Raw genomic sequence first — 115,343 nt, forward strand, 5'->3', positions numbered from 1 at the left:
GCGTACAGGCACTGACGCTGCAGGTGGGCGGCCGCACGCTGCTTGATGCGCTGTCGCAGCGCTTTGAGCCCGGCGAGCTGTGGTGCCTCGCCGGACCGAACGGCGCTGGCAAGTCGACCTTATTGATGACCCTTGCCGGATTGCGTGCACCCACGCGCGGCAGCGTCGTATTCGATGGCGTGCCACTCACCCGGTGGCCGGTCCATCGGCTCGCGCGGCATCGGGCATGGATGACCCAGCAGCTTCACGATGCGTTCAGCGCAACGGCCCTCGATACCGTCCTGCTGGCACGCTATCCCCACCTGTCGGGTTGGGGCTGGGAGCGCGACGTGGATCGCGCCGCGGCATATGAGGCGCTGGCGGCGGTCGGCCTAGCCGGGTTTGCCGCGCGCGACGTGCTGTCGCTGTCCGGCGGCGAGCGGCAACGTGTGGCCCTTGCCGCTGCCCTCTGCCAGGACGTGCCGCTGCTGTTGCTGGACGAGCCGTTGGCGCACCTGGATTTGCACCACCAGATCGATGCGGTGACATTGCTGGCGAAATGGGTCGGTGCAGCGCCCCGCACAGTGGTGTTCTCGTGCCACGATCTTACGCTGGCAAGGCGGTTTGCAACGCACGCGTTGTTAATCGACGGGCGTGGGCGCGCGTGGGCTGGGCCCGTGCGTGACGTGCTGACACCAGTCCTTGCCAGTCACGCGTTTGGCTATCCGCTGGTGCTGTTGCGCGACGGCGCGAACGAGGCGCTGATACCCGCGCTGGCGCCGGCGCGGGGCGATGCACCTGTTTTAAGTGGGCGAGATGGCGATGATCTCTGGTGATGCGCCCGCGGCAATCGAGCCGCTCGCCGGTGATCCGCGTGACGGAGCGCGGCGTTGCACCGTCGGGTGCCCGTCTCGCTTCGCGTTGGACGTTGGGCTGCTGGCACCGTTAGGGACGAAGTAAGCCGTCAGGGTTTCGTGCCGGGGCGCGCTGGCGGGCTTGTTCTAACGCCTGGCACAATAACGCTGTGGCGTCGGCCAACCGCGGGCCGGGACGGCTGATCAAGTCCGCGTCGACGGTGAACAGGTTGTCGCGCGCGACCGCGCGCATGCCCGGCCAGCGCTGCCATCGGCGCAGCGCCGAGTCGTCGCCGCTTGGATCCGTGGACTGCGCGACCCGGTGCACCCGTGCAGGTTCCGGCCGCGTGGCAATGATCGCGTCAGGATCGACTGCGATGACCGCTTCGGTTGACACCGTCGGCACCCGTTCGCTTAGCGAGCCGAACAGATTACGTCCGCCGCAGACGGAGAGCACGTCGCTGATGATATGCGTACCGTTCAGTGTCATTAGCGGGTCATCCCATACCTGGAAAAAAACTGAAACGGGTGGCCGGCTCGCGTAGCATTGTTGCAGCGCGGCAATACGCGCATCGAATGCCCGGGCGGCCTCGCGCGCCTGCGGTTCGGTGCCAAGCAGCGTACCCAAGCGGATCAGCGTCGAGCTGATGTCGGCTAGCCGATGCGGTTCACTGTAGAACAGCGGTACGTGTAGTGACTTCAACCGTTCGACCTGGCGCTGTGGATTGCCGTGCCACCAGACGACAATCAAATCCGGGTGCGTGGCCGCAATCCGTTCGAGGTCCAGTGTCGTGTTGCTGCCGATGACCGGCACGTCGCGAGCGGCGCTCGGGTAATCGCTGAAGCTGACCGTGCCGACCAGCCGGCTGCCGCCGCCGGCTGCGTAAATCAGTTCCGTGATGCTGGGCGCTAGGCTCACGACGCGCCGTGCCGGCGCATTCAATGTCACGCGCGCACCGCTGTCGTCCAGCACTTGCACTGGTGCGGCCGCGCAAGATACGGGTGTGCCGGCGCCCGACAGCGCGAGCAGCAGACTGACCAACACGCCGCTTGCGCGCCGTGTGCGGCGCTGGGGCCGCACGACAGGAGACTGGTGGGCGGTCATGCCTTCACCGTGATTGGAATTCCGGCAGGTGCGCAACGCACGCATAGCCGCATGCGGTGTCCGCCAGCCCGACGACCGTGGCAGCATGCCAATACCCGTTTGGCGCGAGCAGTTCCGCGCGCACTGTCAACTCGGCGACCAAGCGGCCCTGCTGCAACTCGCGCACACGCACGCCGAGCAACTCGGGGAGCCGGCCTTGCTGGCGCGCCGCCAGCGATTCGATAGAAACGTCCGGGCGCAATGAACTCATTAAAGATCCGGAAAGAAGTGCCGAATGGGTCAAGTTCTTTGATAATACCTGGATTCGGCTGAGTAATTGGATAAGCCTAAGGCTATGTCAAGCCATTGATCCTGGGGGAATTCATGACGGTCATCGTTGTCGCTAATCCCAAAGGCGGTGTGGGTAAGAGCACGCTGTCGACGAATCTAGCGGGCTATTTTGCATGGCGCGGCGAGTGGGTGGCGCTCGCCGACCTGGACAAGCAGCAGTCATCGCGATCATGGCTGGACCTGCGGCCCGACACGCTGCCTAGGATCGAGCCGTGGGACATGAGCGGGGAGCGCAGTGCCCGGCCGCCAAAGGGATTCGAGCATGCGATCGTCGATACGCCGGCCGGCTTGCACGGCCCACGCCTGAACCTGGCACTGTCCGTCGCCGACAAGGTGCTGGTGCCGCTGCAACCGTCGATGTTCGACATTCTCGCCACGCAGCACTTCCTGCAGCGGCTAGCGCAGGAGAAGGGCGGGCGCAAGGGCGGCATCCAGATCGGTGTGGTCGGCATGCGCGTGGACGCTCGCACCCGTTCGGCGGAGCAGTTGCATCGATTCGTCGACGGGCTCGGCCTGCCAGTGCTTGGCTACCTGCGCGATACGCAAAACTATGTGCAACTGGCCGCGCATGGCCTGACGCTATGGGATGTGGCGTCAAGTCGGGTCGACAAGGACCTGGAGCAGTGGCAGTCGGTCGTCGCGTGGGCCGAGCAATGAGCTGCAGGGAGGGCGCGGGACGCCCGGCCGCATCGCTCAGCGCGCGTCCCAGTTCTGCGTCGGTACGTGGTCCCGGGCGCCCTTGATCGTATTGCGTTCGTCGCAGAACACCAGGTTCGGCTTGAAGCCATGACGCACGTCGGCGTCGTCGACCAGCGCGAACGCGGCGATGATAATGAGGTCGCCCACCTGCGCGCGGCGCGCGGCGGACCCGTTCAGCGAGATCATGCCGCTGCCCCGTTCGCCGCGGATCGCGTAGGTGGTCAAGCGCTCGCCGTTATTGATGTTCCAGATGTCGATCTGCTCGTTTTCCGCGATGTTGGCGGCCTCGAGCAGATTTTCGTCGATGGCGCAGGAACCTTCATAGTGCAATTCACAGTGCGTGACGGTGGCGCGGTGAATCTTCGATTTGAGCATCGTACGTTGCATGGGGGGCTCCAGTAATGGGGTCTCCGGTACTGCGGTGTGCACCGCGTCGTGCGTTGCGGTTAGGGCACGGCGCGCGAGCAAAGGGGCCAGCGAGTCGGCGTGGGCGGTCAAATCTCCAGGTTATCAATGAGCCGGGTCGCGCCAAGCTGCGCGGCGGCGAGTACGACCAGTGGTTCATGCCCTTCGTGCGGTTGCGGCGAGCGCAGATTGGCGCGCTTGCGAATCGCAATATAGTCGGGTTTCCAGCCGCGCTCGATTAACGTCTCGAACGCGGCTAGCTCAATCTTGGCGAAATCGCGGTGACCCGCGAGCACGCTCTCGCGCACCTGCTGCAGTGTACGATACAGGGTTGGCGCCTCGGCACGCTCCGATGGCGTCAGATACACATTGCGTGACGACAGCGCGAGCCCGTCCGTGTCGCGCACCGTCTCGGCGGCGACCACTTCAATGGGCAGCGCGAATTGCTCACACATCTGTCGCACGATCATCAACTGCTGGTAGTCTTTCTTGCCGAACACCGCGACACGCGGCTGCACGCACGACATCAGTTTCATCACGACCGTGCAGACGCCGTGAAAGAACCCTGGCCGGAACTCGCCCTCGAGAATGTCGCCCAGATCGTGCGGCGGGTGCACGCGATATTCCTGCGCACGCGGGTACATGTCCTGCTCGGTCGGCGCGAACAGCACGTAGACGTTTTCCCGCTGCAGTTTGTTGATGTCGGTCTCGAGCGTGCGCGGATACTTGTCGAAATCCTCGCTCGGCCCGAATTGCAGCCGGTTCACGAAGATGCTGGCGACCACTGGGTCGCCGTGCTGGCGCGCTAGGCGCATCAGCGATAGGTGTCCTTCGTGCAAGTTGCCCATCGTGGGCACGAACGCGACGCGGTTCTGCCCGCGCAGCTGGTCGCGCAATTCGTTGATCGAGCTAATGACTTTCATGTAAGCGGAAAAGGATCGCTGAGCGGATCCTTAGATCGGTGAGTACGCCAGCCGGACGTAGATCGGTGCGAACGGCTCGGCCTGCGTGATCTCGAGCAACGATTCGCGGGAGAGCTCCAGCATCGCAATGAAGTTGACGACCACCACGGGCACGCCACGCGATACATCGAACAATTCGGTGAATTCCATGAAACGCGCGTGCTGTAGCTTGCGCAGGATCTGGCTCATGTGCTCGCGCACCGACAGTTCCTCGCGGGTGATCTTGTGATGCTGCACGAGCTTGGCGCGCTTGAGCACGTCGGCCCATGCGCCGCGCAGGTCGTCCGCGTTGACGTCCGGCCAGCGTGGCGCCAGGTTTTGCTCGATATATACCTGCGCGCGCAGGAAGTCACGCCCGTGCTGCGGCAGGCGGTCCAACTGTTGCGCGGCAAGCTTCATTTGCTCGTACTCGAGCAGTCGGCGTACTAATTCGGCACGCGGGTCCTCGACATCCTCGCCGGTGTCGGCCTGTTTCACCGGCAGCAACATGCGTGACTTGATTTCGATCAGCATGGCCGCCATTAGCAAGTATTCGGCCGCCAACTCCAGGTTCGTCGCGCGGATCTGGTCGACGTAGCCCAAGTATTGCGCGGTGACGTCCGCCATCGGAATGTCGAGCACGTTGAAATTCTGTTTGCGGATCAAGTAGAGCAGCAGATCGAGCGGACCCTCAAATGCTTCCAGAAAGACTTCGAGCGCGTCCGGCGGGATGTACAGGTCTTGCGGCACCTTGAACAGCGGCTCACCGTATAGGCGAGCGAACGCGACGCCGTCGAGCGTGCCCGGCGTCGAGTCGGTGGCCGGCGTGTACAGCGCGACCTCGGATGCCTGCTGGCCCGGGTCGTCCGGTGCCGGAACGGCGCTCACGTCAGAAATTCTGGTAGTACACGTAGGGTGTCTGCGGCACGCGTGCCTGTTGATGGCGCGTGCGCTCGTCCAGATCGATCGGCGCTTTGTCCCACAGCAGTGCGCGGCCGTTGCGTTGCTGTTCCTCGAGTTCCGGATGTTGCTGCTTGAGCTGGGCCAGGAATTGGCTGATGTCTGATTGATACATGACAATACTCCGCAAACCAAAAAATCCGATTCCAGATTTTACCGCAAGCTTCCGGACTCGGAACAAAGGGGGCGGGCCGCCTCTCCAATGGCGCAACCCGGCCCGCCCGCGCCAGCGCATTGCGTCATTCATGCCTGAGTGCCTGGCGCGTGTGATATGTTCCAATATAGGTTTGCCACTTCGCGCCACCGACGCTGCGACGTTGACCGCCATGTTCATCGACGGAGTTCGATTTGTCACGTAGTTCTCCTGGGCTGCCTTGCGGCGTTGCCTGGCGCGCGCGAGCAATATACACGCGAGTGCACGCGGTGCGCTGGGCGCTGCAATGCGCCATAATGGTCATGCCACTGATGACGCCTGGCGCCGCCCTGGCCAAGTACGACGTGGATATTGACGCGCCGTCCTATGCACTGCGTAAGCTGCTGCGGGCTCACCTGGATGTGTCGCGTTTCGCTAAGCGAAATGACATCTTGGACGAGCAATTTGAGTTTCTCGTGACGGCGGTACCGCAGCAAGTGCGCGACCTACTGTCCACTGAAGGGTATTTCGAGCCGGTGGTGCGCACCGACGTGCGCGCCGATAAGCGTCGCGCGGTGACCGTGCATGTGGAGCCGGGCCCGCGCACGCACGTGTCGGCGGTCGAGTTGTCGTTCACTGGGCCGATGCTGACCGAGGCGCCCGAAAAGGAAAAGGCGGTACGCAGCGCATTCGGGCTGACAAGCGGTGAGCCGTTTACGCAGACGGCGTGGGACGAGGCCAAGAAGGCCTCGCTTAAGATGCTGCAATCGCACCGCTACCTGGGCGCGACAATTGCGCATTCGCAAGCGCGGATCAATCCTCGTACCCATGAGGCACGCTTGAGCATCACATATGAGAGCGGGCCGACGTTCACCATTGGGCCGCTGGATGTGTCCGGCACGCGGCGCTATCCGCAATCGATTATCACGAACGTCAACCCGCTGGGTCCGGGCGAAATCTACAGCGCCGAGCGCATCGCCGAACTGCAGCGGCAGGTGCAGAACACGCCGTACTATGCCAGCGTTGGCATTTCAGTCGATGACGACGTCCGCCAACCGCAGAACACGCCCGTGCACGTTAAGGTCAGTGAATACCAGTACAACGCGGTGCGTACTGGCATTGGCTATTCGTCCGATACCGGCGGACACATCCAGGGGGCATACTCGTACCTGGACATGTTCGGCGCTGCCTGGCCCTTCAGCTTCTCGGGCCGGTTGGACCAGACGCAGCAGTACGGCCAGGTGCAGCTGTCGATGCCGCCGGGACCGCGCGCGTGGACCAACACGCTGCTCGGCTCGTACACGCGCACCGACGTGTCGGGCACCGATATCCATAGCGCGCGGGTCGGCGCGCAGCGCACGCGCACGTCGCAAAATATCGACTACAACTACCAGGTGCTGTTCTACCTGGATCGTCTGGACCAGAATAGCGCCGGGCCCACCGTGAGCCGCGCGCTCGTGCCGGCGTGGTTGTGGACCCGGCGTAACGTCGACGATCCGGTGTTTCCGCGAGCGGGCAACCTGCTGCGCCTAGAGGCCGGTTTGGCGATCAAGGGCGTGAGGACGGATCAGACGTTCGGGCGGGCCTACGCGAACGCACGGCAGTACGTGCCGATTGGTCGACGCGACATCGTGCTGCTGCGGCTGCAAGCCGGTGGCGTATTCACGACCGGCGGCTCGCGCGGCATACCGGCATCGTTGCTGTTTCGCGCCGGCGGCACGGAGACGATACGCGGCTATGGCTACGACAGCATTGGCAACAATGTGGGCGGCTCGGTGCTGCCGACCAAATATCTGCTCAGCGGCGGCGCCGAATACCAGCACTGGTTCAACCACGACTGGGGCGCGGCGGCCTTCTGGGATATCGGCACGGCGACCGACAACTGGACCGAAAAGTTTTTTTACCAGGGTGTGGGCGTCGGCGCACGCTGGCGCAGCCCCGTCGGGCCAATCAATGTTGACCTCGCATATGGCCTGCGCAACCATAGCTGGCGCCCCTATTTGACGCTGGGCATCGCGTTCTGATTCACCTTGCGGCACTACCCGATTCTTGACGCATGAGCGACGACGACCACCAGCCTGCCGACCGTGAACCCTCCCGCCCCGGCGGCGAGCCGCGCACCAGTGGCGCTGCCGGGCAGCACGGCGATCGCGCACCAGGGCGGCGTGGCCGCGGCCGGCGCGTGCTGTGCTGGGCCAGCGGCCTGGGGTTCAGTCTCGTGCTGGCGGTGGTCGCGTTGCTGGTGGCTGTGCATACCGAACCGGGCACGCGCGCGCTGTGGCAGATCGCGAGTCGGGCCACGGCGGGTGCGTTCTCCGGGACACTCGACGGGGGTACGCTTGCGCACGGGCTGCGAGCACGTGACGTCAGGTGGCAGCGCGGGGGCACGGATATCCGGCTCGATCGTATCGACGGACAGTGGAGGGTGACGCACCTACCGTGGCGATTGTCCATCCAATCGCTAAGAATTGGCACGGTCGAGGCTCAGCTCGCCCCGGCTGGTCAACCCGCCACGCGTGCGACGCTGCCGCAGCGGTTGACCGTGCCGCTGCAGGTGCAGATCCATTCACTGGACGTGGCCGCGATCCGCCTCCACGAGCCGGGATCGACGATCGAGCTATCGGCATTGCACGCGCACGGCAGCAGCGACGGGCGGCGTCATCATCTTGTGCTCGACAGGCTGCAAACTCCGTATGGCCCGCTCCATGCGGACGTGGCGCTAGACGGCGTACGGCCGTTCGCCGTGCGTGGCGAGACAGGGCTGTCAGGCCAGTTCGGCGGGCATGAGATGCGGCTTGGTGTGCAGGTGTCCGGTTCGCTGCAGGCGCTCGTCGCCGACATGCAGGCGAGCGGTATGCAGTCGAACGGCTTGCAGTTGAATGGGGTCGCGCACGTGGAGGCTACCCCATTTGCCGACGTGCCGTTGAAGGTCGTCACGCTCGACGTCGACCGTCTCGATCCCCGAGCCTTCAATCCGGGCGCACCGCATGCGGACCTATCGATACGCGCCCGCTTGCGGCCGGTCGAGCCCGCGCCGCGCGCTCAGGCGCGCGGCGCCGCTGCCCCCGACATGTCGCTGGTCGTCGCTGGTGAAGTATCCGTCGTCAATGCGGTGCCCGGGCTACCCGCACAGCAACGCCTGCCGCTGATCGACGCGCGTACCAACGTGCGCGTGGACGCGAGCCGGCAAATCCTCTCCGCGCTGAAGGTCCGTCTGCTCGGCGGCGCGACGGTGAGCGGAGCGGGCGCGCTGGAGCATGGTCGTGGCCGTGTTGAGCTGTGCACGTCCGACCTGGATCTGAGCGTGTTGAGCGCCACGTTGCGCACGACCCGGCTTGCCGGACCCATCGGCGTCGAGCTCGATGCCGCTCGCCAGCAGGTGCAGGTTGATCTGGCGGACGCCGACGCCAAGCTGCGTGTGCAAGGGGCCGTCTCGATCAATCCCAGGCAGCTCGCGCTAGAGCGCGTGAGACTCACGGCGGGTGACGGGCACGCGGAGCTTGCCGGTGTGCTGCGTCGAGATGAGCACTCCAACTACGAATTGAAGGCCACGTTGGCGGCGCTCGATCCGTTCGCGTTGTTGGCGCGTGACAGCCTGCAGACAGGCCACACGGGTGGACCGGTTCCGTACAACGGCAGCCGCATGGCGCCCAAGGCTGCCGGCAGCGGTACGGGCAAGGCCGCCGCCAAGGGTGCCGGCAAGCGCGCCGCCCAGCGGTTCGATGCGAGCGTGACCGGCACGCTCAACGCAAAAGGCGCATTGACGCCGACGCTTACCGTCCAGGCCGACTTTGCGGTGCGCGATAGCGTCTACAACGGCTTGCCGCTGAATGGCGGCGGGACGCTGGCGCTGGCCGGCACGCGGATCATGTCCAGTGACGTGCACGTGAGCGTGGCCGGCAACGACATCCAATTACGCGGCAGCTTCGGCGCAGCCGGCGACCGGTTGCTGTTCCATGTCGATGCCCCGGCGCTAGAGCGGCTTGGTTTTGGCATGGCGGGCGCGGCGCACGCCAAGGGCGATGTGACCGGCTCGCTCGCGCATCCGAATGTGGTCGCCAGCTATCAGGCAGACGGCGTGGTCATGGGCGGCAACCGGATCGGCCATGCCGCGGGCCGTATCGAGTTGCGCGACGGGGCGCAGGGCGCGATGATCGCGACCCTTGACGCGCGAGCGGTAACCACGCCGCAGGTGCGGTTCAATGCGCTGTCGCTACGGCTGGATGGGGTGCGCGCGCACCACACGTTGATCGCCAGCGGGAACGGCAGCGTCGGTGGACAGCCGGTCGATTTCAACGTGGCGGCAAGCGGCAAGCTAACCGACGCGCGGGGCGGTATCGGCTGGGATGGCACGATCAGACAACTGGAAAACCGCGGCCTGCCCGAGGTCAAGCTGGCCGCGCCGGCGACCGTGAGCGCCAGCGCCGGGCATTGGGTGATCGGCGCCACGCGCTTGAGCGTGGAGCGCGCGTTGCTGGACTTGAAGTCGTTTCAATATGCGGGCGGGCGTTTGCAATCGAGCGGCTCGCTGGCGCATGTCGACGTGGCGCGCCTGCTGCAGCTTCGCGAGCAACTCACGCACCAGCAGGCGTCGTTCAGGACCGATTTGGTGTTCGATGCGCAGTGGGACGTGTCGTTCGGGCCGCGCGCCGCGGGCTATGTGCAGATCAAGCGGCGCTCAGGGGACGTCACGATTGATGCGGGACGCGGCATTGCGTCGCTGGGCATCAGCGACGCAATGGCACGCATTGACTTTGCAGCGGGCCGCCGCCTGAATGCGACGGTCCAAGCGGTGGCCGAGCGCCTTGGCACGCTGGACGCGACGCTGCGCATGCCGGTTGCCATGCAGGACGGTGTGCCGGTGGTGGCCGGCGACGCACCGCTGGACGGCACGGTTGTGCTTGACCTGCCGTCGCTGCGTACTACCGGCGGGCTGCTCGGACCAAGCTACCGGCTCGATGGGCAGATGTTACTGAAGCTGGCGATCGCGGGTCAGGTATCGCATCCGAAGGTCTCCGGCACGCTGACCGGCGATGGCTTGTCGGCGACCATTGTTGACCAAGGCATCACGCTCAAAGACGGTATCGTGCGCGTGGTGCTGACCGAGAACCAGGTCGAATTCCGACAGGTTCAGTTTCATGGCGCTCAAGGCACGCTGCGCGCCACCGGCAACGTGATGCTCGACCAACAGAACCCTGATTTGAGCGCGCATATCGTGGCCGATCAGCTCGAGCTGTTCGCGTCGCCGTATCGCCAGCTGTCGTTGTCCGGTGATGCGACGGTGGCCAATGCCGGCGCGCAGGGCGGGATGGCGATCAATGGCCGGTTTTTTGTCAACAAGGCACTGTTCGATTTGCCGGAGCAATCGGCGCCAAGTTTGTCCGACGACGTCGTGATCGTGCGACCGGACGGCACGGTCGAGGACGAGCACGCTGCGGCGCGTGCCGACGCCGGCAAGCCGGCGGGCCCGTTCGCGCCACGCGCCAACATTGACGTCGACTTGGGTCAGAATTTTCGCTTTCGCGGCGCTGGCGCCGATTTGGGGCTGCGTGGTGTGATCAACCTCGTCAGCGCACCGAACCAGCTGTTGCGTGCCGTGGGCAACGTGCGGGTCGTGGAAGGGTCCACCTATACCGCGTTTGGCCGCAAGCTGGGTATCGAGAACGGCTATTTCACGTTTAATGGGCCGGTCAACGACCCGGGCATCAACATCCTCGCGATGCGGCGCAACCAGGAGATCGAAGCCGGTGTACAGGTGACCGGCACCGTGCAGTCGTCCAAGGTCAAGCTGGTGTCGGAGCCCAACGTGAACGACAACGAGAAGCTGTCATGGCTGCTACTTGGGCATGGCACCGATACCGGCGCGAACCTTGGGCAGCAGAGCACGATGAATGCGGCGATCGCGCTGCTGGGCAGCGCGACCGGCAAGCGGATCGCGCAAACCTTTGGACTGGACGAAGTCTCGGTCGGCCAAAGTGAGGTCGGCCTAACAGATCCGCAAGTGGTGACGCTCTCGAAGGCCATCACCGAGCGGCTCGTGCTCGGCTACGAGCAAGGCATTGAGACGACGAACAACGCGTTCAAGGTGACGGTGAACCTGTCGCGGTTCTGGGCCATCATGTCCTACGCCGGCACCTATAACGGCGTGGACCTGCAGTTCACCCGTCGCTTCGACGGCTTTTGGAAAAAGTAGCGGCGCGCAGTGCGCGCTAGTGCGCTATTTGACCCGCATGCCAGGTTTTGCACCGCTGTGCGGCTCGAGCACGTAGATGCCGGGTTCCTTTTTCTCATCCGCCGCCGACGCGGCCAATACCATGCCTTCGGACACGCCGAACTTCATCTTGCGTGGCGCGAGGTTTGCGACCATCACGGTCAGCTTGCCGATCAGTTCCTCGGGGCGGTAGGCTGCCTTGATTCCAGAGAACACCTTGCGCGTGCTCGCTTCGCCCACGTCCAGGGTCAGTTGCAGCAGTTTGTCGGACCCTTCCACCGCCTTGCAATCGACGATGCGCGCAATGCGCAGGTCGATCTTGGCAAAATCGTCGATCGTGATGAGGCGCTCGCCGTTTGCCGACGTGTTGTTGGCGCCCAACGACTTGGCCGTGCCCGCCGCGGTGGCGGCCGTGGTCACGTTCGGCTGCAATGACTGGCGGTTGGCGGCAAGCAGCGCGTCGATCTGCTTGGGGTCCACGCGCTGCATGAGGTGCTGGTACGGCCGGATCGGCCGCGCTGACGACAGCGGCACTGTGACGTCGGCCCATGTGAGCGGCTCGATCGACAGGAATGTTTCGACCGATTCGGCGAGCTTCGGCAATACCGGCTTGAGCGCCAGCGTGAGCAACCGAAACGCCTCAAGGCTGACGCTGCACGTCTCGTGCAACGCCACCGCATTGGCGGGATCCTTGGCCTGTTCCCAAGGCTTGGCGGCATCCACGTACGCGTTGACGGCATCCGCCAACTCCATGGTCTGGCGCAGTGCGCGGCTGTATTCGCGGCCTTCGTAGTGCGCCGCGATCGTCGGGATCGCGGCGCGCAGCCGGACCAGCAGCGGATGGTTCATCGCGCTGTCCTGCACGCGTGCATCGAACCGCTTGACCAGGAAACCGGCGGCGCGGCTCGCGATGTTCACGTATTTGCCGATCAGGTCGCTGTTGACGCGCGCCTGGAAGTCATCGAGGTTCAGATCGATGTCCTCCATCGTGCTGTTAAGTTTCGCGGCGAGGTAGTACCGCAGCCATTGCGGATCCAAACCGGTCGTGATGTAGCTGTTCGCGTTGATGAAGGTGCCGCGCGACTTAGACATTTTCGTGCCGTCCACGGTCAGGAAGCCATGCGCGAACACGTTGGTCGGCGTGCGGTAGCCGGAAAATTGCAGCATCGCAGGCCAGAACAGCGTGTGGAAATACAGGATGTCCTTGCCAATGAAGTGGTATTGCTCGGTGGTCGAATCCGGACGGACCCATTCGTCGAAATCCAAGCCGCGACGCTCGCATAGGTTCTTGAAGCTTGCATAGTAGCCGACCGGTGCATCGAGCCACACGTAGAAGTACTTGCCGGGCGCGCCCGGGATTTCGAAGCCAAAGTACGGCGCATCGCGCGAGATGTCCCAGTCGGCGAGCTTCGCGTCGTCGTCCTCGCCGAGCCACTCGCGCATCTTGTTGGTGGCTTCCTGCTGCGCGAGCTGGCTGACCCAGCCGCGCAGGAAGGTCTCGCAGCGCGGATCGGACAGCTTGAAAAAATAGTGCGTCGATGTTTTTTTCACCGGCGTCGCGCCGGACAACACTGAATACGGTTTGACCAGTTCAGTTGGCTGGTACGTCGATCCACACACCTCGCAACTGTCGCCATACTGGTCCTTCGCGCCGCATTTCGGGCATTCACCTTTGATGAAGCGGTCTGGCAGGAACAGCTCCTTGACCGGGTCATACGCTTGTTCGATATCGCGCGCCGCGATCAATCCGGCATCGTGGAGTGCGGTGAAAATGCGCTCGGACAACGCCCGGTTCTCGTCCGAGTCCGTCGAGTAATAATTGTCGAACGAGATGCCGAAATGGTCGAAATCGCGCTTATGCTCTTGCCAGACGCGCTCGATCAACTGCCGCGGCGTGATGCCCTCGGACTGCGCGCGCAGCATGATCGGCGTGCCATGGGTATCGTCCGCGCCGACATAGTACACCTCGTGACCGTGCATTCGCATCGCGCGCACCCAGATGTCGGTCTGGATATACTCAACGAGATGGCCAATGTGGATCGGGCCGTTTGCGTACGGCAGCGCGGAGGTGACGAGCATGCGGCGCGGCGCGCCGGCGGAGACGGGAGCTGACATGGCGGATAGAGCGTTTGATTCGACGAAAACGGGATGGAGCGCCGATTTTAGCAGGCGCGACTGCGATGACACGGTCGCGACAGTGGACGCGCGAAGCACGCGCGGGCCCACATTGTCCGCGCTTTGCCGCAGACTGGCGGGCGCAGGCGGTCATCGTGCAATGCTAAAAAAACCGGGGCTTCGAGCCCCGGAGCAACAACGACAAGAGGAGAATGGTGACGCAACGGTATCGCCGTCACGTACCATATAAACAGACATCGAATCAGCTACGAAGTTCGAAAAAATTTCGAGATTTAACAACGATCCGTCTGCCGCCGCGTGTCGCGGCGGCAATCATCACGGTGGCAGAAAATTAGGGCGCATCATCCGCGCGGTTGTGAGGTGGCCCGCAGGTAGATCTCCACGCGCCGGTTCTGTGCGCGGCCAGCCTCCGTGCTATTGTCCGCAATCGGTTGCGTCTGTCCGCGGCCTTCGGCGGCCAGCCGTTGCGCGGCGACGCCATGCTGCGCCAGGTATTGCGCGACGCTTTGCGCACGTTCTTGCGACAGCGTTTGATTGTACCGCGGCTGGCCGGTGCTGTCGGTGTGTCCGACCACGTGTGCCACCAACTCGGGATGCTGGGTCAGCGTCTGCGCCACCTGGTCGAGCACCAGTGTGAACGAAGGTTTGATTGCGTAGCTATTCGTGTCGAACGAGACCGAGCTCGGGATATTGAGCTTCAGCGAGCCATCCGGTTGCTCGGACACTTGGGTGCCGGTGCCCGCGGTGACACCCGACAGTTTGTGCTTGATCGCCTGCCAGTTGTACCCGGTGATGCCTCCGACCGCGGCGCCGGCCGCAGCGCCGATCGCCGCCCCGTGGCTGCCGCCGAAGATTGCCCCGAGTCCGGCGCCGGTGGCCGCGCCGACGCCGGTGCCAACCGCCGCGTTGCTGCCTTGCGGCGTCTGGCAGCCGGCCAGCAGCGCGCCTGCGACTGCGAGGACCGACACTTGCAGCGGAAGGCGGAAGGTGAGTTTCGCGTTCATATGACACCTCATGGGTTAGGTTGATTGGGCCGATAGTAGAACGATGTGCATGGCACACCGTCGGGAGCGATGCTTGCGTGCGGCATTTAAGCGTGATCTTCCGACGAGCGCGCCCGCAGCATCGCAGGCTTCATGCCACTACAATGTCGAAACAGCTGCCGATCGCAGAGCGTGCCGCGGGAAGCGCCGTTTGGCAACGCCACGCAACAATTTTTTGCAACTTCTGGTATGAGGTTCGACGCGACCCCGCACGCAAGGTTCGATGCACGCGGCAGGCGTTGGGTGATCGGATGGAACACTTCAAGTAACGGAGCAACGATGACAATCGACAGGGCCCAGATCGACGCCGTGCTGCACGGCGTGATCGACCCGAACACCGCAGAGCCGATAACGGCGGGCAAAGGGGTGCGCAACGTCGCGATTGACGGCGACACGGTATCACTCGAGGTCGTGCTGGGCTATCCGGCCAAGAGTCAGTATGCACTGATCCAAGCGCGTGTCGAACAAGCGCTGCGCGCCGTGCAGGGCGTGGCGCATCTGCACGTGACGGTATCTCACCAGATCGTGGCGCACGCGGTACAACGCGGCGTGCAATTGTTGCCGAACGTACGCAATATTGTCGCGGTCGCCTCTGGTAAGGGCGGGGTTGGCAAGAGCACCACGGCCGCAAATCTCGCGCTTGCGCTGGCTGCCGAAGGCGCGTCGGTTGGCGTGCTGGACGCGGACATCTACGGCCCATCGCAGCCGACGATGCTTGGCATCAACGGCCGTCCGGCGTCCGAGGATGGCAAGACGATGATTCCGCTCGAAGGCCATGGTGTACAGGCTAACTCGATCGGCTTCCTGGTCGAGCAGGACAATCCGATGGTGTGGCGTGGGCCGATGGTCACGTCCGCGCTCGAGCAGTTGCTGCGGCAGACGAATTGGCGCGACCTGGACTATCTGATTGTCGACATGCCACCCGGCACCGGCGATATCCAACTCACGCTCGCGCAGCGGGTGCCAGTGACCGGTGCGGTGATCGTCACGACGCCGCAGGACATTGCGCTGTTGGACGCGCGAAAGGGTCTGAAAATGTTCGAGAAGGTCGGCGTGCCGATCCTAGGCGTCGTCGAGAACATGAGCATCCATATCTGCTCCCACTGTGGCCACGCCGAGCCGATCTTCGGCGCTGGCGGTGGCGAGCGCCTTTGCGCACAGTATAGCGTGCCGTTCCTGGGCAGTCTGCCGCTGGATATCGGCATCCGCGAGCAGGCCGATGCGGGACGTCCGACGGTGGTCGCCGACCCGCATGGACGCATCGCCGGCCTGTATCGCGACATGGCCCGCCAGGTCGCGCTCCGGATTGCGAAGCTGTCGCGCGACATGAGTTCGAAGTTCCCGACCATCGTCGTGCAGAACACCTGACATGGCTCTGTGACATCCTCTATGGCGGCCGCCCCGCTAGATGGGCCAGACGCGGTATCATTGCGGCTTGTTCAGTACCCTGAGGCTTAATGGAACCGCGATTGGGATGGCGTCTTGTCGGCACGATGATTACGCTGCTTGCGACTAGCGTGATGCTGGTCGGTTGTGCGTCGATCTTCGGCAGGCACGACAAGCGTGCCGACGTTCAGATCGTGCCGGCGGCTGGCCATGCCGCACGCGGCACGGTCACGTTGATCGAGCATGCCGATGGTGTGCAGGTGACCTATAACCTCAGTGGGCTGCCGCCGGACAGTGATCATGCGCTGCAGATCCATGAGCGCGGCGACTGCCATTCGCCGGGTGCTGCAGGCGGGGTGTTCAGCCCTGGGGCCGAGCGCCTGAAGCAAGGGATTAGGCTCGAAGGCGACCTGGTGAACCTGCACGCGGACGCGAACGGTGTGGCGGCCGGGTTCATCGTGTCGCCGTACGTATCGCTCGACGGCGTGCGCTCGGTGGTCGGCCGCGCGCTGATCGTGCATCGCGACGCGCAGGACTATTATGCGTTTCCGCCGCGCGACGCTGGTCCCGCGCTGGGCTGCGGCATCATTCGCAGGTAATGGCCACGCTGCGATGAAATGGCCCCACTACGATGAGGCGGCGGCGCCCCGCTCCGTTCGCTCGTTTTCAACCCGCGGCCCTGCCGCCTTTCGATTGCACGTATGACGATCAAATCCGATAAATGGATCCGGCGCATGGTCGAGCAGTACAGCATGATCGAGCCATTCGCGCCGGATCAGGTGCGCGTTGCGCCGGATGGTCATAAGATTGTCAGCTACGGCACGTCGAGCTACGGCTATGACATCCGCTGTGCGGACGAATTCAAGATCTTCACTAACATCAACTCGACGATCGTCGATCCGAAGAACTTCGACGAGAAGTCCTTTGTCGACTTCAAGGGCGACGTGTGCATCATCCCGCCGAACTCGTTTGCGCTGGCACGCACCGTCGAGTACTTTCGCATTCCGCGCAACGTGCTGACCGTGTGCCTGGGCAAGTCCACGTATGCGCGCTGCGGGATCATCGTCAACGTCACGCCGTTCGAGCCCGAATGGGAAGGGCACGTGACACTGGAGTTCTCGAACACGACGCCACTGCCGGCGAAGATCTACGCGAACGAGGGCGTGGCGCAGGTACTGTTCTTCGAGAGCGACGAAGTCTGCGAGACATCCTATGCGGACCGTGGCGGCAAGTACCAGGGCCAGCATGGCGTCACGCTGCCCAAGACCTGAGTTGTCGCGCGCCGCCGCGCCACGCAGCGCGGCTCAATCCGGCATATCACGGCCGCTGCATACCCGAACGGTAGAGTGCAGCGGTTTGTTTTTGGAGAATCACCGATGAAGTTTCGCTACCCTGTCGTCATCATCGACGAGGATTTTCGCTCGGAGAACATCTCCGGCTCGGGTATCCGCGCGCTTGCCGAGGCGATCGAGCGCGAGGGGGTCGAGGTGCTCGGCCTGACGAGCTACGGTGATCTGACCTCGTTCGCGCAGCAGTCCAGCCGCGCGTCTTGCTTCATCCTGTCGATCGACGACGACGAGATCGCGCTGGTCGATGAGGTTGCCGCGACGCACGACCAGGTGCCCGATCTCGCCCACGCGATCCTAGCGCTGCGCTCGTTCGTCGCCGAGGTGCGGCGTCGTAACGCCGATATCCCGATCTTCCTGTACGGCGAGACGCGCACGTCGCGTCATATTCCGAACGACATCCTGCGCGAATTGCACGGCTTCATTCATATGTTCGAGGATACGCCTGAGTTCGTTGCGCGGCATATCATCCGCGAGGCGAAGGTGTACCTGGATTCGCTGGCGCCCCCGTTCTTCAAGGAACTGGTCAAATACGCGGACGAAGGTTCGTATTCGTGGCATTGCCCGGGTCACTCCGGAGGTGTCGCGTTTTTGAAGAGTCCGCTTGGCCAGATGTTTCACCAGTTCTTCGGCGAGAACATGCTGCGCGCGGACGTGTGCAACGCGGTGGACGAACTTGGGCAACTGCTGGACCATACCGGGCCGGTGGCCGCGTCCGAGCGCAATGCGGCGCGCATCTTCAGCGCCGATCACCTGTTCTTTGTGACTAACGGCACGTCCACGTCGAACAAGATCGTCTGGCACGCCACCGTCGCGCCGGGCGACATCGTCGTGGTGGACCGCAACTGCCACAAGTCGATCTTGCACGCAATCACGATGACCGGCGCAATCCCGGTCTTCCTGACGCCCACCCGCAACCATTTCGGCATCATTGGGCCGATCCCGCGCGATGAGTTCCAACCGGAGAACATTCGCCGCAAGATCGACGCGAATCCGTTCGCGCGCGAGGCGCTCGCGAAAAACCCGAAGCTCAAGCCGCGGATTCTGACGATCACGCAAAGTACCTACGATGGTGTCGTCTACAACGTCGAGATGATCAAAGACCTGCTTGGCGACACGATCGACACGCTGCATTTTGACGAGGCCTGGCTGCCGCACGCCGAGTTCCACCCGTTCTACCAGGACATGCATGCGATCGGGCAGAACGCCCGCCGGACCGACGCGCTGGTGTTCGCGACCCATTCGACGCACAAGCTGCTGGCCGGCATCTCGCAGGCATCGCAGATCCTGGTACAGGATTCGCAGCTACCGCGCTTTGACCGGCATCGCTTCAACGAGGCGTACCTGATGCATACGTCGACCAGCCCGCAATACGCGATCATTGCGTCGTGCGATGTGGCTGCGGCGATGATGGAGCCGCCCGGCGGCACCGCGCTCGTCGAGGAGTCGATTGCCGAGGCGCTTGATTTCCGTCGTGCGATGCGCAAGGTCGATGCCGAATATGGCAACGATTGGTTCTTCAAGGTGTGGGGACCCGATCAGCTGGTGACCGAGGGTATTGGTTCGCGCGAGGACTGGATGCTGCGGCCGAACGACCGCTGGCATGGTTTCGGCAACCTGGCCGAAGGCTTCAACATGCTGGACCCGATCAAGGCGACGATCATCACGCCCGGGCTGGACGTGGACGGCGAGTTTGGCGAGGCGGGCATTCCGGCGGCGATTGTCACCCGTTACCTGGCCGAGCACGGCATTATTGTCGAGAAGACCGGACTGTACTCGTTCTTCATCATGTTCACGATCGGCATCACCAAGGGCCGCTGGAACTCGATGGTCACCGAGTTGCAGCAGTTCAAGGACGACTACGATCGAAACCAGCCGCTATGGCGCGTGCTGCCGGAATTCGTCGCGCAGTATCCCATGTACGAGCGCGTCGGGCTGCGCGACCTGTGCGAGCAGATTCACAGCGTGTACCGTGACAATGATATCGCGCGGCTGACGACTGAGATGTACCTGTCCAACATGGAACCGGCAATGCGTCCGACCGACGCGTTTTCAAAGATTGCGCACCGCGAGATCGACCGCGTGCCGATCGACGACCTCGAGGGCCGCGTCACCAGCATTCTGCTCACGCCGTATCCCCCGGGTATTCCGCTGCTGATCCCGGGCGAGCGGTTCAACGAGACCATCGTGCGCTATCTGAGGTTCGCGCGTGACTTCAATGCACGGTTCCCCGGCTTTCATACCGATATTCACGGGCTGGTCACCGACGTGGTCGGCGGCAACGTCGAATACTTTGTGGATTGCGTGCGGCCGTGAGCGGCGCGCCGGCCATCGGCCGGCGGGCGGCACCGATGGCACGGTAGGTGCCCGGTGGCACCGATGGCATGGCAGAGCAGATGTCCGGCGGCGCGATAGGCGGGCAAGGTAGGTGATTGACGGTGCGACAGGCGGGCAGTGTTCGATGGTGCGATAGTCGGCCAATAGCCGCGCGCCGCTGCTACCGAGACAGCGCGGCGCGTGCTGTCGCGATCGCGGCACGCACTTGCTGCGGCGCCGTGCCGCCCACGTGATCGCGGCTGGCGACCGAGCCTTCCAGTGTCAGACAGTCGAATACGTCGTCGCCCAGCAGCGACGAGACTTTCGGCAGCTCGGCGCGCAATTGGTCAAGCGTCAGGTCCGCCAGGTCACAGCGCCGGTCCACGCAGACTCGTACCGCATGCGCCACTGCTTCGTGCGCGTCGCGAAACGGCAAGTCACGCTTGACGAGGTAATCGGCTAGGTCGGTCGCAGTCGAAAAGCCCTGCAGCGCCGCGGCGCGCATCGTATCCGGCTTGACTGTGATGCCGGCGACCATTTCGGTGAAGATGCGCAGCGTGTCGGCCACCGTGTCAACGGTATCGAACAGCGGCTCCTTGTCTTCCTGATTGTCCTTGTTGTACGCGAGCGGCTGGCCCTTCATGAGCGTGAGTAGCGCGATCAGGTGCCCGTTCACGCGGCCGGTCTTGCCGCGCGCAAGCTCAGGCACGTCGGGGTTTTTTTTCTGCGGCATGATCGACGAGCCGGTGCAAAAACGGTCGGCCAGGTCGATGAAGCCGACCCGCGGGCTCATCCACAGCACCAGCTCCTCGGATAGCCGCGACACGTGCGTCATGACCAGCGCCGCGGCCGCCGTGAATTCGATCGCGAAGTCCCGGTCCGACACCGCATCGAGTGAATTCGTGCAGACGCCGTCGAAACCGAGCGTCCTGGCGACTTGCTCACGGTCAATCGGATAGCTGGTCCCCGCGAGCGCCGCAGCGCCCAACGGCAGCCGGTTGACCCGCTTGCGGCAGTCGAGCATCCGCTCGGTGTCGCGTGCAAACATCTCCACGTACGCGAGCAGATGGTGGCCGAAGGTCACCGGTTGCGCGACTTGCAGGTGCGTGAAGCCCGGCAGGATCGTGTCGGCATACCTTTCCGCGAGGTCGAGCAGCGCGCTTCGCAAATCCTTAAGCAGCGCGCTGATCCGGTCGATTTCGCCGCGCAGCCAGAGCCGGATGTCGGTGGCGACCTGGTCGTTGCGCGAGCGCCCGGTGTGCAGCCGCTTGCCCGCGTCGCCGATCAGCGCGGTCAGCCGGGCCTCGATATTCAGGTGGACGTCTTCGAGGTCCAGCTGCCATTCGAATTCGCCGCGCTCGATCTCGCCGCGGATCTGCTCCATGCCTTTGCGGATTGCCGCGACGTCGTCGTCGCTGATAATCCGTTGCGCACCGAGCATTGCCGCGTGCGCGAGCGAGCCTTCGATGTCGACGAGCGCGAGCCGCTTATCGAAGAACACGGACGACGTATAGCGTTTGACAAGCTCGGACATCGGCTCGGAAAAACGCGCCGACCAAGCTTCGCCCTTTTTGTGCAATTGGGAAGTCATGACAGGATGCCGCAATAGTGGAGGGTGCCGCTTGCCGCACGGCCGTGCGGCAAAGACAAACATTCTAGCATCGCGGCAGTGTGGCGCCGGCGTCGTGCGCGGCGGCCGCGGCGGTGGCTTCGCAGCGCGGCTTGTGTTGTGCGATTAGCACCACGAGTTTCATGTCGTCGCGCTGGGCCGGCACGAAGGTGATCTGATCGTAGGCGATGCGCCCGCGCGCCGGATGGTTGAACTCGCGCCGGCCGCCCTCGCGCTCAAACACGTCCTGCGATGCCCAGAAGCGCGCGAACGGATCGCATTGCGCAATCAGCGCGTCGAGTAGCGCGCGCGTGGGTGCGTCGTTCAGGTGTCGGATCGAGTCGGCGCGGAATTCGGCGACGAGCCGGCGTGCGCGCCTCTCCCAGTCGACGATCAGCGTGCGCGCAGCCGGCGATGTGAAGGTATAACGCAGCAGGTTGGGGCCGTTGCCTTGCGCGTCCTGGGGAACCAGTACGCCGGCGGTCGCGGCCGGCTTGGCTGCGTCGAGCCAGCCGATGAACAATTCCGCCGCTGCCGCGTTCCAGGCGAGCGCATTCCACTGCGGATCCAGCACGTAGGTGGGGGCGGCGATCAGCCCGACGCTCGCCAGCAGCGCCGCGGGCACGTCGGCCGTGCTCGCGTCCGGCTCGGCGGGATCGCGCTGCGCGGCAAGCTCGAACAGATAGGCCCGTTCCGCGCGCGACAGCCGCAACGCGACGGCAATCCGCGCCAGCGCGTCGGCGGATGCCGACACGGGACGGCCCTGCTCGATCCACGTGTACCACGTGGCGCTAACGTCGCACAATTGCGCCACTTCCTCGCGTCGCAAACCCGGCGTGCGGCGCCGCGTCCCGCGCGGCAGCCCGACGTCGGCCGGCGTGAGCCGTTCACGATGTGAGCGGATAAAATCGCCGAGCGCGCGCGCGGCTGACGCGTCGGCGCGCGGAGCGGATTCGCGAGTGCCGCGACGCGCGGCATCTAATGCAGCAGGCAAAGCGGTCGTCATGATCCGGGAGGTCATCGGTACTAGGATGGCGAGCGATCTTGTACTGGTATAACGCAGATGCGTATTGTACAGACTCACGCCGTAGCGCCGGCCTGCCGGCGTCAGCCCGTGTTGCGCAACCCTGCGGCGATTCCGTTGATCGTCAAGTGAATGCCGCGGCGCAACCGTGCGTTCGTGGTGCCCGCGCGGTGCCGGCGTAGCAGTTCGACCTGCAAGTGGTTCAGCGGATCGAGGTACGGGAAGCGGTTCTTGATCGAGCGGGCGAGCAGCGGATTGTCCGCTAGCCGCGATGAATGGCCGGTGATCTGTGCGAGTGCGTCCGCGGTGCGATGCCATTCGGCAACGATCTGACCGAATACCTGTTTGCGAAGCTTCTTGTCCGACACCAGGTGTGCATAGCGTGACGCGACCGCCAGATCCGACTTGGCGAGCACCATGTCCATGTTGGAGAGCAGGTTTGAGAAGAACGGCCACGTCTTGACCATTTTGCGCAGCAGCGCCACGCGCTTTTCCCGGTCCACTGCATCCGGCGCGGCATCCAGGTACGTGCTGATTGCGCTGCCAAAGCCGTACCAGCCGGTGAGCAGCAGACGGCATTGACCCCACGAGAAGCCCCATGGAATCGCGCGCAGGTCCTCGATGCGGCGATGCTTGGGATCGTGCAGCTTGCGCGACGCGGGGCGGCTGCCGATATTGAGTTCCGCAATCTCGGCAATTGGCGTGGATTCGAAGAAATAGTCGGTGAAGCCCGGGGTTTCGTAGACGAGCGCGCGGTAGGCCGACATCGCCGCGTCCGATAGCGTCTGCATCAGCGCCTCGAACTGCGGCAGCGCACGGGGCGACTGGGCATGTGGCTGCAATGTCGCCTCCAGCGTCGCGGCAATCACGGTTTCGAGATTGCGGCGGCCAATTTCCGGATTGCCGAACTTGCTGGCGATCACCTCGCCCTGCTCGGTCAACCGGATCTGCCCATCCACCGTGCCCGGTGGCTGCGATAGGATCGCCTGATAGGTCGGGCCGCCACCGCGCCCGACCGTGCCGCCTCGGCCGTGAAACAGTCGTAGCCTTACGCCGTGCTCACGGAACAGCGCGACCAGCGCCAGTTCGGCCCGATACAGTTCCCAGTTTGACGTGAGGAAGCCACCGTCCTTGTTGCTGTCCGAGTAGCCGAGCATCACTTCCTGTTCGCCGCCCTGGTGGCGTACGATCGACTCTATGCCTGGCAGCGCCAGCAGCGCTTCCATGATGCGCGGCGCGTGACGCAGGTCGGCGATGGTCTCGAACAGGGGAATCACCATCAAACTGACGCGCGGCGCATTCTGCCCAGCATGGGTTGCGTGCTGGCCGTTGCCCCCCTGTGGGGCCGCGGCGGGCAGGCTGCCGTGCATCAGGCCGGTTTCCTTTTGCAGCAGCATCACTTCAACCAGGTCCGATATGGTCTCGGTATGGGAGATGATGTAGTTGCGCACGGCCCGCTCGCCAAAGCGCTGCCGTATCGCACGCGTGGCCTCCAGCACGGCAAGCTCGCTGTGCACCAGTGGCGAGTACGCTGCGTACGGCAGGCGCAAAGCGCGCGGCTGCGCCAGTTCAGCCAGCAGCAGCGCCAGCTTGTCGTCTTCGGACAACGCGGCATAGTCGTCGACCACGCCGGCACGGGCAAACAGCTTGGTCAGCACGGCTTCGTGGATATCCGAACTTTGCCGCAGGTCGATGCTCGCAAGATGAAAGCCGAAGACTTCGACCGCGCGCGCGAGCGGTGCTAGCCGGGGGGCGGCGAGCGACGCGCCATGGCGCGCCTGCAGTGAGTCGATCAACACCTGCAGATCGGCGCGAAATGCATCGGGCGACGCGTAGGGCACCGCGTCGCGGTGTTCGCCGCGGATCGAGACGGCTGCGTCGCCGAGTAGCGCGCGTGCGGTGGCGGCCAGCCGCGCATAGATGCCGATCAGCGCGCGCCGATACGGCTCGTCCACGCGGTGCGGCGAAATATCGGGTGAGGTATCCGCCAGTTGCTTCAGCGCGTCGCTGGAGCCCGCCAGCAACTCGGAGACGGACAGCTCCGCGCCGAGCCGGTGCACCTGCTCCAAATAGTGTTGGAAGATCACCGCCGCCTGGCGCGTGATCGCCCGCTCGAGCGTGGCCGCCGTTACGTTCGGATTGCCGTCGCGGTCGCCGCCGATCCAACTGCCCATCTGAAAGAACGGAGGCAGTCGGATGGGCAGGCCGTGCTCGGCCAGTGCCTGTTCGATGTCTGCATACAATGCCGGGATCTCGTCCAGGAAGGTCGCTCGATAATATGACAGCGCGTTTTCGATCTCGTCGGCGACCGTAAGCCGCGAGCCACGCAGCATGCGGGTCTGCCACAGCGACGTGACACGGGCGCGCAGCAGCGCTTCGTTGGCCGCGCGCTCACGCGCGGTGAGCGGCTGGTCACGCTCGGCCAGCAAGCGTGCGATGTCGTGCTGCGCGTCTAGAATGCTTTTGCGCTGCACCTCGGTGGGATGCGCGGTGAGCACCAGCATGATCAGCCCGGTGTCGAAGAATGTCTTCAGCGCGGACAGCGATTCACCGCCGCTTGTGGCCAGCCGCGCAAGGGCGTATGCGACGGTGCCTGCCTGTGGGGCGGAGCCGGCCAGCGCATGGATGCGCCGGCGGCGGTTATGGTGGCGATCTTCGGCGATGTTTGCTAGATGGGAGAAGTAGCTGAATGCGCGCACCACGCTGACCGTTTGCTCCGGTGTGAGACCCTTGAGCATCTTGTCTAGCTTCTTGGCTGCGTCGATGTCGTCCTCGCGGCGGAATTTCACCGCTAATTGTCGGATCGTCTCGACTACGTTGAATACGGCGTCTCCCTCTTGCTCGCGGACCACGTCGCCAAGCAACCGGCCAAGGAAGCGGATGTCCTCGAACAGTGGCCCGTCCTTGTCCTCGCGGGTGCGACTGCGCGTGGGCGATGCCGCGGCGTGCGCCGGCGGCGTCGCCGCAGTCGGGGTCGGCCGTGCGGGGGTGGCGTGGGGGGTGGCAGAGGCGGTCTGGGCGTTGCGGCGCGCGGCAGTGGCCGATCCAGAAGTAGTCACAAGCAATTCCCCAAACTGGCGATTGAAGGGTTCCGGCATCCGCGCGTAGTATCGGGATGCCGAAGGGTGCGTGCTACCATTTGATTCGTTATCACATCCCGATTGGGTACGAGGTCGACTTGAGTCTCGAGATGCAATGCGCGATACCGCCCGCGACGCTGGTGATCGCCTCGCGTGAGAGCCGGCTTGCGCTGTGGCAAGCCGAGCATGTGGGCCGTGCGCTGCACAAATTATATCCGTCTTGCGACGTGAAGATCCTCGGTATGACCACCCGTGGCGATCAAATTTTGGATCGCGCGCTGTCTAAGGTGGGCGGCAAGGGATTGTTCGTCAAGGAATTGGAGAATGCACTGGCGGATGGCCGCGCGGACCTGGCGGTTCACTCGCTCAAGGACGTACCGATGACGCTGCCCGATGGCTTTGCGCTGCCGGTTGTCCTCACACGGGAAGACCCGCGTGATGCGTTCGTGTCGTCGCAATTTACCTCGTTGGCGCAATTGCCGGCAGGCGCTGTGGTAGGGACATCGAGCCTGCGCCGCGAGGCGATGTTGCGCAGCCGCTATCCGCATCTGGTGATCAAGCCGCTGCGCGGCAATCTGGACACCCGGCTGGCCAAGCTCGACCGCGGCGACTACGCGGCGATCATCCTCGCGGCCGCCGGGCTCAAGCGGCTTGGCCTCGCAGCGCGGATCCGCACGCTGCTGGACCCCGCTGATAGCCTGCCGGCGCCCGGGCAGGGGGCGCTCGGCATCGAAATCCGTGCCTCACGCGCCGATCTGCACCAGTGGCTCGCGCCATTGCGCGACATGCGCACGGCGCTGGCCGTGGAGGCCGAGCGGGCTGTATCGCGCGCGCTCGGCGGCAGCTGCGAGGTGCCGCTCGCCGCGTATGCGCAGTGGCAGGGCGACGTGCTGCAACTGCGGGCGTCGGTCGCCACGCCCGACGGCAGCCGTGTGCTGGCCGCGCATGGCAGCGCGGCGCCGACGGATACGGCCGGTGCGCTGGCACTCGGCCTGCACGTGGTACAGCAGTTGCAAGCGCAGGGCGCGATGCAGATCGTGCAGCAACTGCTTGACGCGTCGCGCGGCGGAACCGCGTGATGGGAGGAGGCCAATCGTGACGCAGACGTCGCTTCCTTCTACGTCGCAGTCGGCGGCCGCGGGCGAGGCCGGCGCTCCTGTCGAGGCACGTCCGACCGTGGTGATCACGCGCCCAGCGGGACAGAGCGCTGAGCTGCTGACCGCGCTTGCCGCGGCTGGATTCGAAGGCTTCGAGTTTCCGCTGATCGATATTGCCGACGCGACGGACAATGCGCCGCTGGTCGACGGGTTGCTCGACCTCGAGCGTTATGCGCTGGCGGTATTTGTGTCGCCGAATGCGGTGGATCGCGCATTCGCGGCGCTCGCTGCGGCTCGGCCGAAGGCATCGCCAGAAAGCGCATCCCCGGTGGACGTACCGCCCGCGGATGCATTGTCGGCTGATACGTCGTCAACGGATGTGTCGTCAATGGATACGTCGTCGGCGCATCCGTCGGCCGCCGCCGTGCCGCCGCTCGCTTTCTTGTGGCCGACCACGGTGCCGGTCGCTGGCGTGGGTCCGGGCACGGTGCGGGCGTTGGCGCGCCATGGCGTGCAGCCACACACGCATCGGATCATCGCGCCCGGCGATGCGGTGCGCGTCGCGCTGCAGGCGCCGGTGCACGATGGCGGCAAGGACGGCGGCGCGGGCGCTTCCCATACTGGCGAGCCGCCGCGGCTCGACGATACCCCGGCGGCGCAGGTCTCGTCCGATTCGTATGCGAGCGGGGATGCGCCGCGCTACGATTCCGAGGCGTTGATCGGCGCGCTCGCCACGGCCTTTGCGCCGCACGGGCTCACTGCGCTACAAGGGCGGCATGTGTTGCTGGTGCGCGGCGACGGCGGCCGCGAGTTGCTTGCTGATACGCTGCGTGCGCATGGCGCGATCGTCCAGACGCTCGGTGCGTACCAGCGACGGCTGCCCGAGCCGAGCTTTGATGCGTGGCAGCGCGTGCACGCGCTGCTCGCTGACCAGCCGCACGCCTGGGTATTGACCAGTTCGGAAGGCGTGCGCAACTTGGAAGAGTTAGCGCGCGAGCATCTGAATCGCGACGAGATTGTCGCGCTCAAGCGCGCACCGATTGTCACACCGCATCCGCGCATCGGCGAAACGGCGCGCAAAGCGGGTTTTGATACGATTACCGTGTCCGGCGCAGGCGATCAGGCGATCGTCAGCGCATTGCGAGCGGTGTTTTCACCGATCACTCAAGCAGCGTCCTTCTCGAAGACTCAATCGCAATCGGCTCAATCACGCATGACAGATTCTAAAGATTCCCAGCCAGCACCGGGTGTGGCCCCACACGCGGCGCAACCGGCGCGTCCTGCCGCGGCCAACGTCCCACCGGCTGCATCTTCCCCTCCGTACGAATCGAAGCGTCGCCGCCGCTCAGCCAGCACGGTGCTCGCCTGGATCGTCGCGGTGGGGGTGCTGGCAGGCGCGGGCGCGGGCGGCTACGTGCTCGAACGCAAGATCGAGCGGCTGCAGCAGCAACTTGCCGTGCGCCAGCAGGCGAGCGACATGCAAAGTCGCGACACCCTGCTCAAGGCCAACGAGGCCGCGAGCGCGGTACGCCAACTCGATTCGCAGCTGGCCCAACTCGCCGGCCAGGTCGGTGACGTGCAGACGCAGCATCAGACCCTGCAGGCGTCGTTGCAGGATTTGGCAAAGGACCGCGACGATTGGACCCTGGCCGAAGTCGAGCAGACAATCTCGTCTGCCAGCCAGCAACTGCAATTAACTGGCAATGTCGGCTTGGCGTTGTTCGCGTTGCAAAGCGCGGACACGCGGCTCGCGGCATTGACAGGCGCGCAAGTCATCGCGGTGCGCAAGGCGATCGCGCAGGACATCGATAAGCTGAAGGCTGCGCCCAGCGCCGACCTGGCGGGACTCGCCATCAAGCTTGACGACGTGATCGCGCAGGTTGATACCCTGCCGTTGGCCGGCGAGGCGCCGGCTGCGCCGCTCAAGCCGCGTGCTGGCACGCCGGCGGACGTGGCGAAGGAGGCCGCCGCCCATGGCGAGCCGCGCTGGAAGGCATGGTGGCATACATTCTCGGCCGGGGTGATGGCACAACTGACCGGTCTCGTGCAGGTGCGCCGCATCGACAACGCGGACGCGATGCTGGTCGCACCAGACCAGGGCTATCTGTTGCGTGAGAATGTAAAGCTGCGGCTGCTGTCTGCGCGCATCGCGCTGCTCTCGCGCGACGAGAAGCTGACAAATGCGGACTTGCAGGCCGCGCAGCAGGCGCTCGCGCGGTACTTTGATCCGTCGGCCCAGGCCACGCGCAACGCGCGTGAGTCGCTCGATCAGGTACGAAAAGGTGCGGCGCACATCGCGCTGCCGAACCTGGATGCGAGCCTGAATGCAATCCATCAGAACAAGAGCCGAGGCTGAACGATGGCAATTCGAGCAATCTTGTGGCTGATGGTGCTGTTTGCGACCGCCGTGCTGCTGGCGATCGTCGGCACGCACGGCGCGGGGCAGGTGCTGATCGTCTGGGCGCCCTATCGGATCGATATCTCACTGAACCTGTTCGTGGCGGCGCTGGTCGTGTCGTTCGTCGTGTTCTATATCGTCGTGCGCTCGATCCGCGCGGTGCTGAGAATGCCCGAACGGGTCGCGGCGTACCGGGCACGCGTGCGGCTTGCCAATGCGCACCAGGCGCTGCGTGAGGCGATCGGCAGCTTGTACGCGGGTCGTTTTTCTCGTGCGGAGAAAGCCGCACGCGAGGCCAGTGCATTTGACGCAAACAAGGCGCCGGCTGGCCTGATCGGTGCAGCCGCTGCACATCGCATGCGCGAATTTGCACGTCGCGATGAATGGCTGGCGCAGGTGAGTGGCAACGATTGGCAAGAGGCGAGGTTGATGGCCAGCGCCGAATTGCGCGCGGATGCGCGTGATGCCGACGGGGCGTTGGCGGCATTGACCGAGATGCGTGCACAGGGTGGACGGCGCATCCATGCGTTGCAAATCGCGTTGCGTGCGCAGCAGCAGCTGAAGAACTGGGCGGAAGTGCTCAAACTGGTGAAAACCCTGGAAAAGCGCGAGGCGATCCACCCGGCGGTGTCGGTGCACCTGAAGCAACTCGCCGCTGAGCATCTGCTGCGCGATCAGCGTCACAACCCCGATGCGCTGCTGCAACTATGGCAATCGCTGAGTGCCGCCGAGCGCCAGTCGCCCCGCATCGCGGATTTGGCCGCAGAATTGCTGATCGAGCTGAACCGCCCGGCCGATGCGCGCAGGATCGTCGAGGAGGCGCTCGCGCATCACTGGGATCCTAGGCTGCTGCGCCGCTACGCCGACTGCGCGGACGACGATCCGTTGCCGTTGATCCAGCGTGCAGAAGCCTGGCAGAAGGAGCGCCAAGAGGATCCCGACCTGTCCTTTACGCTGGGACGTTTGTGCCTGCAGCAAAAGCTGTGGGGCAAGGCACAAGCATTCCTCGAGCAGGCGCTCAAGCTCGCCGCGGACAACGAACCGCTGAAAATCCGAGCGCACCGGACGCTCGCACGCCTGCATGAGCAGTTGGGCAACGCGCAGCAGGCCGCTGAGCACTACCGCGCCAGCGCCATGGCGATGAATGTCGTCTAGCTGGCGCCGCGACGACGGTCGGATTCGGCCGTTGGCGGATCGTATGCACGGGTTGCCAGGGACGTCCGTATTCGCCTGTTGACGGCAGCCGCATTCAGTTGCTGGCACGCCCGCCATGTTGACTCGCTAGCGATGGCAGTATGCGTGGCGCCGGCGACGGCTGTCCTGTGCCGCCGCGCCCGCTAGCGTGAGCTCCTTACGCGATCGCAGCAGGTCGGTTGATATAATCGGGTTTTCGCTTCCACCGTTTGTTCTATCGTTACCAGGAAATTCGACATGAGCTTCGATCACGTCCCGCCAGGCAAGGACCTGCCGCACGATTTCAACGTCATCATTGAAATTCCGGCGCAAAGCGACCCGGTCAAGTACGAGGCGGACAAGGAGCTGGGCCTGCTCGTCGTAGATCGTTTCATCGGCACCGGCATGCGCTATCCGGCCAACTACGGGTTCATCCCGCAAACGCTTGCCGGCGATGGCGATCCGGTCGATGTGTTGGTGATCACGCCATTCCCACTGCTGGCGGGTTCAGTCGTGCGCTGCCGCGCGTTGGGCATGCTGAACATGACGGACGAATCCGGCCAGGATGCGAAGCTGATTGCGGTGCCGGCTGACAAGATCTGCCCGATGACTGCGCACCTGAAATCGGCCGACGACGTGCCGGCTTATCTGAAGGACCAGATCAAGCATTTCTTTGAGCAGTACAAGGCGCTCGAGAAGGGCAAGTGGGTCAAGGTCGAAGGCTGGAAAGGTATCGAGGCCGCGCACAAGGAGATTACCGACGGCGTCGCGAACTTCAATAAGCCATAAACGACGCGCCGTACCGGCGTGCGCTGGCCGGCTCGCCTGGCGACGACAACCCGCCGCGGTCGGACCGACTCGGCGGGTTTTGGGCGGGCGTAGCGCGTTCGCGTAGGGCTGCTGCGACCGCGCCGTCCGGCGGGACCGATCTGATCTGTCTAGGCAGCCTCGGCTTCGACCGTTTCCGGCATCGCGCTAGCCAGGATCATTGCGTCGACGTTGCGGGGGCTCGGCTCGCGTTGCGCCGGTCGGTACACGAGATCACCGCGCCGCACCGGCTGGCCGCTCAGCGCGCATTGGCCGTCCTTTTCCGCTCCCGCCAGCCGCCAACCCTGATAACCATAATGACAGGTTGCCGCATCGGACCAGTACACAATCGCGGTCACGCTGCTAGGCCGGTCAAGAATGCGAATGGTCGGTTTGCCCGCGGCCATGTCGGCATGTTGCCGGTCTAGTGATACCACAGTGGTCTCTTTACTGCGCTGAGTCAAACGAGCACGGCGAGCCGTCTTTGACGGAAAAGGGGCAGCAACATGGCAATCTGCGGCAGTTTTGCGCACCCGTGTGCCGAGACAGCGGACGGTTTGCCGCCAAGGATCCGCGCGTTTTGCAAAGGCAGTCATGGCAATTGTTCCGTGCATTCTCCAGCACAGACGTTACGCTACAGACCGATGCGGATAAAGATCAATATTGTGAATTCACTGTCTTATTTGCGCAAACAATCGCCGTCGGATGTAGCGCAGGGCGCTTAATTTGTCCGGCCAACGCACCGGGCCCCATTCAACTCGAAACGGCGAACCCGGCGCGGATGTCTGCGTTAAAAATAGGTTGATCAGTGAGGAGGATCGACGGCACGCTTAGCGTTGCTGATACGCTCCTGGCATCTGCAAAGACGGATTGTCCTTATCCGCTGGCTCGAGGAGGGCTGCGCCTTGGGCCACCAGTTTCGCTGCATCCAGGCTCGCCTTGGAGAGATGCTCGGTGATCTTATTGTCGATTTTGCGCTGTATGGTGCGTCCTCTTTCTTTGAGGGCAGGCGCGTGAGTCAGATGACGTGTCAGGCAGCGCGCGCAGCCCTTGCGCAAGCGCGCGTTTCTCGTGTGCAGGTAATCGCTTCACCCGATATTCGGTCCGACACGCCGTTGAGCGGTCGGCCATTATGAACGTGGCTAGTAGTCGCACTGGTTTGTGCGCACGCGTGTAACGTGCGCCAGTGCCGTCGACATGCTTGGCGTAGCGGGCCTGTACATTAACGGCAATGCCGGTGTAAATGCTGCCGTTCGCGCATTCAATCAAGTATAGGTGCCAGGCCATGTCAGCATGCCGCTTGAGCACTGCACCGAAAAGGATCGTGTTCGCGCAACTCGTCCATATAACGGTGGATGCCGCCGGCCTCGCTGTCGAGAAAGCGTGCGACCGCATCCGCGAAAGCCGGGTGGGCGAGCCAATGCGTCGAGTGGGTTAGAGTGGGCAGGAAGCCGCGAGCCATTTTGTGCTCCCCTTGCGCGCCGCCCTCGAATGCGGCGACGCCCGCCTCGATGCAAAACTCTAGCGGCTGATAGTACGCGGTCTCGAAGTGCAGACACGGGACATGTTCAAGCGCCCCCCAGTAACGTCCATACAACACACCTTTGCCTTGTCCCCGCAATGGTAATGCGTTGCGTTCGTAGACAAGCAGCGAACTGGCAATCGGCGCACCGGCGCGCTCGGCGATCACGAGCAACAGGTTTTCCGGCATGGTTGCGCCGATCATTCGGAAAAAATCCAGGTTCAGGTAGGGGCTCGAATGATGTTCGCGATAAGTCTGACGGTAGCAGCGCGAGAAAAACGCCCATTCCTTTGCGGTGATGGCTTCGCCTGGCACTCGGCGTAGCGTGACACCGGCGTTACGCACTTTGCGTCGTTCGGCGCGGATGTTCTTGCGTTTCTTGTGTTCGAGCGTGGATAAAAAGTCCTCGAAATGACGATACCCGCGGTTCAGCCAATGGAACTGCATGCCTTCGCGCAGCAGCATCCCCGCTTCTACGAGTAGTTCGGCGTCTCCGGGCTCCGGATAAAGTACGTGCAACGATGACACGTTGGCGTGTTTAGCCACAGAGACAAGCGTGGCGGCCAAGCGGCGGCGTGATTCGTCACCCTCCGCCATTAGCCGCGTGCCCTGCACCGGCGTAAAGGGTACTGCGCATAGCAGCTTCGGGTAGTAGCGTAATCCATGACGCTGGTATGCATCGGCCCACGCCCAGTCGAACACGTACTCGCCGTAGCTGTGTTGCTTCATATAGAGCGGTGCCGCCGCCGCGAGCACTTCGCGCGCGCGTCCGTTTGCGTCGTGGGCATCCCGCCACAGTGTGATGAACTGCGCGGACCAGCCGGTTTCCACAATCGCGCACCGCGTGGCCTGCAACGCGTTGAGGAATTCGTGCCGCAAGAACGGCGTGGGCCGCGCTTGCTGCGCGAGTAGCGTGTTCCATTGCGAAGCGTCGACCTCGGCCGGGGAGTTCAAAATCCGCGTGCGATAATCATTCATGCGCTGTGAAGCCAACTCGTTCATCGTTCTTCCATGAAAATCGCTCTTGCCCAGATCAATGTGACCGTCGGCGACTTTGCCGGCAATATTGCGAAAATCGTCGCCGCCGCACAAACCGCCCACGATGCCGGCGCGTCGCTGATGATCACACCAGAACTGGCGTTGTCCGGCTATCCACCCGAAGACCTGCTGCTGCGGCCGGCGTTTTACACGGCAAGCCATGCGGCGCTCAGCGAGTTGGCCGCTCAGCTCGCGCGCTTTGCCGGACTACGCGTGTTGGTCGGCCATCCGTTTCGCAGCGCGCTGACAGGCGATGTTAATCCAAACAGGCCGATCGAGCGCGGCGTATCGCCGGTGGACACGTTCAACGCGGCGTCGCTGTTGGTCGATGGCCAGATTGCGGGGACATACCTCAAGCAAGAACTACCCAATACCGAGGTGTTCGACGAAAAGCGGTATTTCGCATCGAATCCGCAACCGTTCGTGTTCGAGCTGGGGGGCGTGAAATTCGGCGTCGTCATCTGCGAGGACGTGTGGCATCCATCGGCCGCGTTGTTGGCGAAGGCGGCGGGCGCCCAGGTGCTGCTCGTACCGAATGGCTCGCCGTATCACATGAACAAAGAGGATGTGCGCGTCGATATCCTGCGCGAGCGCATTCGCGAGACCGGCATGTCGGCCGTCTACTTGAACCTGGTCGGTGCACAGGACGAGCTTGTGTTCGACGGGGGCTCGTTCGTGCTCGACGCGCAGGGCGAGCTAGTGGCACGCCTGCCGCAATTTGTCGAGCAGACGGCAATTGTCGAGTTCGACGGCGCACAGGCGCAGCGTGGCGAGATCGCGCCGCGCGAATGCGTCGAGGCGCAGGTCTATGCCGCGCTGATGCTCGGCGTGCGCGATTACGTGAACAAGAATGGATTTCCGGGCGCGATCATTGGGTTGTCCGGCGGCGTGGATTCCGCGCTGGTACTGGCTGTTGCGTGCGACGCATTGGGTGCCGAGCGCGTGCGTGCGGTCATGATGCCGTCCCGCTATACCGCGCAGATGTCCACGTCCGATGCAGCGGAGATGGCGCGGCGTGTCGGCGTGCGCTACGATGAAATTGCGATTGGTCCGATGTTCGACGCGTTCCGCGCATCGCTGGCCGCGGAGTTTGCCGGCTTGTCCGAAGATGCCACCGAAGAAAACATTCAGGCCCGCATTCGCGGTACGCTGCTCATGGCGCTGTCGAACAAATTCGGCTCGATCGTCCTGACCACCGGCAACAAGAGTGAGATGGCCGTGGGCTATTGCACGTTGTACGGGGACATGGCGGGGGGCTTTGCGGTCATCAAGGATATCGCGAAGATATGGGTGTATCGGCTGTGCCGCTATCGGAACGCGGCGCCCACGTTTGCCATGCGCGACATCATCCCGGAACGGATCCTAACCCGGGCGCCGTCGGCCGAGCTGCGCGAGAACCAGACCGACCGGGACAGCTTGCCGCCGTACGAAGTGCTGGATGCGATCATGCGGATGTACATGGAGGAAGACCGGTCGTTGGCTGAGATCGTCGCGGCCGGCTATGCTCGCGACGATGTCCAGCGAGTTGCGCGGCTGATTAAGATCAACGAATACAAGCGGCGTCAGGCGCCGATCGGGATCCGTGTTACGCACCGCGCATTCGGCCGGGATTGGCGCTATCCGATCACATCACATTTTAGCGAGGCCTCTTGAGCATGCGCGGCAACGGCGCTGCACCGCAACGGTGTGCGGCGCGGTGCCCTGGCCGGTGGGGTCGCGCACGCGCTCGCGCTCCGCGCGCTGGTTAGAATAGCTTCATTCCATTTCAATCGAACAGGCGAGGCACACCATGAAGCGTATCACTGCAATCATCAAGCCCTTCAAGCTCGACGAGGTGCGCGAGGCGCTCGCGGAGGTGGGCCTGACCGGATTGACCGTGACCGAGGTCAAGGGCTTTGGCCGGCAAAAGGGGCATACCGAACTCTATCGCGGTGCAGAGTACGTGGTCGACTTCCTGCCGAAGATCAAGATCGACGTCGTGGTCGCTAACGATCAGGTCGACCAGACGCTCGACGCGATCATCGGCGCCGCGCGTACCGGCAAGATCGGCGATGGAAAAATCTTCGTTGCTGACATCGAACGGGTGATTCGGATACGCACCGGAGAAGAGAACGAGGCAGCCGTCTGATTCACATCGCTCGCGCTGCATGCGACGCTGGCAATCGCGATGAGCCGCATCGGCAGCAAGGCCAACACCGGCGAAGGCGGCGATGTGCATGCGACGCAGCCTGCCTCAGTCACGCGGCTCCGGCTGCAGCAGCACAAGTACGGCACCGGCTCCGCCGTCGTGCGCCCGGGTCTGGCAGAAGGCAATCACTTCGGCCTTTTGTGCTAGCCAACTGCGTACTTTGCCCTTGAGCACCGGTTCCTTGCCGATCGAGCCCAAGCCCTTGCCGTGGATCACGCGCACGCAGCGCAGCCCCCGCTTGAGCGACGCGCGTAGGAAATCCGCCAGGGCTTCGCGTGCCTCATCGCGGCGCAGTCCGTGCAGGTCGATTTGCGCCTGCACGACCCACGCGCCGCTGCGCAGCTTGCGCACGACGTCGGCTGCCACACCCGGCCGGCAATAAGACAGCGATTCATCGACGTCGAGCAGCGTTTCCGGATCGAATTCGTCGGACAGTGCCTCATCGAGCACGGCCTGCTCGTCGCGCTGCGTTTGCAGCGGCACGGGGGGTGGCTGCACGCGGGGCAGCGGCGCGCGGCCGGAGGGCTTGAGCGGCGTGATGTCGCCAATCTCGCGGCGAAATTCGGTGGCGGCCGCTTGCGCGGCGCGCTGCTCGCGCTCGGCGTGGCGATGCGCCTGCTCGCGGGCTGTGGCGTCGCTTTTGAGCCTGTCGCGCAGCGCGCCGAGCGACGCCAGACTGGATAGGCGCATGCCGGCGACAGGGCTGGCAGGGATCGGCGCGGATATCGCCGCGTCAGGCGCGGCTCCTACGATGGTGGACGGGGCAGCAGGTGTTGGCCGCGCCCGCACGCGGTCATTCGGATGGGCTTTGTCCTTCGGCATGGTCGCCCTCGACTCGATGCTATCGCTGCGATGGTATCGCGCGACGCTCAGCGGTCCACTTCGTGGCTCATCACGTGTGGCGCGGCCGTCTCATGGATGCTTTCCAGATAACGCTGTGCGTCCAGCGCGGCCATGCATCCGGTGCCCGCGCTGGTGATCGCCTGCCGATAGATGTGGTCCTGCACGTCGCCCGCGGCGAACACGCCGGCGATCGACGTGGCGGTCGCATTGCCGTTCAGGCCGGCGTTCGTGACGATGTAGCCGTTGCGCATTTCCAATTGGCCTTCAAAGATGTCGGTATTCGGCTTGTGGCCGATCGCCACGAACAGGCCGTGCACCGACAGGTCGGTGGTCTCGCCAGTCTTCGTATGCTTAATGCGCAGGCCGGTCACGCCCGAATCGTCGCCGAGGACTTCATCGAGCACGTGGTTCCACTTGATCTGGACAATGCCTTCCTGCTCCTTCGCGAGCAGTCGATCGATTAGGATCGGCTCGGCGCGGAACTTGTCGCGACGGTGGATTACCGTGACTTTCTTCGCGATGCCTGACAGGTACAGCGCTTCCTCGACGGCGGTGTTGCCGCCGCCGATCACCGCGACGTCCTGATTTCGGTAGAAGAAACCATCGCAGGTCGCGCATGCGGACACGCCCTTGCCCATGAACTGTTGCTCCGACGGCAGGCCCAGGTATTGGGCCGACGCGCCAGTTGCGATGATTAGTGCATCGCACGTGTACTCGCCGGAGTCGCCGATCAGCCGCAGCGGCCGCTCGTTGAGCTTCGCGGTATGGATGTGATCGAACACGATTTCGGTGTTGAAGCGCTGCGCGTGGTCGAGCAGCCGCTGCATCAATTCTGGACCCTGTACGCCGTTCGGGTCGCCGGGCCAGTTCTCGACGTCGGTGGTCGTCATCAGCTGCCCGCCTTGTGCGAGGCCGGTGATCAGCATCGGCGACAGATTGGCGCGCGCCGCGTAGACGGCGGCGCTGTAGCCGGCCGGGCCGGAGCCGAGAATCAGGACTTTCGCGTGCTTGCGTTCGGACATGGCGGTCGATCCTTGTAGGACGGCGGTGCGCACAGCCGCACCGCGCGGCAATGCGTAGGTGATGTCAAGTTCACCATTATAAAGGGGCTGGCCGGCATTGGCCTGATTGCGCTTTTGCATCGGTGTGGTAGGCCGACGCCCATCGGCGTGATGCCCCGCGACCCATCGACGTGATAGCGCCGCCGCCCATTCGGCTCGATGCCCCGCGACCATCGACGTGATAGCGCCGCCGCCCATTCGGCTCGATGCCCCGCCATCCATCGGCGTGATGCTTCACCACCCAACGGCGTGCTACGCTGCCGCCGAACATCGGTGCGATGCCCCGACGTTCGGCGGCGTTTGGGCACCTCACTCGGCACGCTGGTGCGCGCTTGCAACACCGGTCTTACAACTTGTTGCGTGGCGCGCCGGTCCGACCGTTTACAATGAAGGCGCTCGAACTCCGGCGGTCGCATGCCGCTCTCTTGTCGATTCAATGGCGAAATCCACGTATTCTCCCGGGGCACAAGCTTTACCGCATCGTCTGTCGCGTTTGCTAAGCGAGATCCGCTGGCTGCTGCAGGTCGCGCTCGGCCTGTTCCTGCTAATGGCGCTGGTCAGCTACAGCCGGCGTGACCCGAGCTGGACGCATGCTGTGCAGGTCGACCAGATCGCGAACTGGGGTGGCCGTGTCGGTGCGTGGACATCCGACATCCTGTTGCTACTGTTCGGTTTGTCCGCCTATTGGTGGATCGTGCTGCTGGGGCGGCGTATCGCCGACAATTACCGGCGCATCACGCGTCACGACGCACTGGACGAGCCGACTGCGCCGCGCGAAGGCGGCTGGTTGGCCGAGATGCTGTCGTTCGCGCTCGTGCTCGTGGCCAGCGACGGCCTGGAGGCATTGCGGATGTGGTCGCTCAAGGCTCAGTTGCCCCGGGCGCCCGGCGGCATCGTCGGCGACGCGGTGGCCCACGGCGTGCAGCACGCGCTCGGATTCACCGGCGGCACGCTGGCGTTGCTGCTCGCGCTGGCGATCGGCCTGTCGTTGTTTTTCCGCTTTTCGTGGCTGTCGGTGGCCGAGCGCGTCGGCGATGCGATCATCAACGCGGTGATGATCGCGCAGTTGCGGCGCGACGAGAAGCGCGACCGCAAGGCTGGCCAGCAAGCAGCGGTCAAGCGCGAGGGCAAGGTCGAGCGCAGTCGGGTGCGGCTCGAGGAGCACGAGCCGGTGACGATCGTGCCGGCCGTGGTGACGCCGACCAAGTCCGAGCGCATCGAAAAGGAAAAGCAGGTGCCGCTGTTCCAGGACCTGCCGGGCGACAGCACGTTGCCGCCGCTTACACTGCTCGACGCGCCGCCGGCCACGCGGGAAACCGTATCGGCCGACACGCTCGAGTTTACGTCACGACTGATCGAAAAGAAGCTGAAGGACTTCGGCGTCGAGGTCAGCGTGGTGGCCGCCTATCCCGGCCCGGTGGTCACCCGCTACGAAATCGAGCCGGCGACCGGGGTCAAAGGCAGCCAAGTGGTTAACCTCGCGAAGGACCTCGCGCGCTCGCTGTCGCTCGTGTCGATCCGCGTGGTCGAGACAATTCCCGGCAAGAACTACATGGGCCTGGAATTGCCCAATCAGCGCCGCCAGACCGTGCGGCTGACGGAAATTCTGGGCTCCGAGGTCTATGCGAATGCACCGTCACTGCTTACGATGGGACTGGGCAAGGACATCGGTGGCAATCCGATATGTGCGGACCTGGCCAAGATGCCGCACCTGCTGGTGGCCGGCACGACTGGCTCGGGTAAATCGGTCGGCATCAACGCGATGATCCTGTCGCTGCTGTACAAAGCCAGCGCGGAGCAGGTCCGCCTCATCATGATCGACCCGAAGATGCTTGAGTTGTCGGTCTATGAGGGTATCCCGCACCTGCTGTGTCCGGTCGTCACCGACATGCGGCAGGCTGGTCACGCGCTGAACTGGGCAGTCGGTGAAATGGAACGGCGCTACAAGTTGATGAGCAAGCTTGGTGTGCGCAATCTGGCCGGCTACAACAGTAAGATCGACGACGCAGCCAAGCGCGACGAGAAGATTCCGAATCCGTTCAGCCTGACGCCCGATGCACCGGAGCCGCTCGAGAAGCTGCCGTTCATCGTGGTGATCATCGACGAGTTGGCCGACTTGATGATGGTCGTCGGCAAGAAGGTGGAGGAGCTGATCGCGCGTATCGCACAGAAGGCGCGGGCGGCCGGTATCCATCTCGTGCTCGCGACGCAGCGGCCATCGGTCGATGTGATCACTGGGTTGATCAAGGCGAATGTGCCCACGCGCATTGCGTTTCAAGTATCGTCCAAGATCGATTCCCGCACGATCCTCGACCAGATGGGCGCCGAGTCGCTGCTCGGCCAAGGCGACATGTTGTACCTGCCGCCGGGCACCGGCCTGCCGGTCCGCGTCCATGGCGCGTTCGTGTCCGACGATGAGGTTCATCGTGTCGTCGAGAAGCTCAAGGAGCAAGGTGAGCCGAACTACATCGACGGCATTCTGGAAGGGGGCCTGGCTGGCGAAGGCGACGAAGCAGGCGGCGCGGGAACCGGCAATGCGGATGGCGAGTCCGATCCGTTGTACGACCAGGCTGTCGAAGTCGTGCTTAAGCAGCGCCGCGCGTCGATCTCGCTGGTGCAGCGTCACTTGCGTATCGGTTACAACCGCGCTGCACGGCTGCTTGAACAGATGGAGCAGTCGGGGCTGGTCTCGGCGATGGCATCCAACGGCAATCGCGAAATACGGGTGCCGGCGCGCGGCGGCGATGACTGAGCGCATGAAATCAACACAGGAAACGCTTTGATGATGGGATCGCTTTTTCGCGCTACGCGGGTCGTGGCGACAGGCGCATTGATTGCCTTGGCCGCCGTACCGTCCGCGCAGGCGAGCGGCACGGCGCAATTGAAGGCGTTCGTGGCACAGGTGCGTTCTGCCGATGGCGAGTTCGTCCAGCACCAGGTCAAGGCGGCCGGCGGCAGTGCGTCACAGGCACAGGGCCAGGCGGCACGCACGTCGATGGCCACGTCGAGCGGCACATTCCGGTTTGCGCGGCCGGGCAGGTTCGTGTGGGCGTACCAGAAACCGTATGAACAGTTGCTGCAGTCTGACGGCGACAAGCTGTACGTCTGGGACAAGGATCTAAATCAGGTGACCGTGCGGGCGCTCAGTGGCGCGCTGGGCGCCAGCCCGGCCGCCATCCTGTTTGGCAGCAACGACCTGGAAAAGAACTTTACGCTGCGCGATGCGGGCGTCAAACAAGGCATCGACTGGCTCGAGTTGATCCCGAAATCGAAGGATACGCAGTTCGAGCGTGTCGGCATCGGTTTTCGCGACGGCAACCTCGAGGCGATGGAACTGCATGACGTATTCGGCAATGTGACGCTGCTCACGTTCTCGAGCATCCACAAGAATCCGGCGCTGCCCGCCGATACATTCAAGTTTGCGGTGCCAAAGGGTGCCGATGTGATCAATGGCTGACCGGCGCCTGGCAGATCCGCGGTGTCGCGCGACACGCTGACATCGTGTCATTGATCAACGGGTCGAATGTCGTGTGCCGATGCGCATGAGTGCGGCGATTGCTGTGTCCGCCATGAGGCAGCTTGCGGCGGGCGTGTTCGCACGGGCGCATCGGCGGCTGTCATAATGCATGCACGATGTTGTGAAGTGATACGCTAAGTCCATGTTCGAAGATACCCGCACCGCCATTCCGCTGGCGGAACGGCTGCGCCCGAAGACAATCGACGAAGTGATTGGCCAGCGCCACTTGCTTGGCGAAAACAAGCCGTTGCGAGTGGCGTTTGAGTCCGGCGAGCCGCATTCGATGATTCTGTGGGGGCCGCCTGGCGTGGGTAAGACGACGTTGGCGCGCTTGATGGCCGCCGCATTTCACGCCGAATTCATTGCGCTGTCCGCCGTGCTCTCCGGCGTCAAGGATATCCGCGAGGCGGTCGATCTGGCACAGGCCCATCGCGCGCGCGGGCGGCAGACATTGGTGTTTGTCGACGAAGTCCATCGCTTCAACAAGAGCCAGCAGGATGCCTTCCTGCCGCATGTAGAGTCCGGCTTGTTCGTATTCGTCGGCGCCACGACCGAAAATCCATCGTTTGAGGTCAACAGCGCCTTGTTGTCCCGTGCGGCGGTCTATGTCCTCAAGAGCCTGGACGATGATGAGCAGCGTGCATTGCTCGAGCGCGCGTTCGCCGAATTGGGCGGCGGGTTGACCATCACGGACAGCGCACGCGACGCGCTGATTGGCTCTGCCGATGGCGACGGACGCAAGTTGCTCAATAACGTCGAAATCGTTGCACGCGCCGCGCACCGTGCGAAGACCACATCGATCGACGATACACTGCTTGGCTCGGCGTTGGCCGACAATCTGCGCCGCTTTGACAAAGGCGGCGATGCGTTCTACGACCAAATCAGTGCATTGCACAAATCGGTGCGGGGCAGCCACCCCGACGGTGCATTGTATTGGCTGTGCCGGATGCTCGACGCAGGTGCCGATCCGCGTTACCTTGCGCGTCGCATTGTGCGCATGGCTTGGGAAGACATTGGGCTGGCCGATCCCCGCGCCGCGCGTATTGCGCTGGATGCGTCGGAAACGTACGAGCGGCTGGGCACCCCCGAAGGGGAGCTTGCCCTCGCGCAGGCGGTGCTGTATTTGGCCGTCGCGCCGAAGTCGAATGCCGGCTACAACGCATATAACGCGGCGCGGCGGTTCATCTCGCAGGACAGGTCGCGGGCGGTGCCGGTGCATCTGCGCAACGCGCCGACCAAGCTGATGAAGGAGCTCGGTTATGGCCATGCATACCGCTACGCGCATGACGAGCCCGACGCTTATGCGGCGGGTGAGACATACTTGCCGGACGGCATGCGCGAGCCCGGCTGGTATACGCCTGTGCCGCGCGGACTGGAGCAGAAGATCGGCGAAAAGCTAGAGCGCCTGCGCGGGCTGGACCAGGCGTGGCGCCGCGAGCATAAGCACGGGGAAGGTTGAACATGTGCCTGGCTGCAGGCGCTACACGCTGCGGCACTACGGCACTACGGCACTACGGCACTACGGCACTACGGCACTACGGCACTACGGCATTACGACACCAAGGCACCAAGGCACCAAGGCACCAAGGCATGGGGACACACTGCCACTTGGTCTCTAGGCTGCCGCGATCCGCGCTGTCGGTAAGGTAAAATCTGCAGTTCATCCAACGTATTGCAAAGCTCCCCATGCTCGACATCACGCTGCTCCGCAAGGACATCGACGCGGTTGCCCAACGGTTGGCCGATCGCGGCTACACATTGGACGTCGCTGCGTTTCAGGCGCTCGAATCCGAACGCCGTCGGCTCCAAACGCACACCGAGGACTTGCAGTCGCGCCGTAACAGCCTGTCCAAGCAGATCGGCGCGATGAAGGGGCGCGGCGAGGATACCTCCGCAGTGATGGCGCAAGTCGCAGGCATCGGCGACGAGATGAAGGCGTCAGCGCTGCAGCTGGACGAAGTCCAGGCGAAATTATCCGAGCTGATGCTTGGCATCCCGAATCTGCCGCACGAGTCCGTGCCGGTCGGCGCAGACGAGGCGGGCAACGTCGAGGTGCGGCGCTGGGGCACGCCGCGCACGTTTGATTTTACGGTAAAGGATCACGTGGACCTCGGTGTGCCGCTGGGGGTTGATTTCGAGGCAGGTGCAAAGCTGGCTGGCGCGCGTTTCACGTTGCTGCGCGGTCAGGCGGCGCGCCTACATCGTGCGCTCGCGCAGTTCATGCTCGATACGCACACACAGATGCATGGCTATACCGAGTGCTATACCCCCTACATCGTGAACCCGGAGATCTTATACGGCACCGGCCAGTTGCCCAAGTTCGCCGACGACATGTTCCGCGTCGAGAAAGGGGAGGGCGACAATAAGGTCACGCAATACTTGATCTCGACGTCGGAGATCTCGCTGACTAACACGGTGCGCGACAGCATCGTCGACGCGGATCGATTGCCGATCCGGCTGACCGCGCATTCGCCGTGCTTTCGGTCCGAGGCCGGCGCGTACGGGCGCGATACGCGTGGCATGATCCGGCAGCATCAGTTCGACAAGGTCGAGATGGTGCAGATCACGTTGCCGGACAGCTCATACCAGGCGCTGGAGGAAATGGTGGGACATGCCGAAACGATCCTGCAGCGGCTGGAGTTGCCGTACCGCGTGATCACGCTGTGTACCGGCGACATGGGGTTCTCGGCGGCAAAGACGTACGATCTCGAGGTGTGGCTGCCGGCGCAGCATGCTTATCGCGAGATTTCGTCGTGCTCGAACACCGAGGCGTTCCAGGCGCGCCGCATGCAGGCGCGGTTCCGCCACGCACAAGGCAAGCCCGAACTGGTTCATACGTTGAACGGTTCCGGGCTGGCGGTCGGCCGCACACTGGTGGCGATCCTGGAGAACGGCCAGAACGCCGACGGGTCGGTCACGATTCCGGTGGCGTTGCGCCCATACATGGGCGGCATCGCGCGGCTGGAGCCCGGCGCGTGAGCAGATAGGGTGAAGCTTGACGCGTGAAAATCCGCTTGGAATTGCTCGACGGATTGTCTATAATATCTGACTTCGCTGAGCAGCGACCCGATCAGCGAAGTCAAAATCCCAGGAAAGGTGGCAGAGTGGTCGAATGCGCCGGACTCGAAATCCGGTATACGGTTCTCCCGTATCGAGGGTTCGAATCCCTCCCTTTCCGCCACAGACAAGGTTTTCAGCCGAATAGAGCCGCCCCCGCCGGCGGCTTTCTTGTGTTGTTGTGTCGAGCACGCATCACGATGTCAGAACACGCCGCGCTCGGAACACACGCCCCTTAGTCAGGGACGGCCAATGCCCACCAGCGCGGCATGTGCAACTCACGAACCTTTCTTTACCTGTTCCTTCGCATCACCCCACGTCCGCTGTGTCTTGCCGACAGCCTGCTGAACATCGCCTTTCAGTTCATGAGCCTTGTTTCCGGTCACCTTCCCGGCGACCTCGTTGGCTTTCCCTTTGACCTGTTGGGTTGCGCCTTTGATTTGGTCCTTGTTCATAGATTTCTCCTGTTTGATTGCCCGGCCTAATCGCAGGCCGGTATGTTGTATGGTGTCGCAAGCACCGTTCCTGCCCGGCTTGAACTGCCGTCAGTGCTTTGCGCCGCCACGCAGGCGTATTTCAATCAAGCGCTCGGGCCGAAGCCGATGAGCGGCGTACGATTCGCCGCGCGCTGCGGCCGCGACGGCAAGCGACTCCCGGTCGGTCAACGTCGATTCGAGCGCCGGGTGTGGCAATTCGACTGGTGTTACAACGCCATGGTCTACAAGCTCGTAGCTATCATGCAGCGCAATGAGCGGCAATTCGCCACCGACGCGGCTGTCAAAGCCGCCAAGTCCACGGGCCGGCGTGGGGACAGCGTTGTCCAGCGTGGCCTGCGACACAATGGCCTGAATGTTTTGGCCGGTCTTCTTTGCCTCTGCGCTCTTGCCGTCGGTGTCCACCGTGTTATCAGTGGCATCGTTGTTGAGCAGGTCGGTGCCGCGTGGATGAGCCGCCTGCACGGGGTCCGCGGGGCCGTCGATGCCTGCGCGGGGCGCGTATGACGTTGCACCGGGCGACGACGTAGATTGCATATTGCCCAACCCGGCTTCTTTTCCGCTCGACGCGCGCTCGATGTCGCTCACTTGCGCGCGCGCCGTTTCAGTCTCTGGCTTTTTCAACAGGCTTTCGGCTGCCTGGCGTCGTTGCTCGGGCTGGGGCGGGTTTTTGTCTGTCGAGTCCATTGGATCGCTTCGATTAAATGATCACCATTTCTGTAGCAAGCCCCATTCCATGACGGCAAGCGAAGCTATGAGCCGCCACGCCATTATTTAGGGCAAACACGGCCAATCTTTCGCGGTGTCACCCCGCAGGCCTGTAAAATACGGTAAATTTTTTGCAATCTCTTATGTCGGCCAAGAAATCGCCCTTTTTCGAACTGCGCAGCGGTACGCTGGATACGCTTCTGTTCATTGTGAAGACAACTGATTTGGCCGAGATGCGCGCTGAACTGAGTCGACGCTTCGACGCGACACCGGAGTTTTTCGCCAACGATGTGGTGGCGATCGACCTGCGGCGCCTGCCGGCGAACCAACGCGTGCCGGTCGCAGAAGTGGCCGAAATGCTGAAGGCATTCCGGATGCATCCGGCCGGCATTGTCGCGAACGACGCTCAGCGGCCGTGGGCACAACTTGATGCACTGCCGTTCGTCGAGTCACGTGAGCGGCGTGTGGCACGCAGCGACGAGCCCGCGGCCGAATCGCCGCCACAGGCCGCATCGACGGTGCCGCAGGCCACATCGTGTGACATGACGGCCAAGCCACAGAGCGATGCCGCAGCCGACACCGAGCGGGGCGGCGGCGGTGCGACACTGGTGATCGACAAGCCGCTGCGTTCGGGGCAGCAAGTCTATGCAAAGGGCGACCTCGTTGTGCTGGGCTTGGTCAGCTATGGGGCGGAAGTCATTGCCGAAGGCAACATCCACATCTATGCGCCGCTGCGAGGACGCGCACTGGCGGGCGTGCATGGCAACCACGGCGCGCGGATCTTTTGCACGTGCCTGGAGCCGGAACTGATCTCGATCGCCGGTATCTACCGGACCACCGAGACGCCACTCGGGTCCGATGTGCTTGGCAAGTCGGTACAGATCCGGTTGGCGGACGAGAAGTTGATCATCGAGCCGCTGCGGTTGACGTAGCGGCAATTCGTATTGGAAGACAGGAAGACATCCGCACCGACAGTGGCGGAGCACATTGACGAATACAAGGTAATGGTATGGCAAAAATCATTGTGGTGACTTCGGGCAAGGGCGGGGTCGGCAAGACGACGACAAGCGCAAGCTTTGCGGCCGGACTCGCGTTGCGCGGGCACAAGACGGCCGTCATCGACTTCGACGTCGGCCTGCGTAATCTCGATCTCATCATGGGCTGTGAGCGTCGTGTCGTGTACGACCTGATCAACGTGATCCAGGGTGAAGCGAATCTGCACCAGGCGTTGATCAAAGATAAGAAGTGCGAGCAGTTGTACGTCCTGCCCGCATCGCAAACGCGCGACAAGGATGCATTGACACTGGAGGGCGTCGAGAAAGTCATCAACGACTTGATTGAAATGGACTTCGAGTACATCGTCTGCGACTCGCCAGCCGGTATCGAGTCCGGTGCGTTGATGGCGATGCACTTTGCGGATGAGGCGCTGATTGTCACGAATCCCGAGGTATCGTCGGTTCGAGATTCGGATCGCATCCTCGGGATCCTGGCGTCCAAGACGCGACGCGCGATTGAGGGTAAGGAACCGGTCAAGGAACACCTGCTGATCACGCGCTATAACCCAAAGCGTGTCAGCGAAGGCGAGATGCTGTCGCTGGACGACATCCAGGAGATTCTGCGGATCCCGTTGATCGGCGTGATTCCGGAATCCGAGTCGGTGCTGCATGCATCGAACCAGGGCGTGCCGGCGGTGCATTTGGACGGGACCGACGTGGCTGAGTCGTACAAGGACGTGATCGCGCGTTTTCTTGGGGAGCAAAAGCCGCTGCGGTACATTGATTATCAAAAACCGGGCTTGTTGCAACGTCTGTTCGGTAGCAAGTAAGGGGGGGAAATGTCAATTCTTTCTTTTCTGCTGGGCGAGAAACGCAAGTCCGCGTCGGTTGCAAAAGAGCGTTTGCAGCTGATCATCGCGCATGAGCGTGCGGCCGGACGAGCGCCGGCCAACTATTTGCCGGCGCTGCAGCGTGAGCTGGTCGCGGTGATTTCGAAGTACGTGGCGATCTCAAACGACGACATCAAGGTTCAGCTCGAGCGGCAGGACGATCTCGAGGTGCTTGAAGTCAAAATCGAAATTCCGCAATCGTGACCGCCGCCGGCCGTGTGTGCGGCGCGTGACTAGCGACTGAAGTCCTGTTTGGTGACGCCGCTTCAGTGTGTGCGATCCTGCCGAAACCGGCGAAGAACCTTGCCGTATCGATGGCCAATCCGCACGATTGCGTCATGAAACGCAGCGTTCCTGCGCGATCTAAACTTTCCCGGAATCTTTTCGGGCCGATCCGACTCCACGACCTGAACTGGGCAAGGGAGCACGGCGGTTGGTGACGGTAATGCGGGAGCGGTGAATGACGACGCCTATACGACGCTCAATCGAAGTCGATTTCCTTCGAGGCGTGGTCCTGATTGTGATCGTGCTCGATCACATCTCCGGCAGCTCGCTGGCCAAGTTCATGCTACATAACTACGCATTTTGTGATGCCGCGGAAGTGTTCGTATTCCTGGGCGGCTATGCGTCAGCGGCTGCCTATGCGGCGATCGAAGCGAACCGCGGCGGGCGGGCCGCGACTATGCGCTTCCTGTCGCGCAGCATGCAAATCTATCGCGCCTATTGGCTGACCGCGGCGTTGATGCTTGCCTCGGGAGCGATGATCGCCGCGCTGCGCTTGCGCACGCCGATGCTCGCCGAGAGCGAATGGCCGTTGTTCGTGGCGCAGCCATGGTCAATGATCCGTGACATCGCATTGTTTCGGCACCAGCCATACTTGTCCGCCGTGCTGCCCATGTATGCGTTCTTTGCGCTCGGCGCCGGCGTTTCGGTACCCTACGCACGCCGTGCACCCGTCGTCACGTTATTGAGTAGCCTCGTGGTATGGTTGTTAGGGCCAGTGCTGGGGCCGCTGCTGCCCAGCGCCAGAGCGGGCGGCTGGGGATTTAATCCGTTCGCGTGGCAATTTATGTTTGTTTGCGGGATGCTGGCACGGCTGCATCCCGTGCCTCCAGCGTTTTATGCATCGCGTACAGCTTGCGAATTGACGCGGATCGCCATTGGCACTGCGCTCGGCTTTGCGTTCTCTAAGCTGGTGCTGCAGACCCAGCCGATGCCGGGCGTCATGAAACAGAACCTTGCGCCGCTGCGAATCGTCAGCTTTGCCGCGTTGGCGTGGCCCGTGGCCGTCGCGGTCCAGCGCGGCTGGCTCCGCGTACTGGCCATCCAGATGCGGGACGTCGTCAACGTGGGACAGCAAGGGATGCCGTGCTTTGTGGCCGGTGCGTTCATATCGATCGTCATCGATACGGCGCTGCGGGCCAGCGGTCCGCAGCGGATGCCGTTCGTCGCGGGGCTGTGCGGCGACGCGCTGGCGATCGGCGCGGTGATCGCTACGGCGCGACTGGTCCGGGCGCGGAAGCGGCGCGCGGTGGCCCCGTGTGGCAGTCTCGCCGTGCCGCGCCCCGAATAGACGTTGACGATGCCGCCCGGTGTACGGCCCGCAGCAAATCGGTTATCTCGACCAAACTTGCATTGGCTTGATCGATGTGCCGGGCGTCTTTCATCTTGTATGCCGACACCATTGAGGCTAGGTTGGGAGCAAGAAGGAGCGGCTGTCGAGCGGCAGGCCGTATAGTGCAAGGTGAGCGTGAGGGGTACCTTGGGTTGGAATTACCTTGGGCGTAGCGGTCTGCGCCCCTGTCATCTGTACGCGGGAATGTGCGCGCGTGCGCAGTGGCGCGCATTCCTGTCGGTGGGCGCGGCGCTTGCTAACAGAGCGCTACATAGTGGACGGTGCACGCCGTTCCAAAATCGGGAGAAGCCATGATGGAAAACGATGCACCGACGAAACATCCCACGCCTGCGCACCATAGCGACCACGAAAAGAGCAGGATGCCAGAGCGCCACGACAGCGGCCGCAAGCAGGCGCCGCATGATCGGCCCGGCAAGGCGCCGGGCGAAGGGGAAGTGCCGGTCGGCTGACAATCAGCATCGGTGGCGCTGTATCGCCTGCTACTTGCATTTTGTCGTAACCGAGGCCGAAGGCGAGTAATGAACGGCCGCAAAGAAGACATACACCACTCTGAACCCAACCGAGTTGCGTAGCAGCACCGCGATCATAACAAGAATGCCAGTACGTCGAACATGATCGGCACTCGCCAGACATAACAACATTCTCGGAAGTTCGGCGCATCGCCTAAGCGCCAAAATCATCGCCGCATCATGAATGACAAACATTCGCCATGTTGAGCGACGGTTCGACCGTTTTTAACCGGCTCGCCAGGCCAGTTTTTTGCCTATCGCACGGCCGAATCATGGGGTCGAACGTCGCGTCTTAGGCTAACTTTGGCCGAGATGGCCATTTTGCTTGCACGGGCAGAGTTACAAGCATTCAACTTTTTGAAATCCTTTTAGATCAAAGGATTGAGAATGAGGTTGGCGGAAGCGGTGAGATTCGAACTCACGGACGGTTGCCCGTCGCTGGTTTTCAAGACCAGTGCCTTAAACCACTCGGCCACGCTTCCTGGAACGCGATATTGTAGCCGATTTGCTGCGCGTGCTGAACATCGGCCGGCAGGCGGATGCGCACGCACCTCCCGGCCGGCTGCCACGAGGCCGTGCGCACGCCGTTTCATGCAGCTAAGGCGGGCATGCGCGCCGGTTCACGCGTCGTCCTTCAGGAACAATGCCTGCAGGTCGTTCAAGAAACGCTGGCCGAGCGACGTCGGCGCGATACTCGTATGGTCACGACGGATCAAGCCACGGCGTTCGGCTTGCGCGAGGGCGGGCTCGACCGATGTCATCGTCAGCCCGGTCCGCTCGATGAACCGATGCACCGGGAAGCCTTCGGTGAGCCGCAGCGCATTGAGCATGAATTCGAACGGTAGGTCACGCGTACTGACTTCGTGCTGTTCCTGGATCGGTGCGCCCGCGGTAGTCTGCGCCAGATAGGTGGCGGGGTGTTTGTAGCGCATCTGTCGCACGATCCGTTCCGGAAAAGACAGTTTCGAATGCGCGCCTGCGCCGATGCCTAAGTAGTCGCCGAATTGCCAGTAGTTCAGGTTGTGCCGGCTTTGCCGGTGCGCTTTAGCGTACGCTGACACTTCGTAGCGGTGGTAGTCGGCTTCACGCGTGCGTGCATGGATCCACTCCTGCATGTCGGCCGACGTGTCATCGTCGGGCAGCGTAGGGGGATACTTGTGGAAATAGGTGTTCGGCTCCAGCGTGAGATGGTACAGCGACAAATGGGGCGGCGCGAATGACAGCGCAGTCTCCACGTCCGCCTGGCATTGCGCCAGTGTCTGGCCCGGCAGCGCAAACATCAAGTCCAGATTGAAGTTGTCGAAACTCGAGCGCGCGATCTCTACCGCGCGGCGAGCCTGCGCTGCGTCGTGAATGCGGCCCAGTGCCTGCAGGTGAGCGTCGTTGAAGCTCTGGATGCCGATCGAGAGCCGGTTGACGCCGCTGCTGCGAAAGCTCGCGAACTTGACGGCTTCGAACGTGCCGGGATTCGCCTCGAGCGTGATTTCCACATCTGCGTCCAGTGGCAGCAACGCGCGTAGGTCTGACAACAGCCGGTCAATCGCCTGGGCCGATAGCAAGCTCGGCGTCCCGCCGCCGATGAACACGGTATGGACCGGCCGTCCCCAGATCAACGGCAACGCCGCTTCTAGGTCGGCGCGTAGCGCGTCCAGATACTCGGTTTCAGGAAACTGCGCGTCGTTTGGACCGCGTGTGAACGCGTGCGAATTGAAGTCGCAATACGGGCACTTGCGCACGCACCATGGAAAATGCACATACAGGGACAGCGGCGGCAGTGCGGTGAGCCGGATGCGTCCCGGTGCAATGAACGCGGACACCGCGCCGCCCGATCCTGGAGCGTCGGTGTGCGCGAGCGGTGAGGGACGGGCGGGTGCGCGTCCCGCGATGGGATGATTCACCATGCGTTCTTCAATCGACGGATCAACTCTGCCAACGCCAGCGCGCGATGGCTATGGGCGTTCTTCACTTCCGGCTGCAACTGGGCGGCGCTTGCCTGTAGCGCAGGGATATAGAACAGCGGATCGTAGCCGAAACCGTGCCCGCCACGGGCCTCGGTGAGGATTTCGCCGTGCCAGCGACCGTCGGCGATCAACGGCTCGGGATCGTCGACATGGCGCACCAGCACTAGCACGCAATAATAGTAGGCGCGCCGGTCGGCGTGCGTGCGCAACATGTCGAGCAGGCGCGTGTTGTTGGCCGCATCGGATTTCTCGCCACCGGCTAATTGCGCATAGCGGGCTGAATAGACGCCTGGGGCGCCGCCCAGCGCATGCACGCATAGCCCCGAATCATCGGCAAGCACGGGCAAGCCGGTGACGCGTGCCGCGTGGCGCGCTTTTTCCAGTGCGTTCTCGATGAACGTCGGATGGGGCTCGGGTGCTTCGCCCACGCACAATGCGTGCTGCGGCACGAGATCAATGCCAAACGCGTTTAGCGCAGAAAATTCGCGCAGCTTGCCAGGATTGTTCGACGCCAGCACGATGCGCGACTGCGCAGATCCGAGATGGCTGTTCATGGCTGCAGCGCCTTTTTTTGCAGCTCGATGAGTCGCATGATGCCGGACTCGGCGAGATCGAGCAGTGCGTTCATCTCGCCGCGGCTGAACGGTTCGCCTTCGGCCGTGCCCTGCACCTCAACGAAGCGGCCGGCCCCGGTCATCACCACATTCATGTCGGTGTCGCAACGCGAGTCTTCTGCGTAGTCCAGATCGAGCACCGGCGTCGCGCCGTGGATGCCGACTGATACCGCCGCGACGTGGTCGAGGATCGGCGTCGCGGTGAGCTTGCCGTGCGCCAGCAGCGTATCCACCGCATCGTGTGCGGCGATGAATGCGCCAGTGATGCTCGCACAACGTGTACCGCCGTCGGCCTGAATCACGTCGCAATCGATATGCAGCGTGCGCGGGCCCAGTTTCTCCAAGTCAAACACCGCGCGCAGCGCACGACCGATGAGCCGCTGGATTTCCTGCGTGCGGCCGGTCTGCTTGCCACGCGCCGCCTCGCGATCGCTGCGCGTGTGCGTCGCGCGCGGCAGCATGCCGTACTCGGCGGTGAGCCAGCCGCGCCCGCGATCGCGCAGGAATTCGGGCACTTTCTCCAGCACGCTGGCGGTGCAGATCACTTTTGTGTCGCCGCATTCGATCAACACGGAACCTTCGGCATGCTTCGTATAGTGGCGCGTGATGCACACGTCTCGCAGTGCGTCGGCGGCGCGGCCGCTGGGCCGCGGAGTTGGGACTTTCATAGTGGAACAGTCAGAAAGTGGATGCGGTTGGAGGTCAGCTGCGCCGACCCGAAACCCGCATCTTAGCGCTAAACGCGATTGTCCTCGGTGAGCCGGAGGCGTTTCCCTCATGCCGGCCGCTGTTGCCGGGGGCTGGTAGGCGTTCAGTGCGATAATTGTTATTTACCAGAACTTTTCGCGAGACGCACAATGATCTACAGCATGACGGGCTATGCGAGCGTGACGCGGGAACTGGTCGCCGACGGTGTATCCGAGGTCGGCGGCAGTACCCATACTGCCAGCGTATCGGTCGAGTTGCGCACCGTGAATTCGCGGTTTCTTGACCTCAATTTCCGTATGCCTGAAGAGGTGCGCACCTGTGAGCCGACGTTGCGTGAAATGCTGATGAATCGTCTCTCGCGCGGCAAGGTCGATATCCGTATCAACGTGCAACGCAGCGAGCAGGTGGCGCTGACCGGGTCGCTCAATCGCGACGCGCTGCTGCAACTGGCGGCACTGGAGCGCTCCGTGCTCGATGTGTTTCCCGGCGCGGGCGGCCTGCGCACCGGTGAAATCTTGCGTTGGCCCGGCGTGATCGCCGATAGCGGCCTGTCGGCCGCATTGCTGCGCGACGCAGTGCTGGCCTGCGGTAAGCAGGCCGTGGACGAGCTAGTCAACGTGCGCGGCCGCGAAGGGGCGCAATTGGCCGCGATGCTGTTGGCCAATGTGACCGAGATGGAGGCGATCGTCACCCGTATTACGCCGTTGGTGCCCGAGCTGATCGCGCGTCATCAGCAAAAGATTGTTGAGCGGCTGCAAGCAGCGCTCGGCGTGGCGGCGTCGGACGGCTCGCCACAACTTGTCTCGCGCGAGGAAATCGCTGAACGGATCCGTCAAGAGGTGACAATGTACGGCATCCGAATCGACATCGCCGAGGAGCTGTTGCGGCTGAGTACGCATTTGGCCGAGACTCGCCACGTGATTGAAAAGGGCGGCCGGGTTGGCAAGCGGCTCGATTTCATGATGCAGGAACTGAACCGGGAAGCGAACACGCTGGGGTCCAAGGCCGCGGCGAAAGAACTGGCTGACGCGTCGATGACGCTGAAGCTGCTGATTGAGCAGATGCGTGAGCAAGTTCAGAATTTGGAGTAGTCCGACACGATGACGAACAATCTCAATCCCTATACCGCAGAATATCCCGGTAACCTGTTCATGGTGGTCGCGCCGTCCGGCGCGGGCAAGTCGACGCTGGTCAACGCGCTATTGGCGCGCGACCCGTCGATCCGGCTGTCGGTGTCGTACACCACCCGGCCACCGAGGCCGAACGAGACGAACGGCGTTCAATATCATTTCATCCCGGCGTCTGACTTCCTAGAGCGCCATGCCCGGGGTGAATTCCTCGAGAGTGCCGAAGTCCATGGCAACTACTATGGCACATCACGCGTGTGGATCGAGGAGCAGATGAAGCGTGGCGTGGACGTGCTGCTGGAAATCGATTGGCAGGGCGCGCAGCAGGTGCGCAAGCAGTTCCGAAACGCGGTCGGCGTCTTTATTCTGCCACCGTCGCTTGATGCGCTCGAGGAGCGTCTGCGCAAGCGTGGACAGGACGAGCCGAACGTGATCGTGCGCCGGCTGCTGGCCGCTGGCAGCGAGATCTCGCATGCGCCCGAATTCGAATATGTATTGATCAACGAGCATTTCGATCGTACGTTAACCGAAATGCAGACTGTGGTCGCCGCGACACGGCTGCGTTTCGCATCGCAGCGCGCACGTCACGAGAAGCTATTCGTCGAGTTGGGCATCCACTCATCACAGGCGGATGGATCGTGCGGTGAGTTAAAATAGATTTATAGCAACAAGGAATTCCAATATGGCTCGCATTACCGTCGAAGACTGCCTGGAAAATATCCCGAACCGCTTCGAGCTTGCGCTTGCGGCGACGTATCGTGCGCGCCAACTCGCGCAGGGCCACACACCGAAGATCGAAAGCAAGGATAAGCCGACGGTACTCGCGTTGCGCGAGATTGCCGAAGGAAAGGTCGGCATCGAGATGTTGAAGAAAGTGCCGGTCTGACCGGCACGCCCGCCATGTGACGACACAACGCAACACACCTGGAGGCGCAAATGAGTTCCAATCCATCGCACGCCTCCACGTTGTCGTGCGCCGCGCGCGCGGATGACGAGGCCGCGGCACGGCGCCCTCAGGCCGGGACGAAACGCCCGTCCACGTCGCCGACTGGCGCGGACGCTGCGGGCGGCGCTGGCATGGCGAGCAAAACGTCGCCTGCACGCGCGTACATCGATGCAGTGCTCGAACAATCGTTTCGGCACTTGTTCGGTCCGACCGCCACGCCCGAGCAGCCACGCAAGCACGAAGTCGTATCGATCGCGAAGCTGACCGAAGAGTTGGGCTCATACATGACGCCGGCCGAGATCAAGGAGATCAAGGCCGCGTTTCACTTCAGCGACGAGGCCCACCTAGGCCAATACCGGCAAAGCGGCGAGCCGTACATCACGCACCCAGTGGCAGTGGCCGAGATCTGCGCCGGCTGGAAGCTGGACTCGCAGTCGATCATGGCCGCGCTGCTGCACGACGTGATGGAGGACCAGGGCGTCACAAAGACGGAACTGGCTGAGCGTTTCGGGCCGAAGGTGGCTGAGCTGGTCGACGGGCTGTCCAAATTGGACAAGATGGAATTCCGCAACCGCGAGGAGGCGCAGGCGGAGAATTTCCGTAAGATGTTGCTTGCGATGGCGCGGGACGTGCGCGTCATCCTGATCAAGCTTGCTGACCGGCGGCACAATATGCGCACGCTCGGTGCGGTGCCGCCTGAAAAACGTCGGCGGGTGGCGCGCGAGACGATCGATATTTATGCACCGATTGCGCATCGGCTCGGCCTCAACAACACGTATCGTGAGCTACAGGAGCTAAGTTTCGCGAATTTCAATCCGCGCCGGTATGCGACCCTTGAGAAGGCCGTCAAGGCGGCGCGCGGCAACCGGCGAGAGGTAGTTGGCAAGATCCTCGAGGCGGTGCAGCGTTCGCTGGCCGATGCGAAGATCGATGCTGACGTGACCGGGCGTGAAAAAACGATTTACAGCATTTATCGAAAGATGCGCGACAAGCAGTTGTCGTTTTCGCAGGTGCTCGACGTGTACGGTTTTCGTGTGGTCGTCGACACGCCGATAGAATGCTATATGACGGTCGGTGTATTGCATTCGTTGTACAAGCCGGTGCCGGGCAAGTTCAAGGACTACATTGCGATTCCGAAGGTCAACGGATACCAGTCACTGCATACCACGCTGGTCGGCCCATTTGGCACGCCCATCGAGTTCCAAATCCGCACGCTGAAGATGCATGAGATTGCCGAGGCGGGCGTTGCGGCACATTGGATGTACAAGAACGGCAGCGCGGATCTGAATGACGTGCAAAAGCGGGCGCACCAGTGGCTCAAGTCGTTGCTCGACATCCAGAGCGAGGCAGGCGATTCCAGCGAGTTCCTCGAGCACGTGAAGATCGACCTGTTTCCAGACGCGGTCTACGTGTTCACGCCCAAATCGAAGATCATGGCGCTGCCGCGTGGCGCGACTGCGCTGGACTTCGCGTATTCAGTACATAGCGATCTGGGTAACCAGTGCGTTGCCGTCAAGATCAACAACGAGTTGTTGCCGTTGCGCACCGAGCTTAAGAGTGGCGATATCGTCGAGGTCATCACGGCGCCGTACTCGAAGCCGAACCCTGCTTGGCTGGGGTTTGTCCGGACCGGCAAGGCGCGTTCGGCGATTCGCCATTATCTGAAGACGATGCGCTTGAACGAGTCGGTGCAACTCGGTGAGCGGCTTGTGGAACAGGTGCTCAAGGCGTATGGGCTGTCACTTGCTGAAGTCACGCCGGAGATCTGGGACAAGATCGCGCACTCGACTGGCAATAAGTCGCAGCAGGAAGTATTCGCCGATATCGGGTTGGGACGTCGCATCGCAGCGGTGCTCGCCAAGCGGATCGAATTGTTGCTTAGCGGCCGTGACGGGGACTCCGACGAGCACCCGCGCCCCGATGCGCCGGCTCATGCCAGCGGCGGACCGCCGGTATGGATCACCGGGACAGAAGGGATGGCGGTGCAACTGTCGCCTTGCTGTCGGCCGATTCCCGGCGATGACATCATGGGCTACATTGGAATGGGCCTCGGCATGTCGATCCATACGACCGATTGCCGTGTCGCGCAGCGTATTCATCGGCGCGATCCCGGTCGCTGGATCGATGTCGCGTGGGCGCCGCAGCCGGGACGTTTGTTCGATGTGGCGGTCAAGGTGCTAGTGAAGAACACGCGTGGTGTTTTTGCACGCGTGGCCGCCGATATCACGGCCGCCGATGCGAATATCGTGCACGTGGCGATGGATGAGGATCTGGCCCAAGAATCGATGGCGCTGCGCTTCCTAATTCAGGTCAGTGACCGGGTCCATTTGGCGAATGTGATCCGGCGTACTCGGACCAATCCCGATGTGATCCGGATTGGCCGTGAGCGGGCGTCCGACGACGGCCACCATCGGCACGACGGTGGAATGCGCATCGAGCGTGACCGCGGTGACTATTGACGCGTAACGGGAGTTCGTACACCCTGGTTGTTCGCGGCATACTGCCAGTGCTAAGGGTTGCCGCTGGACGGCTTCTCGTGCGGTGCGATATCCGTCCGTGTGACACAAAGCAAAAAGGCCTTCCGATTGGAAGGCCTTTTTAAAAAAGTGGCGCGGCTGGCAGGATTCGAACCCACGACCCCTTGGTTCGTAGCCAAGTACTCTATCCAACTGAGCTACAGCCGCGCGAAGAAGTGAAATTATAGCAACTTCTTTGAAGATGTGAAGCCCCTGGCGCGATTTTTTTTGCATGCCGGTGATGAGCAGACGCCGGATGCCGGCCATGAAGCGTTTGCGCGTTCGTATAATAGTCAAAAGGACATTCCATAGTTTCAGTCGAGTCGCACAATGAACAAGGCATTTGTGAAGGAAAGCGATGATTCGGCGCAAGACGACGACCTGCCGCAACCGGAAATGCCGACTGGCGCAAAAAACTATATGACGCCTGAGGGTTACCGCCGCCTGAAGGACGAGTTGCTGCAATTGATCGACGTCGAGCGGCCCGAGGTCGTGCGCATGGTATCGTGGGCCGCGTCGAACGGCGACCGGTCTGAAAACGGCGATTATATTTATGGCAAGCGGCGTTTGCGCCAGATCGACCGGCGCATTCGTTTCCTGACCAAGCGGCTTGACTTAGCCGAGGTCGTTGACAGCAGCCGGCAGGAAAACACTGACCAGGTATTCTTTGGTGCAACAGTCCACTATGCAACATCCGATGGCACCGAGAACCGGATCACCATTGTCGGCGTCGATGAGGTGGATCTGGATCGGGGGCGAGTTAGTTGGATCTCGCCGATTGCGCGGGCGCTGTTGAAAGCGCGGATCGGGGACACCGTGCCACTACACACGCCAGGCGGGATTGAGCAAATCGATGTTCTCGACGTGCACTATCCGGCTGCTACGCACTGAGTGCGTGCGGGTGTCGCTGTACGCGGGCTACTGTCACGAGCGCTCGCGGGCTGCTGTCATGACAGCGCTCGCGGCAGAGTGATAGACCGTAAAAAAGGCGCCCGAAGGCGCCTTTTAGACTGGTGCACAGGACGACTAGCGTCCTGTCCGCTTAAGCTTAGAAGCGGTGACGCAGGCCAGCGGTCACAGCGACTTGCTTGTCGAACGACGACGGAGCCAGGCCGTTAATGTTCGCGGTGAAGCCGGTCTTGCTTTCAACAACCTTTTGGTACTCACCCTGCAGGTACACGTCGGTCCGCTTGGACAGCGCGTACGCGGTTTGCAGGCTGAATTGATGCCACTTCGGCGATTCGCCGCCTAGCTTGCCGTCGGTGTACGTGTACGCACCCGCAACGCTCAATGCCGGCGTCAGGTTGTAGCGGCCGTTGACTTCATAGTTGTTGAAGCGCAGGTCGCTGCTGGCCGGCAGGCCAATGTTCGAAACGTCGATGTTTGTGTTTGTGGTATTGAGAGCATTGTTCAGCTTCGTTTGCGTAAACACGAAACCTGCCGTTGCCGGGCCGAACGCGTAGCTCAGACCTGCGCCCCAGGTACGCTGACGGCCAGCGAGGAACGTGGCGTCATCCGAGAAGGCGCCGGACAGGTTCGACACCTCCGTCGCACCGACCAGCGGCGTGTTGTTGTTCAACTGCAGATAAGCTGCTGCCACGTTCAACGGACCGTAGTTATACGATGCGCCGACGCTGTACGCGCGGTTGTTCGCAAAGTTGCCCGCCTGGTTCGAGAAGCCGTACAACGCGCCAAACTTGAAGCCGTCGAAGTTCGGGCTTTGATACTTCACCGAGTTGTTGACGCGGAACGAGTTGTCCAGGTTGTCGTTGTCGAACGGGTGCGCGAACTGTGTGCCGCCGTATTGCGTGCCAGTCAGTGCCAGCGGGCCGAGGTAGTCAACGACGGAATCATATTGGCGGCCGAGCGTGACGGCGCCGTACTGGTCCGACGCGAGACCGACAAAGGCTTGGCGGCCGAACAGGCGGCCTCCTTGGCTTGCCCCGCCATTGCCGATGCTGAAACCATTTTCCAGCGTGAAGATCGCCTTCAAACCACCACCGAGGTCTTCAGCGCCACGCAGGCCCCAACGGCTGCCGTTCACCGAGCCGCTGGTTTCCTGCCAGTTCGAGCGACCGTCTTGGCTGTTCGTGTACGTGATACCGGCGTCGATCAAGCCATACAGCGTCACGCTGCTCTGCGCGTGGGCAGCCGTCGTGAACATGCCCGACAGGGCTGCAACCATGAGAGTCTTTTTCATCTGTGTGAACTCCAAATACGTATGGGAAATCTTACCCAAGCTTTGAGGAAACGAGGCCGCCGGTGAGTTGGCAGCATGTATTTCAAGTGGTGCGGCATTGAAACGATTAGCCAGATGACGCACCTGTTTCCTGGAAAGGCAGAGTGTAAAGACGAGGTCGCGATGCGAACATTCCGAATTCTGCAACAATATATTGACGACTGCGCAATGATGGGTGGCGCCCCGCAAAGCCTTGTGTAGCAAGGCCGAGCAGCGATTCAATTCGATTTCGACAATGGTGGACGAGCGCTCGCCGTTGTGTTTGTACGACAGCTAAATGAAGGGAACCAGTGGGCAATCAATGTGTCGCGTCTATTGTTTCGTCAGCCACAATAAAGGATTGTCGAATTGATTAACGATGGGATGCGCCGATTTGGCTATACTGCAATCACTGCTTTCCCCTAGCAGCTTTTTCTTCGGGAAAAGATCTCCAAACCTTATCAGCGCGGTCGTCTTGATCGCGCTTTTTTTGCGCCGTCGCCCATCGCACTGACGCACCATTGCACTGGTGGCTGGGACGCCGCGGGTGGCGTGCAAGCCATCGAGCCGACATCGATGTCGGAGCCAGCATCGATGCCGTCGACTTATTCCAGTGGGCGGTGAGGCGAGACGGCGCTAGGCACCTGCTGAGCGGTGCAATGTCCAGTCGTTGGCATCCAATCCTCGATCACGTAATGACGTGCATCCATTAGCGGTGCCGACAACAGGTTTTGCCAGTGATCGCTGTGCCAAACCATATCGAAGTGGGTCAAGCCCGCAGGGTCGGGCGCGGTGATTGGCACAGGGCTGGTCCGATCTGCAGCATGGCGGGAATCATGCCGTAGCCAGCCGAAAAGGTGCTTAAGTGGCGTCAGCATCATATTGCCTCTTGCTACATCGAATCGTTCCCGTAAATAGTCGCACGAACCGCTTCGGAATAGAATCAGCATAAACACTTACAATTTGTTGCAGGTGAGCGGTAAAAATTTCTGTCACTTCATAATTGAATATCGCGATTCAAGTAAAAACGACTTGTTTAATTCAGATAAGGGAAGCTGAATGACAGGGTTGAACGCTTTGCCGATCGGGCTGCTGCGGCCCACTGGGTAGGCTTTCCGGGGGATTGATAAAACCTTGACAGTCGCTAGACAACATATTTTCTGCTTGACGTACAGTCCTGTTTCTATTTATAACAATACCGCTGGATTTTCAGGATGCAAGGTTGCCGCATAACGCGGGAACCTTTGTTTCATGATTTTCTGCAGATGAACTGAAGTTTGTTACGTCAACACTTGAGGGGAAGCACGATTTATGGAAACGGGTATCGTCAAATGGTTTAACGATGCTAAAGGCTACGGCTTTATCACTGCGGATTCGGGTGGCGAGGATCTGTTCGCACACTTCTCCGAAATCCGCTCGGATGGGTTTAAGTCGCTGAAGGAAAGCCAGCGCGTATCGTTCGAAGTGAAGACTGGCCCGAAGGGCAAGCAAGCGGCGAATATCCGGCCGTTGTGACGCGGCGCCCGATCCGGGATCTGATGCCCTGACCAATGTCGGCGGCAGCTCAAAGCCCCGCGCGTCGGGGCTTTTCTTTTTCCCCGCCGTGCGCCGTGCGCCGCGCAACGACGCGCGCGGAGCCGGTCATTTTGGGCGACAATGTGCGCGTTTGCGCTTTTTATGCCATTGTTGCGTTGCCATGACCGACCTCGCCAGCCTGATCCACGATGCCGATGCACGACCACTCGCGTTTGTGGATCTGGAGACGACGGGCGGGCGCCCTGGAGTCGACCGCATCACGGAGGTGGGCGTGATCGAAGTTGACCGTGATGGCGTTCGTCACTGGAGCACGCTGGTCGATCCGCTGCAGCCAATTCCGCTATTTGTGCAGCAGTTGACCGGTATCACGGACGCGATGGTCCGCGGCGCACCGACATTTGATGCGCTTGCCGCTGAACTCGCGCGCCGACTCGATGGCAAGTTGTTTGTCGCGCACAACGCGCGCTTCGATCACGGTTTCCTGAAGAAAGCGTTCGATCGGATCGGCATCCGCTTCGATCCCGACGTACTGTGCACAGTGCGGCTATCCCGCGCACTGTTTCCGCGCGAAAGCCGGCACGGGCTCGACGCACTCGCGCAGCGGCTGGACTTGACCGTGTGTGGTCGGCATCGGGCGTTGGCCGATGCCGATCTGGTGTGGCAGTTTTGGCAGCGCGTCCATGCCCTGCATCCACGCTCCGTCATCGACGCAGCGTTGAGCCGCTTGATTCGCGGGGGCGGGGCCGACGCGATGACCGATGTGTTGCCGGCCGGTTCGGGCGTCTATGCGCTGTTCGACAGCGATGGTGTGCCGTTGTATGTAGGCAAGAGCGCCAAGCTGCGGCAACGCGTGCGCACGCAATTGTTTGGCGAGCGCCGCTCGAGCCGCGACGCGCAACTGGCCGCGCGCGTGCATGAGGTGCGCGTCTATCCGGTGGTGGGCGAGGTCGGGCTGTTGTTGGCGGATGCGCATTGGAGTGCTGTGCTGCGCCCGAGACTCGGTCGTCGTGTGGCGGCAACGGTGCAGCCACCGCGCGGCGCCATGCCGTGGCCCTACGGCGGACCTGTCGCACTGATCGAGCGGTCAGGCCACGATTGTGGGGCGCAGGGAGTCCATCTGTTGGACGCGTGGCAATATCTCGGGTCCGCCGCCGACTTGGATTGCGCGCGCGCGTTGCTCCATGCACATCGGCAGTCCAGCGCGGCGTGCCGCGACGCGTGTGATATTGTCCAGCCCGCACAGGCCGTGACGGCTCAGCCCGGCCTACTGGGCGTCGTGGAACCGGCCTTCAATGCAGCCATTGCCCAGATCCTTGCGCAGCGGTTGGCACGGGGTGGGCTGGTCGTGGAGCGGCTCGCGGCCGTGGCGCCGGCCGCCAGCCGCCACGGCCAGCTGGCGCCGTCAGATACTGCCTACCCTACCGCGCCGACGCCGTCATTAGCGCATAGATGGGGCACCGCGGTGCGCAGCGCTGCGAAGCGCGATGCGTCATAGACCGTCGTCATTTTCCAGTCGGCCAGTGCCCTGGCCACGCGGACTGGCCGGACCGGGCAATCCGACCCCATTGGACGCAGGTAGGGCTTACGCGCGGGCAGCTGAATCGCGCCGACACGACAAGAAACGACGCGCGTATCGCGCCCTCACTGCGTGGTGCCGGACTTGCGTTGTTCGTCAAAGAATGCGCGGACGTGCTCGGGCAGGTCTGCGAGAAACTCGACGCCCACCGGTTCCGGGTCTGGGCTAGCGACCTTGTCTGGCGACGGAATCTTGGTGGGTTTGGTTTCCATGGTGACTCTCCTTGTTGCGAATCGATTATCCGCCTCGGGTCCGATCGTGTGCTAGTGTCACGTGGCCACGACGCGTTTTTCTCTCCCTTCTGTTGCTATATCAGCACAATAGTCCAATCGGAAACAATGCGTTGGGAAAATATCCGCGTGCATTGCATCAAACAAGGAAACAGTGTGACAACGCGCCATGTTTCGTCTAGCGAATAATCCATTGTGGGCTATTTGCGGGCGGTTGACTGGACGCTACCGTACCGAGGCCTTCGGCCGAACATCGGCGTCAGACATTGACGCCGTGGGTGCTGCGAGACGAGTGAGCGCATCACAACGGCAGCCGACAACGGACGGTCATGCTGGCGGTGTGCGGCATGCAGACGAGGTGTCGCATGCGCACGGCGTTAGGATGAGTAGGCGGCGACGCGTCCTGTCCGCCGAGGGCGGTGCGCGGCCACGCGAAGAGCACAACAAAAAGCCCGCAAAACATAGGCTTTGCGGGCTGAATCCATGGTGCCGGAGAGAAGACTCGAACTTCCGACCTTCGCATTACGAATGCGCTGCTCTACCAACTGAGCTACACCGGCAACAGAAGCGAGATTATAAGAGTGGACGGCGCGGGTTGGCAACCCCTGTGTCCGCGACACCTCTGGGTCAGCATGTGTCAGCGCAACGTTAACGCTGCCTGTGTCGCCACCCCGGCGTCAGCGCTCTGAGCACCATCTGGTGTCAGGGCACTCGCATTCCATATTCAGCCCTCGAGGTGGTACCGCGTTACGCGGTCAACTTCATTCTTGGAGCCGAGAAACACGGCGACGCGCTCGTGCAGGCTCTTGGGTTGAATGTCCAGGATGCGCTTTTCGCCGTTGGTCGCGGCGCCGCCTGCCTGCTCGACGATGAACGCCATCGGATTCGCCTCGTACATGAGGCGCAGCTTGCCGGGCTTGTTCGGCGTGCGCTTATCGGCCGGATACATGAAGATGCCGCCGCGATGCAGGATGCGGTTCACGTCCGCCACCATCGAGGCGATCCAGCGCATATTGAAGTCCGTCTTGCGGGGACCGTCTGCGCCCTGCGTCAGCTCGCTGACATAACGTTGCACCGGTGCGTACCAATGGCGCTGGTTTGACGCATTGATTGCATATTCGCGTGTGTCGACCGGGATGCGCAGGTCGCGATGCGTGAGTACCCATGAGCCGAGTTCGCGATCGAGCGTGAAGCCGTTGACGCCGTGGCCCGTGGTCAGCACGAGCATTGTTTGCGGGCCGTACACTGCAAAGCCGGCTGCCACCTGATGAGAGCCCTTTTGCAGGAAGGATTGCTCGGTCGGGTGGGCGCCATCTGGACAGCGCAGAACCGAGAAGATCGTGCCGATCGACACGTTCACGTCGATATTGGACGAGCCATCGAGCGGATCGAATAGCAGCAGGTATTCCCCTTTGGGGAAGAACGTGGGGATCGGATGAATGCTCTCCATTTCCTCCGATGCCATCGCGGCGAGGTTGCCGCCCCACTCGTTGGCCTCGAGCAAGATTTCGTTGGACAGGATGTCGAGCTTTTTCTGTACCTCGCCCTGGACGTTCTCGCTGCCGGCGCTGCCCAGTGCCTCACCCAGCGCACCTTTGCTGACGTGATAGCTGATGAGTTTGCAGGCGCGCGACACGACCTCGATCAGCAGCCGCAGATCCGCCGGGATGTTGTTGTGTTCGCGCTGTTGTTCGATTAGGTACTGGGTGAGAGTCGTGCGGCGTGAGAGGGGCCGAGTCGCTTCCATGATGAGCTCCGAAAAACGCTGTTCGAGAGGCGCGATCGCTGTCTTCGGGCACCGTCGCCAGCACCGCGCCGCGATTTGCATGGCCGCCATTCTACATGGGCGGTGTAGCGCGTCGGTGCGTTGGCGAGCCTGCGCTATAACAATTCGATTTGAGACAAATTCAGCAAACTGGTCTCACGCATCGTCGACACGAAGTCGGCGGCGTACGGCCGTCGGGCGAACGCGGGCAGCATCGCCGCGTAAAGCTCGCCGGACAGTGGCGCGCTCTTTCGCGGCGGCCCACACAGCACGGTGCGCGCCGCGACGTAGCGCTTTTCGAGATAGGTCGCTACAGCCCATAGCGGCAACGCGGCAATCCCGCGGCGGCTGGCGACCAGCTGCAAAATCGCCACGGTCAATTCCGAGGTGCGGCGCTTGGGCTCGATGCCAGCGGGCCGGAGCACTTGGCGCACGATGTCGAGCATGTCGTCGGGCACCGGGTAGGTGATCAGCGTCTCGTGGCGAAAGTCGTCGGCCGTCAATGCGTCACGGCCGGCGAGCGGGTGGTCGTGCGCGAGCAACGTGACAATCTGGAAGCGAAACAGCGCCCGATGCTCGACGTTCTCGTCAGGATCGGCCTCGGCGACGATCGCCAGGTCCGCCCGGTCCGAATGTAGCAGTCCAATCGGGTCGGCGTGGAAGCCGGACACGATATCCAACTCCACGTCGGGCCAGCGCTGCCGGAAGGCGTCCATGGCGGGCATCAGCCAATCGAAACAGGTGTGGCATTCCACTGCAATGCGTAGCGTGCCGCCGCTGCCCTGCGCGAGGCGCGCGACGTCGCGCTCAGCTTCCTCGACCGCGGGCACGACGTGGTCGGCCAGCACCAGCAGCCGTTTGCCGGCCGGCGTGAAGACCAGCGGCGAAGACTTGCGCACGAATAGCGCCAGGCCGAAATGGTCCTCGATCGCCCGCAATTGATGCGACAGCGCGGATTGCGTCAGGCACAGCCACTGCGCGGCGCGCGATAGGTTGCCCGCTTCGCGCAGCGCGATCAGCGTTTGCAAGTGGCGCAACTCCAGCGGCGAGCGGATCATCGTGCTTGAAAAAAATTAAAGATAATCGAAAAAATATTTCGTTTGAATCATACATCAGTGCAATGGATACTGCGCAACATTGGAATCGGAGGCCGCGATGATTGCCGCACATGTCCTGGGTTTTCCCCGCATCGGCGCGCAGCGCGAACTACAGCTCGCGCTGCAGCGGTACTGGCAGGCTGGAGCGGGCGAGCACGCGCAGGCGGCGCTGCTCGAGACAGGACGGGCGCTGCGACGTGAACATTGGCGCATCCAGCAAGACGCGGGGCTGGATTTTGTGACAGTCGGCGATTTTGCTTGGTACGACCATGTGCTGACGACGCTGGTGCATCTGGGCGGGCTGCCCGCCCGATTCGGCTTCGAGGCGCGCAACCTGACACTGGCCCAGTACTTGGCGCTGGCACGCGGCCATGGGCAACAGCCGCCGCTAAAATCGCGCCAATGGTTCGATACGCGCTATCACTACCTGGTGCCTGAGTTCGACGCAGCCACGCGCTTTGACGGCGGTGTGGACTGGTTGCTGGACGAACTGCGCGACGCACAGCACAGGGGCCATCGCGCTAAGGTTGTGCTGGTCGGCCCATTGACGCTGCTATGGCTGGCTAACGTGCACGGCGCGGAACTGGATCGACTCGACCTGCTGCCCCGGCTGTTGCCGGCCTACCAGAAGTTGCTTGCCGCGCTACGGGTGGCCGGCGTGGAATGGGTTCAGCTCGACGAGCCTGTTTTGACGTTGGACTTGCCGCAACCGTGGTGCGATGCCGCGCAACACACCTATCAACAGCTTAGCGGCGGCGCGCCGCGCATCCTGCTCGCGACGTACTTTGGCGATGTCAGCGGCCATGCATCGTGGCTGAAGGCGTCGGCGGTGGATGGCGTGCATCTGGATTTGGTACGCGCGCCGCAGCAGTTGTCCGCCTTCACCGAGCAATGGCCGCGCGACAAGATACTATCGTGCGGCATCGTGGACGGGGACAACGTGTGGCGCAACGACCTGGCCGCATCACTGCACCTACTCGAGCAGGTGCATGCGCGGTTGGGCGACAATGTCTGGGTCGCGTCCAGCTGCTCGTTGCTGCACGTGCCGTTGGACCTTGCGCAGCAGACCCGCTTGGACGATGCGTTGCGCAGCTGGATGGCGTTCGCAGTGCAAAAGACCACCGAGATCGCGCTGCTGCGGGACGCGGTCACGGCCGGGCGCACCGCGCCGCACATCGCGCACGCGCTCGATGCTTGTGCGGCGGCGCTGCACACGCGCCGCACGTCGGCACGGGTCCATCATGCGCTGGTGCAGCGCGATGTCGCGCGGCTGGAGCCCGCACACATGCGGCGCGCTGCCCCTTATGCGGTGCGGGAGTCTGCCCAGCGCGCGCGCTTCAATCTTCCCGTGTTGCCGACCACGGTGCTCGGCCCATTGCCGCGGACCGACGCGATCCGCGCCGCATGTGCCGCCTACCGACAATGCGAGTTGACCCATTTCGATTATCTGGAAGCGATGCGCGCCGAAATCCGTCATGCGGTTGAGCGCCAACACGCGCTGGGTCTGGACGTGCTCGTACACGGCGAAGCCGAGCGCGACGAGCCGGTCGAGTATTTCGCTGAACAGCTGTGGGGCATGGCCGTCACCGACAGCGGCTGGGTGCAAGTGGACGGCTGCCGTTGCGTCAAGCCTGCATTGATCTACGGCGATGTCTATGCGCCCGAGCCGTTGACCGTGGGGTGGGTGGCGTATGCCCAGTCGCTGACCGACAAGCCCGTCAAGGGTATGCTGACCGGCCCGGCGACGATGCTGCAACGCGCGTTCGTGCGTGACGACCAGTCGCGCGCCATGACCGCGCTGCAGGTCGCGCTCGTGTTGCGGGCCGAGGTCGCCGCGCTCCAGGCCGCAGGAATCGGCATCATCCAGATCGACGAGCCGGTGCTGGGCGAGGGCTTGCCGCTCCGGCAGGCCGAGTGCGACGCCTATCTGGACTGGGTGGTGCGTGCGTTCCAAGTGGCTACCGGCGGCGCGGCGAACGACACGCAGATTCACGTCCATCTGGGCGATGCCGCGCTCGATGACATGCTGCCAGCGATCGCCGCGCTGGATGCCGATGTGATCCTGTCCGGCACCGGGCGTGCCGTGAGGGCTCGGCTCGACGCATTGGCGGCCTTGCCGTCTCCGTGCGCAATCGGAACCGGCATCGATGGCGTTCATGTGGCGTGCGCGCCGCACAACGCGCAGATGCTCGCGGCGATCGACGCCGCGCTCACGCGTATCCCGGCGCCGCGCTTGTGGGTGAGCGCGGATTGCGGGTCGACAGCGGCCGATTGGCACTGCGTGCAGACGGTGTTGTCCAACCTCGTCGCGGCGGCTCGCACGGCGCGGGCGGCGTTGCACGACAGCCCGTCCGTCTGCCGCGCTGACCATCACTGCACCGTATCGGCGTGAGCGTTGGCGTTGGCGACACTGCCCGCCGACGCGTTAAGCAAAGGCTATGCCAGCGCCTTGCCGACGATCTCGCGCACGTCCTTCGAACTTGCATGAGTGGCGACCTTTTCCAGCGCCGCGCGCATCGGCTCGCGCAGCGCCGGCACGAACTTACGCCAGCGTTCCAATGAGCGGGTCAAGCGGGCGGCAACCTGCGGATTGATGGCGTCGAGCGCGATGACCTGCTCGGCCCAGAACGCGTAGCCGGAGCCATCCGGCAAATGGAATTGTTCCGGGTTGGCCGCGCAGAAGTTGAAGATCAGCGCACGCGCCCGGTTCGGATTCTTCAGGTTGAAGGCCGGGTGCCGCATCAGCTCACGCACCGTATCGAGCGTGCGTCGGCCTGTGCCGCTGCGTTGCTGAGCCTGGAGCGCGAACCACTTGTCGATCACTAGCGCGTCGTCCTCGTGGCGGCGGTAGAACGCGTCGAGCGCGGCTTGCGCTGCAGCTTGCGCTTGGGCGGGCGCGTTCGCGTGCAACGTGATCAGCGTAGCGAGCGCGGCAGCGCGATCGGTCATATTGTTGGCCTCGTCGAACTGCGCGCGAGCGAGCCGCAACGCGTCCGTCGGATCGTCCAGTTCTGCAAGGTAGTGTAGCGCCAGGTTCTTCAGCGCACGCTTGCCGGCATCGGTCGGGTTCGGGTCGTACTCGCCTGGCGTCCGGTATGCGTCGTACGCAGCGAGCCAATCCTCGCGTAGCGCGGCTGCCAGCCTGCGGCGCACGAATTGCCGCGCCTGGTGGACGGCGGCCGGATCGGCTTCGTCCATTTGCTCGGCCAAATAGGTCTCGGACGGCAGAGTCAGTGCTTGTTCGCGCAATGCCGGCGACAACGAGGCGTCGCGCAGCACGGCACTGAAGGCGGCAATGAATGCCGCCGGTAGCTCGAGCGGCATGTGCTGCTGCACCTGTGTGGCCAGCGACAGCAAGGCGCGCGTGGCCAGGCGCTGCCCAGCCTCCCAACGGTTGAACGGATCGCTATCATGCGCGAGCAGGAACGCGAGTTCGTCGTAGGTATAGTCGTATTCGACGATCACCGGCGCGGAGAAATTACGCAACAGCGACGGCAGTGGCTTCTCGGCGACGTCGACAAACGTGAAGGACTGCTGTGTGCCGGTGAGCTCGAGCACACGCGTGGTCGCCGCACCGGCCTCGGCCGGTTCACCTTGCAGGCGTAGCGGCATGTCGCGCCCTTGCGTGTCGACCAGGCCGAGCGCGAAGGGGATCAGCAGCGGTCCCTTTTGCGTTTGCGCCACATGTGGCGACGATTCCCCATAGTGCTGCGTCAGCGTCAAGATAAAGGTGCGGGCCACCGGATCATACGCGGTGCGCACCGCCACACGGGGCGTGCCGGCCTGGCTGTACCAGCGCTCGAACTGGGCCAAATCCCGGTGGTTCGCGTCAGCCATCGCAGCGCGAAAATCATCACAGGTCACTGCCTGGCCATCATGCCGTTCGAAATACAGGTCCATGCCTCGGCGCAAGCCGTCGCGCCCGAACAGCGTCTGGTACATCCGCACGACTTCCGCCCCTTTCTCGTAGACGGTGACCGTGTAGAAGTTATTGATCTCAACATAGCTTTCCGGTCGCACTGGATGCGCCATCGGACCGGCATCCTCGGCAAACTGCATCTGCCGCAGCATACGTACGTCATCAATGCGCTTGACTGCGGCGGCAGCCGGATCGGTGGTGCCGCCCGCCATGTCGGCGGAGAACTCCTGGTCGCGGAACACCGTGAGCCCTTCCTTGAGGCTGAGCTGGAACCAGTCACGGCAGGTCACGCGATTGCCGGTCCAATTATGGAAGTACTCATGCCCGACAACCGATTCGATGTTTGCGAAGTCAATGTCGGTCGCGCTCTGCGCGTTCGCAAGCACGTACTTCGTATTGAAGATGTTGAGTCCCTTGTTCTCCATTGCGCCCATGTTGAAATCGCCGACGGCGACAATCATGAAGCGGTCCAGATCCAGTTCGAGCCCGAAGCGCTGCTCGTCCCAGCGAATCGCGCGCACCAGCGAATCGAGCGCATGACCGGTCTTGTCCAGGTCATGTGGCTCGACCCATACTTGCAGCAGCTTTTCTTTGCCCGAGCGCGTCTTCATTGTTTGTTCGCGGGCAACGAGCTTGCCGGCGACCAGCGCGAACAAGTAACTCGGCTTGCGGAACGGGTCCTCCCACTTCGCATAATGCCGGCCGTGCGGCAGCGTGCCGCTGTCCACCAGATTACCGTTGGACAACAGTACCGGATAAGCGGCTTGGTCAGCACGTAGTGTGACGCGGTAGGTCGCCATCACGTCGGGACGGTCCAGGAAGTACGTGATGCGACGAAAGCCCTCGGCTTCGCATTGGGTGAAAAAATTGCCGTTGGAGACATAAAGGCCCGACAACGTCGTGTTGTCGGCGGGGCGGCACGCGTTTTCGATCACCAGTTCGAACGCCTCCGGCACGTTCGACACGACGAGACCGCCATCGTGCACTGTGACTGCATCGTGCGCGCGGGCATCGACGGTCAATGACAGCAGCTCCAATGCTTCCCCGGCCAATTCGAGGTCGGCGGCAGCGTCGCCGGCCTGCGGATTGCGCCGCACGCGTAGTGTGCTGCGCACCAGCGTGCGTTCTGGCACGAGATCGAATTCGAGTTCCACGGTGTCGATCAAAAACGCGGGCGGCGTGTAATCTGCACGGCGGATGACGGTGGCTTCAGCAGGCTTGGACATGGCGTATCCGTCGAAAGGTGGTTCAATGGCAATGGACCCGGGCCACGCCGTCGCACGGCGTCACGCGCCGCGTCGGGAAAGCATGGCGCGATCCGGTGTCTAACGTTTCAAGTGACCGCGGCGAGGCCGTGGCTATGTTGATCCGACGATTGTACAAAATAGATAATGGTCTTGCGTCGCGGGCGTTTCGCCGGGCGGCCGGTACGAAGGCCAAATCCAAGGAAAACCATGATGTTCAGACGATTGTTGCAGCACGTGACACGTGGGCGCCAATGGGCGGCCGGCTCGCTTGCGATGCTGGTGCTGCCGGGGTGCGCCAGCTATGTGACTTCGGACGTGATCGCGTTCAATGCGTGGAGCACCAGCGCCTCGGACCGCGACCGCACTTTTGCATTCAAGCGCGATGCACAGCAGCAGAACAGCATCGAGCAGTGCACCTATGAGGCGCAGCTCGCTGATGAGTTGTCGCACTACCATTTTCGACAGGTGGCGCCGACCAGCGCCCACTATGACGTCGAACTGGCCTATGGCACGCATGCCGGCAGCATTGTCGTGCAGCAACCGGTCTATACCGATCCATGGTGGCCGGGATGGGGACGACCGGGCCCGTGGTGGCCGTTCGGCATGATGCCGGCCTACGTCGATACGGCATTACCCGTGTTCGTGCAGAGCCTGACGATCCGCATGACGGAGCGCTCGAGCGGCAAGGAGCGATACAAGGTCACTGCGACGACGCCGACCGCGCGCCAGTCGTTGCCGCTCGCTATGCCCTACCTGATACGCAGCGCGCTGGCAGACTTCCCATTGCAGAACGGCACGACTCGGCAGGTGCGCCTGCCCGCCGAATTGCACGGACAGGCGGTGGGCGGCGCGCCGCCGTCGTTCAACGAGAAGGCTGCTCCGGCCGCGTCGCCGATGCGCGACGATGTTCCGGCGGCTTCGCCGAGGCGCGACGAGCAGCCAGCCCCGGATGCGTCACCGAGCGCGGGGCGCTGAGCGCCAAGCGTGGAGCGCGTGCGGCTCAACGGGGTCATTGACTGCCGAGGCCGACGCCGCACAGGGCCAGCACGCCGAGCACGATGAACATGACCGCGGCCATCGCCCCCACCGCGGTGGTGGGTAACCGATGGGCAAAACGCTCGCCCAGAAAAATCGCTGGTACGTTGGCAAGCATCATGCCCAGCGTGGTGCCGATGACCACGCTGGGCAGATCGTGGAATCGCGCGGCCAATGCGATTGTCGCAATCTGCGTCTTGTCGCCCATTTCCGCAATCAAAAACGTTAGCACCGTCGTGCCGAAGATGCCCAGCCGGGTCCGCGCGGGCCGCGCGTCTTCGATGCGCAATCTATCTGGCACCAGCACCCACGCGCCCATTGCGATGAACGACAGCGCGAGTGCCCAGCGCATCGCGCCGGGAGTGAGCAGCGACGACAGCCATTGGCCGAGCGCGCCGGCGCCGGCATGGTTCGCCAGCGTGGCGGCCAGCACGCCGAATACGATCGGCCAGGGTTTGCGATAGCGGGCGGCGAGCACGAGGGACAGCAGTTGTGTCTTGTCGCCGATCTCGGCGAGTGCGACGCCGCCGGCAGAAATGAGGAAAGCTTCGGTCATCAATGAGGTTATCCGCAGGCCGTGGATGCGCGAACGACGATTCACGCGCTGCCCGGCCTGTTCCGGCAGTTCGTGGATCACCGGTCTTGCCAGGCCTGAGGCTGCACCCGCCATGGCCGTCCACATCGCGCGGGCCAAGTATGTTGACGGATGCCTCTGCGCATCGCGTGCAGGGCGGCTACTCCCCAATGGGACGCGATTATAGCCGGATCGCGGGCTCGGGCCGCGCTCAGAGTTGGGCCAGCAGCAGCCCCGACAGCGCCGCGGCCGTCCACATGGCTGGCTTGACCTCGCGGGCCCGGCCGACGAACAGCTTCAGTACGACAAAGGCCAGAAAGCCATACGCGATGCCAGCGGTAATGGAGTACGTGAGCGGGATCAGGATCATCGCGATGAACGCAGGTATCGCCTCATCGAAGCGGTGCCATTCGATCCGCGTAATCGGCTCCATCATGAACACGCCGACCAGCACGAGCGCCGGGGCGGTGGCAATTGCCGGCACCAGCGATAGCAGCGGGGAGAGGAACAGAAACGGCAGGAAGCACACCGCGGCGACCACCGCGACTAGCCCGGTGCGTCCGCCTGCAGAAATGCCCGCAGCCGACTCGATGTAGGCGTTGGCCGGCGACGTGCCCAGTGGCGCGGACACCAATGCGGAGAACGCGTCAACGATCATCGATTGTCGGATGTTGCGCGGGTTGCCATCGGCATCTAGCAGGTTGCCGGCGTTGGACACGGCCATGAAGGTGGACAACGCATCGAAAAACGAAGTGAACAGCATCACGAAGATAAACGGCCAGTATGCGACCTTCAGCGCACCGACCAGGTCAAGTTGAAACAGCGCGGAGAAGTCCGGCGCCGCGACCAGGCCGTTCCAGTTCACCAGCGTGGGCGTGGCCATCGCCACCGGCCAGTACGCGCTGCCGTCGCCCCACAGGCGTCCGATCGGGATCGCCAGGATCGTCGTGACGACAATGCCGATCATCAGCGCACCGGTGATGCGACGCGCTACCAGCACCGTGGTGATTGCCAGGCCGGCGAGGAACGTGACGATGACCGGGTTCAGCGACGCGGCACGCACGATGGTCACCGGATCGGAGACCACGAATTTTGCATTGACCAGCCCGATCAGCGAGATGAACAGACCGATGCCACACGACAGCGCGTGCCGCAGATTGGCCGGGATTGCGTCGACCACTAGCCGACGCACGTTGAAGGCGGCCAGCACCGCGAAGATCACGCCCGACCAGAATACGCAGCCCAGCGCCGTTTGCCACGGCATGTTGCCTGCGTGCACCATGACGAACGCAAATAGCGCATTCATTCCCATGCCGGGCGCGACCAGCACCGGGTTGCGCGCGTACAAGCCCATCGCGCAACTGCCGGCGAAGCTGACCAGCACGGTGGCGCTGAGCGCTGCCGGAAACGGGATACCCGCCTGTGACAGGATGGCGGGATTGACTACGATGATGTACATTGACGTCAAAAACGTCGTGATGCCGGCCAGCACCTCGGTGCGCACGCTCGAACCGCTCTCGCGCACGCTAAAGAACCGCTCCGGCAGCGAAGCGTTGGCTGCCGCGCCGCGTTGATTTTCCATGGCTTGTTTCTCCTAAGTTCGCTTCAGTGCGTTATGGCATGGCTTGCGGCGCATGCCAGTACGCGTCCAGTAATGACAGATAGGCGGCGCGTTGCGCATCGGTGACGAACGATGCCTCGAATCCATTGCGGATGATCTTGTACAACTCGTCGTCGGTCAGCTTCAGTGCATCGGCGATCGCCAGGTAATTCTGGTTGATGTAGCCCCCGAAATAAGCGGGATCGTCAGAATTGATCGTCACCATCACGTCGGCATCGAGCAGCCGCTTCAGCGTATGCTCGGTCATGTCGTTGACGACGCACAGCTTTAGGTTCGACAGCGGGCAGACGGTCAGTGCAACGCGCGCGTCCGCCAGCCGCGCGACCAATGCCGCGTCCTCGATGCTGCGCACGCCGTGGTCGACGCGATGCACGTCCAGTACGTCGAGCGCCTCGACGACGTATGCCGGCGGCCCCTCTTCACCCGCGTGGGCGACCAACTTCAGGCCTCGCTCCTTCGCGAGGGCGAACACACGTGCGAACTTGGACGGGGGATGACCGTACTCGGACGAATCCAGGCCGACACCGATCAGCCTGTGCCCATACCGCTCGAACATCGGCAGCGCGGCATCAAACGTCTGCAACGCATGTTCTTCCGGCAGATGGCGCAGAAAGCACGGGATCAGCTTGCTGGAAAATCCTCGCGCCTCGGCCTTTGCCAGCGCCCGCTCCATGCCGGCTACCATGGTCTCGATTGACACGCCACGTTCGATATGAGTCTGTGGGTCGAAGAAGATTTCCGCATGGACGACGTGATCGGCCATTGCGCGTTCGACGTACGCCGTGGTCATGTCGTAGAAGTCTTGTTCGTGCAGCAGTACGCTTGCGCCGGCGTAGTAAATATCCAGAAACGACTGCAGGTCGGTGAACGCGTACGCGTCGCGCAGCGCCTGGACTGTCGGGTACGGCAGCGCAATGCCGTTGCGGCGGGCCAATTCGAAAATCAATTCTGGCTCCAGCGAGCCCTCGATATGGATATGCAGCTCCGCTTTCGGCGCGTGCGCGATCTTGTCAGCGAGGATCGGGTTCATGGCGACGGTGACATCGTGTGGGGATGGCGTTGTTCTACCACATGCAACAGTTGTGCCGCTACGGCGATCGCAATGGAGGCGGGTGCCTGGCTTGCAAGGCCCTCGGTGCCGATTGGGTACATCATCCGAGCCAATAGGGTAAGGTCGATGCCGAGCGCCGCCAGTCGATACTCGAATGGCATGCGCTTCGTCCTCGATCCGATCATGCCGAAATACGTGTAGTTGCCGCGCTCCAGATTGTACTCGGCGAGCAGCTTGATCCAGCGCTCAGTTGTGCGTCATTCTCGATCAGACGCAAGGTTAGGCCATCGGTGGTGCCTCGTGGATCGCTCCGTGTGGGGTCATGTCGTCCGTCGCGCGCAGGCACGGGCAAAGCAGCCGATGAAAGGGCTTCCGGGGCGGCGTATGGGGCGATGACGGGTGATGGCAGGGGGGCATCGCGCAGCATCAGGCCTCACGCGTCGCGCCTCATGCTTGGTGCTAGGCGCGTAGTTTGCGTGTACGCCACAGGCTGCGCGATACGAGCACGAACATGAGGCCGAACGCGATCAGTCCCCATTGCGGCAGACTCAGTCCGAGGATCGGCGGGTACGGTATCTCGCACAGTCCCGCGACCTTGAATGCGCCAGGCCACAGTTTGGCGAGTGGCAGTGCATCGACGATCGGCTCGAGTGCGTCGAAGCCACAATTGAACGACGGATTGGCTTGGACCTCGATATGCTGGATCGCGGCGGCCATCCCGCCGGCCGCCGCAACGACGATCAGTGTCTCCAATACCGCGATGCCGCGCCATCTCCGCAGCGTCGCGCCGATGAACGCGAATACAGCGATCAGCAAGAAGCAGTAACGCTGGATGATGCACAATGGGCACGGAGCTTCATGCTTGAAATACTGTAGATACAACGCGCCGCTGATCAGGGCGATGCAGACCAGTCCCAGCAGGACCAGCAGGCGTCGCTCACGGCGCATTCTCAACGAATCATTCATAGTGTTTTACTCAGTGAGGACGCGTCGGGACGCGTCGGACAAGCCAGCATGCGGTCATCGCAGCGGTGCGAGCACGGCTTCGACCGCGCGGCCCAGCATGAGCAGCGCAGCGTCGCGACCAGTGCCCGAGGCCAGCGTCAAGCCGACTGGCGCTTCGCCGTGACGCGAGCACGGCAACGACAGCGCGCAGCCGTCGAGGTAATTGATCATGCTCGGGTTGCGCAGTATCGTTGCGTTGACGCGCGCATAGACAGCGTCATCCGCTTGCAGTTCCGCGATGCGCGGTGGCACGATGGGCACGGTCGGACAGACAATGGCATCAAAGCTGTGCCATAGCGGCTCGGCCTGCGCGATGATGTCGGCTCGCTCGCGCAGCAACTCGATATAGTCGGCCGCGCTAGCGCGCTCGCCCTTGCGGATACGTGCCAGCACGCGCGGATCGTAGTCGCTGGCACGGTTTTCGATCAGCTTGCGGTGCCATGCGAACGACTCGATTGACGGCAGGCTCAGCCGGTTGACGTGCGCGAGGCGCTCGAGCGGCGCGAAACGCAGCTCGCTGACCCGCGCGCCGGCTGCCGAAAGGTGCTGAAGGGCGTCGTCATAGGCGCGCGCCACGCTCAGGTCCATGTCGTCGAGCATTAGGTGGGGCAGCGCGCCGAGCCGCACGCCTTCGATTGGCCGCGCCGGCGACACGACAGGCGGCAGGCCGGCCAGGATCCGGTCGGTGACGGCGCAGCAGGCGACCGACGAGCCGATGGGGCCGACTGAGTCGAGCGACGAAGACAGGGGCAGCACGCCATCAGTCGGAATGCGCCGCGCGGTTGGCTTGAAACCGGTCAATCCGCACAACGCGGCTGGAATGCGGACCGAGCCGCCGGTGTCCGTGCCGAGCGCCACCGCAGCCATTCCGTCGGCAACGCAGGCGGCCGCCCCCGACGAAGAGCCGCCGGCAATGCGGCGTTCGGCGTTGCCGGCGGTGCGCTGCCATGGCGAGGCCGGCGTGCCGTAGTGGGGGTTCAATCCCAGGCCGGAGAAGGCGAACTCGGTCATGTTAGTGCGTCCGATGATGACCGCGCCGGCTTGTTGCAGCCGTGCGACCGTGCTCGCATCGGTGCGGGCGGGCGGCGCGTCGGACAACACGACCGAGCCCGCACGGGTGACTTGGCCGGCGACGTCGAACAGGTCCTTAATCGAGACCGGCACGCCCATCAGCGGCGACAGCACTGTGCCGGCGGCGCGCAGCTTGTCCAGCGCATCCGCGCATTGGCGAGCCGCCTGTGCGTGCACCTCAATGAACACCGAGCGGCCTTGCCCGTGCGGCGCGGCGATCCGCTCGAGTGCAGTCTCGACCAACTCGCGGCTAGTGCTCGTGCCGGCCTGCAGTGCGGCGGCAAGTGCCGACAACGGCGGTAGCGGCGTGAAATCAGCGGTGTGGGAAACTGTCATGATCGAAGCCCATCCGGCAAGCAATATGTGGGGTCGTGGCGGCGTCATGGAAAACGTCGCGCCGTGCACGCATTGTATGCGAATGAAGGTCGTGGTTTGCCCGTGCGCAGTGAACGGCGGATAATGCGCGAACCCTGGCTGGAATGTGTGGATTTGCACGTCTGACGATTCACCATGAGCGAACCCTCGACTCCCCGCTTAGTTGAACCCGCGTCCGCCGATGCCTTATCCGGCAAGCTGCGACCCGAGGCCGAAACGGTGGGCGGCGTGCCCTCGGGCGCGCCGCCCAAGGATCCCAACTCGATTCACCACCAGGCGGTGAGGACCGTCGGGCGTGACCTGAACGTCGAGGCGATTTCGGCTGACGATGGCCTGGTGGAGGCTGTGCGCTATCGCCGCTCGCCGTTCGTCGTCGGCGTCCAGTGGCATCCCGAATTCCACCGGGCGGGCGGCGCCGAGCTGCTCGGCTGCACGCCGCTGCTCGATACATTCCTGCGCGCGGCGCGCGAGACCCGCTTCTAACTGTCGACGTTTTTCCCTCAGGAGGCCAGATGACTGCGACAACCGTGTCAGAATCGAAAGCGCGTACCGTGTTCCGCGTGACCAGCGGCAATTTCCTGGAGATGTACGACTTCATGGTCTACGGCTACTATGCGTCGGCGATCGCGAAGACGTACTTTCCGGCCGGCAGTGCGTTCGCATCGCTGATGCTGTCGTTGTCGGTGTTCGGCGCCGGCTTCCTAATGCGCCCGCTCGGGGCGATCGTGTTAGGGGCGTACATCGACCATCATGGGCGCCGCAAGGGCCTCTTCTTGACTTTGTCGCTGATGGCGGTCGGGACCGCGGCAGTGGCGCTCGTGCCCGGCTATGCGACGATCGGGCTTGCCGCACCGGCGCTGGTGCTGGCCGGCAGGCTGCTGCAAGGCTTCTCCGCCGGGGTCGAGCTCGGTGGCGTATCGGTCTATCTGGCGGAGATCGCGACCAAGGGGCGCAGGGGTTTCTACTGCGCGTGGCAGTCGGGCAGCCAGCAGGTGGCGGTGGTCTTCGCCGCGTTGCTCGGCGTGATCCTGAACCGCGTGTTGCCGGCCGACCAAATGGGGGAGTGGGGATGGCGGATCCCCTTCCTGGTTGGTTGCCTGATCGTTCCGTTTCTGTTTCTGATCCGGCGATCGCTGACGGAGACGGACGAGTTTCTGGCGCGCAAGCATCGCCCGACGATGGGCGAGATCTTCGCATCGATGGTCGCAAACTGGCGCACGGTGATCGCAGGCATGGGCCTGGTCATCATGACCACGGTGTCTTTTTATCTGATCACCGCGTACACACCCACCTTCGGTAAGGAGGTGCTCAAGCTGTCCGCTGTGGATACGCTCTTGGTGACGATTTGCATCGGCCTGTCGAACTTATTCTGGCTGCCGGTCAGTGGCGCGCTGTCGGACCGGATCGGGCGCCGCGCAGTCCTGGTCGCGTTCACGCTGGTCGCACTGGTGAGCGTGTATCCGGCGATGCAATGGCTGGTCGCGCATCCATCGTTCGAGCGGTTGCTGGCGGTGCAGCTGTGGCTCTCGTTCATCTACGCATGCTATAACGGCGCAATGGTGGCCGGCTTGACCGAAGTGATGCCCGCTGACGTCCGTACCGCCGGGTTTTCGCTCGCGTACAGCCTGGCCACGACTATCGGCGGCTTCACGCCGGCGATCTCGACTTACCTGATCCATGAGACCGGCAACAAGGCGGCGCCGGGTCTGTGGATGTCGGCCGCTGCACTGTGCGGCCTGATTGCGACGCTGGTCCTGTACCGCAGCGAGGCGGCGCGCAACCGGTACAAGCTGGCTTAGGCACGTGCGTGCGCCGTCCGAACGCGTTGAGATCGGCACGGGCCCAGTCACGTTGCAGCACCGACCAGGCGATGCCGATCCGGCTTGTGCGTAACGTACGAGACGGCCTTGCCACTTTTGCCGATACGCGGGCGGCGCTTGCAGATACGGCATGTTGGCGCCACGGCCAACGTATATTATGCTGTGGCCGGCGCCGGCCACGGTCGGGCGTTCGCGATCGCCGTCGCGCTGAGCGTGGCGATTGTCGCGTTGCAGGCGCTGATGGCTGGCTAGCCAATTCGATAGCGCTGCTGGCGGACGCCGGCCACCATCTGTCAGACGTGTTCAGTTAGGCGCGTTTCTTGCTGCCGTGTTGCGGCATGGGAAGCGCCACCGAATAGCCTAAACTGAACCGAACAACAGTGACGGAGCGCAGCATGGCCCATTCTTCGCTACAGCCACCGCAGGTGCTGATCGCGGGCGCCGGCCCGACGGGGTTGGCCGCCGCAATGAGCCTGGCGCGCGCGGGTATTGCGCTGCGCGTCATCGACCGCGCGCCGTGTCCCGCAACCACGTCCCGCGCGATCGGGATCCAAGCGCGTACGCTTGAATTGCTCGAGTTGCATCGCGTGGTGGAGCCGTTCATCGAGATTGGGCATCGGGGTCGTGCCGCCCATCTGTACTCGAACGGGCAAACGCTGTTGCGGCTCGATTTCGACCCGCTGCAGACCCGCTATCCTTACCTACTGTTCGTCGACCAGTCGCAGACGGAGAGCATTCTCGCTGAACATCTGCGCAAATTCGGCGTGGACATCGAGCGCGGCGTCGAGCTGATCGGGCTGCAACAGGACGCAGCGGGGGTTGACACGACACTGCGGCTGCCCGATGGGCGCGTGCAAACGCAGCGGGTACGGTATCTGGTTGGCGCCGACGGCGCACACAGCACGGTGCGCCACTTACTGGGCGGCGCGTTCGCTGGCGAAACGCTGGCGCAGTCCTTCCTGCTGGCGGATCTGCGCGTGGATTGGGCATTGCCGGTCGACGAATTCCAATTATTTGCCAGCGCCGAAGGATTGGCAGGGATCTTTCCGCTGGGCGGTGATCGCTACCGGCTGATTGCGGACCGGCCGCCGGTCGGCGCGGCGCATCAGGCCGCGGTGCGCATCGGGCTGCTCCATGCTACATCTTCGCCGACTGTCGGGGCGGGCGCACAGCCCGAAGGCCGCCTCGTTGGGGGCCGCCTGACACAGATCGGTGACGTCGAAGATCGGGAGCGCGAGACGGACGACGACAATGCTGGTCCTTCGCTCGACGAATGCCAGCAGTGGGTCGAGCGCCGCATCCATGTGCCGGTGCGGCTGTCGCAACTGGCGTGGTCCTCGTATTACCATATTCACAGCCGGATGGTGGAGCGGCTGCGCACCGGCAACGTATTCCTGGCCGGAGACGCCGTGCACGTGCATAGTCCGGCAGGTGCGCAGGGGATGAACACCGGGATCCATGAGGCGCTGAACCTAGGTTGGAAACTGGCGCAGGTACTCAACGGTGGCGCTCCGGATCACTTGCTCGATACGTACCATCTCGAACGCAATCCGATTGAGCGTGGCGTGCTGCGGCAGACCCGCTTTGTTACGCACCTGGTTGAGGCCGATCATGGCGTGCTGCGGCTCGTGCGTGACCAGATGATCCCGCTGATCGCATCGCTCGGACCGGTTCGTGATGCGGCGCGCCGCGCCGTGAGCGAGCTTGCGATTCAGTACCGGCGCAGTCCGCTGACGTTGGAGTGCCCGCTCGACGGGGGCGTGCGCGCTGGCGAGCGGGCGCCGGACGCATTGGTGCACGTGATGGATGGCCCGCTCGGTCAGGCGCCGTATGTGGCCCGACTGTTCGACTTATACGATCCGGTGAACTTTACTTTGCTGGTGATGACGTCGGCCAACGATGACGAGCCGCGTGCCGGCGAGGAGGCCGGCACCCTGGGCAGCTTTGCCGCCAAGATCGAGGCACTGCTTCGTGCGCGCGTACGTACATGGCGGGTGAGCGATACGCAACAGCCGTGCGATGCATCGGGCGAGAGCGCCTCGTCGTTGGCCTTTAGCTACGGACGCACGCGCCCGTGCTTCTACCTAGTTCGTCCGGACGGCTACGTTGCGGCCCGCGGACGGCTGCTGAGCGACGCTCCCGCGCTGCTGCGCTATGGCGAGGATTGGTTTGGCGCGCTGCCGCAAGCGCAGCGTGCGCGTGAAACGACGGTGGCATCGACCCGCTAGCGGCTAGCGGCGAAGCCACGCGACGCTGGCTAGCCCGGCCAGCGTCATGAGTACCGAGCCAGCCAGATGGATCGCGGCCTCGCTGACGGCCCAGCCGATGCGTCCGGCTTGCAGATGCGCGGTGATTTCGGCGGAGAAGGTCGAAAACGTCGACAAGCCGCCCATCAAGCCGGTGATGACGAATAGCCGCCACTGCGGTGCGAGATCCGCATGTTTGCCTAAGTACGCAATGGATACGCCTATCACATAGCCAGCAATCAGATTCGAGGCGAGCGTGCCGAGCGGCAACGCGGGAAGCACGTTGTTGTAGCGCGTGCTGAGTACCCAGCGTAGCAGCGAGCCGAGCGCGCCGCCTAACGCGACTGCGGCCATCGATGAAAGCATCGCGGTTTCCATTCGGGCGCTGCCCGGTAGACTAAATGCTGGATTCTAGCGGATGCGTCGTCAGTCGCCATGGTGTGGTGCATAGGCGTGTGTCACACAGGACGCACACGTGGCGGCCTGCGCGCGCTGCTCGGCGTGCCTATGGCCCGCGTCATGGCACGGGCAACCACAACCGCACGCTGCTCAGGCGTGTCGTGCAAGCGCCTCCTGCGGCTGCGAGGGGCGCGGGTTATGCCGGCGCGGCGGCCGGCATTAATCTGCCACGATAGCGAATAAGGGCCTCGCGCGTGATCGGCATCAAGTCGTCCAACGCCGGATCTACGCCGCGATCGAGCGCGTCGAGCAGCGTGCGTCGCATGCGCGGTTCCCAGAAGCGCTTTAGGTGATCGGCGATACCTTCGAGTGCAGCGTGTCGATCGGGCATCGATTCGAAGAACTCTCCAATGCGGTTGACCATGTCGACCAGGGTGTGCAGCGGCATTGCCATTGTCGATTCCTCGTCCTACTTGGCCGTTGCGACGCTCGAGGCGTCCAGCAAGTTGCGTTCGTTTAGCAGCGTCAGTTGCCGGTCGCTGAAGCGGGCATAGCGCTGCTGCCAGTCCGACAACTGCCCGGCGACCGGCGTGACCTGCACCGCAGTTACCTTGTACTCCGGGCAATTAGTTGCCCAGTCGGACGAGTCGGTGGTCACCACGTTGGCGCCGGATTCCGGAAAGTGAAACGTCGTGTAGACGACGCCGGGCTGCATCCGCGTGGTGACCTGCGCGCGCAGGACCGTTTGTCCCGCGCGCGACGCGACGCCGACCCAGTCGCCGCTTTTAATTCCACGGTCCTCTGCGTCCACCGGGTGGATCTCCAGCCGGTCCTCTTCATGCCAGCGCGAATTGTCCGTGCGGCGGGTCTGCGCGCCGACGTTGTACTGCGATAGGATCCGGCCCGTGGTCAGCAACAGCGGGAACCGGCGGGTGACCTTCTCGCGCGTCGGGATGAACTGCGTGATCACGAAGCGTCCCTTGCCGCGCACGAATGTGTCCACGTGCATGGTCGGGGTGCCGTCCGGCGCCGCTTCATTGCAGGGCCACTGGATGCTGCCCAGTTCGTCCAACCGCGCGTATGATACGCCGTGGAAGGTGGGCGTAAGCCGCGCGATTTCGTCCATGATCTGGCTCGGATGGGAATAATCCATCGCGTAGCCGAGCTTGCTGGCCAGCTTGATCGTCACCTGCCAGTCGGCCATGCCAGGCAGCGGGGGCATCACCTGCCGCACGCGGGAAATCCGGCGCTCCGCATTCGTGAACGTGCCGTCCTTTTCCAGGAACGATGTGCCCGGCAGGAAAACGTGCGCGTACTTGGCCGTCTCGTTCAGGAAAATATCCTGCACGACGATGCACTCCATTGACGACAGCGCTGCGGCGACATGCTGCGTATTCGGGTCCGACTGCGCGATGTCCTCGCCCTGGCAATACAGACCCTTGAATGTGCCGCTCAGTGCGGCGTCGAACATGTTCGGAATGCGCAGACCCGGCTCGGGTTGCAGTGTGACGTTCCAAGCGTCCTCGAACAAGCTGCGCGTCGCGGCGTCACCGATATGCCGGTAGCCCGGCAGCTCATGCGGGAACGAGCCCATGTCGCAGGAGCCCTGCACGTTGTTCTGCCCGCGCAGCGGGTTGACGCCGACGCCTTCACGGCCGAGGTTGCCGGTGGCCATCGCCAAATTCGCGATGCCCATCACCATCGTGGAGCCCTGCGAATGCTCGGTGACGCCCAACCCGTAATAAATCGCCGCATTGCCACCGGTAGCATACAGACGAGCGGCTTCGCGCACTTGCGCTGCCGGCACGCCGGTGATCGACTCGGTGGCTTCCGGCGCGTTCTGCGGCTGGGCCGCGAAATCCCGCCATTGCTCGAATGCGAGCGGCTCGCACCGCTGGGCGATGAAGGCCGTGTCGAGCAGGCCCTCGGTGACGATCACGTGCGCGAACGCATTGATGATCGCGACGTTTGTGCCGGGACGCACGGGCAGGTGATACTGCGCGTTGACATGGGGCCCCTGAACCAGATCGATGCGGCGCGGATCGATCACGATCAGCTTCGCGCCTTCGCGCAGGCGCCGCTTGAGCCGTGAGCCGAATACCGGATGGCCGTCGGTTGGGTTGGCGCCAATCACCATAATCACATCGCTATGCGCGACCGATGCGAAGGTTTGTGTGCCGGCCGATTCGCCAAGCGTGGTCTTCAGGCCGTAGCCGGTCGGCGAGTGACACACGCGGGCGCAGGTGTCAACGTTGTTGTTGCCAAATGCTGCCCGCACGAGTTTTTGCACTAGGTACGTCTCTTCGTTCGTGCATCGTGACGATGTGATGCCGCCGATCGCGTCGCGTCCATACTTGTCCTGGATGCGCCGGAACGAACTGGCCGCGTAGTCCAGCGCCTCGTCCCAGCTCACTTCGCGCCATGGCGCGTCGATCGACGCGCGGATCATCGGACGCGTGATGCGGTCACGGTGCGTCGCATAGCCCCATGCAAAGCGTCCCTTCACGCAAGCATGGCCCTCGTTGGCGCGGCCGTCCTTGTGTGGCACCATCCGCACCACTTGGTTGCCCTTCATCTCGGCCTTCAGCGAACAGCCGACACCGCAATAGGCACAGGTTGTGACGACGGCATGCTCCGGTTGGCCCAGTTCGGCAATCGACTTCTCATGCAACGTCGCGGTCGGGCAGGCGGCCACGCACGCCCCACACGAGACGCACTCCGATGCCATGAATGAGACGCCTTCGCTTGCCGCGACGCGCGACTCAAAGCCGCGTCCGGCGATAGTCAGCGCAAAGGTGCCTTGCGTTTCCTCGCACGCGCGCACGCATCGGTTGCATACGATGCACTTGCTGGCGTCATAAGTGAAGTACGGGTTCGATTCGTCCTTCGCGTCGCGCAGGTGATTGGCGCCATCGTAGCCGTAGCGAACCTCGCGCAGCCCCACGACGCCCGCCATGTCCTGCAACTCGCACCGCCCGTTGGACGGGCACGTCAGGCAGTCCAAAGGGTGATCGGAGATATACAACTCCATGACGTTGCGACGCAGCGCCTGCAGCTTGTCGCTTTGTGTGCGCACTTTCATGCCCGGTTCGACCGGCGTCGTACAAGAGGCCGGATAACCCCGGCGGCCCTCAATCTCGACTAGGCACAGCCGGCATGAGCCGAATGCCTCTAGAGAATCGGTCGCGCACAGTTTCGGCACGCGAATGCCGGCGTGGACCGCCGCGCGCATGACCGATGTGCCTGCCGGCACGTCCACCTGCACGCCGTCGATCTGCAGCGACACACTTGGACCGTGGCGCGCCGGCGTACCGAAATCGACGTCGTCCAGCGGCACGTTATTCGCGCGGCAAGCGCACGCTCCGGACCCGCACTCACCACGAAGGCCATCTTGGTTCATGTCGTTCATTGTCTTGCTCCTGCGCGTCGCGCGAAGGCGGCGCGCGTGTGTCGTCATACTGCGGCGCTGCGTTCAGGCTCGTATGGCGTGTCACCGCCGGCGGCCGCAAGGCCGAAGTCTTCGGGGAAATGGTCTAGCGCGGACAGCACCGGGTAGGGGGTCATCCCGCCCATCGCGCACAGCGAGCCGTGCAGCATCGTGTCGCACAGCTCGCGCAGCAACGTCACGTGGCGTGCGCGCACGCGCGCATCCTGCTCCGGTGCACGAAGCTTGTCGATGACCTCCGCGCCGCGCGTGGAGCCGATCCGGCATGGCGTGCACTTACCGCATGATTCGAGTGCACAGAAGTGCATCGCGTAACGCGCCAGCGCGGCCAGGTTGGCGGTGTCATCGTGGACCACGATGCCGCCATGGCCCACGACGGCGCCGATCGCCGCATAGGCTTCGTAGTCCAGCGGCACGTCCCACTGGCTTGGCGGCAGATAGGTGCCGAGCGGCCCGCCGACCTGGATCGCGCGCGCGGGGCGTCCGCTCGCTGTGCCGCCTCCGAATTCGAACACCAGTTCGCGCAGCGTGACGCCGAACGCGAGTTCGACCAACCCGCCGCGCCGTACATTGCCGGCGAGTTGGAACGGCAGCGTGCCACGCGAGCGTCCCATGCCGAAGTCCCGATAGAACGCATCGCCGCGCGCGAAAATGATCGGCACAGACGCCAACGTGATTACGTTGTTGATCACTGTCGGCTTGCCCCGGTATCCGACTAACGCAGGCAGCGGTGGCTTTGCGCGCACGATGCCGCGCCTGCCTTCGAGCGATTCGAGCAGCGCCGTCTCCTCGCCGCAGACGTACGCGCCGGCGCCTTTCGCGACGAATAGATCGAAGGCTCGACCGGAGCCCAGCACGTCCGGGCCGAGCCAGCCGGCGGCGCGTGCGCGGGCGATCGCCGCGTTCAATCGCGCAATCGCCAGCGGGTACTCGCTGCGTACGTAGAGGTAGCCTTGCGTCGCGCCGGTCGACACGCCGGCGATGATCATGCCTTCGATCAGGCCGAATGGATCGCATTCCATCGACAGGCGGTCCGAGAACGTGCCGCTATCGCCTTCATCCGCGTTGCAGACCACATATTTTTGGTCTGCCTGGGCTTGCAGTACCGTGCGCCACTTGATGCCTGCCGGAAACGCGGCGCCGCCGCGTCCGCGCAGTCCGGCGTCGATTAGGAGTTGGCAGGCGGCGGCTGGCGCCATCTGCAACGCGCGGCGCAGGCCTTGCAGGCCACCGTGCGCCACATAGTCGTCGATCGACAGCGGATCGACGATGCCGATCCGGGAAAAGGTCAAACGTTGCTGCTTGCTCAAGTAGGGGAGGGCCTCGACGAGGCCGACGCATTTCGGATGGGCCGCTGCCTGCGCCTGCGTAGCGTCGTCATCGGCATGCCAACCCGAGTCGAACAACGCGTCGATGTCCTCCAGCGCAACGTTGGCGTAGCCAATGCGGCCGGCGGCCGTGCCGACCTCCACAAGTGGCTCTAACCAAGACAACCCTCGCGAGCCGTTTCGTATCAGTTCAATGTCGAGCCCACGCCGTGCGGCTTGTCCCGCGATGGCCTGTGCGAGTTCATCGGCTCCAAACGCGATCGCAGTCGTATCGGACGGGACGTAGAGGCGAATTGTCATCGGTGCGCTCCCGATCGCGCGTCGTCGATCGCCGCGGCGAGCACTGTATCGAGCTTCGCCGGCGTGACACGAGCGTATGGCTTGCCATTAACCGTCATCGCCGGGGAGGTGCCGCACAAACCCAAACAATAGACGGATTGTAGCTCGACCGCTGGGTCATCAGCCCGCGGCGCGGCGCTGGCCGTTGTGGGCGCCGCGCGATGGGCGTCGTCGTGGCGACACGCATCGAAGCGGCGACTCGTGTGGGCCTCGGCATGCCGCGCCAGTGCTTCGCTGCCCATCGCGCGACAGGATTCGGCGCGGCACAACTGGACGGTCACGGCGGCCGGCGGCGACGTGCGGAAGTGGTGGTAGTACGTGATCACGCCGTGAACTTCGGCGCGCGACAAGTTCATTGCCTGGGCCAGCGGGGCGATGACACCGTCGGGGATGTAACCGACGTCGTCTTGGATGGCGTGTAAGACGCTTAAAAGCGAATGTCCCGGTACGGCGCGCGCTGCCGCACTGGTGTGGTGCATAACAAGCCGGGCTGCCGCCTCTGGCGCCAATGCGGCGCCCATTGCGCGGCCGGTAGCGGGTTCTGCCAAGGGGCCTCCGGTGGGGATGATATATGATTTATAGATTCATATATCGTTCGTGGAATGAATATTTCCTGAACGTTAGACGTTGCCGGTGCCGATTTCAATAGGAAAGGGAATTGCATATGAAGACGCCCAGGATCGAAGCGGTGTCCGAATTGCGGATCATAGCGGATGATCACACGAGCGTGCGCTTGTCGGACGTGATCCTGCTGCTGACGCGACTGGTTGAGTTAGGCAGTATTGCGAGCGCGGCGCAAGCGCTCGGTCTCTCGTATCGGCACGCATGGGGTATGCTGCGCACGGCCGAACAGCGCCTTGGCGGTCCGTTGCTGGTCAAGGTTCGAGGCCAAGGTTCGCTGCTGTCGCCGCTCGGCGAAAAACTGCTGTGGGCCGAACGCGTGCGTATTGAACGGCTGGGGCCGCTCGCGCAGTCGCTCGGTGTCGAAGTTACCGATGAAATCCAGCGATTGCTGGCCTCAGCGCGGCACGACGTGCGGATTCACGCGTCACACGGGTATGCCGTCGCGGCGCTAGTTCAAGCGCTCGCCGAAGGCGGCACCTCGGTGGAGATCCGATATCGGGACAGCGCGGATGCCGTCGCGTCGTTGTCGCGCGGCGAATGCGACCTGGCCGGTTTCCACTTGCCGATTGGACCGTTCCGTGCAGTATGTGCGGCCGTCTACCGGCCATGGCTGGACGATAAGCGTCATGTGCTGATTCACCTGGCTCGCCGCAAGCAGGGGTTGTTCGTACCGAAGGGCAACCCAGAGCACATCGGCGGCCTCGCCGACCTTTCTCGCGAAGGCTTGCGCTTTGTTAATCGCCAGCCGGGCTCCGGCACACGAATGCTGCTCGACCTGATGCTACGCGATATCGGTATCGATCCGACGCGCATTAACGGCTACGCGTCAACCGAACTGACGCATTCGGCGATCGCGGCGTTCGTGGCGAGCGGCAAGGCCGATGTTGGGTTCGGCGTCCAGCCGGCGGCTGCGTATTTCGGACTGGACTTCGTTCCGATCGTCGATGAGGATTACTACTTCGCGTGCGAGCAAGCCGCGCTTGATATGGCGCCGTTATCAACGATTATCGATGAGTTGCGCGGCGACGTGTTTAAGGGCGCGGTGGCGCGGCTGCACGGGTACGATGCCGCGTGCTGCGGCGATTGCGTCCTGCTTCAGGAAGGGGTGGGGCCGCGGTATTCTATTCGGTTTCCTGATCATTGACGGAGCGTCAGGACGGCGGTGAGCGGGGCCTTCGCGCACGGCAATATGTGATCGCGTACCTGAATAGCTTGAGTCGTGCATTGATGTAGTGTGCGGGTTCAGCACGATAGAAGGATGTCAAGCGCTATGACGAAAGTGTACTCACCGCAGCAGATTTCCGTGACAGACTTGCCGATGGACATCGGCTTGGATCGTTTGTTAAACATTAAAGATACGGATTCGCTATCACCGAAGAGTCGGAGCAGGGCGCCAAGTACTGGGCGGCCGGGTAAGCTGGCAGGCCTGCGTTCCCGGCATCGCGGAAACGAAGAGTCGAGCGAGGTGACGCGTTCGCCTGCTGAATCGAGCAGGCAATCCTTCGAAAGTACGAGTTCACCGAAGCTGAGGAGCCGGTTCGTTGAGCTACTATCTACTGAAGAGGAAAAGACTTGGTCTCAAAAAGCTGAGAACTTGAAGCAAAAAACGGCTGTGGAGCCGTTTGTTAATCATCTGGGCGTTGGGGAGGCAAAGTCAAAGACGGCTACGGCGCGGCTTGCTGATCATCTCGCAGGAGAGGACGCGCAGCTAAAGACGGATATCAAACGATTCATTGATCATCTTGCCAAGGGAATCGATGCGCAAGCCGATTTGATGATCAAACTTGTCGATGAGGCCATTAGCGGCTGGGATAAGTATGCGAAGCATGACGTCCAACCCGAGGCACCTAAGCAGCCGGGTAAACGCCGTCGAGGAACCTTCAGCAGCTTGGCCAGCTCGCTTCAAAGCATAGGGCGACGACGCTCTAGCTCGGCCCAATCGATGAAGCTAAACAACCAAACCGTGCCAGGTGTTGCTGCCGCGGCGGCGGATACAACGCCCGCTTCGTCAGCGAAGCAGCAGTCTAAGCTTCGTACGCGCAGCGCGTCGGTGGACAATTTTCGCAACGGTTTTTCGACATTGACGAGAAAACTTAGTGTGAAGCGCCGTAAGTCGATGTCGGATACCGCCGTCACCTCGCGCCCCGCCGATGAGTCGTCTGTCCCGCCGATTCCCACGCTGCCGGACCATGTCAAGGCACGCAAGTCGAAGCGCTGATTCAGCAGCTACCTAACCCGGCTTAAAACGGCCACGCGATCGAGGGCTCGGCCGTGCGGCAATACGTCGCCGCGACGGCTGGCTTACCCTCGCCGCGGCCGCCCGGCCTACTTCCAATCGGACTGGCTCGCCGACACCAGCGCAGCCCAATCGTCCGGTGGGTGCCCGCGCTCCAGCATCCGTTGGAAGACGGCATACGGATCACTTTTGCTGCCGGAAGAGCGCAAGGTGTTTTCATCATTCACCCACGCAAAAATGATGATCCGGGTTTTCGAGTCGAACCGAAAAAACAACCGAAATCGTCGTCCGATTTTTGCGCGCCGCCAGTGCCGAAACTCAGCGCCCATGGTATTGCCTTGGCGGTATTCCTCGCGGTTCGGATCACTCGGCACGGCCTCGAATATCAACTTCGACAGTGCAGCGAACAGCCGGACGTTGGCGTTGGACTCGAAACCCTGCGGATCTTGCTGTTGCGCACGTTGAGTCGCAGCATGCAGTTTTACTAGCTGCTCAATTAAACATTCGTGAAAGAGCACATTCCACCCGTGACGCTGGATCACAGCGCCACATCGCCTTCAATGTCTGCGGCCAGGTCGACAAACTGGGGTAGTGTCGCCAGCATGGCTTGCACGAGATCGTTGGGCAAGGTGGTCAGGTGTCGCCCGTTTCGAATGTCTGTTTCCAACAATGCCAAAAAGCTCCCGATGGCCGGATCTTCATGGGCAGAATCCTCGGCCCGGGTCACGATAACCTGCGAGCCGTGCAGGTCGAACGCCACCTTGCCACCGTAGTCCACACCGAGCGCTTGGCGGATCGGTTTGGGTAGCGTGATCTGGCCTTTCGAGGTGATGGTGGCGACTTCATGAATGGTGGACATGGCTCTTCTCCCCTGCATCCATTGATGGTAAGGATAATTCCTTGATGCGTCAAGTTACTCAAGCTGATCCATCGACCGCATCTGTGAATGACCGGCACGAGGTGGGTGACTCTGAAAACCGATTGGATACCCATGCCAGAAAACAACCGATTGGTTGAACAACACCCAACCCATTGATTTAAATGAGCGTGAGACGTGTTGCCTGCGGGCTCTGGCAGCTTTTTGACGTAGAGGAAGGAGAGAGGCGTGGCGGAAGCACATAAGAAAAACCCAACCGAGCGTGGTTGGGGTTTTGAATATTGGTGGAGCCGGCGGGAATCGAACCCGCGTCCGCAAGCACTCTACAACCAGTTCTACATACTTAGTCCAGTCGTTTGCTTTAACCGCACCGACGCGGACGAACACGCTTCGCTACGGCGAGTCACTGAATTTTCGGCCCCGGCGCCGTGACTTCACCGAGGATTAGCTGACGTGAATGACCTCGCGCGGTCTTACGACCCTAGCCCGTCAGCGAGCTAGTGCGAGGCAGGCCGGTGTTAAGCGGCCAGTGCGTACGTTTCGTCGTTCGCAGTTACTTAAGTCCCATTGATTTACGAGGTGACGGGTCCTCGGTATGCCCTGAATTGCTTCGCTACCCACGTCGAAACCAGGTCGGCCCCGAAAAGTAGACAACTATTGTCTCACAGAACGTCAGATGCGGTCGATGGGGCGGCTTTCAAGGGACGGGCACGCCCAACCTACCGCGTCCGTGTTACTTTGACATGACCTCGAGCAGGCGCTGGAGTTCCGTTGTCGTTTCGACCACGTGGTCGGCTGCCCAATCGGACGGGGCCATGTTGTTGCCGCAATAGCCATAGGCCGCTGCGACGGTCAGCATGCCGGCCGCCTTGCCGGCGTCGATATTGCGCAGGTCGTCGCCGACGTAGACCATGCTGGTCGGTGCGATGCCGAGCCGCTGTGCAGCCAGCAACAGCGGCTCAGCGGCCCGTTGCTGGTCAAGCTCCAGGTCATGGTCCGGTGCTGTCGCCACTGGGTAAAAAGCTGCTTTGGGCCGAGTGCATACGGGCGGAGCGGCTCAGTCCGCAGTCGCTGCGCACCGAAGGAATGGACAAGATTAGGAGGCTCATTACGCCGGCGCGATGCAGTATGCGGATCCCTGCATCGCAAGGGCACGCGATCGCAGCATTGGCGCAAACGCTGGCCGATGCGGAGATGCCGGTAGATATTCGATATCAGGGCAGCGTGGGTGCGATCACCTATTTGATAAGGAACGCTATTTTATTTGCTACGAGGATACAATTTATACGCTACTCTTGGCGATGATCGCCGACGAGTTACGCAGTGGTTCCTTTCGACACATGATTGCCCAACTGGATAGGATGCCCGCCGCCGCGGCAGTCGCGTGGTGGTTCATCCAGCATTGAGAATTCGATATTGAATTAGGAAGGTTGCAGGTCATTGAAGAAACGCAGGATGTTTGCTTGTTTCGCCGGTGCTAATGTGTAATCGCGTATGCGCCTCGATTGTCGGCGATCTGGGGTAGTGTGAGTTTTCGCCACAAGGTAAGGTCTAACGCAATATGACGATTCAGTCGAACCCACGGAACCTATATTCCACCGGGGACCTCAAGTACAACCAACCATCGAGCAGTATCAGCGATTCGTCGGTATCGGAAGCAGACGATGATGTGCCGTTAGCAAGCCTGTATCGCCACCGGCTTACCGCTCCTAGCACACGGCATGGGACAGGATTGCTCGCGCAGTTCAGGGTGAATCAATATCCCGTTAAACCTAGGCAGTCACCGACGCAATTTATAGAAGAGCAATTCGCCAATGGAAACCTACGTACTTCTAATGTAGTCAAGGACATTAGAAATACGTATGCTCAATGGAATACGCAGTATGTGAACGCAGGACCCCGCAAGACTGCAGAGGAGTCGATTCCGCCAACAGTCAGTATTCGATCTTCGGATGGAAGTTATGCAAAAGAGCCGCAGTCTGCAGAAGAAGCAGCGGATCGGTATTTGCATCGAGTCGAGCCGCTTGGTGTTAGCCGGGAGGCCGTGCTTGAGTATTTCTGTGCCACGTATCCCAATCGCGCCGATCGGACGACAAAACCCATGCGAGGCTCGCATCAGGACGTACCGGTGAACAGCAGTACGACACCAGTCATGCGCCATCGCGCTATCGGGCGCAGTCAATCGACGTCGAATGTGCCAGGACGTAGCCCTGCGCTTCCTGAGGCAATCCCAGTGCCGCCGTTGCCCGAACGCCAGCGTCCGTCTTTGCTGAAGCGATGGTTCTCCAGCGTCTCGCTAAACAAGCGTCATCGACGGCGTGACAACGTGTCGGCGTCGTGAAATATCGTTCGTACGGTGATTCTGCTGCCGATGTTCTACGCCAGCAGGCACTGCTGGCGTACGCGCATATTGGTGGAGCCGGCGGGAATCGAACCCGCGTCCGTAAGCACTCTACAACCAGTTCTACATACTTAGTCCAGTCGTTTGCTTTAACCGCACCGACGCGGACGAACACGCTTCGCTACGGCGAGTCACTCAATTTTCGGCCCCGGCGCCGTGACTTCATCGGGGATTAGCTGACGTGAATGACCTCGCGCGGTCTTGCGACCCTAGCCCGTCAGCGAGCTAGTGCGAGGCAGGCCGGTGTTAAGCGGCCAGTGCGTACGTTTCGTCGTTCGCAGTTACTTAAGTCCCATTGATTTACGAGGTGACGGGTCCTCGGTATGCCCTGAATTGCTTCGCTACCCACGTCGAAACCAGGTCGGCCCCGAAAAGTAGACAACTATTGTCTCACAGAACGTCAGATGCGGTCGATGGGGCGGCTTTCAAGGGACGGGCACGCCCAACCTACCGCGTCCGTGTTACTTTGACATGACCTCGAGCAGGCGCTGGAGTTCCGTTGTCGTTTCGACCACGTGGTCGGCTGCCCAATCGGACGGAGCCACGTCGTTGCCGCAATAGCCATAGGCCGCTGCGACGGTCAGCATGCCGGCCGCCTTGCCGGCTTCGATATCGCGCAGGTCATCGCCGACGTAGACCATGCTGGTCGGTGCGATGCCGAGCCGCTGTGCGGCCAACAACAGCGGCGCAGGGTGGGGTTTCGGGTACGGTGTGGTATCGCCACCGATCACACATCCGGCGGCGGCGCCCAGGCCCAGCCGGGCGACCAGCGGCAATGCCAGCCGTTCGACCTTGTTCGTGACAATGCCCCACTGAATGCCGCGCGCGGACAGTCCGTCAAGCAATGGACGAATGCCGTCGAACAGTGTCGTGTCGATGCAAAGATCAGCCTCGTAGTTGGCGAGAAACTCTTCTCGCATCGCGCTGAAATCGGGGTCTTGTGGCCCGATGCCGAATGCGCCGCCGAGCAGCCCGCGTGCACCGGCCGAGGCCAGCGGACGCAGCCTCTGCAGCGGCACCGCCGACAAGCCGCGCACGCGGCGCATCTTGTTGACCGCTGCCGCCAGATCCGGCGCGGTATCGGCGATCGTGCCGTCCAAGTCGAACAAGATTGCGCGGCAGGTCGCGAGCACGGCGGGTACCGAGGCGGCCGGCGAGAGGGTGTCTGTCATGTTGTTGCAGTTCACGCGGCGCGCTGGCACGCAAGCATGTAATTGATGCGGGTATCGTCGGTCAACGCGAAGCGCTGGCCGATCGGGTGATAGGCTACGCCCTTGAACTCATGCGCGAGCAATCCAGCGTCACGAACGAACTTTGCAAGCTCCGATGGCTTGATGAAGCGCGTGTAGTCGTGCGTGCCCCGCGGCAGCATTTGCATCACGTATTCGGCGCCGATTACCGCGAATAAATAGGCCTTCAGGGTTCGGTTCAGCGTCGAGAAGAACACCCAGCCGCCCGGCTTCACCAACTGCGCGCAGGCGCGCACGATGCTCGCCGGCTGCGGGACGTGCTCCAGCATCTCCATGCAAGTGACCACGTCATAGGTCGCCGGCTCGCGGTCGGCGAGTGCCTCCGCGGAGATTTCTTCATACTCGACGTTTGTCACGCCACTCTCCAGGCTGTGCAGGTCGGCGACGCCCAGTGCGTTCTCGGACAAATCGATTCCCTTGACCGACGCGGCGCCCAGTTGCGCAATTGACTCCGACAGGATGCCGCCGCCGCAGCCGACGTCGAGCACCCGTTTGTCGAGCAAATGGGCGTGCGAGTCGATCCAAGACAGTCGCAGCGGGTTTATGTCGTGAAGCGGCTTGAATTCGGCTTTGGGATCCCACCATCGATGAGCGAGATCGCTGAATTTCTGCAGTTCGTGTGGATCGGCGTTGGTCATGACGGGCAAGGCGGGGGCGGCAGCAAGGCGGCGCGGCGCCGCGAACTGTTCACGCGGGCTAATAATGACTAGTATATCGGGCCACTGACACGCCGGCAAAGCGGTGCCTGCGCGATGATGTCGCAATTGGCGCCGAGCGGAACGTGCGGTGTCGTGGGTGACACTCGGATAAGGGCAAAAAAAAGCCCTGCCGATGCAGGGCGAGAAACCTCGGTTGCAAGCGAGCCGATTTATTGCTGCGGCTGGCTCGGCGTACCGACAGGCTGGTTCGACGTATCGATGGGCTGGTTCGTCGTACCGGCGGGCTGGCTCGACGGATCGATGGTTTGGCTCGTCGTACCGACGACTTCCACTTCCACGCGGCGGTTCGGTGCCAGGCACGCGATCAACGCCTTGCGGTTCTTCTGGTTGCAGTCCGTCACGACCGGGTTACGCTTGCCCTTGCCTTCCGTGTAGATGCGGTTGTCCGGGATGCCCTTGCTGACTAGATAGGTCTTCACCGCTTGCGCGCGGCGCAGCGACAGACGCTCGTTGTACTTGTCCGAGCCGATCTTGTCGGTGTAACCCGTGGCGACGACCACTTCGAGATTCAAACCCTGGATTTTCGATGCCAAATCATCGAGCTTTTCTTCGCCGGCTGGCTTCAGCACCGCCTTGTCGAAGTCGAACAGCGTGTCCGCCTGATAAGTGACCTTCTGGCTCGTGATGATGGGTGCTGGTACGACCGGCGGGGGTGCCGGCGGCGTCGGAGCCTGAACTACCAGCGCGCCGTCGCACTTTGCGTTCGCGGTGGCCGGGGTCCAGAAAGCATCGCGCCAGCAAAGCTCGCTCGTGCCGTTCATCCACACGTATTCGCCGGTGCCGTTTGCCCAGTTGTCGTTGGCAGCTTGTCGCGAAGCTGGCACCGACTGTGCCGATGCGGATGCAGCCATGACCGCGGTAGCTGCAATGAACGCGAGCTTTGAAAGTTTATTCATATTTCTCCTCTCGAAATTGAGATTACCGCAGTTTTACTGCGAGCCTGTTGACGAAGACAAGTCAGACATTGCGCGAAGTATAACATTATGGCAATGCGAAAAACCGATGTATACACTTCGAACAGTGACTGACTTCTGCGCCACATTTTGCCATACCGGTCCTATCCAACGATAAATTTATCCTCCTCGCTAGGCCTTGATCCGGCAATTGTGGTTTGCTCGCAACAGTCGCCGAAGAACACTGTCTGGCTTGGCTGTGCGGCATTGTAGATAGGCGTTCGTGACGCCGTCGAGAAGGGGGATGAATTGGGCGGCGACCCGCGACATTCACGCGCGAGCCGTCACGGCCGATGCGCCCCTTGGCGCTGCACGGCGCTTCAGATTCGGGATTAGCGCGTCGGTGAAGCTGCGTGCCCGCTCGCGCGCGGCACTGCGCGCCGAGGCCGCCGGGGCTCGCATGCTAGAATCGTGTGATACGCGTTGTCCGCTACCGCCACGCCGGTACATGCGCCCACGCCACGCTCGCGACCCGGGGCCGGCACCGCCAGAGTTTGTCAAAGACACCAATAAATGGATCAATTCGCCAAAGAGACCCTGCCCATTTCTCTCGAAGAGGAAATGCGCCGTTCCTACCTCGACTACGCGATGAGCGTGATCGTGGGCCGCGCGCTGCCCGATGCGCGTGATGGACTTAAGCCGGTGCATCGGCGCGTGCTCTATGCGATGCATGAGCTAAACAACGACTGGAATCGCGCGTACAAGAAGTCCGCGCGTATCGTCGGGGACGTGATCGGTAAATACCACCCGCACGGCGACAGCGCGGTTTACGAGACGATCGTGCGCATGGCGCAGGATTTCTCGCTGCGCTACATGCTGGTGGACGGGCAGGGCAACTTCGGCTCGGTCGACGGCGACAACGCCGCGGCGATGCGCTACACCGAGATCCGGCTCGCGAAGATTGGCCATGAGCTGCTGGCTGATATCGACAAGGAGACCGTGGACTTTGAGCCGAACTACGACGGCAGCGAGACCCAGCCGCAGGTGCTGCCGGCGCGGATCCCGAACCTGTTGATCAACGGCTCGTCCGGTATCGCGGTCGGCATGGCGACGAACATCCCGCCGCATAACTTGAACGAAGTCGTCGACGCGTGCCAGCATCTGTTAAATCATCCACAAGCGTCGATCGACGAGCTAATCGAGCTCGTCCCAGCGCCCGATTTCCCGACGGCGGGGATCATCTACGGCGTGCAAGGTGTGCGCGACGGCTATCGTACCGGCCGTGGCCGCGTTGTCATGCGCGCCAAGACCCATTTCGAGGAGATCGACCGCGGCCAGCGCATGGCGATCATCGTCGATGAGTTGCCATACCAGGTGAACAAGCGCTCGCTGCTTGAGCGCATCGCCGAGTTGGTCAACGAGAAGAAGATTGAGGGTATCTCCGATATCCGTGACGAGTCCGACAAGAGCGGCATGCGCGTGGTGATCGAGCTTAAGCGCGGCGAAGTGCCGGAGGTTGTGCTCAACAATCTGTACAAGAATACGCAGCTGCAGGATACGTTTGGCATGAACATGGTCGCGTTGGTCGACGGCCAGCCGAAGCTGCTGAACCTGCGCGAGCTGCTGGAGTGCTTCCTGTCGCATCGACGCGAAGTCGTCACGCGCCGCACTCTCTATGAGTTACGCCGCGCGCGTGAGCGCGGCCACGTGCTGGAAGGCCTGGCGGTGGCGCTGGCGAACATCGACGAGTTCATTGCGATCATCAAGGCGGCGCCGACGCCGCCGATCGCAAAGCAGGAGTTGATGACGCGCGCGTGGGACTCGGCGCTAGTGCGCGACATGCTATTGCGCGCGCAAGGCGAAACCCCGGGCGGGCGCGATGCGTTCCGCCCCGATGGGCTGGCGCCCATCTTCGGCATGCAATCCGATGGGCTGTATAAGCTGTCGGACACGCAGGCGCAGGAAATCCTGCAGATGCGCTTGCAGCGCTTGACCGGCCTGGAGCAAGACAAGATCACCGCCGAGTATCGCGAGGTGATGGCGCAGATCGCCGATCTGCTGGATATCCTGGCCAAGCCGGAGCGGATCCGCACGATCATTGCAGACGAGCTGGTCGCGATCAAGGCGGAATTCGGTGACCCGAGGCGCTCGCAGATCGAATTGAACGCCACCGAGCTTGGTACCGAGGACCTGATCACGCCGCAGGACATGGTCGTCACGATGTCGCATGCCGGCTACATCAAGTCGCAGCCGCTGTCCGAGTATCGTGCGCAAAAGCGCGGTGGCCGTGGCAAGCAGGCGATCGTGATGAAGGACGACGATTGGATCGAGACGTTGTTCATCGCGAACACACATGATCACATCCTGTGCTTCTCGAATCGCGGGCGCGTGTATTGGCTTAAGGTCTACGAGGTGCCGCAGGGCTCGCGTAACTCGCGCGGCCGGCCGATCGTGAATATGTTCCCGCTGCAGGAAGGCGAGAAAATCAACGTAGTGCTGCCGGTCAAGGAATTTTCGGCTGACAAGTTCGTATTCCTCGCCACGTCGCTTGGCACCGTGAAGAAGACGCCGCTGGAGGCGTTCTCGCGGCCGCTGAGGAAGGGCATCATCGCGGTGGGGCTCGATGATGGTGATTTCCTGATCGGCGCGCAGATCACCGACGGACAGCATGACGTGATGCTGTTCTCCGACGCCGGCAAGGCGGTGCGCTTTGACGAGAACGACGTGCGGCCGATGGGGCGGGAGGCACGCGGCGTGCGTGGCATGCAGCTCGAGGACGGCCAGCAGGTGATCGCGTTGCTAGTGGCCGGCGGCGAGTCGCAATCGGTGCTGACCGCAACCGAGAACGGCTACGGCAAGCGCACGCCGATTGCCGAATACACGCGGCATGGGCGGGGCACGAAGGGTATGATCGCGATCCAGACCTCGGAGCGCAATGGCCGGGTGGTCGCCGCGACGCTGGTTGAACCGGATAGCGAGATTATGCTGATTACGACCGCTGGTGTGCTGATCCGTACGCGCGTTTCTGAGATCCGTGAGATGGGCCGCGCAACGCAAGGTGTTACACTAATTAGCCTTGACGAGGGCACCAAGCTGTCGGGCTTGCAGCAGATCGCTGAGACCGACGCGGAAGCTGACGCCGAGTCCGACGCGGAGACGGGTGGCGCTGACGAATGACGGCCGGCTGAATGCATGTCAGCCGGGTGGGGCTGCGGAGCGAGCGCTGGGTCGACAGAACAACTTTTTCATGGGAGTCGTGATGCAAAAACAATTCAAGCAGTGGATGTTGCTGGCCCTTTTCGTGCCGACGTTGGCGATGGCACAGGCGCTGCCTGCGCAGGGCGGCGCGGCTTCGACCCCCAGTGCAGCGCCGATCGATCCGGCCAAACAGGCCGCCATCAAGGACCTGCTCGATGCGATCGACGCGCCGAAGCTGGTCGGCGCCATTGCCACCAGCGCACAAATGCAAGCCAAGCAACTGGTGCCGGCGATCCTGTCTGATGCGCTGACCGAGAACAAGGCGCTCAACGACAAGCAGAAGCAGGCCGCCGTGCCGACGCTGCAAAAAAATGCTGTGCCCAAGCTCGTGGAATCCGCCGGCACGGTATTCAACAGCGAACCATTCCGCCAGGATGCGATGCAGGCGCAGTATGAAGCGTATGCGAAGTACTATTCGGCATCGGAAATCAAAGACCTGACGGCGTTCTACAAGAGCCCGACTGGCCGCAAGTTCATCGAGGTGCAGGATCAGGTAGGCCGCGACGTGGTCAGCGGCCTGATGCAAAAGTACATGCCGGCATCGATCAAGGCAACGCGCGACCAGGCCGACAAGGAAGTGGCCGCGGTCAAGGCGAAGTAACGTTGGCCGCGGATGCGCGCCGCCATGCGGGACGCGGCGGCGCGTGAGCGGCGGGCTGGGCGCCGTCAGTCACTTGGCGGTGCTGCGATGGCGATGTCATAATGGTCGTTTGCGATACTGCAAGCGGCCATTGCTTTTTTTCGACGCAGGCGCGTTGTTTGCGTTCGTTTCAGCTAGAGTCCCAGATGCGAGCGTTCAATTTTTCGGCGGGCCCCGCGGCGCTGCCTGAAGAGGTATTGCAACAGGCTGCCGACGAGATGCTCGATTGGCACGGTTGCGGCATGGGCGTGATGGAAATGAGCCACCGCGGCCGTGAATTCTCGTCGATCCACGAGCGGGCATTGCTCGACCTGCGTGAACTGCTGGCAGTGCCGGCCAGCCACCAGATCCTATTTCTACAAGGCGGCGGGCTCGGCGCGAACGCGATTGTGCCGATGAACCTGCTAGGCTCGCGCTCGAGTGCGGATTTCGTGTTGACCGGCGCCTGGACGCAGAAGTCCTATCACGAGGCAAAGAAGTATTGCAACGCGCATATTGCCGCCTCGGGCAAAACCGATGTGGGTTTCACGCGGATGCCGGCAGTGTCGGAATGGCGGCTCTGCGATGATCCTGCGTACGTGCACGTGTGCTCGAACGAAACGATTGACGGCGTCGAAATGTTCGAGTTTCCCGACCTGGGCAATGTGCCGCTGGTGGTCGATGCGTCGTCACACATTCTGTCGCGCCCGATGGACGTGGCCAAGTGCGGTGCGTTGTTTGCCGGCGCGCAGAAAAACATTGGCATTGCCGGCTTGACGATTGTAATCGTGCGCGAGGATCTGCTGGATCGCTCGCTCGCGATTTGCCCATCGGCGTTCGAGTGGAAGACGATTGCCGCGAACAACTCGATGTACAACACACCCCCTACGTATGCGATCTATGTCGCCGGGCTGGTGTTTCAATGGCTAAAGCGCCAGGGTGGTCTTGCCGCGATCGAGGCGCGCAATATCGAGAAGGCCACGCTGCTGTATGACTTCATCGACGGCAGCGATTTTTACTCAAACCAGGTCGAACGCGGGTCGCGCTCGAGAATGAACGTGCCGTTCTTTCTTGCTGACGAATCGCGCAACGACGATTTCCTGGCCGGCGCGAACGCGCGAGGGCTATTGCAACTGAAGGGCCACAGGTCCGTTGGCGGCATGAGGGCATCGATCTACAACGCGGTGCCGTTGGACGGCGTAAAGGCGCTCGTCGAATACATGAAGGAATTCGAGCAACGCCGCGCCTGAGGTCGCGTGGACCCAGGACCGGTTTTTTTCACGGGCCGATGTTGCGATGGACGAAGAATTGGATTTGAAGCTCAAGCCATTGCGCGAGCACATCGACGAGATCGATTGGCAATTGATCACGCTGCTGAACCAGCGTGCACAGGTGGCCCTCGAGGTCGGCGAGGTCAAGAAGGCGTATAACGCGCCAGTGTTCCAGCCGGAGCGCGAGCAGCAGGTGATCTCGCGTCTGCAGGCGTTATCTGCCGGGCCGCTGGGTGGCGAGCATATCGCGTTGATTTGGCGCGAGATCATGGCGGCGAGCCGCCAACTTGAGAAAGCGCAGCGGGCTGCGTACCTGGGCCCGGAGGGCACCTATAGCGAGCAGGCGATGCTCGGCTATTTCGGCCAATCGATGACCGGCTTGCCGTGCGTGTCGATCGACGAGGTGTTCCGCTCGGTCGAGGCGGGCGCAGCCGATTTTGGTGTCGTGCCCGTCGAGAATTCGACCGAAGGTGCGGTGTCGCGCACGCTGGACTTGTTGCTGGAGACGTCGCTGCAGATCAGCGGTGAGCTATCGCTGCCGATTCAGCATCATCTGCTTACGCAAAGCGGCACGTTGCAAGGGGTCACTCGGGTATGCGCGCATGCGCAAGCACTCGCGCAGTGCCAGAACTGGCTTTTTGCCAACGCGCCGCTGCTCGAGCGCCAGGCGGTGTCAAGCAATGCCGAGGCTGCCCGGGTGGCGGCGGTGGAACCCACCGTCGCGGCGATTGCCAGCGAACGCGCCGGGAAGCAGTACGGCTTGCAGACTGCGTTCGCGTTGATCCAGGACGATCCGTGCAATCGCACGCGTTTCCTGATCCTCGGCGGCGATCCGCCGGGTGCGACGGGCTGCGATAAGACATCGGTGATCTTGTCGGTGAAGAATGAGCCGGGTGCCGTGTTCCGAATGCTCGAGCCGCTGGCACAGTATGGTGTATCGATGAGCCGTTTCGAGTCGCGCCCGGCGCGCAGCAGTGCGTGGGAGTATTTTTTCTATATCGATCTTGAAGGCCATCGGCACGACGCGGCGGTCGCGGCCGCGCTCGTGGAGCTGGAGCATGCCGCAGCCTATGTAAAGATACTCGGTTCCTATCCGCGGGCCCGGTAGGGCCCGCGCCGGCGGGCCATTCGCTGGCGGCTGACGTGTGATCGCCATCGCTTGCCACAACTGTTGGCCAACCTCGTCGTTATTTGTCTGGAGCCTGAAACATCATGTCAGCCATGCAATACGGTCGGTCCCACGTGCGTGCGCTTGCTTCCAATGAAGTGTTCCTCGCCGCACTGCAAAAGGCGTTGGCACCGTCCTGATCCAGCAGGTGCATACCGTACACTTTATTACATTATCGTATCGTGGCCGTGTTCTCGTTTAATAAACTTGTCGTCGTCGGCGTCGGGCTGATCGGCGGCTCATTGGCGTTGGCGCTGCGCGAGCGTCACGGCCGCACCGGCACGATCGTCGGTGTCGGCCGTGGCGCCGGCTCGTTGCGCACGGCACTTGAGCGGCGCGTCATCGATGAGGCGATCATGATCGACGATGACGCCGCGCTGGCCGGCGCGTTGCGCGGCGCGGATTGGGTCGTGCTGGCGGCGCCCGTCGCACAAACCCGTGCGCTGCTCGGTGCCATCGCGCCGCACTTGGAGCGATCCACGATCGTCACCGACGCGGGCAGCACGAAGCAAGACGTCATTGCCGCCGCCCGCGCCGCGCTAGGCGCGCGGCTCGCGCAGTTCGTGCCTGGGCATCCGATCGCCGGACGCGAATCCAGCGGGGTCGAGGCGGCGCTCGCCGACCTGTATGTGGGACGCAAGGTGGTGTTGTGCCCGCTCGCGGAGAACCCGCGCGTGTTAGTGGATCGGGTAGCTGCCCTGTGGGAGGCGAGCGGCGCCTCGCTGCATGAGATGACTGCGCAGCAGCACGATGCGGTTTTCGCCGCCGTCAGCCACTTGCCGCATGTGCTGTCGTTCTCGCTCGTCGAGACGATTCTGCGCGCGCCGGACGCAGCGTTGAAGCTCTCGTTCGCCGGCGGGGGCTTTCGCGACTTCACGCGGATCGCGGCGTCGAATCCGGAAATGTGGCGCGACATCTGCGTGGCCAACCGTGATGCGCTGCTAGACGGGATCGACGCTTACTCGGCTGTGCTCGGGACAGTACGCGCGGCGATCGCTGCGGGCGATGGTGCGACGCTCGAAGCGCTGTTTGCGCGTTCGCGCAGCGCGCGGGCGCAATGGGGCCACGAGCGTGACGCGGCGTCCGAGCTCAAGCGGTGCTGAAAGGAACTTCTATCATGGAATACCTCGATCTCGGACCCTACACGCGCGCGACTGGCACGGTGCGCCTGCCTGGCTCCAAGAGTATCTCGAATCGTGTGCTGCTGCTGGCGGCATTGGCTGAGGGCGTCACGACGATCGACAACTTGCTCGATTCGGACGATACCCGCGTTATGCTGGCCGCGCTCGAACAACTGGGCGTCGTGTTGCAGCATGACGCCGTGCAGCGGCGTTGCACCGTGACAGGCGCCGGGCGCGTGTTTCCAGTCAAACGGGCAGCGTTGTTTCTCGGCAACGCGGGAACCGCCGTGCGGCCGCTCACTGCGGCGTTGGCAGTCATGGGCGGCGAGTACCGACTGCATGGCGTACCGAGAATGCACGAGCGCCCAATCGGTGACCTGGTCGATGGCCTGCGGCAGCTCGGGGCGCGAATCGACTATGAAGGCAATCCGGGCTATCCGCCGTTGCTCGTGCATCCAGCGTCGATTCGCGCGAATGCGCCGATTCGCGTGCGGGGCGACGTATCGAGCCAGTTCCTGACTGCGCTGCTGATCACGCTGCCGCTGGTGGAGACGGCCGGCGGCGAGGCGGTAGTCGAAGTAGACGGCGAACTCATCTCCAAACCCTATATTGAGATCACGATCCGCTTGATGGAGCGCTTCGGCGTGCATGTGCAGCGCGATGGCTGGCGGCGCTTCATCGTGCCGGCCGCCGGCCGCGTGCGCTACCGCTCGCCGGGGCGGATCGTCGTTGAAGGCGACGCGTCGTCGGCGTCCTATTTCCTCGCGGCCGGCGCGCTCGCCCATGGGCCGGTGCGTGTCGAAGGCGTCGGGCGGGCCAGCATCCAAGGCGACGTGCAGTTTGCCGACGCGTTGGTCCGTATGGGGGCGAACGTGATGATCGGCGACGACTGGATCGAAGTGTGCGGGGTCGAATCAGATGATGGCAAGCTGCAGCCGTTGGACATGGATTTCAATCTGATTCCAGATGCCGCGATGACGATCGCAGTTGCCGCATTGTTCGCTAGCGGTATGACCACGCTGCGCAACATCGGCAGCTGGCGGGTTAAGGAAACGGACCGGATCGCCGCCATGGCCACCGAACTGCGCAAACTCGGGGCTCACGTCGAGGAAGGCGCGGACTACCTGCGTGTGGCGCCGCCCGCCGCGCTGACGCCCAATGCCGCGATCGACACGTATGATGACCATCGGATGGCAATGTGCTTTTCGCTGGCCAGCCTGGGCAATGTTCCGGTGAGGATTCACGATCCCAGTTGCGTCGGTAAGACATTTCCTGATTATTTCGACAGATTTGCCGCGATTGCGCGCGCTTGACCCCGTGCCGGCGGCCGGCCGGTCCGCGTGCGTAGGGTCGGCCGTTTGAAGTGTTTTAGTTTCCAATAGAGTAATGAAGTCCAATCGTCCATTTTATGAACCCGTGCCAGTCATCACGATTGACGGGCCGACGGCATCCGGCAAGGGCACGGTCGCGCAACTGGTGGCGGCGCACCTGGGCTTTCATTTGCTGGACAGCGGCGCGCTGTATCGGCTGGCGGCGCTGGCGGCGCAGCGCTATGGAGTGGGCAAGGACGACGTCGCCGCGCTGGTGGCGCTCATCGATGACCTCCATATCACCTTTCGCGAAGGCTGTGCGCAATTGGATGGTGTGGACGTCTCGACCGAGATTCGGCATGAGGCCGTCGGCAAGTTGGCTTCGGCGATCGCGGTACACGCGCCGGTGCGCGGCGCGCTGGTGGCCCGGCAGCGCGCGTTCCGCAAGCCGCCCGGCCTGGTCGCGGACGGTCGCGACATGGGCACGGTGATTTTTACCGACGCGGTATTAAAGGTGTTTTTGACGGCAAGTGCGGAGGCCCGCGCGCAGAGGCGTTATAAGCAATTGATACAAAAAGGGTTTTCTGCTAATATAGACGACCTTCTGCGGGATTTGCGCGAGCGTGATGCGCGCGATGCAAATCGCGCCAGCGCGCCGCTGAAGCCAGCGGCGGACGCGCGCCTGCTCGACACGTCCACGTTGTCGATCGGTGAAGCGGTTGATCGAGTCGTGGCCTGGTACCAGCAAATCGACCCAGCTACCGGTGCGGCGAAGGCGGGTCATGGCCGGCAAGGCCCGCAGGCGTGAGCGTTGCGGCTATACCGTGACGGACCGGGCAGTAATGCATCGGTGGTGAGGCTTCGTAGTGTCCGATGCAGTTGTGATGAATAGCAGTACCGTAGGTATTCCACAGTGACGTGGGATGTGTTTTCAACCCTTAACCCCGCATGCGGTCGCCGGCGATCATGAAGCCGAGTCCCGCCATGCACCATTTCATTTTTATGTCCGACCTGCAAACCTCTAACCCGAATACTGAATCTTTTGCGGCTCTGTTCGAAGAGTCGCTGACCCGCCAGGACATGCGCGCAGGCGAAGTGATCTCTGCCGAAGTCGTGCGCGTTGACCACAATTTCGTGGTCGTCAACGCGGGTCTGAAGTCTGAAGCCTACATTCCGATCGAAGAGTTCCTGAATGATCAGGGCGAGGTTGAGGTGCAGGCGGGCGATTTCGTATCGGTCGCGATCGACGCCCTCGAGAACGGCTATGGCGATACGATCCTGTCGCGCGATAAGGCCAAGCGTCTTGCTTCGTGGCTTGCGCTTGAAAAGGCGCTGGACAACAACGAGCTTGTGACCGGCACGATCACCGGCAAGGTCAAGGGCGGCATGACCGTGATGGTCAACGGCATCCGTGCGTTCCTGCCCGGCTCGCTGGTTGACACCCGTCCGGTCAAGGACACGACGCCGTACGAGGGCAAGACGCTCGAGTTCCGCGTGATCAAACTGGACCGCAAGCGCAACAACGTCGTGCTGTCGCGCCGCGCGGTGATCGAAGCCACGCAAGGCGAAGAGCGCGCGAAGCTGCTCGAGACGCTGAAGGAAGGCGCGATCGTCAATGGCGTCGTGAAGAACATCACCGACTACGGTGCGTTCGTTGACCTCGGCGGCATCGACGGCTTGCTGCACATCACCGACATCGCGTGGCGTCGCGTGCGTCACCCAAGTGAAGTGCTGTCTGTGGGCCAGGAAGTGACCGCGAAGATCCTGAAGTTCGATCAGGAAAAGAACCGTGTGTCGCTTGGCATCAAGCAGCTCGGCGACGATCCGTGGGAAGGCATTTCGCGTCGCTACCCATCGGGCACGCGGCTGTTCGGCAAGGTCACGAACATCACCGACTACGGCGCGTTTGTCGAGGTCGAGTCGGGCATCGAAGGCCTCGTGCACGTGTCCGAGATGGACTGGACCAACAAGAACGTCGCGCCGAGCAAGGTGGTGCAGCTCGGTGACGAAGTGGAAGTCATGGTGCTCGAGATCGACGAGGACCGCCGCCGTATCAGCCTCGGCATGAAGCAATGCAAGCCGAACCCGTGGGATGACTTCAGCCGCAACTTCAAGAAGGGCGACAAAATCACCGGCGCAATCAAGTCGATTACCGATTTCGGCGTGTTCATCGGCCTGCCGGGCGGGATTGATGGCCTGGTGCACTTGTCGGACCTGTCGTGGAGCGAATCCGGTGAAGAAGCGGTTCGCAAGTACAAGAAGGGCGACGAGGTTGAGGCCATGGTGCTCGGCATCGATGTCGAGAAGGAGCGCATCTCGCTGGGTATCAAGCAGTTGGAAGGCGACCCGTTCAACAACTTCGTGGCGATGAACGACAAGGGCTCAACCGTCGATGGTACGGTCAAGGCTGTCGATCCGAAGGGCGCCGTGATCCAGTTGAGCGCCGAGGTCGAAGGCTATCTGCGGGCGTCGGAAATCGCGCAGGACCGTGTCGAGGACGCGCGCAATGTGCTGAAGGAAGGTGACAAGGTCAACGCGATGGTCATCAACATTGACCGCAAATCGCGCGGTATCCAGCTGTCGATCAAGGCGAAGGATTCCGCGGAGCAGCAGCAAGCGATGCGCGGCCTGCAAGCCGACAGCAGCGCGGCCGCCAGCGGCACGACTAACCTCGGTGCGTTGCTCAAGGCAAAGCTGGACGGTCAACAGAACCAGTAAGGCAGCATGACCAAATCCGAGTTGGTCGCTCAACTGGCGCTGCGATTTCCGCAACTTGTCCTAAAGGATGCGGATTTTGCAGTCAAGGCGATGCTCGATGCGATGTCCGACGCGCTTGCCAATGGTCATCGCATCGAGATACGCGGCTTTGGCAGCTTTGCACTGAATCGTCGTCCGGCCCGGATCGGACGCAACCCCAAGTCTGGCGAGCGAGTCCAGGTCCCGGAGAAATGGGTGCCGCACTTCAAGCCGGGCAAGGAGTTGCGCGAGCGGGTTGACGGCAAGGCCGGCCAACCGATGAAGGCCGACAGTGCCGAGGCGTCGGACGACGCATGACGACAATATCGGGAGGCCTGCTGTTTCGGCAACCATCGAAAAAGCGCCATTTGGCGCTTTTTCTTTGACTGGCATCGCACGGTGCCGGCGGCTCCGGTGACCGGTTGTGGCCAAACACGCACGCCGTTGGGCGTGCCAGTAGGTGAGTGCGAGCGCTTCCATTACAATACGGGCACTTTCTCCGGCCCCCGGCCACGGTTCGGTTCCCTGCCACGGCCCGGCTACCCGATGCGCGGGTGCGGGTCGTTTGTCCAATTCGCTGGCGATCCGCTGTCCGGTCGCCGTCATCGAGATTGCCCATGAAGCTCATTGTCTGGCTGATCCGTGTCATCGTATTCGTGTTGCTGCTGGTGCTGGCGCTTGCCAACACGCAAGGCGTGACACTGAACTTCCTAGCCGGCTATACGTGGAATGCGCCATTGATCGTGATCGGGCTCGCATTTTTCGTGGTCGGCCTGCTTGCCGGGCTGGTGTCGGTGCTGCCGGCGGTCTTCCGGTTGCGGCTCGAAAACGGCCGACTCAAGCGCGAGCTGAAGACGGCCCGGCAGACACCAGTGACGACGGACGAACCGCCGATGCCGCCGATCATCTGACGCGTCCGGCACGCGTATGCTCAACGAATCACATTCATGGATCTTGATTTCTGGTGGTTGCTCATCATCCCGGTGGCCTTCGGGCTGGGCTGGGTCGCGGCCCGCTATGACCTGAAACACCTGCTGTCCGAGAGCGCGAACTTGCCGCGCTCTTACTTCCGGGGTTTGAATTTCCTGCTCAATGAGCAACCGGATCAAGCCATCGACGCGTTCATCGAAGTGGTGAAGCTAGATCCGGAGACAACCGAGCTTCACTTTGCCTTGGGCAGTTTGTTTCGTCGGCGCGGCGAGACGGAACGCGCGATCCGGGTTCATCAGAACCTGCTGTCGCGTGAGGACTTGCCGGCCAACGAGCGCGACCATGCATTGTACGAGCTTGGCCAGGACTTTTTAAAAGCTGGACTGCTCGATCGGGCGGAAGAGACCTTCCAGCGGTTGCACAGTGGCGGCTACGCACTCGGTGCGTTGCGGGCGCTGTTGACCATCTTCGAAATCGAGAAGGACTGGCACAAGGCGATCGAGGCGGCGCAACGAATCGAGGCGATGGGCGCGCCGCCGCTGGGCAAGGAGATTTCGCAATTCCACTGCGAGCTTGCGCAGGAAGCGTTGCAGTACAAGCGGATAGACGATGCACGCAACGCACTACAACAGGCGCTGCGGTGCAACCCACAGAATGTGCGAGCAACGATCCTGAGCGGCGATGTTGAGATGGCGTGTCACGAACCGACGCGGGCGCTCGAGTATTGGCGACAGGTCGAGCAGCAGAATCCCGCCTACTTGCCGCTGATTGCCAACAAGCTGATGCAAGCGTATGCGGCGACCGGCTGGTCGGCGCAGGGCGCCGCGCTGTTGACGCACTATGTCGAGGCGTATCCGTCGAACGATCTGCTTGACGCCGCCTACAAGCACATCGCCGAGTTGCGTGGCGCGGATGCCGCGCATGCGCTGGCGCGTACGCAGATGCAGAAGTCACCCAACCTGGCGGGCATGACGCGGCTGCTCGAAGCGCAGATTGCGGTGGCCGAAGAGCCTCGCAAGGGCGAACTGGAACTGATGCGCACGTTGATCCGGCAGCGCACGAAAAATCTGCCGCGATATACGTGCCAGAACTGCGGTTTTCGGGCGCGGTTATTCTACTGGCAGTGCCCCGGCTGCAGCGGCTGGGAAACCTACGCGCCGCGGCGGGTCGAGCCGATCGCGGCGGCGAGCTGACGGTGCACGACACGCCGATTGTGATCGGCGTGCTGCGCGCGGTCCTGGAAAAGGACCGTGAACCTCATCGGATTTAAATAAGCATGAAAATCACCATTATCGGCACAGGCTATGTTGGCCTGGTCACTGGCGCATGCCTGGCGGAGTTGGGTAACGACGTGTTCTGCCTGGACGTGGATCCGCGCAAGATTGAGACTTTGAATGGCGGGGGCGTGCCGATCCACGAGCCGGGGCTCAAGGAGCTGATCGATCGCAACCGCGCGGCGGGGCGGTTGCAGTTCTCCACGCAGGTGGAAGCGAGCGTGGCGCACGGGGATGTGCAGTTCATCGCGGTGGGCACGCCGCCGGACGAGGATGGCTCGGCGGACCTACAGTACGTGCTGGCGGCGGCGCGCAATATTGGCCGGCACATGCAGGGCTTCAAGGTGATCGTGGACAAGTCGACGGTGCCAGTGGGCACGGCCGAGCGAGTGGGCGCGGCCGTGGCCGAGGAGTTGGCACGGCGCGGGGCGGGGCACGGTTTCTCGGTGGTGTCGAATCCGGAGTTTTTGAAGGAAGGCGCGGCGGTGGACGATTTCATGCGTCCTGACCGGATCGTGATCGGCAGCGACGACGACGAGGCCGGCAAGTACGCGCGCGAGCAGATGAAGCGGCTGTACAAGCCGTTCAACCGGAACCACGAGCGCACGATGTACATGGACGTTCGCTCAGCGGAGTTCACCAAGTATGCGGCCAACGCGATGCTGGCCACGCGGATCTCGTTCATGAACGAGTTGGCGAACTTGGCGGACCGGGTGGGGGCGGACATCGAGGCGGTGCGCCGGGGGATCGGCTCGGACCCACGCATCGGCTACAGCTTTTTGTACGCGGGGGCGGGCTACGGCGGCTCTTGCTTTCCGAAGGACGTGCAGGCGCTGATGCGTACGGCGCACGAGTATGGGCGCACGCTACGGATCCTGGAGGCGGTGGAGGCGGTGAACGACGCGCAAAAGAGCGTGCTGGTGGACAAGATCACGGCGCGGCTGGGACAGGACTTGAGCGGGCGCACGGTGGCGGTGTGGGGGCTGGCGTTCAAGCCGAATACGGATGACATGCGCGAGGCGCCGAGCCGCACGTTGATCATGGCACTGCTCAGGCGCGGGGCGACGGTGCGCGCGTACGACCCGGTGGCGATGCAGGAGGCGCGGCGGGTGTTGGCGTTGGACCTGCGCGATGAGCCGCAAGCGCAGGCGCGGCTGTCGTTCGTTCCCACGCAGGCCGAGGCGGTGCACGGCGCGGACGCACTGGCAATCATGACCGAGTGGAAGGCGTTCAAGAGTCCGGATTTCAACGCGCTCAAGCGTGCGCTGAAGGCGCCGCTGGTGTTCGACGGACGCAACTTGTACGAGCCCAATGCGATGGCCGAGTTTGGCATCGAATACTACGCGATTGGCCGCGGTACGGCGCCGGCCAATGCGATGCTCAGTGAGGTGCAGCGTGTCTGACAAGCCGATTTCGCGCTTGGCGCTGTATGCCGCGAGCGAAGCGGCCACCGCCGACGCGGCGAGCGCGTCGCAACAGGTGCCGACCGTGCGGCGGCCACAGCTTGCCACTTCGCGCGTGCTGGTCGTCGGCGACGTGATGCTGGATCGCTATTGGTTCGGCGATGTCACGCGGATCTCGCCGGAGGCGCCGGTGCCCGTCGTCCACGTGCAGCGTACCGAGGATCGTCTGGGCGGCGCCGCCAACGTCGCGCGCAACGTATCGGCGTTGGGCGCCCAGGCGGGACTGCTGTGCGTGGTGGGACATGATGAGCCGGGCGAGCGTATCGTCGAGCTGCTCGGCCAGAGCAGCGTGAACGCGCACCTGGAGCGCGATCCTGCATTGCCGACGACGATCAAGCTGCGCATCTTGTCGCGCCAGCAACAATTGCTGCGGATCGATTTCGAAAAGACGCCGGCGCACGAGGTATTGCTGGCCGGACTGGCGAAGTTCGAGACGCTGCTGCCCGGCCATGATGTTGTGTTGTTGTCCGACTACGCGAAAGGTGGCCTGACGCACGTGAGGCGGATGATCGAGGCCGCGCAGGCAGCCGGCAAGCCCGTGCTGGTTGACCCGAAGGGGGATGACTGGGAGCGCTACCGCGGTGCGACGCTGATTACGCCGAACCGGGCGGAGTTGATTGAGGTCGTCGGCCACTGGAAGTCCGAGGCGGACCTGCATGCGCGCGTGGAGGCATTGCGCGCCTCGCTGCAGTTCTGCGCATTGCTGCTGACCCGTTCGGAGGAAGGCATGACGCTGTTCACCGATGCCGGCGTGTTGCACGAGTCGGCGCTTGCACGCGAAGTGTATGATGTGTCGGGCGCAGGCGATACGGTCATCGCGACGCTGGCGACCATGCTCGGCGCCGGCGTGCCGCTTGCCGAGGCGGTTCGTCAGGCGAATCGCGCCGCCGGCGTCGTGGTCGGCAAGCTCGGTACCGCGACCGTGAGCTACGACGAACTGTTCCCCGACCCGCCGGCATCGGCCTGATGTGCGGCACGTGCCTGAACTTATTCCACGGATGCGCAATTTATGACCATCATCGTTACCGGCGCGGCCGGCTTCATTGGCAGTAACATCGTCAAGGGATTGAACGAGCGCGGCGAACGCCGGATCATCGCTGTCGACAACCTGACACGCTCGGACAAGTTCCGCAACCTCGTCGATTGCGAGATCGACGACTACATCGACAAGCGCGAGTTTGTCGAGCGCTTGCGCCGTCATGACTTCGGCAAGGTGCGTGCAGTATTTCACGAAGGTGCCTGCTCCGACACGATGGAAACGGACGGGCGCTACATGATGGACAACAATTTCACGTACAGCCGCGCGGTGCTGGAAGCCTGCGTCGCGCAGCGTGCCCAGTTCCTGTACGCGTCGTCCGCGGCGATCTACGGCGGCTCGACGACGTTTGTTGAGGAGCGGGGTTCGGAAAGTCCGTTGAACGTCTACGGCTACTCGAAGTTTCTGTTCGACCAGGTCGTGCGGCGCATGCTGCCCGATGCAGCAAGCCAGATCGTGGGCTTTCGCTATTTTAATGTCTATGGTCCTCGCGAGACGCATAAGGGGCGTATGGCGTCGGTGGCATTCCACAACTTCAACGAGTTCCGTGCGCAACGCCACGTCAAGCTATTTGGCGAATACAACGGTTATGCGGCTGGCGAGCAGACGCGGGATTTCGTGTCCGTCGAAGATGTGGTCAAAGTGAACCTGTTTTTCTTCGATCACCCGGACAAGTCGGGCATTTTCAATCTTGGTACGGGCCGTGCGCAACCGTTCAACGATATCGCGATGACTGTCGTGAACACGTTACGCGAACTCGATGGCAAGCCGGCGTTGCCGCTTTCTGAACTGGTCATGAACGGCACGCTCGAGTACATCGCATTTCCGGACGCGCTGCGCGGCAAGTACCAGTGCTTCACACAGGCCGATCTCACCAAGCTGCGCGCCGCCGGCTATGAGGCTCCGTTCTTGACCGTGCAGGAAGGCGTGGCGCGCTACGTGCGTTGGCTGAACGGCTGACTGCGGCAGCACCCTCGTCCTTCGTAGACTAGCATCCTGTGTCGGCGATGGCCGCCGGTGCGAGTTCGTTGGGAGATTCGATGGGTACGCTGCTCAATACGCTGAACGCGCCGCGCATGGCGGTGGTGCTGTGGCTGACCGCGGGCTTGGCCGCGGCGTCGCCACGCGTGCAGATCAACGCTGCGGATGACGCGATGCTGCAGACGATCCGCGGGATCGGTCCATCCACTGCGCAGGCAATCATCGAAGCTCGGGACGCGCAGGGCCCGTTCAGTAGCGCGAACGATCTCGTGCGACGCGTCAAGCGCGTGGGTGCGAAGTCGGTGGCGAAGTGGCAGGCACAGGGCCTGGTTTTCGATGCCGCGTCGCCGGAACAGCACTGCGCGCCCGCAGCCGCGAGCGTGCGGTAACCCGCATTGCGGCAACGGTGCGCGAGCGCGCGTGCGCGGTTCCGCTTTACAATAAAAAGTTGCGACCTTTCCCGGGCAAGGGCAGCCATGGCTTATAAAACAATTCAAGACACAATCGGCAACACGCCGCTAGTTCAACTGGTCAGGCTGCCTGAAGATGACATCCACAGCCGGGGCAATGTGATTCTGGCTAAGCTCGAGGGAAACAATCCGGCCGGATCAGTGAAGGACCGTCCCGCGCTGTCAATGATCAGCAAGGCTGAGCAACGCGGTCGCATCAAACCAGGAGATACGCTGATCGAGGCGACCAGCGGCAATACGGGCATTGCGCTGGCGATGGCGGCAGCGATCCGAGGCTACAAGATGGTGCTGTTGATGCCAGAGGATCTGTCGGTCGAGCGCCAGCAGAGCATGGCCGCGTATGGCGCGCAGATCGTGCTGACGCCGGTCAAAGGCGGCATGGAGTATGCACGCGACCTGGCCGAGCAAATGCAGCGCGACGGCAAGGGCGTGATACTCGACCAATTCGCCAACCCGGATAACCCGGCTGCACACTACGAGGGTACCGGACCAGAGATCTGGCGTGATACTGATGGGCGTGTCACGCATTTCGTTTCGTCTATGGGCACCACCGGCACGATCATGGGCGTGTCGCAATACCTAAAGGAGCAGAACACGCGCATCGAAATCATCGGCGCACAACCGGACGAGGGTTCCCGTATCCCGGGCATTCGCAAGTGGCCGGACGCGTATCTACCGAAGATCTTCGACCGCGCGCGCGTGGACCGCATCGAGCACGTGAGCCAGCCGGCATCGGAGGCGATGGCGCGCCGGTTGGTTGCCGTCGAAGGCATTTTCTGCGGCATTTCGTCCGGTGGGGCCTGCGAGGTTGCGTTGCGCATCGCGCGGCAAACGCAGAACGCTACTATCGTGTTCATCGTTTGCGACCGTGGCGACCGGTACCTGTCGACAGGCGTGTTCTCCGCGTAACCGCTACTGCAGCGCGGACGGCGCGGCGGGTGCTGCCGGCCGAGGCGGTGTCGCGGAAAGGGCTTGCATCTGCGCCTTGACCCGTTCGCCCAGTTGATACACCGCCAGTGCATAAAAGAAGCTGCGATTGTAACGGGTCAACACGTAGAAATTTCTTAACCCGAGCATGTACTGCGGGGGTTGTCCGGGGGTGGGCAGTTCGACCACGGTCACAGGTGTTCCGGCTTCGCTTGCCGTATCGACGCCGCGTTCATCGAGTAGCATGCCGGCGCGCAACAGTTGTTGCAGCGCCCAGCGAGGTTCGGCCTGCCCGTGCGCGGCGGCCTGCGCAATGCCAATGCTGCCGGCATCCGCGCGAATGTGCCATACGACCGGCCGGCCGCTTTCCCAGCCGTGCTGCTTCAGATAGTTGGCGACGCTGCCGATTGCATCGGCCGGGCTGTTGCGCAAGTCGATACGGTGATTGCCCTCGTAATCGAGCGCGTATTCGATGATGCTGCTCGGCAGGAACTGCGGGATGCCGATTGCGCCCGTGTAG

Annotated in this window: 96 protein-coding genes, 4 tRNA genes, 2 other RNA genes, 3 pseudogenes and 1 riboswitch (1 of these 106 running past the window's edge); of the genes and pseudogenes, 55 read left to right on the plus strand and 50 right to left on the minus strand. The window is 62.7% G+C overall.

The annotated features are described in order from the left end of the window. Positions 1–11: 11 nt before the first annotated feature. Entirely contained in the window at positions 12–815 is an 804-nt protein-coding gene (locus tag KQH55_RS02010) for an ABC transporter ATP-binding protein (protein ID WP_370643174.1), read from the plus strand. Positions 816–924: 109 nt separating this feature from the next. Here the strand turns inward: KQH55_RS02010 and KQH55_RS02015 are convergent, their stop codons facing one another. Continuing rightward, complete coding sequence (locus KQH55_RS02015) at positions 925–1,938, minus strand: cobalamin-binding protein (RefSeq protein WP_083703761.1); 1,014 nt, start codon at positions 1,936–1,938, stop codon at positions 925–927. A 19-nt stretch (positions 1,939–1,957) separates the two neighbouring features. After that, positions 1,958–2,188 (minus strand): annotated as a pseudogene (locus KQH55_RS02020) (PaaI family thioesterase); the annotation flags it as partial. Between the two features lie 113 nt (positions 2,189–2,301). Here KQH55_RS02020 and KQH55_RS02025 point away from each other — a divergent pair. Next, entirely contained in the window at positions 2,302–2,925 is a 624-nt protein-coding gene (locus KQH55_RS02025) for a ParA family protein (RefSeq protein WP_076797023.1), read from the plus strand. A 36-nt stretch (positions 2,926–2,961) separates the two neighbouring features. On the opposite strand, the gene panD is transcribed toward KQH55_RS02025, so the two are convergent. The 4 genes from panD to KQH55_RS02045 all read right to left on the minus strand — a co-directional run bounded on the left by panD (position 2,962) and on the right by KQH55_RS02045 (position 5,388). Beyond that, on the minus strand, positions 2,962–3,354 hold the full coding sequence (gene panD / locus KQH55_RS02030) for an aspartate 1-decarboxylase (protein WP_076797024.1): 393 nt from the start codon (positions 3,352–3,354) through the stop codon (positions 2,962–2,964). Positions 3,355–3,461: 107 nt separating this feature from the next. After that, entirely contained in the window at positions 3,462–4,295 is an 834-nt protein-coding gene (gene panC / locus KQH55_RS02035; protein WP_076797025.1) for a pantoate--beta-alanine ligase, read from the minus strand. Between the two features lie 30 nt (positions 4,296–4,325). Next, the gene (locus tag KQH55_RS02040; protein WP_373566349.1) at positions 4,326–5,201 is read right to left on the minus strand and encodes a ScpA family protein; all 876 of its coding nucleotides are present in this window, start codon (positions 5,199–5,201) and stop codon (positions 4,326–4,328) included. Position 5,202: 1 nt separating this feature from the next. Then, positions 5,203–5,388, minus strand: coding sequence for a DUF3460 family protein (locus KQH55_RS02045; protein ID WP_076797026.1), 186 nt, complete (start codon positions 5,386–5,388; stop codon positions 5,203–5,205). Positions 5,389–5,723: 335 nt separating this feature from the next. On the opposite strand from KQH55_RS02045, the gene KQH55_RS02050 reads away from it, so the two are divergent. Next, positions 5,724–7,430, plus strand: a complete 1,707-nt coding sequence (locus tag KQH55_RS02050) for an autotransporter assembly complex family protein (protein WP_235090193.1) — start codon at positions 5,724–5,726, stop codon at positions 7,428–7,430. A 32-nt stretch (positions 7,431–7,462) separates the two neighbouring features. Then, positions 7,463–11,599, plus strand: coding sequence for a translocation/assembly module TamB domain-containing protein (locus KQH55_RS02055; protein ID WP_235090109.1), 4,137 nt, complete (start codon positions 7,463–7,465; stop codon positions 11,597–11,599). A 24-nt stretch (positions 11,600–11,623) separates the two neighbouring features. On the opposite strand, the gene metG is transcribed toward KQH55_RS02055, so the two are convergent. Both metG and KQH55_RS02065 read right to left on the minus strand, forming a co-directional pair. Continuing rightward, positions 11,624–13,732: a methionine--tRNA ligase gene (gene metG / locus KQH55_RS02060; protein WP_235090110.1), complete on the minus strand. Its 2,109-nt coding sequence runs from the start codon at positions 13,730–13,732 to the stop codon at positions 11,624–11,626. 362 nt (positions 13,733–14,094) lie between these two features. Beyond that, positions 14,095–14,757, minus strand: coding sequence for an OmpA family protein (locus KQH55_RS02065; RefSeq protein ID WP_235090111.1), 663 nt, complete (start codon positions 14,755–14,757; stop codon positions 14,095–14,097). A gap of 318 nt (positions 14,758–15,075) precedes the next feature. On the opposite strand from KQH55_RS02065, the gene apbC reads away from it, so the two are divergent. From apbC to KQH55_RS02085, 4 genes are all read left to right on the plus strand, one after another. Continuing rightward, on the plus strand, positions 15,076–16,164 hold the full coding sequence (gene apbC, locus KQH55_RS02070) for an iron-sulfur cluster carrier protein ApbC (RefSeq protein ID WP_076785331.1): 1,089 nt from the start codon (positions 15,076–15,078) through the stop codon (positions 16,162–16,164). Positions 16,165–16,253: 89 nt separating this feature from the next. After that, positions 16,254–16,781: a superoxide dismutase family protein gene (locus KQH55_RS02075; RefSeq protein ID WP_076785330.1), complete on the plus strand. Its 528-nt coding sequence runs from the start codon at positions 16,254–16,256 to the stop codon at positions 16,779–16,781. Positions 16,782–16,883: 102 nt separating this feature from the next. After that, complete coding sequence (gene dcd / locus KQH55_RS02080; protein ID WP_076785329.1) at positions 16,884–17,453, plus strand: dCTP deaminase; 570 nt, start codon at positions 16,884–16,886, stop codon at positions 17,451–17,453. Positions 17,454–17,558: 105 nt separating this feature from the next. Next, the gene (locus tag KQH55_RS02085; RefSeq protein WP_235090112.1) at positions 17,559–19,844 is read left to right on the plus strand and encodes an arginine/lysine/ornithine decarboxylase; all 2,286 of its coding nucleotides are present in this window, start codon (positions 17,559–17,561) and stop codon (positions 19,842–19,844) included. A 181-nt stretch (positions 19,845–20,025) separates the two neighbouring features. Here the strand turns inward: KQH55_RS02085 and argH are convergent, their stop codons facing one another. The 3 genes from argH to ppc all read right to left on the minus strand — a co-directional run bounded on the left by argH (position 20,026) and on the right by ppc (position 25,536). After that, entirely contained in the window at positions 20,026–21,435 is a 1,410-nt protein-coding gene (gene argH, locus KQH55_RS02090; RefSeq protein WP_235090113.1) for an argininosuccinate lyase, read from the minus strand. A gap of 64 nt (positions 21,436–21,499) precedes the next feature. Next, positions 21,500–22,459 (minus strand): helix-turn-helix transcriptional regulator, encoded by a 960-nt coding sequence (locus KQH55_RS02095; RefSeq protein WP_235090114.1) that lies wholly within the window; start codon positions 22,457–22,459, stop codon positions 21,500–21,502. 101 nt (positions 22,460–22,560) lie between these two features. Then, positions 22,561–25,536 carry a phosphoenolpyruvate carboxylase gene (ppc, locus tag KQH55_RS02100; protein WP_235090115.1) on the minus strand — a complete coding sequence of 992 codons (2,976 nt, stop codon included), beginning with the start codon at positions 25,534–25,536 and terminating at the stop codon, positions 22,561–22,563. A 131-nt stretch (positions 25,537–25,667) separates the two neighbouring features. Between ppc and hemC the strand changes: the two genes are divergently transcribed. The 4 genes from hemC (at position 25,668) to ppa (ending at position 31,014) form a co-directional block, all read left to right on the plus strand. Beyond that, entirely contained in the window at positions 25,668–26,636 is a 969-nt protein-coding gene (gene hemC, locus KQH55_RS02105) for a hydroxymethylbilane synthase (protein ID WP_139337138.1), read from the plus strand. A gap of 16 nt (positions 26,637–26,652) precedes the next feature. Further along, a complete protein-coding gene (gene hemDX / locus KQH55_RS02110) occupies positions 26,653–29,010 on the plus strand; it encodes a fused uroporphyrinogen-III synthase HemD/membrane protein HemX (protein WP_373566350.1) in 2,358 nt (785 codons plus the stop codon). A gap of 3 nt (positions 29,011–29,013) precedes the next feature. Next, on the plus strand, positions 29,014–30,207 hold the full coding sequence (locus KQH55_RS02115) for a heme biosynthesis protein HemY (RefSeq protein WP_076797031.1): 1,194 nt from the start codon (positions 29,014–29,016) through the stop codon (positions 30,205–30,207). Positions 30,208–30,483: 276 nt separating this feature from the next. Then, a complete protein-coding gene (ppa, locus tag KQH55_RS02120) occupies positions 30,484–31,014 on the plus strand; it encodes an inorganic diphosphatase (protein WP_235090116.1) in 531 nt (176 codons plus the stop codon). A 149-nt stretch (positions 31,015–31,163) separates the two neighbouring features. Here ppa and KQH55_RS16780 read toward each other — a convergent pair whose 3' ends face one another. The 4 genes from KQH55_RS16780 to KQH55_RS02140 form a co-directional block, all read right to left on the minus strand. Next, positions 31,164–31,469 (minus strand): DUF3331 domain-containing protein, encoded by a 306-nt coding sequence (locus KQH55_RS16780; protein ID WP_235090117.1) that lies wholly within the window; start codon positions 31,467–31,469, stop codon positions 31,164–31,166. A gap of 393 nt (positions 31,470–31,862) precedes the next feature. Further along, positions 31,863–32,090 (minus strand): hypothetical protein, encoded by a 228-nt coding sequence (locus KQH55_RS02130; protein ID WP_235090207.1) that lies wholly within the window; start codon positions 32,088–32,090, stop codon positions 31,863–31,865. After that, complete coding sequence (locus KQH55_RS02135; protein WP_306666068.1) at positions 31,993–32,427, minus strand: GIY-YIG nuclease family protein; 435 nt, start codon at positions 32,425–32,427, stop codon at positions 31,993–31,995. The genes KQH55_RS02130 and KQH55_RS02135 overlap by 98 nt, the downstream gene beginning before the upstream one ends. Beyond that, positions 32,321–33,556, minus strand: coding sequence for a GNAT family N-acetyltransferase (locus KQH55_RS02140; protein ID WP_076785323.1), 1,236 nt, complete (start codon positions 33,554–33,556; stop codon positions 32,321–32,323). The genes KQH55_RS02135 and KQH55_RS02140 overlap by 107 nt, the downstream gene beginning before the upstream one ends. Before the next feature lie 9 nt (positions 33,557–33,565). Between KQH55_RS02140 and KQH55_RS02145 the strand changes: the two genes are divergently transcribed. Together KQH55_RS02145 and glnK are read left to right on the plus strand one after the other, a co-directional pair. Next, complete coding sequence (locus tag KQH55_RS02145) at positions 33,566–35,245, plus strand: NAD+ synthase (protein WP_235090118.1); 1,680 nt, start codon at positions 33,566–33,568, stop codon at positions 35,243–35,245. A 136-nt stretch (positions 35,246–35,381) separates the two neighbouring features. Beyond that, positions 35,382–35,720 carry a P-II family nitrogen regulator gene (glnK, locus tag KQH55_RS02150; protein WP_076785321.1) on the plus strand — a complete coding sequence of 113 codons (339 nt, stop codon included), beginning with the start codon at positions 35,382–35,384 and terminating at the stop codon, positions 35,718–35,720. 105 nt (positions 35,721–35,825) lie between these two features. On the opposite strand, the gene KQH55_RS02155 is transcribed toward glnK, so the two are convergent. Next, positions 35,826–36,602 (minus strand): Smr/MutS family protein, encoded by a 777-nt coding sequence (locus tag KQH55_RS02155; protein WP_076797034.1) that lies wholly within the window; start codon positions 36,600–36,602, stop codon positions 35,826–35,828. 47 nt (positions 36,603–36,649) lie between these two features. Continuing rightward, positions 36,650–37,645, minus strand: coding sequence for a thioredoxin-disulfide reductase (gene trxB / locus KQH55_RS02160; RefSeq protein ID WP_076787351.1), 996 nt, complete (start codon positions 37,643–37,645; stop codon positions 36,650–36,652). Between the two features lie 475 nt (positions 37,646–38,120). Here trxB and KQH55_RS02165 point away from each other — a divergent pair, with 475 nt between their 5' ends. The 5 genes from KQH55_RS02165 (at position 38,121) to KQH55_RS02185 (ending at position 44,382) form a co-directional block, all read left to right on the plus strand. After that, positions 38,121–40,436 carry a DNA translocase FtsK gene (locus tag KQH55_RS02165; RefSeq protein ID WP_076785319.1) on the plus strand — a complete coding sequence of 772 codons (2,316 nt, stop codon included), beginning with the start codon at positions 38,121–38,123 and terminating at the stop codon, positions 40,434–40,436. Positions 40,437–40,466: 30 nt separating this feature from the next. Then, a complete protein-coding gene (gene lolA, locus KQH55_RS02170) occupies positions 40,467–41,141 on the plus strand; it encodes an outer membrane lipoprotein chaperone LolA (RefSeq protein ID WP_076785318.1) in 675 nt (224 codons plus the stop codon). Between the two features lie 202 nt (positions 41,142–41,343). Then, positions 41,344–42,660, plus strand: coding sequence for a replication-associated recombination protein A (locus KQH55_RS02175; RefSeq protein ID WP_235090119.1), 1,317 nt, complete (start codon positions 41,344–41,346; stop codon positions 42,658–42,660). Positions 42,661–42,887: 227 nt separating this feature from the next. Then, a complete protein-coding gene (gene serS / locus KQH55_RS02180; RefSeq protein WP_076785316.1) occupies positions 42,888–44,180 on the plus strand; it encodes a serine--tRNA ligase in 1,293 nt (430 codons plus the stop codon). A 111-nt stretch (positions 44,181–44,291) separates the two neighbouring features. Then, positions 44,292–44,382 (plus strand) — tRNA-Ser (locus KQH55_RS02185). Between the two features lie 154 nt (positions 44,383–44,536). Here KQH55_RS02185 and KQH55_RS02190 read toward each other — a convergent pair. Next, positions 44,537–44,713, minus strand: coding sequence for a CsbD family protein (locus KQH55_RS02190; protein WP_076785315.1), 177 nt, complete (start codon positions 44,711–44,713; stop codon positions 44,537–44,539). A gap of 90 nt (positions 44,714–44,803) precedes the next feature. Further along, a complete protein-coding gene (locus KQH55_RS02195) occupies positions 44,804–45,439 on the minus strand; it encodes a DUF3005 domain-containing protein (protein ID WP_235090120.1) in 636 nt (211 codons plus the stop codon). A 164-nt stretch (positions 45,440–45,603) separates the two neighbouring features. Between KQH55_RS02195 and minC the strand changes: the two genes are divergently transcribed. The 5 genes from minC to KQH55_RS02220 all read left to right on the plus strand — a co-directional run bounded on the left by minC (position 45,604) and on the right by KQH55_RS02220 (position 49,430). Continuing rightward, on the plus strand, positions 45,604–46,392 hold the full coding sequence (gene minC, locus KQH55_RS02200) for a septum site-determining protein MinC (protein ID WP_076785313.1): 789 nt from the start codon (positions 45,604–45,606) through the stop codon (positions 46,390–46,392). 77 nt (positions 46,393–46,469) lie between these two features. After that, positions 46,470–47,285: a septum site-determining protein MinD gene (gene minD, locus KQH55_RS02205; protein ID WP_076797038.1), complete on the plus strand. Its 816-nt coding sequence runs from the start codon at positions 46,470–46,472 to the stop codon at positions 47,283–47,285. Positions 47,286–47,294: 9 nt separating this feature from the next. Then, positions 47,295–47,549: a cell division topological specificity factor MinE gene (gene minE, locus KQH55_RS02210; RefSeq protein WP_076785311.1), complete on the plus strand. Its 255-nt coding sequence runs from the start codon at positions 47,295–47,297 to the stop codon at positions 47,547–47,549. A gap of 256 nt (positions 47,550–47,805) precedes the next feature. Continuing rightward, the gene (gene opgC, locus KQH55_RS02215) at positions 47,806–48,918 is read left to right on the plus strand and encodes an OpgC domain-containing protein (protein WP_235090121.1); all 1,113 of its coding nucleotides are present in this window, start codon (positions 47,806–47,808) and stop codon (positions 48,916–48,918) included. A 353-nt stretch (positions 48,919–49,271) separates the two neighbouring features. Further along, positions 49,272–49,430 (plus strand): hypothetical protein, encoded by a 159-nt coding sequence (locus tag KQH55_RS02220; protein ID WP_170872448.1) that lies wholly within the window; start codon positions 49,272–49,274, stop codon positions 49,428–49,430. Positions 49,431–49,884: 454 nt separating this feature from the next. Here KQH55_RS02220 and KQH55_RS02225 read toward each other — a convergent pair. The 4 genes from KQH55_RS02225 to rph form a co-directional block, all read right to left on the minus strand. Continuing rightward, positions 49,885–49,972, minus strand: a tRNA-Ser gene (locus KQH55_RS02225). 138 nt (positions 49,973–50,110) lie between these two features. Then, positions 50,111–51,391 (minus strand): radical SAM family heme chaperone HemW, encoded by a 1,281-nt coding sequence (hemW, locus tag KQH55_RS02230; protein WP_235090122.1) that lies wholly within the window; start codon positions 51,389–51,391, stop codon positions 50,111–50,113. Continuing rightward, positions 51,385–52,005 (minus strand): RdgB/HAM1 family non-canonical purine NTP pyrophosphatase, encoded by a 621-nt coding sequence (rdgB, locus tag KQH55_RS02235; protein ID WP_235090123.1) that lies wholly within the window; start codon positions 52,003–52,005, stop codon positions 51,385–51,387. Before rdgB ends, hemW begins: the two co-directional genes overlap by 7 nt. Continuing rightward, positions 52,002–52,733 (minus strand): ribonuclease PH, encoded by a 732-nt coding sequence (rph, locus tag KQH55_RS02240; protein WP_076785308.1) that lies wholly within the window; start codon positions 52,731–52,733, stop codon positions 52,002–52,004. The genes rdgB and rph overlap by 4 nt, the downstream gene beginning before the upstream one ends. Before the next feature lie 189 nt (positions 52,734–52,922). On the opposite strand from rph, the gene KQH55_RS02245 reads away from it, so the two are divergent. The 4 genes from KQH55_RS02245 to KQH55_RS02260 all read left to right on the plus strand — a co-directional run bounded on the left by KQH55_RS02245 (position 52,923) and on the right by KQH55_RS02260 (position 57,305). Beyond that, entirely contained in the window at positions 52,923–53,864 is a 942-nt protein-coding gene (locus tag KQH55_RS02245; protein WP_076797040.1) for a YicC/YloC family endoribonuclease, read from the plus strand. Between the two features lie 9 nt (positions 53,865–53,873). Continuing rightward, positions 53,874–54,557: a guanylate kinase gene (gmk, locus tag KQH55_RS02250; RefSeq protein WP_076797041.1), complete on the plus strand. Its 684-nt coding sequence runs from the start codon at positions 53,874–53,876 to the stop codon at positions 54,555–54,557. 25 nt (positions 54,558–54,582) lie between these two features. After that, on the plus strand, positions 54,583–54,786 hold the full coding sequence (gene rpoZ, locus KQH55_RS02255; protein ID WP_076785305.1) for a DNA-directed RNA polymerase subunit omega: 204 nt from the start codon (positions 54,583–54,585) through the stop codon (positions 54,784–54,786). Positions 54,787–54,977: 191 nt separating this feature from the next. After that, positions 54,978–57,305, plus strand: a complete 2,328-nt coding sequence (locus KQH55_RS02260; protein WP_076797381.1) for a bifunctional (p)ppGpp synthetase/guanosine-3',5'-bis(diphosphate) 3'-pyrophosphohydrolase — start codon at positions 54,978–54,980, stop codon at positions 57,303–57,305. Positions 57,306–57,453: 148 nt separating this feature from the next. On the opposite strand, the gene KQH55_RS02265 is transcribed toward KQH55_RS02260, so the two are convergent. Beyond that, positions 57,454–57,530, minus strand: a tRNA-Arg gene (locus tag KQH55_RS02265). A gap of 162 nt (positions 57,531–57,692) precedes the next feature. Between KQH55_RS02265 and greB the strand changes: the two genes are divergently transcribed. After that, complete coding sequence (gene greB, locus KQH55_RS02270) at positions 57,693–58,253, plus strand: transcription elongation factor GreB (RefSeq protein WP_076797042.1); 561 nt, start codon at positions 57,693–57,695, stop codon at positions 58,251–58,253. Positions 58,254–58,410: 157 nt separating this feature from the next. Here the strand turns inward: greB and KQH55_RS02275 are convergent, their stop codons facing one another. After that, on the minus strand, positions 58,411–59,562 hold the full coding sequence (locus KQH55_RS02275) for a porin (RefSeq protein WP_076797043.1): 1,152 nt from the start codon (positions 59,560–59,562) through the stop codon (positions 58,411–58,413). Positions 59,563–60,891: 1,329 nt separating this feature from the next. On the opposite strand from KQH55_RS02275, the gene KQH55_RS02285 reads away from it, so the two are divergent. Both KQH55_RS02285 and KQH55_RS02290 read left to right on the plus strand, forming a co-directional pair. Continuing rightward, positions 60,892–61,095 (plus strand): cold-shock protein, encoded by a 204-nt coding sequence (locus KQH55_RS02285; RefSeq protein ID WP_076785302.1) that lies wholly within the window; start codon positions 60,892–60,894, stop codon positions 61,093–61,095. Positions 61,096–61,276: 181 nt separating this feature from the next. Next, positions 61,277–62,611, plus strand: coding sequence for an exonuclease domain-containing protein (locus tag KQH55_RS02290; protein WP_076797044.1), 1,335 nt, complete (start codon positions 61,277–61,279; stop codon positions 62,609–62,611). A 146-nt stretch (positions 62,612–62,757) separates the two neighbouring features. On the opposite strand, the gene KQH55_RS02295 is transcribed toward KQH55_RS02290, so the two are convergent. The 4 genes from KQH55_RS02295 to KQH55_RS02310 all read right to left on the minus strand — a co-directional run bounded on the left by KQH55_RS02295 (position 62,758) and on the right by KQH55_RS02310 (position 65,745). Further along, a complete protein-coding gene (locus KQH55_RS02295; RefSeq protein ID WP_170872449.1) occupies positions 62,758–62,904 on the minus strand; it encodes a hypothetical protein in 147 nt (48 codons plus the stop codon). 502 nt (positions 62,905–63,406) lie between these two features. Further along, a tRNA-Thr gene (locus tag KQH55_RS02300) sits at positions 63,407–63,482 on the minus strand. A 164-nt stretch (positions 63,483–63,646) separates the two neighbouring features. Beyond that, a complete protein-coding gene (locus tag KQH55_RS02305) occupies positions 63,647–64,669 on the minus strand; it encodes a class 1 fructose-bisphosphatase (RefSeq protein WP_076787343.1) in 1,023 nt (340 codons plus the stop codon). Between the two features lie 134 nt (positions 64,670–64,803). Continuing rightward, positions 64,804–65,745, minus strand: a complete 942-nt coding sequence (locus tag KQH55_RS02310; protein WP_076785300.1) for a LysR family transcriptional regulator — start codon at positions 65,743–65,745, stop codon at positions 64,804–64,806. A 97-nt stretch (positions 65,746–65,842) separates the two neighbouring features. Here KQH55_RS02310 and metE point away from each other — a divergent pair, with 97 nt between their 5' ends. Then, positions 65,843–68,176 (plus strand): 5-methyltetrahydropteroyltriglutamate--homocysteine S-methyltransferase, encoded by a 2,334-nt coding sequence (metE, locus tag KQH55_RS02315; protein WP_076797383.1) that lies wholly within the window; start codon positions 65,843–65,845, stop codon positions 68,174–68,176. A gap of 44 nt (positions 68,177–68,220) precedes the next feature. Here metE and pepN read toward each other — a convergent pair whose 3' ends face one another. After that, positions 68,221–70,929 carry an aminopeptidase N gene (gene pepN, locus KQH55_RS02320; protein WP_235090125.1) on the minus strand — a complete coding sequence of 903 codons (2,709 nt, stop codon included), beginning with the start codon at positions 70,927–70,929 and terminating at the stop codon, positions 68,221–68,223. Positions 70,930–71,160: 231 nt separating this feature from the next. Between pepN and KQH55_RS02325 the strand changes: the two genes are divergently transcribed. Beyond that, a complete protein-coding gene (locus KQH55_RS02325) occupies positions 71,161–71,925 on the plus strand; it encodes a DUF4136 domain-containing protein (protein ID WP_235090126.1) in 765 nt (254 codons plus the stop codon). A gap of 34 nt (positions 71,926–71,959) precedes the next feature. On the opposite strand, the gene KQH55_RS02330 is transcribed toward KQH55_RS02325, so the two are convergent. The 6 genes from KQH55_RS02330 to KQH55_RS02355 all read right to left on the minus strand — a co-directional run bounded on the left by KQH55_RS02330 (position 71,960) and on the right by KQH55_RS02355 (position 77,643). Then, on the minus strand, positions 71,960–72,541 hold the full coding sequence (locus KQH55_RS02330; protein ID WP_235090196.1) for a TMEM165/GDT1 family protein: 582 nt from the start codon (positions 72,539–72,541) through the stop codon (positions 71,960–71,962). Between the two features lie 10 nt (positions 72,542–72,551). Further along, positions 72,552–72,740: riboswitch (yybP-ykoY riboswitch) on the minus strand. Positions 72,741–72,770: 30 nt separating this feature from the next. Continuing rightward, positions 72,771–74,141, minus strand: a complete 1,371-nt coding sequence (locus KQH55_RS02335; RefSeq protein WP_076797047.1) for an NCS2 family permease — start codon at positions 74,139–74,141, stop codon at positions 72,771–72,773. Between the two features lie 31 nt (positions 74,142–74,172). Continuing rightward, positions 74,173–75,210, minus strand: a complete 1,038-nt coding sequence (locus KQH55_RS02340; RefSeq protein WP_076797048.1) for an adenosine deaminase — start codon at positions 75,208–75,210, stop codon at positions 74,173–74,175. Continuing rightward, a complete protein-coding gene (locus KQH55_RS02345; protein WP_076797049.1) occupies positions 75,207–75,416 on the minus strand; it encodes an XdhC family protein in 210 nt (69 codons plus the stop codon). The genes KQH55_RS02340 and KQH55_RS02345 overlap by 4 nt, the downstream gene beginning before the upstream one ends. A gap of 274 nt (positions 75,417–75,690) precedes the next feature. Further along, positions 75,691–76,197: a disulfide bond formation protein B gene (locus tag KQH55_RS02350; protein WP_076797050.1), complete on the minus strand. Its 507-nt coding sequence runs from the start codon at positions 76,195–76,197 to the stop codon at positions 75,691–75,693. A gap of 54 nt (positions 76,198–76,251) precedes the next feature. After that, positions 76,252–77,643, minus strand: coding sequence for an amidase (locus KQH55_RS02355; RefSeq protein WP_076797385.1), 1,392 nt, complete (start codon positions 77,641–77,643; stop codon positions 76,252–76,254). A 294-nt stretch (positions 77,644–77,937) separates the two neighbouring features. Between KQH55_RS02355 and KQH55_RS02360 the strand changes: the two are divergent. From KQH55_RS02360 to KQH55_RS02375, 4 genes and pseudogenes are all read left to right on the plus strand, one after another. After that, positions 77,938–78,165, plus strand: a pseudogene (locus tag KQH55_RS02360) (gamma-glutamyl-gamma-aminobutyrate hydrolase family protein); the annotation flags it as partial. 29 nt (positions 78,166–78,194) lie between these two features. Continuing rightward, positions 78,195–79,481, plus strand: a complete 1,287-nt coding sequence (locus tag KQH55_RS02365; protein ID WP_076785294.1) for an MFS transporter — start codon at positions 78,195–78,197, stop codon at positions 79,479–79,481. Positions 79,482–79,589: 108 nt separating this feature from the next. After that, on the plus strand, positions 79,590–79,754 hold the full coding sequence (locus KQH55_RS02370) for a hypothetical protein (RefSeq protein ID WP_235090127.1): 165 nt from the start codon (positions 79,590–79,592) through the stop codon (positions 79,752–79,754). A 143-nt stretch (positions 79,755–79,897) separates the two neighbouring features. Next, positions 79,898–81,730, plus strand: a complete 1,833-nt coding sequence (locus KQH55_RS02375) for an FAD-dependent monooxygenase (RefSeq protein WP_235090128.1) — start codon at positions 79,898–79,900, stop codon at positions 81,728–81,730. Positions 81,731–81,733: 3 nt separating this feature from the next. On the opposite strand, the gene crcB is transcribed toward KQH55_RS02375, so the two are convergent. The 5 genes from crcB to KQH55_RS02400 form a co-directional block, all read right to left on the minus strand. Then, positions 81,734–82,114 (minus strand): fluoride efflux transporter CrcB, encoded by a 381-nt coding sequence (crcB, locus tag KQH55_RS02380; protein ID WP_076797386.1) that lies wholly within the window; start codon positions 82,112–82,114, stop codon positions 81,734–81,736. A gap of 229 nt (positions 82,115–82,343) precedes the next feature. Next, positions 82,344–82,601, minus strand: coding sequence for a formate dehydrogenase subunit delta (locus KQH55_RS02385; RefSeq protein ID WP_370642900.1), 258 nt, complete (start codon positions 82,599–82,601; stop codon positions 82,344–82,346). 15 nt (positions 82,602–82,616) lie between these two features. After that, entirely contained in the window at positions 82,617–85,556 is a 2,940-nt protein-coding gene (gene fdhF / locus KQH55_RS02390) for a formate dehydrogenase subunit alpha (RefSeq protein ID WP_235090129.1), read from the minus strand. 44 nt (positions 85,557–85,600) lie between these two features. Then, positions 85,601–87,220, minus strand: a complete 1,620-nt coding sequence (locus tag KQH55_RS02395; RefSeq protein WP_235090130.1) for an NADH-quinone oxidoreductase subunit NuoF — start codon at positions 87,218–87,220, stop codon at positions 85,601–85,603. Beyond that, positions 87,217–87,780: an NAD(P)H-dependent oxidoreductase subunit E gene (locus tag KQH55_RS02400; protein WP_076797387.1), complete on the minus strand. Its 564-nt coding sequence runs from the start codon at positions 87,778–87,780 to the stop codon at positions 87,217–87,219. Before KQH55_RS02400 ends, KQH55_RS02395 begins: the two co-directional genes overlap by 4 nt. Positions 87,781–87,923: 143 nt before the next feature. Here KQH55_RS02400 and KQH55_RS02405 point away from each other — a divergent pair, with 143 nt between their 5' ends. Further along, positions 87,924–89,027 (plus strand): substrate-binding domain-containing protein, encoded by a 1,104-nt coding sequence (locus tag KQH55_RS02405; protein WP_076797055.1) that lies wholly within the window; start codon positions 87,924–87,926, stop codon positions 89,025–89,027. A gap of 126 nt (positions 89,028–89,153) precedes the next feature. Beyond that, positions 89,154–90,101, plus strand: coding sequence for a hypothetical protein (locus KQH55_RS02410; protein ID WP_139337448.1), 948 nt, complete (start codon positions 89,154–89,156; stop codon positions 90,099–90,101). A gap of 107 nt (positions 90,102–90,208) precedes the next feature. On the opposite strand, the gene KQH55_RS02415 is transcribed toward KQH55_RS02410, so the two are convergent. The 8 genes and pseudogenes from KQH55_RS02415 to ompA form a co-directional block, all read right to left on the minus strand. Then, positions 90,209–90,658: a type II toxin-antitoxin system YhaV family toxin gene (locus KQH55_RS02415; RefSeq protein ID WP_076787329.1), complete on the minus strand. Its 450-nt coding sequence runs from the start codon at positions 90,656–90,658 to the stop codon at positions 90,209–90,211. After that, positions 90,658–90,978, minus strand: coding sequence for a type II toxin-antitoxin system PrlF family antitoxin (locus KQH55_RS02420; RefSeq protein ID WP_076785287.1), 321 nt, complete (start codon positions 90,976–90,978; stop codon positions 90,658–90,660). The genes KQH55_RS02415 and KQH55_RS02420 overlap by 1 nt, the downstream gene beginning before the upstream one ends. Before the next feature lie 300 nt (positions 90,979–91,278). Next, positions 91,279–91,637: a transfer-messenger RNA gene (gene ssrA / locus KQH55_RS02425) on the minus strand. Positions 91,638–91,729: 92 nt separating this feature from the next. Continuing rightward, a pseudogene (locus KQH55_RS02430) lies at positions 91,730–91,954 on the minus strand (HAD family hydrolase); the annotation flags it as partial. 1,453 nt (positions 91,955–93,407) lie between these two features. Further along, positions 93,408–93,766: a transfer-messenger RNA gene (gene ssrA / locus KQH55_RS02435) on the minus strand. Between the two features lie 92 nt (positions 93,767–93,858). After that, on the minus strand, positions 93,859–94,569 hold the full coding sequence (locus tag KQH55_RS02440; protein ID WP_235090131.1) for an HAD family hydrolase: 711 nt from the start codon (positions 94,567–94,569) through the stop codon (positions 93,859–93,861). 11 nt (positions 94,570–94,580) lie between these two features. Beyond that, complete coding sequence (gene ubiG / locus KQH55_RS02445) at positions 94,581–95,285, minus strand: bifunctional 2-polyprenyl-6-hydroxyphenol methylase/3-demethylubiquinol 3-O-methyltransferase UbiG (RefSeq protein WP_076797388.1); 705 nt, start codon at positions 95,283–95,285, stop codon at positions 94,581–94,583. Between the two features lie 230 nt (positions 95,286–95,515). Continuing rightward, positions 95,516–96,262: an outer membrane protein OmpA gene (gene ompA / locus KQH55_RS02450; RefSeq protein ID WP_235090132.1), complete on the minus strand. Its 747-nt coding sequence runs from the start codon at positions 96,260–96,262 to the stop codon at positions 95,516–95,518. Between the two features lie 570 nt (positions 96,263–96,832). Here ompA and gyrA point away from each other — a divergent pair. The 16 genes from gyrA to cysM all read left to right on the plus strand — a co-directional run bounded on the left by gyrA (position 96,833) and on the right by cysM (position 114,805). After that, on the plus strand, positions 96,833–99,436 hold the full coding sequence (gene gyrA, locus KQH55_RS02455; RefSeq protein ID WP_076797060.1) for a DNA gyrase subunit A: 2,604 nt from the start codon (positions 96,833–96,835) through the stop codon (positions 99,434–99,436). Between the two features lie 82 nt (positions 99,437–99,518). Beyond that, the gene (locus tag KQH55_RS02460) at positions 99,519–100,118 is read left to right on the plus strand and encodes a DUF2059 domain-containing protein (protein WP_235090133.1); all 600 of its coding nucleotides are present in this window, start codon (positions 99,519–99,521) and stop codon (positions 100,116–100,118) included. A gap of 185 nt (positions 100,119–100,303) precedes the next feature. After that, positions 100,304–101,386, plus strand: coding sequence for a 3-phosphoserine/phosphohydroxythreonine transaminase (serC, locus tag KQH55_RS02465; RefSeq protein WP_076785284.1), 1,083 nt, complete (start codon positions 100,304–100,306; stop codon positions 101,384–101,386). 46 nt (positions 101,387–101,432) lie between these two features. Continuing rightward, entirely contained in the window at positions 101,433–102,515 is a 1,083-nt protein-coding gene (pheA, locus tag KQH55_RS02470) for a prephenate dehydratase (protein ID WP_076797061.1), read from the plus strand. A gap of 242 nt (positions 102,516–102,757) precedes the next feature. Next, the gene (locus KQH55_RS02475) at positions 102,758–103,678 is read left to right on the plus strand and encodes a prephenate dehydrogenase/arogenate dehydrogenase family protein (RefSeq protein WP_076797062.1); all 921 of its coding nucleotides are present in this window, start codon (positions 102,758–102,760) and stop codon (positions 103,676–103,678) included. Between the two features lie 14 nt (positions 103,679–103,692). After that, positions 103,693–105,009 carry a 3-phosphoshikimate 1-carboxyvinyltransferase gene (gene aroA / locus KQH55_RS02480; protein ID WP_235090134.1) on the plus strand — a complete coding sequence of 439 codons (1,317 nt, stop codon included), beginning with the start codon at positions 103,693–103,695 and terminating at the stop codon, positions 105,007–105,009. Between the two features lie 73 nt (positions 105,010–105,082). Beyond that, a complete protein-coding gene (gene cmk / locus KQH55_RS02485) occupies positions 105,083–105,814 on the plus strand; it encodes a (d)CMP kinase (RefSeq protein ID WP_076797064.1) in 732 nt (243 codons plus the stop codon). Positions 105,815–105,990: 176 nt separating this feature from the next. After that, positions 105,991–107,724 (plus strand): 30S ribosomal protein S1, encoded by a 1,734-nt coding sequence (gene rpsA, locus KQH55_RS02490; RefSeq protein WP_306666069.1) that lies wholly within the window; start codon positions 105,991–105,993, stop codon positions 107,722–107,724. A 6-nt stretch (positions 107,725–107,730) separates the two neighbouring features. After that, the gene (locus tag KQH55_RS02495; protein WP_076785279.1) at positions 107,731–108,060 is read left to right on the plus strand and encodes an integration host factor subunit beta; all 330 of its coding nucleotides are present in this window, start codon (positions 107,731–107,733) and stop codon (positions 108,058–108,060) included. A gap of 299 nt (positions 108,061–108,359) precedes the next feature. After that, positions 108,360–108,653 (plus strand): lipopolysaccharide assembly LapA domain-containing protein, encoded by a 294-nt coding sequence (locus KQH55_RS02500; protein ID WP_076785278.1) that lies wholly within the window; start codon positions 108,360–108,362, stop codon positions 108,651–108,653. Between the two features lie 36 nt (positions 108,654–108,689). Beyond that, on the plus strand, positions 108,690–109,865 hold the full coding sequence (gene lapB / locus KQH55_RS02505) for a lipopolysaccharide assembly protein LapB (RefSeq protein WP_076797065.1): 1,176 nt from the start codon (positions 108,690–108,692) through the stop codon (positions 109,863–109,865). A gap of 83 nt (positions 109,866–109,948) precedes the next feature. Further along, positions 109,949–111,349 carry a UDP-glucose/GDP-mannose dehydrogenase family protein gene (locus KQH55_RS02510; RefSeq protein ID WP_076785276.1) on the plus strand — a complete coding sequence of 467 codons (1,401 nt, stop codon included), beginning with the start codon at positions 109,949–109,951 and terminating at the stop codon, positions 111,347–111,349. Continuing rightward, positions 111,258–112,376: a D-glycero-beta-D-manno-heptose-7-phosphate kinase gene (gene rfaE1, locus KQH55_RS02515; protein WP_235090135.1), complete on the plus strand. Its 1,119-nt coding sequence runs from the start codon at positions 111,258–111,260 to the stop codon at positions 112,374–112,376. The genes KQH55_RS02510 and rfaE1 overlap by 92 nt, the downstream gene beginning before the upstream one ends. A 42-nt stretch (positions 112,377–112,418) precedes the next feature. Beyond that, on the plus strand, positions 112,419–113,405 hold the full coding sequence (gene rfaD / locus KQH55_RS02520) for an ADP-glyceromanno-heptose 6-epimerase (protein ID WP_076797066.1): 987 nt from the start codon (positions 112,419–112,421) through the stop codon (positions 113,403–113,405). Positions 113,406–113,485: 80 nt separating this feature from the next. After that, complete coding sequence (locus KQH55_RS02525) at positions 113,486–113,815, plus strand: helix-hairpin-helix domain-containing protein (RefSeq protein ID WP_170872451.1); 330 nt, start codon at positions 113,486–113,488, stop codon at positions 113,813–113,815. 87 nt (positions 113,816–113,902) lie between these two features. After that, positions 113,903–114,805: a cysteine synthase CysM gene (cysM, locus tag KQH55_RS02530; protein ID WP_235090136.1), complete on the plus strand. Its 903-nt coding sequence runs from the start codon at positions 113,903–113,905 to the stop codon at positions 114,803–114,805. Positions 114,806–114,808: 3 nt separating this feature from the next. On the opposite strand, the gene mltB is transcribed toward cysM, so the two are convergent. Next, positions 114,809–115,343, minus strand: partial view of a lytic murein transglycosylase B gene (gene mltB / locus KQH55_RS02535; protein WP_373566351.1) — the end only. The gene runs 659 nt beyond the window's last position; the window shows 535 of its 1,194 coding nt (coding positions 660–1,194); its start codon lies beyond the right edge, outside the window — the gene reads right to left on this strand; it ends in the stop codon at positions 114,809–114,811.

The organism is Mycetohabitans sp. B3, assembly GCF_021498065.1.
GTDB lineage: Bacteria > Pseudomonadota > Gammaproteobacteria > Burkholderiales > Burkholderiaceae > Mycetohabitans.

Bases quoted from the DNA above. Each gene is read 5' to 3' on its own strand.
- KQH55_RS02350 (WP_076797050.1), bottom strand. From the start codon at position 76,197: ATGAATGATTCGTTGAGAATGCGCCGTGAGCGACGCCTGCTGGTCCTG.
- KQH55_RS02175 (WP_235090119.1), top strand. From the start codon at position 41,344: ATGTTCGAAGATACCCGCACCGCCATTCCGCTGGCGGAACGGCTGCGC.
- aroA (WP_235090134.1), top strand. From the start codon at position 103,693: ATGGAATACCTCGATCTCGGACCCTACACGCGCGCGACTGGCACGGTG.
- KQH55_RS02305 (WP_076787343.1), bottom strand. From the start codon at position 64,669: ATGGAAGCGACTCGGCCCCTCTCACGCCGCACGACTCTCACCCAGTAC.
- KQH55_RS02055 (WP_235090109.1), top strand. From the start codon at position 7,463: ATGAGCGACGACGACCACCAGCCTGCCGACCGTGAACCCTCCCGCCCC.
- cmk (WP_076797064.1), top strand. From the start codon at position 105,083: ATGAAGTCCAATCGTCCATTTTATGAACCCGTGCCAGTCATCACGATT.
- rph (WP_076785308.1), bottom strand. From the start codon at position 52,733: ATGAAAGTCCCAACTCCGCGGCCCAGCGGCCGCGCCGCCGACGCACTG.
- gyrA (WP_076797060.1), top strand. From the start codon at position 96,833: ATGGATCAATTCGCCAAAGAGACCCTGCCCATTTCTCTCGAAGAGGAA.
- KQH55_RS02295 (WP_170872449.1), bottom strand. From the start codon at position 62,904: ATGGAAACCAAACCCACCAAGATTCCGTCGCCAGACAAGGTCGCTAGC.
- KQH55_RS02375 (WP_235090128.1), top strand. From the start codon at position 79,898: ATGGCCCATTCTTCGCTACAGCCACCGCAGGTGCTGATCGCGGGCGCC.
- KQH55_RS02355 (WP_076797385.1), bottom strand. From the start codon at position 77,643: ATGACAGTTTCCCACACCGCTGATTTCACGCCGCTACCGCCGTTGTCG.
- rfaE1 (WP_235090135.1), top strand. From the start codon at position 111,258: ATGCGATGGCCGAGTTTGGCATCGAATACTACGCGATTGGCCGCGGTA.
- KQH55_RS02460 (WP_235090133.1), top strand. From the start codon at position 99,519: ATGCAAAAACAATTCAAGCAGTGGATGTTGCTGGCCCTTTTCGTGCCG.
- opgC (WP_235090121.1), top strand. From the start codon at position 47,806: ATGACGACGCCTATACGACGCTCAATCGAAGTCGATTTCCTTCGAGGC.
- pheA (WP_076797061.1), top strand. From the start codon at position 101,433: ATGGACGAAGAATTGGATTTGAAGCTCAAGCCATTGCGCGAGCACATC.
- KQH55_RS02115 (WP_076797031.1), top strand. From the start codon at position 29,014: ATGGCAATTCGAGCAATCTTGTGGCTGATGGTGCTGTTTGCGACCGCC.
- KQH55_RS02220 (WP_170872448.1), top strand. From the start codon at position 49,272: ATGATGGAAAACGATGCACCGACGAAACATCCCACGCCTGCGCACCAT.
- crcB (WP_076797386.1), bottom strand. From the start codon at position 82,114: ATGCTTTCATCGATGGCCGCAGTCGCGTTAGGCGGCGCGCTCGGCTCG.
- lapB (WP_076797065.1), top strand. From the start codon at position 108,690: ATGGATCTTGATTTCTGGTGGTTGCTCATCATCCCGGTGGCCTTCGGG.
- KQH55_RS02410 (WP_139337448.1), top strand. From the start codon at position 89,154: ATGACGAAAGTGTACTCACCGCAGCAGATTTCCGTGACAGACTTGCCG.
- KQH55_RS02025 (WP_076797023.1), top strand. From the start codon at position 2,302: ATGACGGTCATCGTTGTCGCTAATCCCAAAGGCGGTGTGGGTAAGAGC.
- KQH55_RS02345 (WP_076797049.1), bottom strand. From the start codon at position 75,416: ATGATCGGATCGAGGACGAAGCGCATGCCATTCGAGTATCGACTGGCG.
- KQH55_RS02310 (WP_076785300.1), bottom strand. From the start codon at position 65,745: ATGATCCGCTCGCCGCTGGAGTTGCGCCACTTGCAAACGCTGATCGCG.
- KQH55_RS02290 (WP_076797044.1), top strand. From the start codon at position 61,277: ATGACCGACCTCGCCAGCCTGATCCACGATGCCGATGCACGACCACTC.
- dcd (WP_076785329.1), top strand. From the start codon at position 16,884: ATGACGATCAAATCCGATAAATGGATCCGGCGCATGGTCGAGCAGTAC.
- pepN (WP_235090125.1), bottom strand. From the start codon at position 70,929: ATGTCCAAGCCTGCTGAAGCCACCGTCATCCGCCGTGCAGATTACACG.
- KQH55_RS02385 (WP_370642900.1), bottom strand. From the start codon at position 82,601: ATGGCAATGCCGCTGCACACCCTGGTCGACATGGTCAACCGCATTGGA.
- KQH55_RS02075 (WP_076785330.1), top strand. From the start codon at position 16,254: ATGGAACCGCGATTGGGATGGCGTCTTGTCGGCACGATGATTACGCTG.
- serS (WP_076785316.1), top strand. From the start codon at position 42,888: ATGCTCGACATCACGCTGCTCCGCAAGGACATCGACGCGGTTGCCCAA.
- KQH55_RS02400 (WP_076797387.1), bottom strand. From the start codon at position 87,780: ATGGGCGCCGCATTGGCGCCAGAGGCGGCAGCCCGGCTTGTTATGCAC.
- rpsA (WP_306666069.1), top strand. From the start codon at position 105,991: ATGCACCATTTCATTTTTATGTCCGACCTGCAAACCTCTAACCCGAAT.
- minE (WP_076785311.1), top strand. From the start codon at position 47,295: ATGTCAATTCTTTCTTTTCTGCTGGGCGAGAAACGCAAGTCCGCGTCG.
- greB (WP_076797042.1), top strand. From the start codon at position 57,693: ATGAACAAGGCATTTGTGAAGGAAAGCGATGATTCGGCGCAAGACGAC.
- KQH55_RS02365 (WP_076785294.1), top strand. From the start codon at position 78,195: ATGACTGCGACAACCGTGTCAGAATCGAAAGCGCGTACCGTGTTCCGC.
- KQH55_RS02015 (WP_083703761.1), bottom strand. From the start codon at position 1,938: ATGACCGCCCACCAGTCTCCTGTCGTGCGGCCCCAGCGCCGCACACGG.
- lolA (WP_076785318.1), top strand. From the start codon at position 40,467: ATGATGGGATCGCTTTTTCGCGCTACGCGGGTCGTGGCGACAGGCGCA.
- minC (WP_076785313.1), top strand. From the start codon at position 45,604: ATGTCGGCCAAGAAATCGCCCTTTTTCGAACTGCGCAGCGGTACGCTG.
- KQH55_RS02405 (WP_076797055.1), top strand. From the start codon at position 87,924: ATGAAGACGCCCAGGATCGAAGCGGTGTCCGAATTGCGGATCATAGCG.
- panD (WP_076797024.1), bottom strand. From the start codon at position 3,354: ATGCAACGTACGATGCTCAAATCGAAGATTCACCGCGCCACCGTCACG.
- KQH55_RS02325 (WP_235090126.1), top strand. From the start codon at position 71,161: ATGTTCAGACGATTGTTGCAGCACGTGACACGTGGGCGCCAATGGGCG.
- KQH55_RS02260 (WP_076797381.1), top strand. From the start codon at position 54,978: ATGGCGAGCAAAACGTCGCCTGCACGCGCGTACATCGATGCAGTGCTC.
- KQH55_RS02285 (WP_076785302.1), top strand. From the start codon at position 60,892: ATGGAAACGGGTATCGTCAAATGGTTTAACGATGCTAAAGGCTACGGC.
- ompA (WP_235090132.1), bottom strand. From the start codon at position 96,262: ATGAATAAACTTTCAAAGCTCGCGTTCATTGCAGCTACCGCGGTCATG.
- glnK (WP_076785321.1), top strand. From the start codon at position 35,382: ATGAAGCGTATCACTGCAATCATCAAGCCCTTCAAGCTCGACGAGGTG.
- KQH55_RS02500 (WP_076785278.1), top strand. From the start codon at position 108,360: ATGAAGCTCATTGTCTGGCTGATCCGTGTCATCGTATTCGTGTTGCTG.
- KQH55_RS02495 (WP_076785279.1), top strand. From the start codon at position 107,731: ATGACCAAATCCGAGTTGGTCGCTCAACTGGCGCTGCGATTTCCGCAA.
- hemW (WP_235090122.1), bottom strand. From the start codon at position 51,391: ATGGTGAATCATCCCATCGCGGGACGCGCACCCGCCCGTCCCTCACCG.
- KQH55_RS02420 (WP_076785287.1), bottom strand. From the start codon at position 90,978: ATGTCCACCATTCATGAAGTCGCCACCATCACCTCGAAAGGCCAGATC.
- panC (WP_076797025.1), bottom strand. From the start codon at position 4,295: ATGAAAGTCATTAGCTCGATCAACGAATTGCGCGACCAGCTGCGCGGG.
- KQH55_RS02095 (WP_235090114.1), bottom strand. From the start codon at position 22,459: ATGACGACCGCTTTGCCTGCTGCATTAGATGCCGCGCGTCGCGGCACT.
- KQH55_RS02045 (WP_076797026.1), bottom strand. From the start codon at position 5,388: ATGTATCAATCAGACATCAGCCAATTCCTGGCCCAGCTCAAGCAGCAA.
- KQH55_RS02330 (WP_235090196.1), bottom strand. From the start codon at position 72,541: ATGACCGAAGCTTTCCTCATTTCTGCCGGCGGCGTCGCACTCGCCGAG.
- KQH55_RS02165 (WP_076785319.1), top strand. From the start codon at position 38,121: ATGGCGAAATCCACGTATTCTCCCGGGGCACAAGCTTTACCGCATCGT.
- minD (WP_076797038.1), top strand. From the start codon at position 46,470: ATGGCAAAAATCATTGTGGTGACTTCGGGCAAGGGCGGGGTCGGCAAG.
- KQH55_RS02395 (WP_235090130.1), bottom strand. From the start codon at position 87,220: ATGACAATTCGCCTCTACGTCCCGTCCGATACGACTGCGATCGCGTTT.
- trxB (WP_076787351.1), bottom strand. From the start codon at position 37,645: ATGTCCGAACGCAAGCACGCGAAAGTCCTGATTCTCGGCTCCGGCCCG.
- rfaD (WP_076797066.1), top strand. From the start codon at position 112,419: ATGACCATCATCGTTACCGGCGCGGCCGGCTTCATTGGCAGTAACATC.
- serC (WP_076785284.1), top strand. From the start codon at position 100,304: ATGCGAGCGTTCAATTTTTCGGCGGGCCCCGCGGCGCTGCCTGAAGAG.
- KQH55_RS02195 (WP_235090120.1), bottom strand. From the start codon at position 45,439: ATGGACTCGACAGACAAAAACCCGCCCCAGCCCGAGCAACGACGCCAG.
- rdgB (WP_235090123.1), bottom strand. From the start codon at position 52,005: ATGAACAGCCATCTCGGATCTGCGCAGTCGCGCATCGTGCTGGCGTCG.
- ppa (WP_235090116.1), top strand. From the start codon at position 30,484: ATGAGCTTCGATCACGTCCCGCCAGGCAAGGACCTGCCGCACGATTTC.
- KQH55_RS02440 (WP_235090131.1), bottom strand. From the start codon at position 94,569: ATGACAGACACCCTCTCGCCGGCCGCCTCGGTACCCGCCGTGCTCGCG.
- cysM (WP_235090136.1), top strand. From the start codon at position 113,903: ATGGCTTATAAAACAATTCAAGACACAATCGGCAACACGCCGCTAGTT.
- apbC (WP_076785331.1), top strand. From the start codon at position 15,076: ATGACAATCGACAGGGCCCAGATCGACGCCGTGCTGCACGGCGTGATC.
- argH (WP_235090113.1), bottom strand. From the start codon at position 21,435: ATGACTTCCCAATTGCACAAAAAGGGCGAAGCTTGGTCGGCGCGTTTT.
- KQH55_RS02065 (WP_235090111.1), bottom strand. From the start codon at position 14,757: ATGAACGCGAAACTCACCTTCCGCCTTCCGCTGCAAGTGTCGGTCCTC.
- gmk (WP_076797041.1), top strand. From the start codon at position 53,874: ATGACGAACAATCTCAATCCCTATACCGCAGAATATCCCGGTAACCTG.
- metE (WP_076797383.1), top strand. From the start codon at position 65,843: ATGATTGCCGCACATGTCCTGGGTTTTCCCCGCATCGGCGCGCAGCGC.
- KQH55_RS02335 (WP_076797047.1), bottom strand. From the start codon at position 74,141: ATGGAAAATCAACGCGGCGCGGCAGCCAACGCTTCGCTGCCGGAGCGG.
- metG (WP_235090110.1), bottom strand. From the start codon at position 13,732: ATGTCAGCTCCCGTCTCCGCCGGCGCGCCGCGCCGCATGCTCGTCACC.
- KQH55_RS02140 (WP_076785323.1), bottom strand. From the start codon at position 33,556: ATGAACGAGTTGGCTTCACAGCGCATGAATGATTATCGCACGCGGATT.
- KQH55_RS02190 (WP_076785315.1), bottom strand. From the start codon at position 44,713: ATGAACAAGGACCAAATCAAAGGCGCAACCCAACAGGTCAAAGGGAAA.
- KQH55_RS02085 (WP_235090112.1), top strand. From the start codon at position 17,559: ATGAAGTTTCGCTACCCTGTCGTCATCATCGACGAGGATTTTCGCTCG.
- ubiG (WP_076797388.1), bottom strand. From the start codon at position 95,285: ATGACCAACGCCGATCCACACGAACTGCAGAAATTCAGCGATCTCGCT.
- rpoZ (WP_076785305.1), top strand. From the start codon at position 54,583: ATGGCTCGCATTACCGTCGAAGACTGCCTGGAAAATATCCCGAACCGC.
- hemC (WP_139337138.1), top strand. From the start codon at position 25,668: ATGCAATGCGCGATACCGCCCGCGACGCTGGTGATCGCCTCGCGTGAG.
- KQH55_RS02275 (WP_076797043.1), bottom strand. From the start codon at position 59,562: ATGAAAAAGACTCTCATGGTTGCAGCCCTGTCGGGCATGTTCACGACG.
- KQH55_RS02135 (WP_306666068.1), bottom strand. From the start codon at position 32,427: ATGCGGTCGCACGCTTTCTCGACAGCGAGGCCGGCGGCATCCACCGTT.
- KQH55_RS02340 (WP_076797048.1), bottom strand. From the start codon at position 75,210: ATGAACCCGATCCTCGCTGACAAGATCGCGCACGCGCCGAAAGCGGAG.
- KQH55_RS02510 (WP_076785276.1), top strand. From the start codon at position 109,949: ATGAAAATCACCATTATCGGCACAGGCTATGTTGGCCTGGTCACTGGC.
- KQH55_RS02155 (WP_076797034.1), bottom strand. From the start codon at position 36,602: ATGCCGAAGGACAAAGCCCATCCGAATGACCGCGTGCGGGCGCGGCCA.
- KQH55_RS02050 (WP_235090193.1), top strand. From the start codon at position 5,724: ATGGTCATGCCACTGATGACGCCTGGCGCCGCCCTGGCCAAGTACGAC.
- KQH55_RS02245 (WP_076797040.1), top strand. From the start codon at position 52,923: ATGATCTACAGCATGACGGGCTATGCGAGCGTGACGCGGGAACTGGTC.
- KQH55_RS02525 (WP_170872451.1), top strand. From the start codon at position 113,486: ATGGGTACGCTGCTCAATACGCTGAACGCGCCGCGCATGGCGGTGGTG.
- KQH55_RS02145 (WP_235090118.1), top strand. From the start codon at position 33,566: ATGAAAATCGCTCTTGCCCAGATCAATGTGACCGTCGGCGACTTTGCC.
- fdhF (WP_235090129.1), bottom strand. From the start codon at position 85,556: ATGAACGACATGAACCAAGATGGCCTTCGTGGTGAGTGCGGGTCCGGA.